Annotated in this window: 66 protein-coding genes, 1 tRNA gene and 3 pseudogenes; 42 read left to right on the top strand and 28 right to left on the bottom strand. The window is 44.5% G+C overall.

Annotation, left to right across the window (positions count from 1 at the left end; translation table 11 throughout):
• From ACO1R6_RS16970 to ACO1R6_RS16920, 11 genes and pseudogenes are all read left to right on the top strand, one after another.
• A pseudogene (locus ACO1R6_RS16970) lies at positions 1-1246 on the top strand (hypothetical protein); the annotation flags it as partial.
• 34 nt (positions 1247-1280) lie between these two features.
• Entirely contained in the window at positions 1281-3926 is a 2646-nt protein-coding gene (locus ACO1R6_RS16965) for a glycerophosphoryl diester phosphodiesterase (RefSeq protein ID WP_486266193.1), read from the top strand.
• Between the two features lie 47 nt (positions 3927-3973).
• Positions 3974-5683 carry a sodium:solute symporter family protein gene (locus tag ACO1R6_RS16960; RefSeq protein ID WP_486266192.1) on the top strand — a complete coding sequence of 570 codons (1710 nt, stop codon included), beginning with the start codon at positions 3974-3976 and terminating at the stop codon, positions 5681-5683.
• A 116-nt stretch (positions 5684-5799) separates the two neighbouring features.
• Positions 5800-8670 carry a glycoside hydrolase family 2 TIM barrel-domain containing protein gene (locus ACO1R6_RS16955; protein ID WP_486266191.1) on the top strand — a complete coding sequence of 957 codons (2871 nt, stop codon included), beginning with the start codon at positions 5800-5802 and terminating at the stop codon, positions 8668-8670.
• Between the two features lie 61 nt (positions 8671-8731).
• Entirely contained in the window at positions 8732-11023 is a 2292-nt protein-coding gene (locus ACO1R6_RS16950; protein WP_486266190.1) for a hypothetical protein, read from the top strand.
• A gap of 76 nt (positions 11024-11099) precedes the next feature.
• Positions 11100-13376, top strand: coding sequence for an FAD-dependent oxidoreductase (locus ACO1R6_RS16945; protein WP_486266189.1), 2277 nt, complete (start codon positions 11100-11102; stop codon positions 13374-13376).
• A 366-nt stretch (positions 13377-13742) separates the two neighbouring features.
• The gene (locus ACO1R6_RS16940; protein WP_486266188.1) at positions 13743-14732 is read left to right on the top strand and encodes an SMP-30/gluconolactonase/LRE family protein; all 990 of its coding nucleotides are present in this window, start codon (positions 13743-13745) and stop codon (positions 14730-14732) included.
• A gap of 586 nt (positions 14733-15318) precedes the next feature.
• Positions 15319-18306, top strand: coding sequence for a SusC/RagA family TonB-linked outer membrane protein (locus tag ACO1R6_RS16935; RefSeq protein WP_486266187.1), 2988 nt, complete (start codon positions 15319-15321; stop codon positions 18304-18306).
• A 14-nt stretch (positions 18307-18320) separates the two neighbouring features.
• A complete protein-coding gene (locus tag ACO1R6_RS16930; RefSeq protein ID WP_486266185.1) occupies positions 18321-20024 on the top strand; it encodes a RagB/SusD family nutrient uptake outer membrane protein in 1704 nt (567 codons plus the stop codon).
• A gap of 121 nt (positions 20025-20145) precedes the next feature.
• Entirely contained in the window at positions 20146-21924 is a 1779-nt protein-coding gene (locus tag ACO1R6_RS16925; protein ID WP_486266184.1) for a T9SS type B sorting domain-containing protein, read from the top strand.
• A 62-nt stretch (positions 21925-21986) separates the two neighbouring features.
• Entirely contained in the window at positions 21987-22919 is a 933-nt protein-coding gene (locus tag ACO1R6_RS16920) for a PorP/SprF family type IX secretion system membrane protein (RefSeq protein ID WP_486266183.1), read from the top strand.
• Between the two features lie 364 nt (positions 22920-23283).
• Here the strand turns inward: ACO1R6_RS16920 and cdaA are convergent, their stop codons facing one another.
• Together cdaA and folP are read right to left on the bottom strand one after the other, a co-directional pair.
• Entirely contained in the window at positions 23284-24120 is an 837-nt protein-coding gene (gene cdaA / locus ACO1R6_RS16915) for a diadenylate cyclase CdaA (protein WP_486266182.1), read from the bottom strand.
• Entirely contained in the window at positions 24117-24977 is an 861-nt protein-coding gene (gene folP, locus ACO1R6_RS16910; protein ID WP_486266181.1) for a dihydropteroate synthase, read from the bottom strand. The genes cdaA and folP overlap by 4 nt, the downstream gene beginning before the upstream one ends.
• 43 nt (positions 24978-25020) lie before the next feature.
• On the opposite strand from folP, the gene ACO1R6_RS16905 reads away from it, so the two are divergent.
• From ACO1R6_RS16905 to ACO1R6_RS16885, 5 genes are all read left to right on the top strand, one after another.
• On the top strand, positions 25021-25578 hold the full coding sequence (locus ACO1R6_RS16905; RefSeq protein WP_486266179.1) for a DUF1599 domain-containing protein: 558 nt from the start codon (positions 25021-25023) through the stop codon (positions 25576-25578).
• Positions 25565-26665, top strand: a complete 1101-nt coding sequence (locus ACO1R6_RS16900; RefSeq protein ID WP_486266178.1) for a BT_3928 family protein — start codon at positions 25565-25567, stop codon at positions 26663-26665. Before ACO1R6_RS16905 ends, ACO1R6_RS16900 begins: the two co-directional genes overlap by 14 nt.
• A 2-nt stretch (positions 26666-26667) precedes the next feature.
• A complete protein-coding gene (locus tag ACO1R6_RS16895; RefSeq protein ID WP_486266194.1) occupies positions 26668-27720 on the top strand; it encodes an ABC transporter permease in 1053 nt (350 codons plus the stop codon).
• Positions 27721-27836: 116 nt separating this feature from the next.
• Entirely contained in the window at positions 27837-28370 is a 534-nt protein-coding gene (locus ACO1R6_RS16890) for a shikimate kinase (protein WP_486266177.1), read from the top strand.
• Positions 28371-28456: 86 nt separating this feature from the next.
• Positions 28457-29068, top strand: a complete 612-nt coding sequence (locus ACO1R6_RS16885) for a sterol desaturase family protein (protein WP_486266176.1) — start codon at positions 28457-28459, stop codon at positions 29066-29068.
• 197 nt (positions 29069-29265) lie between these two features.
• Here ACO1R6_RS16885 and ACO1R6_RS16880 read toward each other — a convergent pair whose 3' ends face one another.
• On the bottom strand, positions 29266-31434 hold the full coding sequence (locus ACO1R6_RS16880) for a carbohydrate binding family 9 domain-containing protein (RefSeq protein ID WP_486266175.1): 2169 nt from the start codon (positions 31432-31434) through the stop codon (positions 29266-29268).
• Positions 31435-32602: 1168 nt separating this feature from the next.
• Between ACO1R6_RS16880 and ACO1R6_RS16875 the strand changes: the two genes are divergently transcribed.
• Entirely contained in the window at positions 32603-32989 is a 387-nt protein-coding gene (locus ACO1R6_RS16875; RefSeq protein WP_486266174.1) for a response regulator, read from the top strand.
• Between the two features lie 340 nt (positions 32990-33329).
• A complete protein-coding gene (locus ACO1R6_RS16870) occupies positions 33330-34724 on the top strand; it encodes a sulfatase family protein (RefSeq protein ID WP_486266173.1) in 1395 nt (464 codons plus the stop codon).
• Positions 34725-35082: 358 nt separating this feature from the next.
• Here ACO1R6_RS16870 and ACO1R6_RS16865 read toward each other — a convergent pair.
• A pseudogene (locus ACO1R6_RS16865) lies at positions 35083-36036 on the bottom strand (helix-turn-helix domain-containing protein); the annotation flags it as partial.
• 199 nt (positions 36037-36235) lie between these two features.
• Here ACO1R6_RS16865 and ACO1R6_RS16860 point away from each other — a divergent pair.
• Positions 36236-36355, top strand: a pseudogene (locus tag ACO1R6_RS16860) (transposase); the annotation flags it as partial.
• Positions 36356-36475: 120 nt separating this feature from the next.
• Here ACO1R6_RS16860 and ACO1R6_RS16855 read toward each other — a convergent pair.
• The 4 genes from ACO1R6_RS16855 to pheS form a co-directional block, all read right to left on the bottom strand.
• A tRNA-Asn gene (locus ACO1R6_RS16855) sits at positions 36476-36549 on the bottom strand.
• A gap of 107 nt (positions 36550-36656) precedes the next feature.
• Positions 36657-37082, bottom strand: coding sequence for a QcrA and Rieske domain-containing protein (locus ACO1R6_RS16850; RefSeq protein WP_486266172.1), 426 nt, complete (start codon positions 37080-37082; stop codon positions 36657-36659).
• Positions 37069-37920, bottom strand: a complete 852-nt coding sequence (locus ACO1R6_RS16845; RefSeq protein ID WP_486266171.1) for a 3-hydroxyacyl-CoA dehydrogenase NAD-binding domain-containing protein — start codon at positions 37918-37920, stop codon at positions 37069-37071. Before ACO1R6_RS16845 ends, ACO1R6_RS16850 begins: the two co-directional genes overlap by 14 nt.
• A gap of 135 nt (positions 37921-38055) precedes the next feature.
• Positions 38056-39069 carry a phenylalanine--tRNA ligase subunit alpha gene (gene pheS / locus ACO1R6_RS16840; RefSeq protein WP_486266170.1) on the bottom strand — a complete coding sequence of 338 codons (1014 nt, stop codon included), beginning with the start codon at positions 39067-39069 and terminating at the stop codon, positions 38056-38058.
• 514 nt (positions 39070-39583) lie between these two features.
• Between pheS and ACO1R6_RS16835 the strand changes: the two genes are divergently transcribed.
• From ACO1R6_RS16835 to ACO1R6_RS16815, 5 genes are all read left to right on the top strand, one after another.
• Positions 39584-40177 carry a TetR/AcrR family transcriptional regulator gene (locus ACO1R6_RS16835; RefSeq protein ID WP_486266169.1) on the top strand — a complete coding sequence of 198 codons (594 nt, stop codon included), beginning with the start codon at positions 39584-39586 and terminating at the stop codon, positions 40175-40177.
• A gap of 150 nt (positions 40178-40327) precedes the next feature.
• On the top strand, positions 40328-41677 hold the full coding sequence (locus ACO1R6_RS16830; protein ID WP_486266168.1) for a TolC family protein: 1350 nt from the start codon (positions 40328-40330) through the stop codon (positions 41675-41677).
• A gap of 28 nt (positions 41678-41705) precedes the next feature.
• Complete coding sequence (locus ACO1R6_RS16825) at positions 41706-42842, top strand: efflux RND transporter periplasmic adaptor subunit (protein ID WP_486266167.1); 1137 nt, start codon at positions 41706-41708, stop codon at positions 42840-42842.
• 198 nt (positions 42843-43040) lie between these two features.
• Positions 43041-46232 (top strand): efflux RND transporter permease subunit, encoded by a 3192-nt coding sequence (locus ACO1R6_RS16820; RefSeq protein ID WP_486266166.1) that lies wholly within the window; start codon positions 43041-43043, stop codon positions 46230-46232.
• Between the two features lie 194 nt (positions 46233-46426).
• The gene (locus tag ACO1R6_RS16815; RefSeq protein ID WP_486266165.1) at positions 46427-47398 is read left to right on the top strand and encodes a DUF2279 domain-containing protein; all 972 of its coding nucleotides are present in this window, start codon (positions 46427-46429) and stop codon (positions 47396-47398) included.
• Between the two features lie 192 nt (positions 47399-47590).
• Here ACO1R6_RS16815 and ACO1R6_RS16810 read toward each other — a convergent pair whose 3' ends face one another.
• The 6 genes from ACO1R6_RS16810 to ACO1R6_RS16785 form a co-directional block, all read right to left on the bottom strand.
• A complete protein-coding gene (locus ACO1R6_RS16810) occupies positions 47591-48346 on the bottom strand; it encodes a LytR/AlgR family response regulator transcription factor (RefSeq protein ID WP_486266164.1) in 756 nt (251 codons plus the stop codon).
• Positions 48343-49359 carry a sensor histidine kinase gene (locus ACO1R6_RS16805; protein WP_486266162.1) on the bottom strand — a complete coding sequence of 339 codons (1017 nt, stop codon included), beginning with the start codon at positions 49357-49359 and terminating at the stop codon, positions 48343-48345. Before ACO1R6_RS16805 ends, ACO1R6_RS16810 begins: the two co-directional genes overlap by 4 nt.
• Positions 49360-49396: 37 nt before the next feature.
• Entirely contained in the window at positions 49397-50098 is a 702-nt protein-coding gene (locus ACO1R6_RS16800) for an ABC transporter ATP-binding protein (RefSeq protein ID WP_486266161.1), read from the bottom strand.
• Positions 50099-50169: 71 nt separating this feature from the next.
• A complete protein-coding gene (locus ACO1R6_RS16795) occupies positions 50170-51420 on the bottom strand; it encodes an ABC transporter permease (RefSeq protein ID WP_486266160.1) in 1251 nt (416 codons plus the stop codon).
• Positions 51421-51423: 3 nt separating this feature from the next.
• A complete protein-coding gene (locus tag ACO1R6_RS16790) occupies positions 51424-52542 on the bottom strand; it encodes an efflux RND transporter periplasmic adaptor subunit (protein WP_486266159.1) in 1119 nt (372 codons plus the stop codon).
• Complete coding sequence (locus ACO1R6_RS16785; protein ID WP_486266158.1) at positions 52532-53878, bottom strand: TolC family protein; 1347 nt, start codon at positions 53876-53878, stop codon at positions 52532-52534. The genes ACO1R6_RS16790 and ACO1R6_RS16785 overlap by 11 nt, the downstream gene beginning before the upstream one ends.
• A gap of 359 nt (positions 53879-54237) precedes the next feature.
• On the opposite strand from ACO1R6_RS16785, the gene ACO1R6_RS16780 reads away from it, so the two are divergent.
• Positions 54238-55512 (top strand): carboxypeptidase-like regulatory domain-containing protein, encoded by a 1275-nt coding sequence (locus tag ACO1R6_RS16780; RefSeq protein ID WP_486266157.1) that lies wholly within the window; start codon positions 54238-54240, stop codon positions 55510-55512.
• 37 nt (positions 55513-55549) lie between these two features.
• Here ACO1R6_RS16780 and ACO1R6_RS16775 read toward each other — a convergent pair whose 3' ends face one another.
• Positions 55550-56914, bottom strand: a complete 1365-nt coding sequence (locus tag ACO1R6_RS16775) for a sodium:proton antiporter (RefSeq protein WP_486266155.1) — start codon at positions 56912-56914, stop codon at positions 55550-55552.
• 216 nt (positions 56915-57130) lie between these two features.
• Between ACO1R6_RS16775 and ACO1R6_RS16770 the strand changes: the two genes are divergently transcribed.
• On the top strand, positions 57131-57754 hold the full coding sequence (locus tag ACO1R6_RS16770; protein ID WP_486266154.1) for a NifU family protein: 624 nt from the start codon (positions 57131-57133) through the stop codon (positions 57752-57754).
• Between the two features lie 102 nt (positions 57755-57856).
• Here the strand turns inward: ACO1R6_RS16770 and ACO1R6_RS16765 are convergent, their stop codons facing one another.
• From ACO1R6_RS16765 to ACO1R6_RS16725, 9 genes are all read right to left on the bottom strand, one after another.
• Positions 57857-58510 carry a hypothetical protein gene (locus ACO1R6_RS16765; RefSeq protein ID WP_486266152.1) on the bottom strand — a complete coding sequence of 218 codons (654 nt, stop codon included), beginning with the start codon at positions 58508-58510 and terminating at the stop codon, positions 57857-57859.
• A 2-nt stretch (positions 58511-58512) separates the two neighbouring features.
• Entirely contained in the window at positions 58513-58995 is a 483-nt protein-coding gene (locus ACO1R6_RS16760; RefSeq protein ID WP_486266151.1) for an RNA polymerase sigma factor, read from the bottom strand.
• 331 nt (positions 58996-59326) lie between these two features.
• Positions 59327-62347, bottom strand: coding sequence for a protein translocase subunit SecDF (gene secDF / locus ACO1R6_RS16755; RefSeq protein WP_486266150.1), 3021 nt, complete (start codon positions 62345-62347; stop codon positions 59327-59329).
• Positions 62348-62495: 148 nt separating this feature from the next.
• On the bottom strand, positions 62496-62858 hold the full coding sequence (locus ACO1R6_RS16750) for a hypothetical protein (RefSeq protein WP_486266149.1): 363 nt from the start codon (positions 62856-62858) through the stop codon (positions 62496-62498).
• 43 nt (positions 62859-62901) lie between these two features.
• On the bottom strand, positions 62902-63549 hold the full coding sequence (locus tag ACO1R6_RS16745; RefSeq protein ID WP_486266148.1) for a uridine kinase family protein: 648 nt from the start codon (positions 63547-63549) through the stop codon (positions 62902-62904).
• A gap of 221 nt (positions 63550-63770) precedes the next feature.
• A complete protein-coding gene (locus tag ACO1R6_RS16740; RefSeq protein WP_486266147.1) occupies positions 63771-64253 on the bottom strand; it encodes an SRPBCC family protein in 483 nt (160 codons plus the stop codon).
• A gap of 11 nt (positions 64254-64264) precedes the next feature.
• Positions 64265-64846, bottom strand: coding sequence for an RdgB/HAM1 family non-canonical purine NTP pyrophosphatase (gene rdgB, locus ACO1R6_RS16735; RefSeq protein ID WP_486266146.1), 582 nt, complete (start codon positions 64844-64846; stop codon positions 64265-64267).
• A gap of 55 nt (positions 64847-64901) precedes the next feature.
• Complete coding sequence (locus ACO1R6_RS16730) at positions 64902-65570, bottom strand: alpha/beta hydrolase (protein ID WP_486266145.1); 669 nt, start codon at positions 65568-65570, stop codon at positions 64902-64904.
• An 81-nt stretch (positions 65571-65651) separates the two neighbouring features.
• Positions 65652-66203, bottom strand: a complete 552-nt coding sequence (locus ACO1R6_RS16725; RefSeq protein WP_486266144.1) for a phosphoribosyltransferase family protein — start codon at positions 66201-66203, stop codon at positions 65652-65654.
• Between the two features lie 419 nt (positions 66204-66622).
• Here ACO1R6_RS16725 and ACO1R6_RS16720 point away from each other — a divergent pair, with 419 nt between their 5' ends.
• The 15 genes from ACO1R6_RS16720 to ACO1R6_RS16650 all read left to right on the top strand — a co-directional run bounded on the left by ACO1R6_RS16720 (position 66623) and on the right by ACO1R6_RS16650 (position 83702).
• Positions 66623-67039, top strand: coding sequence for a hypothetical protein (locus ACO1R6_RS16720; protein ID WP_486266143.1), 417 nt, complete (start codon positions 66623-66625; stop codon positions 67037-67039).
• A 155-nt stretch (positions 67040-67194) separates the two neighbouring features.
• Positions 67195-68334, top strand: coding sequence for an efflux RND transporter periplasmic adaptor subunit (locus ACO1R6_RS16715; RefSeq protein ID WP_486266142.1), 1140 nt, complete (start codon positions 67195-67197; stop codon positions 68332-68334).
• 79 nt (positions 68335-68413) lie between these two features.
• Positions 68414-71548, top strand: a complete 3135-nt coding sequence (locus ACO1R6_RS16710) for an efflux RND transporter permease subunit (protein ID WP_486266139.1) — start codon at positions 68414-68416, stop codon at positions 71546-71548.
• Positions 71549-71588: 40 nt separating this feature from the next.
• On the top strand, positions 71589-73040 hold the full coding sequence (locus ACO1R6_RS16705) for an efflux transporter outer membrane subunit (protein ID WP_486266137.1): 1452 nt from the start codon (positions 71589-71591) through the stop codon (positions 73038-73040).
• A gap of 286 nt (positions 73041-73326) precedes the next feature.
• Positions 73327-73572: a type B 50S ribosomal protein L31 gene (locus tag ACO1R6_RS16700; RefSeq protein WP_486266136.1), complete on the top strand. Its 246-nt coding sequence runs from the start codon at positions 73327-73329 to the stop codon at positions 73570-73572.
• 72 nt (positions 73573-73644) lie between these two features.
• Positions 73645-74850 carry a GlmU family protein gene (locus tag ACO1R6_RS16695; protein WP_486266134.1) on the top strand — a complete coding sequence of 402 codons (1206 nt, stop codon included), beginning with the start codon at positions 73645-73647 and terminating at the stop codon, positions 74848-74850.
• A 210-nt stretch (positions 74851-75060) separates the two neighbouring features.
• A complete protein-coding gene (locus ACO1R6_RS16690; RefSeq protein ID WP_486266133.1) occupies positions 75061-76185 on the top strand; it encodes a DNA polymerase III subunit in 1125 nt (374 codons plus the stop codon).
• An 87-nt stretch (positions 76186-76272) separates the two neighbouring features.
• Positions 76273-77214, top strand: coding sequence for a hydroxymethylbilane synthase (gene hemC, locus ACO1R6_RS16685; protein WP_486266132.1), 942 nt, complete (start codon positions 76273-76275; stop codon positions 77212-77214).
• A gap of 78 nt (positions 77215-77292) precedes the next feature.
• A complete protein-coding gene (locus ACO1R6_RS16680) occupies positions 77293-77925 on the top strand; it encodes a peptidylprolyl isomerase (RefSeq protein WP_486266130.1) in 633 nt (210 codons plus the stop codon).
• Positions 77922-78827, top strand: a complete 906-nt coding sequence (locus ACO1R6_RS16675) for an SDR family oxidoreductase (protein WP_486266128.1) — start codon at positions 77922-77924, stop codon at positions 78825-78827. Before ACO1R6_RS16680 ends, ACO1R6_RS16675 begins: the two co-directional genes overlap by 4 nt.
• A 173-nt stretch (positions 78828-79000) precedes the next feature.
• Positions 79001-80653, top strand: a complete 1653-nt coding sequence (locus tag ACO1R6_RS16670; RefSeq protein ID WP_486266126.1) for a sodium-dependent transporter — start codon at positions 79001-79003, stop codon at positions 80651-80653.
• Positions 80654-80656: 3 nt separating this feature from the next.
• Entirely contained in the window at positions 80657-80803 is a 147-nt protein-coding gene (locus ACO1R6_RS16665) for a hypothetical protein (protein ID WP_486266125.1), read from the top strand.
• A 28-nt stretch (positions 80804-80831) separates the two neighbouring features.
• On the top strand, positions 80832-81800 hold the full coding sequence (locus ACO1R6_RS16660; RefSeq protein ID WP_486266124.1) for a ComEA family DNA-binding protein: 969 nt from the start codon (positions 80832-80834) through the stop codon (positions 81798-81800).
• A gap of 78 nt (positions 81801-81878) precedes the next feature.
• Positions 81879-82739 carry a hypothetical protein gene (locus ACO1R6_RS16655; RefSeq protein WP_486266122.1) on the top strand — a complete coding sequence of 287 codons (861 nt, stop codon included), beginning with the start codon at positions 81879-81881 and terminating at the stop codon, positions 82737-82739.
• 84 nt (positions 82740-82823) lie between these two features.
• The gene (locus tag ACO1R6_RS16650) at positions 82824-83702 is read left to right on the top strand and encodes an SDR family oxidoreductase (protein ID WP_486266121.1); all 879 of its coding nucleotides are present in this window, start codon (positions 82824-82826) and stop codon (positions 83700-83702) included.
• Between the two features lie 305 nt (positions 83703-84007).
• Here ACO1R6_RS16650 and ACO1R6_RS16645 read toward each other — a convergent pair whose 3' ends face one another.
• Complete coding sequence (locus tag ACO1R6_RS16645; protein WP_486266120.1) at positions 84008-85654, bottom strand: hypothetical protein; 1647 nt, start codon at positions 85652-85654, stop codon at positions 84008-84010.
• Positions 85655-85951: 297 nt separating this feature from the next.
• On the opposite strand from ACO1R6_RS16645, the gene ACO1R6_RS16640 reads away from it, so the two are divergent.
• Positions 85952-86143: a cold-shock protein gene (locus tag ACO1R6_RS16640; RefSeq protein ID WP_486266119.1), complete on the top strand. Its 192-nt coding sequence runs from the start codon at positions 85952-85954 to the stop codon at positions 86141-86143.
• Between the two features lie 355 nt (positions 86144-86498).
• Here the strand turns inward: ACO1R6_RS16640 and ACO1R6_RS16635 are convergent, their stop codons facing one another.
• The 3 genes from ACO1R6_RS16635 to ACO1R6_RS16625 all read right to left on the bottom strand — a co-directional run bounded on the left by ACO1R6_RS16635 (position 86499) and on the right by ACO1R6_RS16625 (position 89460).
• Positions 86499-87554 (bottom strand): endonuclease/exonuclease/phosphatase family protein, encoded by a 1056-nt coding sequence (locus ACO1R6_RS16635; protein WP_486266118.1) that lies wholly within the window; start codon positions 87552-87554, stop codon positions 86499-86501.
• A gap of 176 nt (positions 87555-87730) precedes the next feature.
• The gene (locus ACO1R6_RS16630) at positions 87731-88210 is read right to left on the bottom strand and encodes a gliding motility lipoprotein GldH (RefSeq protein ID WP_486266117.1); all 480 of its coding nucleotides are present in this window, start codon (positions 88208-88210) and stop codon (positions 87731-87733) included.
• Complete coding sequence (locus ACO1R6_RS16625; RefSeq protein ID WP_486266116.1) at positions 88207-89460, bottom strand: PSP1 domain-containing protein; 1254 nt, start codon at positions 89458-89460, stop codon at positions 88207-88209. Before ACO1R6_RS16625 ends, ACO1R6_RS16630 begins: the two co-directional genes overlap by 4 nt.
• Between the last annotated feature and the right edge of the window lie 256 nt (positions 89461-89716).

Raw genomic sequence — 89716 nt, 5'->3', positions numbered from 1 at the left:
GTTGGCACCCGTACTGGCCGCTTATCATTCATTTCTGAAACCGCATTTATCAAAAGAAAAATACCAGCAGTACCGGCAAGTATGTCTCGAAAAATGGACCGCTTACGACCGGCACAAAGTGGTGCGCTACTGGACTGAAAGCGATAAGTGGGTAGATATTGGCTTTCAGGAATTTAACGAAATGGGCAATGCCTTTGGGCAATCGGTGTTCAGTAATCTATTTATGTATTTGAGCGAGCAGCACGAGCCGGACGGCAAACCAGAGCAGTTTCTGAAATGGGCCCAGGAAAGTGCGGCAGATATTATCAAGAATTGGGATTTTAATAACCCGCGGCACATGTGGTGGATCCGGAACGCCGAACATATTACCCCGCAGGCCCTAGCTTTCTTTTTAATGGTTGCGCCCGATAAAGCCCCGGCCGGAACAAAAGAAAAATTAATGGCCTGGCGCGACCACATGAAAGCCAAAACCGCAAATCTCTGGCATTACCGGGTACATAGCGAAACCGAGTGGGCGCATCCTAAAACAAAAGAATTAGGTGGCGCACCCGCTTTAGGCGGTTCTATGTTTGCCGTTAGTCATTTGCTCCAGGACCCAGAGCTGCGGGCAATTGGCTGGTCGCAGGTAAATTTTGTATTTGGCGCTAACCCGGTAGGGGCCCACATCAGCAATAAAAGCCCCGAAAGACTAGCGTTAAACGGATATTGGGAAGGCGTAGAAATAGGCTGGCCCTGGGCGTATAAAAATGGCTACGGCTTGCTGGGCAAAGTAAGAGGTACTTTAGACGGTACACCCCTGGATAGCCATTTTCCGCGACCAAGACAAATGAGTGCAACTGCCGCTAATGCCGAACCATTACCCGAAATTACGAATGGTTCTTACGGCACCGAAGGCTGGGCCATTTCTAACCGGGGCTGGATGGCTACCCTTACTTTTTCTACGCTGGGCTCGCACCAGGTACGCTTATTAAATAAAACCGGAAAAAAAGAAATAACCACGGCTAAACCAAACCAGGAAATAATATTAGAGCTGAAAGCCGCTTTAAATCAGGATTGGCAAACCGCCGAAAAAGCCTGGGTAGAAGTAGCGGCCAATGATCAGCCTTTCGAGAAAGTAACGGTAACCGAAACCGGACCCAATACGGGTATTTTCCGGTCAACATACAAAGTAGGTAGCAAGGGTAAGCTTCAGGTAAAATACGGTTACCTGGGCTTTGCTAAACAAGCCAGCTTAGCCATAAAATAACAGGTATAACCCCATTCTATTCAGCCGAATTAATATGATACCAACCCGAAAGCAGAAACTATTTGTATTAAATTATTTACCGCTAAGCTTGTTGTTAGGGGTATTTAGTTTTGTAAGTATTCGGTGCAGCACACCCGCTGGGCAAGCCTCCGCAAATAAAAATTTAACTTTAAAGAATAACCAGTTAAATATCAGCTGGCAAAAGAACGAACAGGGCTGGCAGGTACAGCAGGTGCAAGTAGCCCAAAATAATGGCTGGGTAACGGCCGAGATGCCTTCCGGCGAATATACCTTTTTGTATTCGCCGACCAGACCTGATAGTACGCCGGTAAAAATCATGCACCAGGGCCAGGAAGTTAATATTCCGGAAGAATCTTTTAAATATATCCGGCCAACGTGGTTAAAAGCCATCAGCCCGGTAGGTATGAATATTGCCGGACAGGCCATTCATTTTTATCCCGGCGCGGGCGAACAGCAAGCCACCGGCCAAATAAACTTCCGCCACGAAACCACCACCGCCATCGTTAGCTCCGATTGGGCTTTAGACGAAAAATATCCGAACGATATATTGGTAACCTTATCGCTTACGGCCAAGACCGACGGCTATTATTCTTTGGCAACGCCTACCTTAACTACCGTGCCGGAGACCTCGCTCACCTGGGGAATATTGCCGGGTTATTTTCAGGGGAAAGCTTTGCAACCCAACTTTGTACTGGCAGCCGCTTACGGGCAAGGCATTCCGGATAAACCTTTTGTGGTCCGGGAGCGCACCGCATCTACCTTGGCTCCTATTTTAAGCTCTAAAACTGGGGTTAGTCTGGCCGTTATTCCGGAGCCGGGCGTAGGGCGCGACCCTTGGGAAAAAGACCAGAATACCCACAACCAATGGCAATTGGGCTTATCGCTCATGAACCGGAAAGCGCAACTTACGCCCACGGCTTACCACCCGGTTTTAGGCCAGAAAGGTTCTAAACTAAAGGCCGGCGAGCAAATTCAGTATCGTTTCCGGTACACACTGCAAGCCGCCGATTGGTTTACCGTTTACAAACACGCCATTTACGATATTTATAAGTTCACCGATTTTTTAGCCTTAAAACAAACGCAGCAATCGCTCACCGACCGCTTACTGGCGATGCACAAATACGTGATAAACGACAAAACCTCTTTGTGGAACGAAGTAGAATTTGAAGGAACCAAAATAGGAGCGCAATCTTATTTGGGGGGTGTAGTAGGGGCCGATAAAGATGCGATTAAAAACTCCGATTACGGCGCCATGTGGATGCTGGCTACCATTACCCAAGACCCGGTATTGCAGAAAACCCGTTTGCCGTTTGCCCGCAATTTTAAATTAAAGCAGCAGGAAGATAAACCAGGCTTTTTTCAGGGGGCGGCTGTGGGTCAATATTATTTATATAAGAGCAAAAAGTTTGTCGAGGAATGGGGTTCGCACGTGGAGCCTATCAGCCTGACGTATTATACCATGCTCGATTTAGGCAATATTTTATTGTTTCAGCCAAACGATAAAGAACTGAAAGAACGGTTGCGCCTGGGAGCAGAGCGTTTGCTAACCTGGCAAAAACCGGCCGGCAACTGGGACGTTGCCTACGACCGTAACACGCAAAAGCCTGTTTACACCGATTTAACCGATTTGCGCCCTACTTTTTACGGGTTAATTGTAGCTTACCGGATTTTAGGTGATAAAAAATATTTAGAAGCCGCCGAACGCGGAGCCGATTGGTTTATTAAAAACGCCGTTGATAAAGGTCATTTTACGGGTGTTTGCGGCGACGTACGCTTTGTAAACGATTTTGCCACTGGTCAGAGCGCCCAGGCCCTGCTGGATTTATACGATATTACCCAAACCGAGCGCTATAAAGCTGCCGCCATTGAAGCGGCTCGCATTTACACCGCTTCTATTTATACCCACCCCATCCCGACGAACCAAAGTAAAACCGTAAAAGGCATAGCCCGCAAAGACTGGCAAATCAGTCAGGTAGGATTAAGCTTTGAGCACGGCGGCACCATGGGTTCGGCCAACGGGAACGGACCGATTCCGCTGGCCAGCCATGCGGGTTTGTTTTTGCGCATCAGCCAGCTTACCGGCGAACCGCTTTACCGCGATATGGCCCGGGCCGCTGCTTTGGGCCGCGATGCCTTTGTAAATCCGCAAACCAGCGTAGCATCTTATTACTGGCGTAACATGGATGCCGGCGCCGGTCCGTTCCCGCACCACGCCTGGTGGCAAATTGGCTGGATTACCGATTATTTACTTTCCGAAGTGAGCCTGCGCTCCGATAATAAAATAACTTTTCCCCGCGGCTTTATTACGCCTAAAGTTGGTCCGCACCAATCTTACGGGTTTGCACTGGGCAAAATATTTAGCCAACCGGCCAATTTAGTTTTACACGATGGTTTAATAAATCCGGGCAACGCCAATGTAGATTATATCAGTGCTTTGGCTACCGATAAAAATAAATTGTACGTGGTTTTATTAAATAACCAGGCCGAACCCTTAACAATTAATCCCCAATTAGATCCTACTCATCTGCTGCCTAATAAAAAAGTAGTCTGGCAAACCGCTTCACTTATTACTGCGGATGGAAAAACAACCAAAACAAATATTAATAATCCGGTAAATATTCCCGGGTTTGGTATGGCCATCTTAGCCCTTGATTTTTAAAATACCACAGGATAAAATAAATGAATCAATCTGACCAAAATTAGAAAATGCAGCAACTCGATTTTATAGTAATGGCCGCCTTTGCCTTATTTGTATTAATAGTAGGCCTGGCCTTTGCCCGCACCGGTTCCGATACCAAATCGTTTTTTGCCGCCGGTGAAAATGCCCCGTGGTGGGTAAGTGGTTTGTCGCTGTTTATGAGTTTTTTGTCGGCGGGTACTTTTGTGGTGTGGGGTTCTATTGCCTACGACCAGGGCCTGGTAGCTATTACCATTCAGTTAACCATGTGCGTGGGCGGTTTGGTTACGGCTTTGTTTATTGCGCCCCGCTGGAAACGGGCCGGCGCGCTTACTGCCGCCGAATATATTGGCAACCGGCTCGGCACCAAATTACAGCAGTTTTTTACTTATATATTTTTGCTGGTGGCCCTGGTAACTACGGCCCAGGTTTTGTACCCGGTCGGGAAATTGGTTTACCTGGCTACGCCATTCTCTTTAGAGGTTTCTATTCTGCTGCTGGGTATTATGGTAATTATTTACACGGCCGTAGGAGGCTTGTGGGCCGTAATGGTAACCGATGTGCTGCAGTTTGTTATCTTATTTGCGGCGGTATTAATCGTGTTGCCGCTGTCGCTCGATTACGTGGGGGGCTTGGATAATTTTATTCAGAAAGCACCGGAAAATTTCTTTGCGCCATTATCCGGCGATTATTCATTGGGCTTTATTCTGGCCTTTACGCTTTATCATTGTGTGTACATCAGCGGTAGTTGGCCTTTTGTGCAGCGCTACACCAGCGTTAAAAGCGAAAAAGAATCCCGGAAGGTGGCTTTTCTGTTTGTGGGCATGTATTTATTCAGCCCGTTTATCTGGATGCTGCCGCCCATGATTTACCGGGTAATGAATCCGGAGTTGAGCGGATTGGAATCGGAGGGAGCTTACCTGATGATTTGCAAAAAAATATTGCCGGCCGGTTTGCTGGGCCTAATGCTGGCGGCCATGATATCGGCCACGGCCAGTACCGCCAATACCATTCTGAATTTATTAGCCGCCGTATTCACCAACGATATTTACAAGAAGCTTTTTAGACCCAATGCCTCCGAAAAACACGCGGTTGGCGTGGGCCGGTTAGCCACCGTGGTATTTGGTTTAATTACGGTTGGCCTGGCGTTGTTGGTGCCAAAAGTGGGTGGCTTGGTAAGCGTGGTTTTAGCCATTGGTGCTATTACGGGCGGTTCGTTGTTAGCCCCGGTAATCTGGACGCTCTTTTCCCGGCGGCAAACGGCTTTTTCCATCTTCATCACTTCTATTGCTTCCTTAGCCCTAAGCTTGTTCTTTAAGTTTATCACGCCCTTTGCTTTTAATTTTACTTTATCCAAGGCTGCCGAAATGATCGTGGGTATTGGTTTTCCTTTGCTTATTCTGGCGGTGTTCGAATGGGTTATTTACCGAAATGTGCGCGAATCGGCCGAATACAACAACTACCAGCAATGGATGGCAAACAAAGCGGCGCATAAAATTATTCAACCCGAAACCGAAATAGCCGCTGGCAATGCCCAGAATACTTTTGGGGTAAAGGCTATTTCGATTGGGTTAGGCATAACGGGTTTGGGTATACTGGTTCTGGGCCTTATTGCAACTAGCAGCCAGGGTTTGGTGGCGGGCATGGGTGTTTTTATTCTGATGCTAAGTCTGCCGGTGTGGTGGCTGGCCGTGCGTGTCCCCAAAGCAGTGGATAAACCAGAAGTTGCTTACAAATAAAGTGCTTGGTTAAGAAAAACTGGATTAATTCTAATCTGTTGAACTGGAAAAATATTCTTTTCCTCGCATTGTTTTTTTCTTCTGAATCCAATGGGAAATACTTTAAATAAAGCATTATGAAATATTTATTACATCTGTTCCTGATTGTTTTCCTGCACCAAACGGGGGCGGCGCAAACGGCAAACGGCGAAGAAAAAGTATCGCTCAATGGCCAGTGGGCTTTTAAGATTGACCCCAATAATGTAGGCGAAGAAAAGCAATGGTTTAGCCCGCAACACCAAGCTTTGGGATGGGATAAAATGGAAGTGCCTGGCAACTGGGATACCCACAACGAATACGCGCATTATGCCGGCAAGGGCTGGTACCGCAAAGATTTAAATGTACCCCAGAATTGGCAGGGCAAAACCATCCGGCTAAATTTTGAGGCGGTTTACCACGATGCCAAGGTTTGGCTCAACGGCAAATTATTAGGCGAGAGCCACAGCGGCTTTTTCCCTTTTGAATTTGATGTAACCCAAAACTTAAAATACGGCGCTAAAAATACTTTAGTAGTGGTGGCCGATAATACCTTTAAACGCGGCGCTACCTGGAATTGGGGCGGCATCCGGCGGCCGGTTACAATATTTATTAATAATCCGGTACGCGTAGAACAGACGCACGTATTGGCAACGCCTAACCTGAAAAGTGGCACGGCCCAGGTAGCGGTAAAACTTTTATTGCGCAATGATAGCAAAACCGCCCAGAAGATAACCGGCAATATTACCCTCACCGATAAAAATGGTTTGATTAAGTCGGGGCAAGGAGATAAAAAATTAGCTTTTGCGGTTACACTGCCACCCAACAGTTCTACGCCTTATACTTTAGAAACGGCTTTAAACAAAAAACAGGTGCACCTGTGGCATTTCGACGATCCGTTTCTGTATCAGGTAACCGTAAAAATTGCGCAAGGAAATAATACCCAATACCAGGTAACCGACCGTTTTGGTATCCGGAAGCTGGAAATAGATGGCCTGAAAGTAAAACTGAACGGCGAAGAAGTACGCTTAATGGGATACAACTGGGTGCCCGACGACCGGACCACCGGCAATACCTTACCCGCCTGGCGCTACAAAGCCGATATTGATTTAATGAAAAAAGCCGGCGCCAACATGACCCGCCTGTCGCATTTGCCTTTACCCAAAGAAGTGCTGGATTACATTGATGAAAAAGGCATTTTGGTGTTCAGCGAAATTCCATTATGGGGCCAGGATGCGCTCGTAGATGCAAATAATCCTTTGCCCAAACAATGGCTAAAACAACTGGTGCACTCGCAATATAATCATCCGTCGGTAATTGGTTGGTGTGTGGGCAACGAAATAGGGTTTGTCAGCGCCAACCCCGGCGTAATGGCGTACGTGGAGTCGGCGATTAATTACGTGAAGCAGGAACTGGACAATTCGCGGTTAGTGGTGTACGTGAGTCACTCGGCGGATGCTCAGAAAACCGACCCGGTGCAATTTTCAGATATGATTTTATTAAACAAATATTCGGCGCTGGGCAAATTAGCCGATATAGCTTATCAGAACCACCCGGGCAAACCCCTATTTTACTCGGAGTACGGCTATAATTTAACCAGCGAAAATTTAAACCTTGGGGTAATCGATGCTAAAGGTATGCTCAACAGCATCCGCAACCGCGATTATTTAATGGGCGCTTCCCTCTGGACTTTTAACGATTACCGCAGCGCCTGGCAGGCCCACGCCGCTTGGAACACGGCGCCCACCGGCAACCGCGCCTGGGGTATTGTAAATGTTTTCCGGCAACCCAAAAGAGCCTATGCCGCTTTTCAGAAAGAATATGCGCCCATCCGGGGCCTGGCGGTACAACTTCCAACTAACCTGCAACTTGGCCAACAGGTAAAAACAGCGGTAAATATTAAGCCCCGCGGTAAATTAGATTTGCCGGCTTTTACGCTCCGGAATTACAAATTAATTTGGGAAGCCCGGGATGTAAGCGGCAAAACTACCCAAAGCGGTTTTAACAACTTACCTGCCATAAGCCCCGGCGACAAAGCTTTAACTACTACCGTAAACTGGCAGGTGCCCCAGCAAAATGGCGGCTTACTTAAGCTTTCTTTGTTATCGCCGACCGGCTATGCCGTGTACGATACCTTGGTGTATTTGCAAAAGCCGGTAGCTCCTAAAATTAAAGCAATAATTCCGGGCGAAAGCGGGGTACGGGTCTTGTTCGAAAAAAATCCGACCGCCGAATATTATGTGGTTAAATACGGTAAAACCGAGCTCACCAGCCGCAGCGATACCACCATTAACCATTATATTGATATAAAGAAATTAGAGAAAGGACAATCTTACCAATTTGCCATTGCGGGTATTAATAACCTGGGCGAAGGAACAGCCTCGGCCCCGGTAAAAGCTACCCCCACCACTGATTTCCTGCCGCCCGTAATCTGGTATACCGAAGCCGCCGACAGTAGCTTTTTTATTGGGTACGGCTACGAGAATTTCGATTACCTGTATACCATCCAGTACGGACCCGATTTAAAAGACCCGGCTAAAACCAAAACCCTGCGGGTAACTACCCGGGGGCTGTGCCGAGTGCCCAATTTAATTAACGGCCAGGCTTACCAGTTCCGGATGAAACGGACTTTGCAGCAATATGTAGAAAGCGATTGGTCGGAAATTTATACCGTTACCCCAGACGGCAAGCAAGCTCCGGTTGCGCCCCAAGTTAAAAGTGTAATGCGCCAGGGTAGTGAGGCCATTATTGCTTTAGAGCCCGTGCGTAAAGCAACCGGTTACCGGGTTACTTATCCCGAAAACGGTGCTACCAAGTCTGTAGAAGTAAATGCGGGTTTGGCTGAATACATTGAGGTTAAAAATTTAAAGAAAAATAGCTCCTATACCTTAACTCTAACCGCTAAGTCGGAACACGGCGAATCTAAAGCCGGGCAGCCGGTAAGGGGCGCTGCTACTTTTAGCCAAAAATAATATTAGACTAGCCCTTAACCGGGAAAATATTACCCGATACTGCCGGTACAAAGAATTAAGCATGATCATTATTTTAAGAGTTTTCTTTTTTAGTTTTTTAGTTTTTATAACCGGCAACTTACAGGCTTCGGCGCCAGCGCGGGTTATAAAAATTAAGAAGCCAGGGTATGAGTTATACCTGCAAAAAGCAGGCTTTAAATATGCGTTTAAGATTAAAGGTAAAAGCCTCGCCGATTTTCATTCGATCTCCGGATTGCGGTTTTCTGCGCCCGGCGATACCTTATTGCACGAGGCAACCAGCACCGAAATAATTTCCCAAAAACCGGATTTGCTGCAACTTTCGGTGAAAAACAGCCAAGGTAATAAAGCCGCCGTTTACCTTTATTTAGCGGATGATTATATAAATATTAAAGTTAAACCGCACTCGGAAAGTGCCATCGCTGAAACAAAGTTTATAATCGATATCCGGACGGCCCCGGTGCAGCCAGCTTACGGCTTAGGCGACCACGGCGGCTTTGGCCCCAGCACCAATGTTTTTGGCTTTGCGAGTAACCGCTTCCTGAACACCGACGACCGCCACCGCTTTATTTCCAGCTTTGCCATATTTCCGGCGCAGGGTATGGGCCAAGTAGTCTTCGAGAAAGGCCACAAACGGATTGGCATAAATGCTTTGGAAAATAAAATGGGCGTGGCTAAAGTAACCGAATTAAATGCCTATTATTTTTTTGGTTCGCCGGAAATAATTTATAAAAATTATGCCTTCATCAAGCAAAAAGAAGGTTACCCTGATTTAAAACCCAAGTACGATTTTTTTAGATTAGGCTACGAAGCGTTTGGCTCGCTGGGTTGGAATACTTACCAGACTTCGGTACAGAAAGATTTAGAAACCTACCTGCAAAAAGGCTATCATTTAAATTGGGCCGTAGTAGGCTCGGGTTTCTGGAAAGGCGAACGCAAAAAGCCTACCGAAGGTACTACCAACAGCTTTGGTATTTGGGACGATACCGCCGAACCCGGCCGGCAAGATGGCTTGCCCAACCCGCGTTACCCAGATGTAGAAGCATTTAAAGCTTTTTTTAAACAACATAATATTAATTTCCTAATTGGTTTGCGCACCAATTTTAAAGCACCCAAAACGGAAGGTGGATTTTACGATACCGTCAACAACGGTCCGTATACGCCGCAAGGGTTAGAAAACCATTATTTCCTCGAAAATCAGCAAGGCCAGCCTAGTCCTTATAAAGTCAATTTTCCGCAGGGTAATATTTACATCTTAAATCCAGAAAAGTCGGCGGCGGTTAACTGGTTTGCCGAAGGTTTTAAAAAGTGGGGGGTAAACGGCTACAAAGAAGACATGATGCTGCACGACGGCATTAAGCTAAACAACGATGCCAAACTTAATAAAGTAAACGAACACCTGATGCAACAGGGAAACCTGGTAATGGTTCGGAACTCGGCCTACGCGGTGCCCGGCGATATTTTGCGGCTCGAAGATACGAAACACGGTTTTGACCAGGACCGGCCTATCATAAATGCCTTAAATTACGCGGCCAGCGGCGCGCCCAACGTGTACCCCGACATTGTAGCGGGCAAATATTTAACCGTACCGCTTACCCCGGATCAGAAATTATATTTTGTCCGGAATGCCATGTTTTGTGCGGTTAGCCCGGTTATGTCGGTGGGCTTGGGGCCGTGGCACCTGGAAAACCCCACGTACGAAGCCGCCGTGAAAAAAGCAGCCGACTGGCACAACCAATTGGCGCCCTATATTTATAGTGCGGCTGTCGAAAGTTTTGTAACCGGTTATCCGCACACGCTTACGCCTTTGCCCATTGCTTTTCCAAAAGATGCGGCTACTTATAATTTAGCGAATAAGACCAAGCGGCAATATTCCTGGCTGCTAGGCCCATCGTTGCTGGTTACCCCGGCTTACGGCAACGACTACGCTACTGTGCAAACCCGCCATGTGTATTTACCCAAAGGCCAATGGCTCGACTACGAAACCGGAAAATTATTTAAAGGCCCCCTTACCTTACCTGATTACGCTTTCCCTTACGATAAAATTCCGGCTTTTATTGGGGGCAAGGGCGTGCTGGTAACCGCAGAAAAAAACGGCTTGTACGCCACTGTTTACCCCGTGAGCAACAGAGGCTCAATATATACTTTTACCTACCCCGATGGCACAGCGCAATCGATAATCAAAAATAATAATAAAGGTTGGCAGCGGGGCAGCTTGCAAATAATAGATGCCACCACCGGACAAAAAGTAACTTTTACTTTTAAAGAAAAACACCAGGCTTTTTCTTTTGCCTTGGCTCCCGGTCATCATTACGAACTAAGAGGCGGCAACTAAAGCAGTTCTTAGGGTAAATTAAATAAAGCGTAAAATAGAAGTTGAATAATCCTGCAAAGGATGTAAAAGTTTAAAAATGCGGAAAGAATCGTTTGTTACCGATAGAAAACCCAGAACAGAAGAAATCAATACCGATTTAGTAATAGTGGGAGGAGGGTTGGCCGGCACGTGCGCGGCCATTACGGCGGCCCGCGCCGGCATAAAAGTGATTTTGGTGCAAGACCGGCCGGTACTCGGAGGTAATTCATCGAGCGAAGTACGTCTGTGGGTACTGGGTGCCACCTCTCACATGGGCAACAACAATCGCTGGGCCCGCGAAGGCGGCGTAATCGACGAAATATTAGTAGAAAACACCTACCGCAACCCCGAAGGCAACGCTATATTTTTCGATACCATCTTGCTGGAAAAAGTGGTCTTGGAACCCAATATTACTTTATTTCTGAATACCGCGGTTTACGAGGTAGAAAAAGCCGCGGAAGATAAAGTTGCGGCGGTATATGCCTTTTGCAGCCAGAACTCCACCCAGTATAAATTTAGCGGTAAGTGGTTTTGCGATGCTTCCGGCGATGGTATACTGGCTTTTGGCGCTGGGGCTGCTTTCCGGATGGGGGCCGAAGCCCAGGAAGAATTTGGGGAAAAATTTGCGCCCACCGAAGAATATGGCGAACTCCTGGGCCACACCATTTATTTTTACAGCAAAGATGTGGGGCGGCCGGTAAAATTTACGCCGCCTAGCTACGCCCTGCAGGATATTACCCAAATACCGCGTTACAAAAGTTTTAATGCCGATGATTTTGGCTGTCGCCTCTGGTGGATTGAATATGGCGGACGCTTGGATACTGTGCACGAAACCGAAAAAATTAAATGGGAGCTCTGGAAAGTAGTTTACGGCGTTTGGAACTACATTAAAAATTCGGGTAAATTCCCGGAAGCCGAAAACCTGACCCTGGAGTGGGTAGGCAATATTCCGGGCAAGCGCGAAAGCCGCCGTTTTGAAGGCGACTACATGTTGCGCCAGCAGGATATTGTAGAACAAAAAACTTTTCCGGATGCCGTGGCTTTTGGTGGCTGGTCGATTGATTTGCACCCCGCCGACGGCGTATTTAGCGAAAAGCCCGGCTGCAACCAGTGGCACGGCAAAGGGGTTTACCAGATTCCGTTCCGGTGTTTTTACAGCCGCAATATTTCTAATTTATTTTTGGCCGGCCGCATTATCAGTGCCTCGCACGTGGCCTTTGGTTCGTCGCGGGTAATGGGCACCTGCGCCCACGGCGGACAAGCCGTAGGTATGGCGGCGGCGCTGGCGGTTAAAAACAACTGGACACAAGTACAGCTTACCCAACCCCAAAATATTCAAATTTTACAGCAGGAGTTATTAAAAACCGGTCATCATATTCCGGGCGTTAAGTTAAATACCCTGCATAATCTGGTAAATACCGCCCAAATAGCTGCTTCCAGTGAGTTGGTTTTAACAGAAATTCCTTTTAACGGTCCGTGGCTGAACCTGGAATATTCGGCGGCCCAAATGCTGCCAGTAGCGGCCGGTAAACTGCCCGGTATAACTTTGCAGGTTAAAGCCGAAGAAGCTACTACGCTTAATGTAGAGTTACGCATTAGCAGCAAACCTTTTAACCACACTCCCGATACTACGCTGGCGCAAAAAGAAATTAAACTGGAGGCCGGCAAACAAGCCATTTATGTAGATTTTGAGTATGAAGTTGACCAGCCGCGTTTTGTTTTTATTTGCCTGATGAAACATGAGAGCGTAGTCGTAAAAGGCAGTGAGCAACGTATAACCGGACTTTTAACGGTTTTCAATAAAGTAAATAAAGCCGTTTCTAACTTCGGTAAACAAACGCCGCCCGCCGAAATAGGGGTAGATGAATTTGAATTCTGGTGCCCCCACCGCCGGCCGGCCGGGCATAATTTTGGTTTACAGTTAGAGGCAGGTATTGTTTTGTTTTCGGCAGATAATGTAAATAATGGTCTCTTTCGGCCTGTGGCCAACCCCAATGCCTGGGTAGCCGCTGCGAATGATCATAATCCAAAATTATTTTTTGAATGGAAAAAGCCCCAGGAAATAAAAGAAGTAATATTGGCTTTTGATACAGATTACGACCACCCAATGGAGTCGTCGTTGATGGGCCACCCCGAAACCAATATGCCGTTTTGCGTGCAGCACTACCGCTTGTGCAACGACCAGGGCGAAATGATTTACGAAGTCCGGGATAATTACCAAACGATAAACAAAATAATATTTGAGAAGCCTATCGTTACAAGTAAACTGGTAATTGAGCCTTTGCCCCCGCGCCCGGAAGTGCCCGCCGCTATTTTTGAAGTGCAGATTTATTAAATATTGATTGGTTTACTTAAGAAAGGCTCTTGTTGGCTGGCTCGTATTTATTACGCGCGAAGCCAACAAGAGCCTTTTTATTCTTTACCCGTTTTGTTTGCATGCAGTACGCTGCCTTTTGGCAGGAATCAGAAAATTGTTTAATAAAAGCCTGTTCTGAATATTTCGGAAACTAAGCGTAAAATAGCTTTTAATCGGAATGGGTTACCCAACTTATTCTGGATACACATAGTATAGCTGGTAATTTATTTTGATGATTGCCGGAATATTAATTATTATTGACAATCTGTTGTCTGAAATTTATTTGGTTATAGCAAGCTTGTTCATTTCCGGTAAATAATGCCTTTTTTAAATTATTCCGTTTTCATGCAAAATAAATTTAAAGCCAGCACTTTCATAATAGGTATACTGATTTGCCTGGGTGCCGTAAAAGTAGCTGGTTCTAATACCCGTATTGTTAAACCGAATAGCATGGCGCCAACCGAAAATCCAGGGCCGGAAAGTAATGTCCAACCCGCCGATACCGCCCTAAGCCAATTGGTAGCCGGAGAGGCCAAAGTAAAGCTCATCGATAATAAATTTAGCTTTACCGAAGGACCGGCCACCGACCGGGCCGGCAATATTTTTTTTACCGATCAGCCCAATAACAAAATCTGGAAATACAGTACCGATGGCAAGCTGACGATTTTTTTAGATCCCGCCGGCCGGGCCAATGGTTTAGCTTTCGATAAAAAGGGCAATTTGCTGGCCTGCGCCGATGAGCATAACCAATTATGGTCTATTAGCCCGCAGGGAAAAATAACGGTTTTGGTTAAAGATTTTCAGGGCAAACGCCTGAACGGCCCCAACGATTTGTGGCCAGACCCCAAAGGCAATATTTACTTTACCGACCCCTATTACCAACGTTCGTATTGGACCCACAAAACACCGGATATTGTTGCCCAACAAGTATATTTATTGCCCAAAGGTAAACAGGAACCTATAGTGGTGGCCGGCGATTTAGAACAACCGAATGGCATTATTGGCACCCCGGATGGTAAATATTTATTTGTAGCCGATATTAAAGCCAACAAAACTTACAAATACCAGATTGCCGCTGATGGTACTTTAAAAGAAAAGCAGCTTTTTGTGGCGCAAGGGTCCGACGGCATGACCCTAGATGAGCACGGGAATCTTTACCTCACTGGGAAAGGCGTTACTGTTTATAACCCGCAAGGCAAAAAGATCGGGCACATTGCGGTGCCCGCTAACTGGACTGGTAATGTAACTTTTGGCGGCAAAAACCGCAATATTTTATTTATTACCGCGTCGGAGTCGGTGTTTGTTTTGCCAATGTGGGTAAAAGGAATACAATAGTTAGTTAACTTATTTAATCAGGCCCAGCTTAACAAGCTTTCTTGCTGTATAACTACACTATTAAGGGCTACCCAATTGGTTGGTGCTCTTGCCAGGCAGCTGTTTTATAACCTTTGCTGTATTAAAGGCTTGTCTGAGCCATACTATTTAAATAGTCTATTCTCTAGTTAATTTTCTGGCTTTTTATTTAGGTTTTGAGCTTTAGTTTATTTCTAATAGTCTGCTATATTTATTGATAATTTTTTATCAATAAATTTATATTGCTTAAAATAGACTAAATTTATAAGGAGTATAATCAACATACCTATATATTACTTTATATTTAAGGCAGCTAAGCCTTACTAGGAATAAATATTTTTCGTTTGCTAAAATGTTTTAGCGTGTTAATCAGGGTTTTAAATAAATCTGCCGGATTAACTGCTAACAGTAGAGCCTTGAAGTTGCACAGAGAGGCTTTTTTTTATTTTTATATACTAAAAGGTTTTAGCTTAAATTTTTATTCACCCAACTTTTAAATGCATTTAGTGCCGGTTCAGTTTTTTACTTTTTCAATTATTTGTCTATGAAACAAAAATTACTGCAGAAAATGAGACACTTACTCATTCTTTATTTTACAATCCTTCTCACCCTGGATACCTTTGGGCAAGGGGTTTCTATCAAAGGTAAAATAACCGACGAGAATAATGGACCGTTGCCCGGGGTAACCATTTTGTTAAAAGGTACCTCTGTAGGTGCAACTTCTAATACCGAAGGGAATTTTACCTTGCAAGTGCCTAATCCCACGGGTGTATTGGTGGTTTCTTTTATTGGCTATACCACCAGAGAGATTCCAATCGATAACCGCACCACAATTAATATAAATATGGTGCCGGATGCGCAGGCCTTAGGCGAAGTAGTGGTGTTGGCGTACGGGCAGCAGAAAAAAGCAACCGTTACGGGCTCGGTGGCAACCATCCAAACCAAAGAACTGGTGCAAAGCCCGGTCTCTAACTTAACCAACGCTTTGGGTGGCCGCTTGCCTGGCTTAATTACCACCCAGCGGAGTGGCGAACCCGGGGTGGATGCGGCTACTTTTTACATTAGAGGCGTACACAGCTTAAATAACACTTCACCCATTATCATGGTAGACGGGGTGGAACGGAGCATGGATTACCTGGACCCCAACGATGTAGAAAGCATTTCTATTTTGAAAGATGCGGCGGCTACAGCGGTATTGGGTATGCGGGGAGCCAATGGAGCCGTGCTGGTAACTACCAAGCGGGGTAAAATAGGCAAGCCGCAGGTAAGTTTCCGTTCGTCGATGGGTTTTCAGGAGCCAACCCGTACGCCAGATTACCTGGGATCTTATGATTATGCCCGCTTACGCAACGAAGCCCTGATAAACGATGGTGCCCAACCAGTTTTTAATGAAGAACAACTGGAGGGTTATCGCAATGGTAGTTTGCCCAACACCGATTATTACAAATTCCTGATGAAACCTTCATTGGTGGCCTCGTCTAACCTGAATATTAGTGGCGGTACCGAATCGGCGCGCTATTTTATTTCGGCGGGTTACAACCGTTCCGAAGGTAACTACAAGTTTACCAAAGACAACCCGGAGGGGTATAATACTAACAACATGATGAACCGGTTTAACCTGCGGGCCAACGTAGACGTGGACGTATCGAAAAACCTGAGTGTGCGGTTAGATTTAGCGGGTATTCTTACCGCGCGGCGCGATGGCAACAACTCAGCCGGCAGCATCATGAACCTGGCTAATCGGATGGCACCTATCTACCCCATATTTAACGAAGACGGCTCTTTGTATGGTAACGGTACTTTTACCCAGAATATTTACGGCGAAGTAGCCCGCAAAGGCTACCGCGATTGGTTTAACAATACCGTGCAAGGTACTTTTGCCATGACCCGCAAGCTCGATTTTATTACCAAAAACCTGAAGGCGACTGGCTCATTTTCTTACGATAACACCAATACACCTAATGCCCAGTATGGTAGAAATTATGCGGTGTTTCAGCCAGAATACAATGCTTTAGGCGATGTGGCTAATTACCGGCAGTTTGGCAGCAATACCCAGATTAACCCCGATGGTAGCTTTGGCGGTGGCGATGCCCGCCGGAACACCTACATGGAAGCGGTTTTAAACTGGAACGAAACTTACGGGAAAAGCGAAGTTACGGCCATGGTATTAGGTAACCGCCGTTTGGTAAAAGAAAACTCCCGCATTCCGTTTGCTTACCAATCGGTATTGTTCCGGGGTACTTATACCTATAACACCAAATACATCGGCGAAATCAGTGCTTCTTACCAAGGCTCCGAAAACTTCCCCAAAGGTAGCCGTTACGGCTTATTCCCTTCTATTTCGGCCGGCTGGATTATTTCGGAAGAAAATTTCCTGAAAAACCAGGTAGCCATGCTGGACTTTCTTAAAATAAGAGGCTCTTACGGCGAAGTAGGTAATGACCGGTCCGGCTCAGAGCGTTTCCTGTGGTTTACTTCTTGGAGTAATGCTGGGGACAATGGAAATTATGCCTTTGGACCCGGTTGGCAGCAAGGAGCGGTGGGTAACGAAAACGTAACCTGGGAGCGGGGCCGCCAAGCCAATCTGGCTTTAGAAGGTACTTTGTGGAAAGGTAAATTAGGCTTTACGTTCGATGTGTTTAAAGAAAGAAGAACCAATATTTTATTATCCCGGAGTACTTTAACCGATGTTTTCGGGCAAGGTATTAAGCCGCAGAATATTGGTATTGTAGATAACCACGGTTTAGAGCTGGAACTGACCCACCACAACCAGATTGGCCGGGTTAGTTACTTTATTAAGCCCAACATCACTTATGCCCGGAATAAAATTGTGTACCAGGACGAAGTAGTGCGCCGCTACCCTTGGATGTACCGTACTGGCCACCCGGTAGGTACTAAATTTGGTTTGCTGTTCGATGGTTTCTTCCAGGATGCCGCCGATGTTGCCAATAGCCCCCGTCAGAATTTCTCTTCGTATGGTCCCGGCGACATGAAATACAAAAAATTAACGCCCGATGATGATTACGATTACATCCAGGAATCGTTTGATGAAACGGCCATTGGGTATAACAGAACGCCCGAGATCATGTATGGTGCCAGCATTGGCGTTAACTACCGCGGGTTCGACCTTTCTATATTATTGCAGGGCGCGGCTCACGCCGACGTAAGGTTAGACAACGAGGCGGTTTACGAATTTTTTCAGGAAGGCAAAGTTAAACCTTTCCACTTAAACCGCTGGACGCCCGAAACGGCTACCACTGCTACTTACCCCCGCTTGCACTACAGTACTAATGGCAATAACCACCGGGCATCTTCTTTCTGGATCCAAAGTGCCGATTACCTGCGGATTAAAAACGCCGAGTTTGGCTACACGTTGCCTAAAAACCTCGTGAGCATAGCCGGCTTGTCTTACTTCCGGTTGTATGTAAACGGCATGAACTTTTACACCTGGGATAAATTACTGGACTACCAGGTTGACCCCGAAATACAGGATGGTAACGGTGCCATGTACCCCATCCAGAAAATATGGAATTTCGGTATTGATTTAAGATTTTAAGCAGTAGGATTAAGATGAAAAAAAGATTTATAAAGTTTTTAATTATACCGGCACTGGTACTGGGTTCGCTCACGGGTTGTGAGAATGATTTCCTCGACCGGGCTACCACTACCCAGCAACAAGACCAGGATATATTCTCCACCTTCAACATGACCGACATGGTGGTGAATAATTTGTACCGGAAAACCCGGGGCGTGTATACTTTCCTGGGTGGGCAAAACATGTCATCAGCCGCCGACGAATCAAAAGATGCTTCTAGTTGGATGGCTTCGATGCGGTTTAACAACGGCTCCTGGAGCGGTAACAACAACCCCATTGGCAATACCTGGCGCGAAGGGTATGTAGCCATTCGGCAGGCTAACCAAATTCTGGAAGGCGTTGAAAAATATAAAACGCCCGACGACCCCAACAACCCCGGCTATTTAAATAACCGCCTTGGCGAAGTTTATTTTCTGCGGGCCTGGCACCTGGCCGAACTGGTAAGACAATTTGGTGGAGTAATCGTTGTAACCAAAACCATTGGCCAAAACGATCAGGAAGCCCTTAACCGCCCCCGGAATACATACGACGAATGCGTAGCCCAAATTATTGCCGATTGTGATGCCGCTTATAGCCGCGTAGCCTTCGATTACCCCGCCAACCAGGTAGGTCGGGTTACCAAAGGCGCGTGTTTGGCCTTGAAAGCCCGTATGTTATTGTATTCGGCTAGCCCGTTGTGGGCTATTGCCGGTAAAACCAGCTTCCAGGCCGATATTAGCCCCAATAAAACCGCTTCTGATCCGGAGAAATGGAAAAAAGCTGCCGATGCCGCTAAAGCCGTAATTGATCTGGCTTCGCCACAGGGTGGAGCGGTATATGCCTTAGAACCAACCTTGGCAGCCCGTCAGGAAATGTTTAAACGCAATACCCTTATCAGCAAAGAAGTAATCTGGATCAGACGCGACGAAACCAACCAGGGCTACGACCAATATATATTTCCGTTTGGCAGCAGTGGCTGGTCGGGCGCATCGCCTACCCAGAATTTAGTTGACCTGTACGAAACCGATAACGGTTTACCCATTTCGGATCCGGCTTCGGGTTACGATGCCCTGCGGCCGTATGAGAAACGGGACCCGCGTTTTTATTCTGATATTTTGTATAACGGTGCCGATTTTAAAGGCCGTAAAATACAAACCTACGCCGGTGGCCGTGACGAAACCAGTACCCAAACCGACCATACCCGCACGGGTTATAACATGCGTAAACTGGCCGATGAAAGTATTACCATTGGCCAGGGAGCCGGTCGTTCTATTCATGGCATTCAGATGCGTTTGGCCGAGTTTTATTTAAGTTATGCCGAGGCGCTGAATGAATACAATCCCTCTGACCCCGATGTATTGCGGTACGTGAACCTGGTTCGGGTCAGAGCCGGCCAAAAGCCAATTGCTGCCGGTTTATCGCAGGAGCAAATGCGCCAGCGCATCCGCAACGAACGCAGCGTAGAGTTATCTTTTGAAAACCACCGGTTCTGGGACGTGCGCCGCTGGAAAATTGCCGAAGAAACCCAGGTGCAGATTTGGGGTATGCGGCCCATTCCGGATGCCAATACACCCACAGGTTTCCGGTACGAACGCTTTAAAGTAGAAGACCGGCCGTGGCGCAACGCCATGTATGTTATCCCGATTACCACCGACGAAACCTTGCGCAACAAGAACTTAATCCAAAGCGAAGGTTGGTAAAAACTGGCCCGAGTTGTTTTAAATACCGGTCTGACCATTAGCCGGCCGGTATTTAAAATAGCCACGGTAAAACCAGAGATGTAGCAGGATATCAGATTTAAAAACGCAAAATATTTAATACATGAAAAGAAAAATACGCACTCTTCTGGCGGGCTTATCGGTTATGTTATTGGCCTGGCAGCACGCCGCAGCGCAAGATATAACAGCCGCCGGCGGTACGGTTACAGTATCGCATGATAATAACAATGCCAACGAAAACGGGCTTAAAGTAGTAGATAATAATTATTCTTCTAAGTTCCTGCTTTTCGATTTTAACCTTAAAAAACCGATCTGGATTCAGTGGCAAGCCAATACGGCGGCGGTAGCGGGTATTTATACGCTTACGTCGGGCGGCGATGCGCCGGGGCGGGATCCTAAAAACTGGACTATACAAGGTTCCAACAACGGCACCACCTGGACAGTTTTAGATACCCGCACCAACGAAGTGTTTGAAACACGCGGTTTAACCCGTACATTCTTTTTTCAGAACACCGTAGCCTATACGCATTACCGTTTAAATATTACCGAAAACAACGGCGATGGTTTGTTTCAGTTAGCTGAGTGGCGCTTATTAACTGCTGCGGCTCCGCAAGCACCTTCCGATTTGGTAGCCCTTGCACCGGCTGGCACCGAAGTAGTATTAACCTGGAAAGACAATTCTAATTCAGAAGCCGGTTTTGATGTAGAATCCTCTACCGATGGTACTACTTTTACCCTTGTCGAAACTTTACCGGGGAATAGTACTTCATTTACCCACACCGGGTTAAATATTTCAACCAAATATTACTACCGGGTTACGGCCAAAAATGATTTCGGTAAATCGGCTTACACCAGTGTGGCTAACGCTACTACTTTAAGTTTTCCGGAAGCCCTGGTAGACCTGACGAATAACGGCGGAACCTTGTCGGTGCAACAAGAAAACACCAGTAATGCGAACGAAAACTCACCAAAGTTTATCGACAACAATGTTAATACTAAATTTTTGGTAAGTTCCGGTAATATCTGGATTCAGTATATCTCTAAAGATAAAGCCATCCTGACCAAATATACCCTTACTTCGGCCAACGATGCCGAAGATCGCGACCCCAAAGACTGGAAGCTGGAAGGCTCAAACAACGGTACCAACTGGACTACTTTGGATACCCGGGCGAATGAAATGTTTACCACTCGTTTCCAGAAAAGAACTTTTATTATTACCAACACGCTGCCTTTTAACTACTACAAAATAACCATTACCACCAAGGGCGGTTCGGCTTTTCAGGCGGCCGAATGGGAATTGTGGGGCCGCAAACTGGAGTTACCCGCTGGTCCGGCAAACTTAACGGTAAAAGCGCTTTCCGAAACCGAAATAAATATTACCTGGAAAGATAACTCGCAGAACGAAACTGGTTTTGAAATTGAGCGGTCTACCAACGGTACTAATTACGAAGTACTTACCCAAGTAGGAGCCAATGTAGCAGAATATACCGATAAAAACCTGGAGCCAGGCGGCGGCTATTATTACCGCGTGTCGGCAACCAGCCTTATTGGCAACTCGGTTTACTCTAACGTGGCGGCTACCCGCACCAAAGGTGGCAACACCGGTAAACCCAAGCCCGTAGCGGCGGCCATTTTATCGCCGAACGATGATAACGTAAACGATCGCTGGGTTATTCAAAACCTGAATTTATACCCATCAAACGAGGTGAAAATATTTGACCGGGCCGGCCGCATGGTATACTACAAACAAAATTATACCAACGATTGGGACGGCACTTACGAAGGGTCGCCGTTAGCCGAAAACGTTTATTACTACGTGGTTAAATTTTGGCCCGGCGTACCCGACCTGAAAGGTGCCCTGATGCTGGTGCGGGATAAATAATTTTATCCCGATTAAAAAAGTAAAAGTTAAAGCGTGGCTTTAAATCCATTAAAAAAATTAAGATGAAATATATAACAGTACAAAATAATAAGCGAAGCAAGCCGGTGCTTTGGTTGGGCTTGCTGCTAGGCTTGTTGGTTTTTTCGGGGCAAGTACAAGCCCAGCTAAACCCCCTGGGGCAATCTTATTTTCAGAACCAATATTTGGCTAACCCGGCTATGGCCGGCCTGAACAACGGTTTACAGGTAAATGTCGGTTTCCGGCAACAATGGACGGCTATGCCCGATGCACCCATTGGCCAGACTTTTACGGCCCAATACGGCTTTTTAGATAAATTGGGTTTTGGCGTAAATATTTACAACGACAAAGCCAGTATTTTAAAAGGAACCCGCGCCATGGGTACGGTGGCTTATCATTTACCGGTAGGTGCCAACGGTCAGAAAATAAGTATTGGGGTATCAGCGGGCGTAATGAACCAAAGCATCGATCCGGAAAATCCCGAAGACCTGTCGGATGTGAGCGTAACCCGCTTTAACGACCGCGGTATGTACCTCGACGGGGATATTGGTTTGGCGTATACCGGCAATAAACTTACGGTGCAGGCTTCGGTACCCAATGTAAGAAATTTCCGGAACGAGTACGAGTTAAGCAACTTTGCGAATGCGCCAACTTACTTTGCCGCTATCAGTTATAAAACCATTATTAACCTGGCCGAAGGCGTAAATCCGCTGGGGATTGAACCTAAGTTTTGCTACCGGGGTATAGATAATTTTAAGAGCATACTGGATATTGGGGCCAACTTTACTTTTATGCAGGAAAAGCTTAACCTGTTAACCATGTACCACAGTACTCAAAATGTTACCTTAGGAGTGGGTTATAACTACAAATCTTTAGGCATAACCGCCTTACACACCACCAAGGCTTATGATGTAAAGCAATACGCTACGAGTAATTTTGAAGTAGGTTTGCAATATTCTTTCTGGAACAATAAGTAATTTTTATTCATGTTCCGATAAAAAAAGCTGAAATGGGTTTTGTTACCTGTTTCAGCTTTTTTTATTTTAATTGCCTACGGATGTTACGGCAAAGAACCGATCTTCTCGCTACGTAGTAAAAGCACAGCACCTTTCTGTTTAATGCCCATACTACATCAATTCAGCGCTTTAAACAGAGGGTATATGGCGCGGGCACGTCTCGCTCAGGTCTTCTTTTTCCGGACATTGGCCACTATAAAAAAGCGCTTACTAGCAGAAGTCATTATCAGCGGAACACTGGCGAGAGCATTAGTACCAAAGCATTGAGGATTTTCTGCCAGAAAATATTGCAGCGGCAAATATTAGTTTACAGACAGGCTATTTTTTAAGCTGCCGAAATAGACTTTTCGGGGTGAGCTTTAGGCTCAATGTCGAACAGGAAGTGGTTAAGGCGCGAACGCAAATCGGCGGCGGCTAAGTTGCGGTACACCCGGCCGTTACGCACCAACGATATTTGCCCGGTTTCTTCCGACACGACCAGCACCACGGCATCAGTTACTTCGGTAAGGCCAATAGCAGCCCGGTGCCGCAAACCCATCGAGGCCGGAACATCTTTGCTATCGGTAACCGGTAAAATACAACGGGCAGCTTTTATACGGCTATCGGCAATAATTACGGCCCCATCGTGCAAGGGGCTGTTTTTATTAAATATCGAGAGCAGCAAACGCTTAGAAATAACGGCATCAATAAAATCGCCCGACTCGGCGTAGAGCCTTAAATCGGAACTTAAAGCAAATACAATTAAAGCGCCGGTATTTTTGCCCGCCAACGATTTAGCGGCTTCAATAAAGGGTGTCAGGTTAATGCGGTTGCCGTCTTCGTTTTTGCGCCACGGAAAACCTTTAAATAATTTATCGTTGTTAAAGGCCGTAGTTTTGCCAATCATGAGCAGAAACTTGCGGATTTCCTGCTGAAACAAAATAATGGCTGCCAACACCCCTACGCCCATAAACTGACCCAGGATTATGGTTAGCAGCTCCATACCCAAGGCTTTTACTACCAGGTACAGCAGGTAAATAGATAAAAAACCAACAAATATTTTAAGCGCAACACTACCGGTTAATACTTTGTACAGCTGATACAATAGAATGGTAACCAGCAAAACATCTACAATGTCCAGCCAGTTTATTTCTAAAAATCCTATTGTAAACAACAGTGTCAAAGGGCTACGCTTTTTTTAAATAGTTTTACAGTCTGAACAGCTTCTTTAACGTCGTGCACCCGCAATATATTGGCGCCGTGCATTAAGGCAATGGTATTTAAAGCAATGGTGCCGGCCAGCGCTTCGGCGGCTGGTACTTCTAATAACTTATAAGTCATCGATTTGCGGGATAATCCCGCCAGTATGGGTAAACCCAATATTTTTAAATCGTCCAGGCGGCGCAGTACCTCATAATTTTGGTCAATGGTTTTGGCAAAACCAAAACCCGGGTCAATAATTATATCGGTTACGCCCCGGGCATTTAAAGCCGCGGCCTTCTGCTCAAAATACGTTACCATTTCCAGTATAATATTATCATACTGTGTTAGGCCGTTCATGGTTTGGGGGGTGCCGCGCATATGCATTAAAATATACGGAACTTTTAGCCGGGCCACTGTTTCAAACATGGCGGCATCCAGTTCGCCGCCCGAAATATCGTTTATAATATTTGCCCCTTCGTTTACCGCCGCTTCGGCTACGGCGGCCCGGAAAGTATCCACCGAAATAATACAATCGGGGAAAGCTTGCCGGATGGCTTTTACCGTGGGTATTAATCGGCTACGTTCTTCGTCGGGCGAAATATCGGTTGCGCCGGGTCGGGTCGAATAAGCCCCAACATCCAGAATGGCGGCTCCTTCTTTTAACATGGTTTCGGCGCGGGCCAGCATGGCACCGGGCGCCGTGTAACGGCCGCCGTCGTAAAAAGAATCGGGAGTTACATTTAAAATGCCCATTACCACCGGGCTGGCCAACGATACTATTTTTCCGGAACAGTTAAGCGTACTCTTTTTATAAAAAACTGTATCTTTCGCTTTCAAAGAGGTATTACATTCAATTTCCTTTAAAATAACACCAAAAAAGTTGATTAATCAAACGCTGCTGGAATATAATCGGGTTATCTCGGCTTGTAAAGCAATATTTATTAAAAAAACAATTGACTACGGCACTGCCTGGCGCATCTTGCGTTTGCCCTCTATAACCGACCAGATATTTATTAAAGCCCAACGGATTCGGTCTATTCAGGAAAAAGGTGTGCAGAAAGTAGACGAAGATATTACATCGGAGTTTGTGGGCATTATTAATTATTGCATAATCGCGCTTATGCAAACCAAGCTGCTCCAGCACCCCAGCCTGGAATTGCCGGCCACCGAGGTAGAAAAAATGTATGACCAGGAAATTCAGGTAAATATTGCCTTGCTGGAAAACAAAAACCACGATTACGGCGAGGCCTGGCGCGACATGCGCATTAGCTCCATTACTGATATTATTTTAATGAAATTGTACCGGACAAAACAAATTGAGGACAACCAGGGCCAAACCCTGATTTCGGAGGGCGTGGAAGCCAATTACCGCGACATGATTAATTACGCTGTTTTTGTTCTGATTAAATTAAATTTTGGTTCTGATGAAACTCATTAGCAGAATTTGCTGGCTTTTTGTAGGGGCCTTGTTCATTTTTTCGGGTTTAATTAAAATAAACGACCCGGTAGGCACGGCTATTAAACTGGAAGAATATTTCGAGGTTTTTGCTACCGATTTTTCGCCTTTATTTTTGTCGTTGGTGCCGTACGCGCTGTACTTTTCTATTTTGCTTAGTGCCTTGGAAATAATATTGGGGGTGGCTTTGCTTTTGCGCTGGCAACTACGCCAAATTATCATTAGCCTGTTGGTGATTATTGTTTTCTTTACTTTTCTTACGTTTTATTCGGCTTACTACAACAAAGTAACTGATTGCGGCTGCTTTGGCGATGCCATAAAACTTACGCCGTGGCAATCGTTTTCGAAAGACTTGTTGCTGCTGGTCATGATTCTGATTTTGCTGTTTACGTACCGGTATTTGCCTAAGCCGGGCCAGGAAACTACGGCCGGCTGGGCGGTGGCTATTACGGCGGTTATTTCTTTTGGCCTGGGTATTTACGCTTACCTGCACGAGCCGTTTATAGATTTTCGGGCTTACAAGGTTGGCAATAGCATTCCGGCGCTTATGAAACCATCGGCCCCGCTCCGGTACAAGTACATTATGGAAAAAAATGGACAGACCCAGGAGTTTACCACGTACCCCACCGACACCACGCTTAAGTTTAAGCAAATGGTGGCCATAAACCCCGAAGACGGACCGAAAATTACCGATTTTAATATTTGGAGCGACAATGGTGATTTTACCCAGCAGATATTTCAAGGAAATAAATTGCTCATAATTGTGCAGGATGTGCGCAAAACCAATCCTAACAGCTTCGGCGAAATAAACGGGTTAATAACGGCCGCCGAACAGGCCCAAGGAGTTAAAATAGAACCAATAGTGCTTACCGCCAGCAGCAGCCAGGATTTTGACGTGTTCCGGCACGAGGTAAATTTGGCCGCCCCTTATTACTTTGCCGATGGCACCGTGTTAAAAACCATGATGCGCGCCAACCCCGGTATTATGTTGCTGCAAAATGGCCGGGTAGTAGGTAAGTGGCACCACAACGATGTGCCCGCGCTGCCCACCATTCAAAATTTATTATGAAAATAATTGGCTTTCTGCTCAATCGATTCGGGCACGGCGTGCTTATTTTGCTGGGAGTAGTAGTAGCCATTTTTTTTCTGTTTAACGTTTTACCCGGCGACCCGGTCGCTTTACTGGCTGGTCAGCGCAACGACCTTTCTACGCGCGAAGCCATTACCGCCGAACTGGGCTTAGATAAGCCTTTACCGGCGCAGTTGTTATATTACCTGAACGATGTGTCGCCGGTATCGGTACACGGTGCAACCGCCGCCAACCAGGAGAAATACGGCTATATTGCTTTGTTCAAAATAGGAGAGAAGGTGCTGGTTTGGAAAACACCTTACCTGCGGCGCTCTTTCCAGAGCAATAAAAAAGTTACTGCTATTTTGCTGGACCACCTAACCGGCACACTTTGGCTGGCTGGGGCCGCCATGCTCATAGCAACGTTTTTCGGGATTATTTTTGGAATGCTGGCGGCCCTGAAACCCCACAGTTTTCTCGACCATTTCCTGGTTTCTACTTCGGTGCTGGGGATTTCGGTGCCTTCTTTTGTGGCCGCTATATTAATTGCCATTACGTTTGGCTTTTACTGGAGCCATATTACCGGCCTGAGCTTAACCGGCCAACTGTACGAGATAGATGCTTTTACCGGCAAGCACCTGGTATTAAAAAATTTGTTATTACCGGCAGTGGCTCTGGGCATCCGGCCGCTGGCCGTTATTACCCAACTCACCCGCAGCTCCATGATTGAGGTATTGGCCCAGGATTATATGCGCACCGCGCGGGCCAAAGGCTTATCGGCTTACCGGGTGGTAGTGGGCCACGGCCTGAAAAATGCATTAAATCCGGTTATTACCGCCGTTTCGGGTTGGTTGGCTTCTTTGATGGCGGGCGCTTTTTTTATCGAATATATTTTTAACTGGAAAGGTATTGGCGCGGTAACCATTCATGCTGTCGAGAACCTGGATTTCCCGGTAGTAATGGGGGCAACTTTGTTTATCGCCTTTTTATTTGTACTCATTAATATTTTGGTAGACTTGCTGTACGCCGTTATAGACCCACGGGTAAAGCTGTAAGAAGAACAACTTGCCTGCCAACTTGTCCGGAAAGGTCCGGGGTTTTGGTGAAGGGCAAATGTCATTTTGGTAACAGAAGCTATTAAAATAAAACTTATTTACTTTAAACTTTAAACATGCACCGACCAATTTTTCTTGTAGGCATGCCGGGTGCCGGCAAAACCACGGTTGGCCGTAAGCTTTCGCTGGAGTTAAACCGCCCTTTTACCGACTTAGACGAATATTTAGAAGTAAAAGAAGGTACGCCGGTGCGGGATATATTTGCCCTAAAAGGCGAAGTTTATTTCCGGGAAGCCGAAGCGGCCGCTTTGCGCGAACTGGCCGCGGAACCACAAGCCGGGATTGTGGCAACCGGCGGTGGTGCGCCTTGCTTTCACGGGAATATGGAATTTATGAACGAAAACGGCACCACTGTTTATTTAAATTTACCTATCGAAATATTGGTAGAAAGGCTTTGCGGCGCTGGACGTGAGTATCGGCCATTGGTAGCAGGGAAAACCGATGAACAAATAAAAAACTTTGTTACTGTAACATTAGCGGCCCGAAAGCAGTTTTATGAGACGGCACAAATTACATATCCGAACATAAACCGCAGCCGCGATGTATCTGAACTAAGTCACCTAATTTATCGGCTGGAAACCATGTGCTAAGTCATTAAATCTGTTTGTGGAATGAAATTTGCCGGATAATATTTACTTTTGTTCATCATTATATAGCTCTATTTACCAGTACAACTATGAAACCAAATCATAAAGGCACCGCCCAGCTCTTTCAAAATCCTTATTTAGAAAGGCTTACCCGTACCCACATAGCCTTACCTATTTCTATTTTTATCCTGATTGCAATCGGCCTGATTACGTATGGCTTTTTGCACGGATTCCTGGATGTACTTTCGGCAATCGGACTTTTTTTTGCGGGTTGGTTTATTTTTACCTTTGTTGAATACATTGCGCATCGGTACTTGTTTCACATGGATACCGATACCGATGTAAAGAAAAACATTCAATATACGTTTCATGGCAACCACCACGATTATCCCAAAGACAAAGAGCGGTTGGCCATGCCTCCTATTATGAGTTTGTTTATCTCGTCGTTGTTTTTCTTTGTTTTTAAGCTCATTTTCGGCCAATTTGTTTTTGGTATTGTGTCGGGCTTTTTGTTTGGCTATGCCATTTATTTATTTGTGCACTATGCGGTGCATGCATACGCGCCACCTAAAAACTTTTTAAAATACTTGTGGGTACACCACAGCATTCACCACTACAAAACCGATGAACGCGCTTTTGGAGTATCGTCGCCGTTGTGGGATTGGATTTTAGGCACGATGCCCGAACGGAATAACAAATAATAATTTGATTTAAATAAAAAGAAAAGGGCCCTCTAACAGGGCCCTTTTCTTTTATAGCTTATACCAAATCACATAAAGAAGCTGCCATTGGAATAAACCTGTCAGGTCTTTAAGACCTGACAGGTTTGTCTTACTTGCTAATGAAGTCGCTAACATTCTGGAAGGTTATTTTTACTATTGGGTATTATTGGTAACTATTATAAATTCCACCAATAAGTAAATTTAAGCACCAGGGCGCGGCTTTTAACCATAAAGTTTTCGGGTAGGTAATTATCGGTATAAACAATAAATAAGTCTGAGGCGGGTTTGTAACGCCATTGCAGGCGGGCATTCAGGTTTACGTTATCAGCCTGTTCGTTGTACTGTACAAAAGTGGTCAGGTACAGTTTATTCGTCATGGTTATATCCAGGCGCGGACCCAGTAACCAGAATTTATTCCGGCCCCAGGGCTCAGGCAAATCTATGTTGTTGTAACTGGCCGTAACGGCAATACTTACAAAGGGTTGAAACCGGTAACCAATATTGCCGGTCAGGTTTAAGCGGGTACCGTGGCTGTAATACCCCCCAAACCGGGTACTAAAGGCGTAGGTTAAAATACTCTGGGGTTTCGAAACAAAATCGGTGCCCCACGACCGCCACTGGTGCTCGCTGCCCCGGCTTAATGTATCTATTTGTAAATTGGTAGGGTCGAAAGGTTGCAGCAGTCTTACGTAATCGGAGCCCGCCCAGGCGTTAAAAGTACTCCGGTTCCGGAACGTAATTAAGTAAGACAGAATACTGGTATTGTCAGTAGTTTTTACAGATTCGTCGGTTAAATGGGTGGTACTTACCACCGGGCCGTGGCTCAGAATAGACCCGCCTTTCGGGAAAAGATAATAGCTTACTTTGGGGCTTACCTGCATAAAGCCTACCCGCGGTACATAACCCACCTCGGCGGTATAATTGCTGCCCACGTACTGGTGCTGCCAGTTAACTAGCCACGACCGGCTGGAATATTGCAGGTTAGCGGCATGTACCCAATCTTTGCCAGTTTTGCCCGGGCTAAAAGATTTAAGCACCATGGCTTTACCGGTCCAGACGTTGTTGGCCGAGGCCAGGTTATACTCTAAGCCCATGTTGCGGTTGTACTGCGAGTAAGTAGGTTTGCCGGCTTCGGGGGTGTAGTTTAAAGATTGTTTGTTAATAAAGATGGCCCCAATGGTAGAGCGGGCAAAAATCCGCCGTTGCAAAGAAGCAACCGCAAAGTTTTGGGCCGGTAGCCCGGTAGCATCTACCGAACCGGTTTGCATATCCATCAGGCCCAAGCGCCAGTTTTTGTTTAGCTTACCGCTAAGCCGGGCCCCAAACCGGATGGGTACGCCCAAACCAATCCGGCGCGAAAAGAACGGCCTGATATTCTGGTAGCCGTAATTAGTAAATAAATCGCCGTTCTCCAGAAAAAATTGCCTTCTTTCGGGGAAGAATAGCTCAAAGCGGTCGAGGTTGGTAACCTGCTGGTCTACTTCTACCTGCGAAAAATCTGGGTTTACGGTTAAGTCCAGGTTTAACGACGAGGTAACAGCTACTTTGGCATCAAAACCAACTTCGTGGCGGTAATCGGTAGGTTTATCGTTGGTGCGGTCCCGAAACAAGCCGCCCAAAGCATACGGTATTACCGAAATGTTGGTGCCGGCCTGCGGTGGCGGCTGGTCCCAAACCAGGCTGCCGGTATACGCCAGGGCCGCACTCGGAAACTGACGGGGTACCGGGGCCCACGCCGATTTTTCGGTTGTTTTTAAATCGTTCCGGCCAAAATTAATGCCCCAGTTGGTAATGCCTTTTTTGTACCGGATACTTTTAAACGGTATAGCCGCCTCAAATACCCAGCGGTCGTCATAACTTTTAACTACCGACACCCATTTGTTATCCCAGCTTAAATCTACTTTGCTACCTTCGTACATAATGCCATCCCACTGGGCGCCGGCAGCATTGGCTCCAAACGTAAAGCCATTGGTTTGGTCATCAAAAGGGTCTAGGAAAAAAATAAAGTTGTCGTTTTTCAGAAAGCCAAAATCGCGGCGCAAAGACTCCACCATGTGCGGACCCGGCATACCGTTGTAATTGGTAGCAATAATATAAATATTTTGTTTGTCGTAGGTCATGCGTACTTCCGTGAGCACTTTGGCATAACTCGTATCCATGGGCAGCATCATGAAAAAATCTTTCGCTACATCGGCTTCCTGCCACGCCAGTTCGTCCTGAATACCATCAATCTTTATTTCGGAAGAAGCCTGCCGAATGTTTAGTTGATAAGCCGCATTCTTTTTTTGGGCAAGCAGGGAAAAGGAAAACAGATAAATACAAAACAGAAGTAAATATTTGGGCATAGAGTAATTGCAAAACAGCCAATGATTCGCCTAAGGTACTAACTAATTGGCAACTTCTGAAAACGAATCCTGAGTAAAAATTAAGTTTTGGCTGTAGTGGTAAAAAAGAGAGCGATAAACCTATATGGGGAAATTTATATTAAGGTGGTAAACTTGCTTAATATTTATGTCTGCCATTTAAACAATGTTATGCAAGCCTGTCTTTCTTTATTTTCCTCTTATTCAGAATACCCTGTACCTTCTAAAACGGTATAATATTTCTGCCATTCTTCATGCACTTCTGCTTCATAGTTCCAAGAAATAATAGGCTCTTGTTAAATTTACTCCTTGCTATGAAGCTTTGCAGGTGAGGACTAAATCGTAGCAAAAGGAGTGCTCTTATTTTTCCTTCAGATGTGGCCCATGTATCTTCCTTTATTCTTAAAGATAGAGGCAATTTTATTTATGTAATAGCTAATATATAATTGCTCTTATTAATTATGCAGCAGATTAATTAATTTCTCTTGTGCTGGCAACAGCAACTGCTAAATATTTTATTTAAAGCTAAATTTAAATGCCTGTTTAGAGGTAAATTAATTGGTGCTATAATAATTTTGCTGGTATGCTTTTTAAGCCACTGACAAATAAATTGGCACATCCTTAAATTATTATAGAATTTTAAGCAGAAATTAGACATTTAACCTTTATTTTGCTTTTTATAAAACAGGCTGCTATGCTAGCTTAATAGGGTAATATTATTCTGTTTAAATTTAAGTATTAGCTCTAAGGCGTATTCTTAAGATGCCTTTATTATAGAGTTATAATGGTAAATACTAATGCGTTTTTTTTTACTTATCTTGGTACACCACACGCTTAGCCGGGTAATCAGTCCATAACATTATAATTACAGCTAATATTGCTCTTAATGAATGAGGTGTTTTTATAAATAATGACGTTTCTACAGAACCTTATGGTTTTTGCCCCCAGATTATATAACTTCTCTTTTACTAAACCAAGCTTTCCAGATTACTAACGGATTACTAATTTTGCGGGTAATTGCTAGTTAAGTGCAGAAAATAATTTCAGAGCCATTTTAACCCATAGTTTCAGGAAAGTACAAGAGGCAATACAATCCCAGCCACCGCTAACAGTAGTAACCACTTTTTATTATATTTAAAAGAAAAGAACTTTGAAAGTATTTATTATTGACGATGATTATATAAGTGTTTTTCTAACACAAAATATGCTCATTAAAGAAGGAGTCACCGATGAGATTATCTCGTTTTCTTCAGCAAAAGAAGCATTGCCGGTTTTGCTTTCGAAAATAAAAGAAGAGGTGCCGTCCATTATATTTCTGGATCTGAACATGCCTGATATGAACGGTTGGGAATTTTTAGAAGAATTAAGAGCGCATAAAGAACAGTTAATCGCCAGGTGCCGAATTTACATACTTACATCTTCGCTGGATACAGCCGATATTGATAAAGCTAGTAACATTGAATTGGTAAGCGGATTTATTCACAAACCTATCGATCAGGAAGACATTAAGGTTATTCTGCAAGAAGGCGATATATAAATTAAACACCTTTAGATTCGCTTACCAGACCTAGTAGGTTGCAGGCAACTATATAACATAACAGCAGCGCAATGCATTTGCTGAAATTGTAGAATAGATGCAACAGCCACCTCCCATATTTTGTAATAAATTACATACGAATAGCAAGGGTAGGGTAAATTATTGATTATGCTCTGTAAATGCCCCTTTGGTAAAATTACCTTTCTAACCTAAATTACCAGCCGGTAAATTAGTTGCGTTAATAGTATAAGCCAGAGCTTTTTATTAGGACTAAGCTTTTTAACGGAAGAATTTGTATTGCTGCAATAAATAAATCTTTTTCAGAATTTAAGACTGGCATATGAAGAAACAGAGAATTTGGTTAGCGCTAATTTTACTTATTTCTTTGGTATCAGGAGTATTATTCGCCTTCCGGCCAAAAGAGGCTGCCAAGCCTAATATTATAGTGGTTGTAACCGACGACCACCGCTGGGATGCCTTGGGAGCCATGGGCAACAAGATTATTCAGACCCCTCATTTAGATAAACTGGCCCGGAAAGGTTTATTATTTAAAAATGCCTACGTTACCACCGCCATTTGTATGGTTAGCCGGGCTAGCATCCTGAGCGGGCAATATTTATCCAGGCATAAAATAAATGATTTTGCCACAGATTTTAGCAAAGAAGCGGTTGAACAAACCTACCCGATTTTGCTGAAAAAAGCCGGCTATAAAATTGGTTTTATCAATAAATACGGCGTGGGACTCAAAAATCAACCCAAAGAATATTTTGATTTCTGGAGCTGTACCCCCAAAGGGCAACCCGATTACGAAATGACCGATGAAGCCGGTAATTTTATTCATAACACCGATAAAACCGGCCAGGACATTCAGGCGTTTCTAAATAAATTTGGTACACAAGGTCCTTTCTATTTATCGGTTAGCTTTAAGGCACCCCACGAACAAGATGGCAATCCGCCCCGTTTTATTGTCCAGGAACGGTTTAAGCATTTATACCAGCACGTAACCATTCCCACGCCCGAAACTGCCGATCCCAAGTACTGGAACAGTTTTCCGGCGTTTTTCCGGAACGAGAAAAATATTGCCCGGGTAAGGTGGCAGCCTTTATTTTCGACACCCGAGTTGGCCCAGGAAACTACCAAAAATTATTACCGCCTGATTACCGGGGTAGATGAAATAATGGGCAATATGATGGTTCAGTTAAAAAAATTGGGTATTACCGATAATACCATTATTCTTTTTATTGGTGATAATGGGTTTTATTTAGGAGAACACGGCATGGAAGGCAAATGGTTTGGTCACGAAGAATCGATCCGGGTGCCCTTAGTTGTTTACGATCCCCGCACCAACAGCCAGGCAAAAGGTAAAATAATTAACGATATAGCATTAAACGTTGATGTGGCGCCAACCATTTTGAACTTCGCCAATGCTCCGGTACCAGCCAGTATGCAAGGCATCGATTTAATGCAACTAGCTGCCGGACAATATAAGAAAACACCCCGAACCGATTTTTTTTACGAGCACACCTACTTGGGTAGCCCTCGTTTACCTAAAGTAGAAGGCGTGGTGAGCCGCGACATGAAGTACATGCAATTTATTGAACACGGTTACGAAGAATTATATGATTTAAAGAAAGACCCTTTTGAAAAACAAAATCTGGCAGCTGTTGCAGCTTACCAGCCAACGCTGCAAAAAATGCGCAAACGCTACCAGGAACTAAAACAAAACGCCCAATAAGCTTTAAACCAAAAGAGTTAATATTTCTTCCGGAGAATATGCCCTTATAAATGCCCATTAACCGTTGTAGTAATCACAACTTGGCCTGACAGGTAGAGATGTCGGACATTTTTCTGACGCATCGTACAGCCCATGCCACGTATGTGCAAAGATATGCCTACACCCGAAGTTGTTAAGGGTAAATAAACGGCTCGTCCCTTGCCGCCCTTGACAACATCTCTTTTCGGCATGAGTTGGCATCTAAGAGAAACAGACTTCTAAAAGTAGTCATACTTGTTGTAGCAGCCTCTAATAACTTCATTTTGGCCAAGTGCAGTTAATCCAGCTAGGTCTGTAAAGGAGTTTTCCCATAGCATTACCTACCAGAGTTTGGCCTTATCCGATTGTATTCCATCATCCACTCATCCAAATCTTTTTACAACTGCTCTATCGAGCTATACACTTTCTTGCGGAAAGCCACTGCAAAAAAAACTCATCCTGAACCGTTTAATGTAAGCGCTCACAGATATTGTTGGTCTGCGGACTCTTGGCTTTTGTTTTAGAATGAACTCTATCCTCTATAGCCAGGTAAAGCTAGAACTCGTGGTGCTCTCTGGCACTGCAGTACTCAGTTCCCGGTCGGCGATGATGTGCAAGAGCGGGATTTCGGGCTGCTGATAGAAAGGAGAACTTTGTTTAAAGGTATTAGCAGCTACTAAAGCATTCTTGCGGTCATAGAGCTTAGCAAAGGCCACGCGGGATTAAGTATCAATAAATGGCTGCTGATAAATCCTGCCCAAGCCTTTGGTGGTGGCTAAATAGTAGGTGTCCTGAGCGCCCAGATAACCCGGGTGGTAAGTCTTAATCTCACCGGGTGCTTCTTTCTCCTGCTTGGCCTTCTCTAATGCCACCAACTGCGCTTCTGTTAACTCTAATTCTTGCTGAGCTACTTTAGCTTTCAGTGCTTTGAGGTGCTTTTTAAAAGTTTCCAGGTCATGTCGGAGCCAAACACTCCTTGCGCCATCAGGTGAAATGAACAGGCCCTGCTTCTTTAGCTAATTGCTCGCTCTCAGCTGCCCATAGGCATACTATTCTGTAGCCATATCCACAACAGCCTCTTCTACTTCAATAAATACACGATTAGCAGGTACCGGTTTTCTGCGGCTCATATCCCGCAGGGCGGCTTCTCACCCTGTTTTATACAACTCTCTAAAGCAGTAAAAACTATCACGGCTATAGCCCATTATCTTACAGGCGTGACTGACTTGCCTAACTGCCTGGCCAGTTCTAATAGGCCAAGCTTGTGTTTGATAATCTTTTCGTCGATACTCATGGCTAAATTAATTAAACATTTAAATCAACCATCAGATTAAGTCCTGACTATTTCATGTTATAAAAACAAAGAACCTTTAAGCAGCTGACCTTGTGTTATAATCAGGTAGAGGACGTAAACATAGATTCTTTCAGGACTGTCTGCCGCTGGGTAGCCGGTATAAGCGTACAACCTAACTCGTCTCTACTTCTTCAGCCACAAAAGCACCAATGCATCAGCAGAGTCCTTCAATACTAAAGCTAATGCTTTTCGTACCACTTCCAGAGGCGTTAGAGATACTACCTTTTTTCTCTTCAGACTCGCTAAGTTTTATTCTTAGCACTATTACCAATGCTTAAAATATTAATCCCCTCAAATTTTTTCTTGATTCAATTAATTTAGAAATGGGTGCAAACAAAAAAGCCACTTACAAGTTTTATCCTGTAAGTGGCTTTTGAAGCTCCCCCTCTTGGGCTTGAACCAAGGACCCCATGATTAACAGTCATGTGCTCTAACCAACTGAGCTAAGGAGGAGTTTGTTATTCTGCTTTAGCGCTGAATTCGGATGCAATATTACGGCGCTTTCGGGTACGATGCAAGCCTTTTTTAGAAAAAATTAATCTTTTTTTATTCTTTTATTATTAGTTCGTGATATACAGGAAATTACCTTGAAGGGTGGTGGCATATTGCCGCAACGGATAAGAAGCCGGGCCGCCGGTAACCTGTCCGCTTAAATCAAATTGTGAGCCGCAGCAGGGATCCAGCAGAAATAAATTAGAAGCATCCACCTCTACCGTAGAGCATTTTTCGTCTTCGGGTTTGTGCGTGCAGTTGCGTTCAATGGCCCGGTAGCGGTTGGCATCTGCCCGAATAACAATAATGCCCCGTACTCCACCTCTGAGGTATACATAGCCGTTTATCTGCCGCAAAGCATTATACTGAATATTCGTAAGATTAAGCTGCTCGTTTACTAATACATTCGGGATAAAAGGGGCAGCCGTATTATCCTTACAACCGGAAAAAAAAACAAGAATAAATAAAAAGCGGAAAAACTTACGAATAATCATAAAATCCTTTGCCGGTTTTGCGTCCCAGGAAACCGGCTTCTACTTTCTGTTCCTGGATACGGCTGGGCCGAAACTTGGCTTCGTAGTGAAAAGCCTGAAACAGAGAAGACGTAACCGCTAAATTTACATCGTTGCCAATTAAATCCATTAGCCGGAAAGGCCCCATTTTAAAACCAGTTGCTTCCAGTAATTTATCAATGGTTTCGTGATTGGCTACGCCTTCTTCCAATACCTTAAGCGCCTCCAGGTAGTACGGCCGGGCTACCCGGTTAACGATAAAACCCGGACTATCTTGCACCTGCACGGGCTTTTTATTTAATTCCAGAACCAGATCAGTTACGGTATTTAATGTTTTTGCAGATGTAGCAGCCCCCGCAATTATTTCTACAAGCGGCATTAAAGCAGCCGGATTAAAAAAGTGCAGGCCAACCAGGCGCTCGGGGTAGGGCAGGCCGGTAGCAATTTTGGTAATGGAGATGGAGGAGGTATTTGTGGCCAAAATACAATCCGGCGCATTTATATCGGCGAGTTCTTTAAAAATACCCTGCTTTACTTCCAGCTTTTCTACTGCCGCTTCTATTACCAAATCTACAGTCAGGTCCAGGGTGTCGGGGGTAAATATTAGTTGCGCCAGGGTTGCTTTTTCGGCAGCAGCAGATAAGGTGCCCTTTTCACGACTTTTAGCCAGGTTTTGGGTAATAGTATTTTGGGCAGAAGCCAGAGCGCTGTCGTTTATATCAAACAATAAGGTTTTAAAACCGGCCTGGGCACATACCTGGGCAATGCCCGTACCCATGGTTCCGGCACCCACTACGCCAATTGTTTTTACCGTATCCATGGTTTTATTAGTCTTTAGTTGTTGTTCGTTAATTGTTATTCGGTTTTCATGGCTATAAGTTGCTGGGGCTAATTATAGCCATGAAAATATTGGAGTTTAGGGCAACCCAGATCCGGCGAGGCAGTACACCGCTAACTACAACGCCTGAAACTGCCGCAGGAACCGGATATCGTTTTCAGTGAATAAACGCAGATCTTTTATTTGGTAACGCAACATGGTTATCCGCTCAATGCCCATACCAAAAGCAAAACCAGAATATTTTTCGGGATCGATACCGCAGTTTTGTAATACAGCTGGGTCTACCATGCCGGAACCGCCAATTTCTACCCAACCGCTTTGCTTGCAAATATTACACCCGGCTCCTTTACAAATCAGGCACGAAATATCAATCTCAGCGCTGGGCTCGGTAAAAGGGAAGAACGAGGGCCGGAACCGGATTTTGGTTTCTGCACCAAACATTTCCTGCACAAAGTAATAAAGGGTTTGCTTCAGGTCGGCAAAACTGACGTTTTCATCAATAAACAAACCTTCTACCTGGTGAAACACGCAGTGAGCCCGCGCTGAAATAGCTTCGTTCCGGAAAACACGTCCCGGCGATAAAGTGCGGATAGGCGGTTTCTGGTTTTCCATTACCCGTACCTGCACGCTGGAAGTATGCGTACGCAGCAGCATGTTGTCTTCTACAAAAAACGTATCCTGCATATCGCGGGCCGGATGGTTTTCGGGGAAGTTCAGGGCCGTAAAATTATGCCAGTCGTCTTCTATTTCGGGACCTTCCGATAAGTTAAAACCAATACGTTCAAAAATCCGGATTATTTCTTCGCGCACCACCGTAAGTGGGTGGCGGGTACCCAAGGTATCCGGTACGGGCGGCAAAGTAAAATCAATAGTTAATTCCTGGCGGCTGCTTTGAGCTTCCAGTTGTTCCTGAGCCTGGGCAAATTTAGCCAGCGCGGCTTCTTTTAATTTATTTACCTCCTGGCCGTAGGCTTTCCGTTGGTCGGGCGGTATATTTTTAATGTTGTCAAAAAGATCGGCAATCTGGCCTTTCCGGCCGGTATATAAAATCCGGAACTGCTCCAACTCTTCTTTGTTTTGCACAGCAAAAGCGGCAACTTCCTGGGCTATTTGGTTTACTTTCTCGTACATAAGCGCAAATATAGGCACTTATTAGCTTACGTGCTATTTCTATAAGGGCAGAAGTTTAAGCAACCGGATACGCCACAAATTCTTAGTTCCGTAGCTTCTAAACAGTTGCTTATAGCCCTTAAAATATCAATGTATAACCCTTAGAAGCCTTTTTTACCGGTAAAAAGCAGCTACAACCAGAACTATTTACCTTTCTGTTAGTTTAATAATCCGGGCAGGTAAATAGCCATATAATTAGCCATAAGTTTTACCGCGTAAAGTTTAAAATCAAAAGTGTGTAAATAGTAATTGTTTTATCTTGTTGATAATGAGCAGATTGCTGACAGATAGCCAGTGGGGCAGAGTGTAAATAGTATATTGGTGCAGTTGTACTTAAACCATTCAGTTATTGATATATATTTAACTACAGAGAATAATATTTTAAAAAAGTTGAATAAATATATAGTTAAGTTGAAAAATCTATTTTAATTTGCCAACCGAATGAACGTTCATTTGGGTGTGTTTACTACTAGCTTTGGAGAATATTTCGGATAAGAAGAAGGCCATTTTTGAGAGTACGCTTGCTTTAGTAAGAGAATACGGTTTCCATGGTACCCCGATGAGTCAGATTGCTAAAACAGCCGGTGTGGCGGCAGGTACCATTTATCACCATTTTGATAGCAAGGATACTTTAATTATGGAAGTGTATGCTTTTGTCCGGGATAAAATGCTGAACTCCATGCTACAAGACGATAATGAAGATATGGCTTTTAAAGACCGTTTTTTCAATTTCTGGATTAGCCATTGCCTTTTTTACATAGAAAATCCGAATGCGCTTTTTTTTATGGAGCAGTTTGTTAACTCGCCGTACAGTACCCGCGACCCTTTAACGGAAAACGAGCGTTTCCAGATAACATTTCGGGATTTAATAAAAGCTGGCGTAGATAACGGTATTCTAAAGCCGCTTAACCATTTAATCCTGAGTTCTATTATTCATGGGTCGGTGGTAAATGCCGCAAAAATTCACCTCTGTCGCCGGATTAATATTGGCGAGACTGAGCTTAAGCAAATAGCCCAGATTATTTGGGACGGCATGAAGAACCAAAGTGCCCCCGAAGCAGTTGGCTAGCTGCTACAGCACCAGGTAAAGGCGGGTTTCATTTTATGTTTAAGTATTACCTACTTATTCCGCTTACAGCCATTTGTTAGTTCCTAGTTTGCTTCCGGAAAATATTATACCGCAAATCAGCATATCTATTTTTTACCACTTTACTATAACATGAAAAAAATAAACTTTTTGTTGCCGCTGCTAGTAGGGCTGTTTTTTAACCCTTATATAGTTGCAGCGCAAACAAATAACAATAACCAACCTAACCCGGGTAGCTTTACGTTGGAGCAATGTCTGGCCTTTGCGCTGCAAAACCGGCCGGCGGTAAAGATTGCCCAACTCGATGAAGAAATTGCCGAGCGCGAAATTAAAGCCAATTTAGCCGGTTGGCTGCCGCAGATAGGCTTGCAGTATAACTTACAGCACTATCTTAAAATGCCGGTTACGTTGCTGTCGCTCGATGGTGGTCCGCCAACGCCGCGTACGTTGGGAGTTGCGAACACGTCTACGCTGGCCCTGCAAGCCAACCAAACCATTTACAACAACGATGTGCTGCAGGCCACCCGGGCCGCCCGCTTTGTGCGGCTACAAAACGACCAGAATACCCTGAATACCAAAATAACTACGGTAGTTACGGTAAGTAAGGCATTTTACGATGTGTTGCTTACCCTGGAGCAACAGCGTATTCTGGATGAAGCCATTATCCGGCAGGAAAAACAACTAAAAGATGCCCGGGCCCAGTATGAGCAAGGCCTGGTAGATAAAACCGATTTCCAGCGGGCCAGTATAACCCTGGCCAATATCCGCAGCGATCGCAAACGTACCCTGGAATCGGCAAAATCTAAGCTTACTTATTTAAAAGAATTAATGGGCCTGGCTCCCGAAAAGCCGTTGCAGTTAACCTTTGATTATAGCCAGATGGAAGGCAATATTCCGGTTGATACCACCGCGGGCGTTAAGTTTAATAACCGGATAGAATACCAGCAACTCCAGACTTTAAGGCAGTTACAGGGCTTAAGTGTAAATTATTACCGTTGGGGCTTTTTACCCAATGTATCGGCATTTGGTAATTATAATCTGGTAAACCAAAACAACCAGTTCGGCGATTTATTTAACCAGTCGTTTCCAAACGCTTTAATTGGTTTAAGTGTGGGGGTGCCTATTTTTCAGGGTACGCGCCGGATTCAGAACCTGCGCCGGGCCGAGTTAATAGACCAAAGCCTGGAAGTAGAAATAACCAATATACGTAACCGGATTAGCTCAGAGTACGACCAGGCGCTGGCTAATTACAAAAGCGATTTAAATGAGTGGCTCACTACCCGCAGCAATGTTGCCCTGGCCGAAGATGTTTACCGCATTATAAAGCTGCAGTACAACGAAGGGATTAAAACCTACCTCGACTTGATTACAGCCGAAACCGATTTGCGGGTAACCCAACTTAATTATTACAATGCCTTGTACCGGGTGCTGGCCAGTAAATTAGATCTGCAGCGCGCCCAAGGAACCATTAGTGTAATTTAACTTCTCTAGCTTTAAATATTCTTACAATATGATACGAAATGTATTTTCTATAACGCTGTTGGTTGCCGGAGCCCTGTTTGCTACTTCCTGCGGAAAATCGGGTAACACCCCGCAGAGCCCGCAGAATGCACCGGTGCCGGTAAATGCTTATACCGTACAGCAGGAGCGGGTAATTGGTACCGATACATACCCAGCGCGGGTAGTGGCTTTAAATGAGGTAGAACTCCGGCCCCAGGTAAGTGGCTACATTACCAACAGCTACGTGCAGGATGGCCAGATGGTAACCAAAGGACAAAAGTTATACGAAATAGATCGCACCCAATACCAGGCGGCATATAACCAGGCACAAGCCAATTTACGCAGTACCCAGGCTAACCTCGAAAGAGCCCGCCAGGATGCCGAACGTTACGAGAACCTGGCCCGCCAGGATGCCGTAGCCCGGCAACGGGTAGATTATGCCCGGGCCGAGTTAAGTACCGCACAAGCCCAGGTAGCCGCCGCCCAGGCAGGTGTTTCGGGGGCTTCTACCAATTTGCGCTATTCGGTTATTACAGCGCCCATGAGCGGCCGCATTGGTATTGCCCAGGTAAAAATTGGCAGCCAGGTTACGCCGGGCCAAACCCTGATAAACACCATCTCGGCCGATAATCCCATTGCCGTAGAGGTGGTCATAACCGAAAACGATGTACCCCGCTTTACCCGTTTACAAAACAGACCCGCCAACGACTCTGTTTTTACGGTTCAGTTTACCAATGGTAAAATGTATCCTTATCCGGGTAAAATTCAGGCCATTGACCGGGCCATTAACCCCCAAACTGGTACCATAACCGTACGGGTTAGTTTCCCCAATCCGGATCGGACCTTAATTCCCGGCCTGACTACGCTTTTGCAGGTACGCAACGAAGATATAGGCCAGCAACTGGTAATTCCTTATAAAGCTGTAACCGAACAAATGGGTGAGTTTTATGCCTTTGTTATTCAGGGCGATTCTGTGGTACAGAACCGGGTAGCTTTGGGGTCTAAGGTGGCCGATAAAGTAGTAGTGCGCGAAGGATTAGCCTCCGGCGATAAAATTGTGGTAGAGGGTATTCAAAAGCTTCGGCCGGGCGCAAAAATTACGTTAGGTGCACCGCAGCCGCCAGCCGGACCACCAGCCGGTAAATAAACGGGTGAATGAGTGAGTGAGCGGAGGCGTGAATAGATTTTAAATGGTTGAGCAGTATATATTTTTGCCATTTTAAATATTGTTTATCCCGGATGAATCAAACCGGTATTCATCCGCAGCATTATTCACTTCCCCATCTACTCAATCGCTCATGCGCTCAATCAGTCATTCAAAAAAATAACTCATTTATATAAAGAAATGATATCAGAAGTATTTATAAGAAGGCCGGTTACCGCCATTGTTATCTCGCTGGTAATTATGCTGGTGGGTACGTTGTCGATATTAAACCTGCCGGTTAGCCAGTACCCGAATATTACGCCGCCAGTAGTTTCGATACAAGGGAACTATACCGGTGCCGATGCCCAAACGGTGGAGCAAACAGTGGCTACGCCCGTTGAAACCCAGATAAACGGTACCCCCGGCATGACTTATTTATCGTCGAACAGTACCAGTACCGGTCAGATTTCGATGAACGTAAACTTTGAAGTGGGTACCGATGTGAATATTGCCACCCTGGACGTACAAAACCGGGTAAGTATTGCCGAACCTCGTTTACCCGAAGAAGTACGGCGCTTGGGTTTAACGGTTCGGAAACGGAATCCAACCATTATGATGGTAGTAACTTTTTACTCGCCTAATGGTACCCACGATATTAAATTCCTGGATAACTACACCAATATTTATATTCGGGACGCAATTTTGCGGGTACCGGGTGTTGGCGATATTAACACCGTAGGCGAGGAGTTTAGTATGCGGGTGTGGTTACGCCCCGATAAATTAGCCCAAATGGGCGTAAGTCCTATTGAAGTGGCCGCTGCGTTGCGGGAACAAAACGTACAGGTGGCCGCCGGTTCGGTGGGGGGCGCACCGCAATATTCTACCCAGGCATTTGAATACCCACTAACGGTAAATGGCCGCTTAACCAACCAGGAGCAGTTCGAAAATATTGTAGTCCGGACCCGGCCCGAAGATGGCTCGTTGGTTTATTTGCGCGATGTGGCCCGGTTGGAACTGGGTAGTTTTGGTTATACCCGGCAAGCATTTGTAAATGGTAAGCCGGCTACCTTTTTGCTCGTTTATCAATCGCCGGGCAGCAACGCCCTGGAAACCGCCGAAGGTGTATATGCGGCCCTGGATCGTCTGAAAAAAACCTTCCCGACCGATATGGATTACAAAGTATCTTTCGAGTCGGTAACGGTGGTGCAGGTTTCTATTGAAGAAGTAATGCATACGCTGGTAGAAGCCCTGGTGCTGGTAATTTTAGTCGTGTTCCTGTTCCTGCAAAACTGGCGGGCTACGCTGGTACCAATTCTGGCAATTCCGGTTTCTATTGTGGGTACCTTTATCTTCTTTATTCCGCTGGGCTTTACCATTAATACGCTTACCTTATTTGGTTTTGTGTTGGCTATTGGTATTGTGGTAGACGATGCCATTGTGGTGGTAGAAGCGGTGCAGCACTACATCGACCACGAAGGGTTATCGGCGAAAGAAGCTACCCGTAAAGCCATGAAAGATATTACGGCACCGGTAATTGCCATTGCGTTAATACTGGCCGCCGTATTTATTCCGGTAGGTTTTGTACCGGGTATTGTGGGCCGTTTGTACCAGCAGTTTGCCATTACCATTGCTATTTCGGTTTTAATTTCGGCTTTTGTGGCGCTTACGCTTACACCGGCTTTGTGCTCGCTTATGCTCCGCCCCATGAAACTCGACGAGAACTCCCGGGGTTTAAATAAGTTTTTCTACAAGTTTAACCAATGGTTTGCCCGCGTTACCCATTCTTACTCTAATGGCGTACGCCGCAGTATTAAAGCTGCGCCGCTGGTGCTTATTTTACTCGTGTGTGTGTATGCCGGTACCATTGGTTTATTCCAGAGCAAACCAACCGGTTTTATTCCTACCGAAGACGAAGGCCGTTTATTTGTAACCTTTGAATTGCCCCAGGCGGCTTCCAGCAACCGGACCATTGCCGTATTAAAGCAAATTTCGGAAGAGTTGCGTACCACGCCGGGCGTTAATAATTATTCGGCTATTGCGGGTTTAAACGTGTTAAACTTTTCGATTAAATCGAACAGCGGAACCATTTTTGTGCAGTTAAAGCCCTGGGCCGAACGCAAAGAAGCAGAGCAGCAATTATTTGGTATTATGGGCGTATTACAGGCCAAGTTTGCCAAGATTAAGGATGCCAATATTGTGGTAGTGCCGCCGCCGGCTATTCCGGGTTTAGGCCAAACGGGTGGTTTTAGTTTTATGTTGCAGCAGCGCGAAAGTACCGACGATATTAAGGCGTTTGAAGGCGTGGTAAATAACTTTTTGGCGGAGGTGCGTAAACGGCCCGAAATTACGGGTGCTTTTACCTTCTTTACGGCCCGTACGCCGGGTTACCAGTTAGAGGTAGACCGCGAAAAAGTTAAAAAGCTGGGCGTGTCGTTAACCGATGTTTTCTCGACGATGAGTACCTACATGGGAAGCCAGTACGTAAACGACTTTACCATGTATGGCCGTAACTTTAGGGTGGTTGCCCAGGCCGATACCGCTTTCCGGGACGATATTGAAGATCTACAGCAATATTATGTGCTTAACCGGCAAGGACAGTCGGTGCCGCTTAGTGCTTTGGTGTCGCATAAAGTAATAGAAAGTGCGCCGGTAATATCGCATTATAACCTTTTCCGGTCTACCGAAATTAACGGTAATGCGGCCCCTGGTTACAGCTCCGGACAAGCTATTCAGGCTTTAGAGGAAGTGGCGGCCCGGGTATTGCCGGCCGGCTACGGCTACGAGTTCTCCGGCTTAAGCCGAGAAGAATTGTCGTCGGGTAACAGTACCGTGTATATATTTGCGTTGTCTATAACACTGGTTTTTCTGTTGTTGGCAGCCCTTTACGAAAGTTGGTCGGTGCCTTTCTCAGTATTATTGGCGGTGCCTTTGGGTGCCTTTGGGGCCATTGTAGCCTTAATATTTTTGCCTAAACTTTCTAATAACGTGTATGCCCAGATTGGTTTGATTACCTTAATCGGGTTGGCGGCTAAAAATGCTATTCTGATTGTAGAGTTTGCCAAAGAACGCGTAGACCACGGCGTAGATATATTAGAAGCTACCCTGGAGGCGGTTAGACTGCGTCTGCGGCCTATTATCATGACATCGCTTGCGTTTATTCTGGGCGTGTTGCCGCTGGCCTTTGCTGCCGGCGCGGGAGCCGTAGCCCGCCAAACCATTGGCTGGACTGTGGTGGGCGGTATGCTTTCGGCTACATTCCTGGCGCTCTTTGCCGTACCAGTATTGTTTTTGGTAATTACCCGCTTTGCCTACGGTAAAAAGAAACTGCAGGAACTAAAGGAACTGTACCCGAAAGTTGATTACGACCACGACGGCGAAGGTTTTGCACATTAGTATTTTCTATAATTAAAACAGAAGCCCTGCCATTTAATTGGCAGGGCTTTTTTTATTGCTGCTTTTCTCTGTTAAATTAAAATAAAGTTTAATGGTGTATATTTTATTGCTCAAATAAATAATCAAAATCAGCAATCAATCTGAATAATATTATATTTGCTTAGGTAACACTACCTCATTTAACGCTGTTTAACTTGAAAAAACTTTTACTAACCTTATTTTTATTAAAGTTGTCGCAAGTAGTATGGGCTCAAACCCAAACTTTGTCTGCAACAGATACCCGTTTAAATAACACTGATACCGGATTATCGACACCGCCCGATAACTCTGATCTAGCTAAAAGAAAATGGTTGGTGGGTGGCGCTTCGGTAGCCGGCATGGCGGGCTCGCTGGTCCTTTTTACCAAAATATCGAACTACGAATACAGCAAAAACTTTCATACCGTAAACGATAGCAAAGCCTGGCAACAACTCGACAAAAACGAACACGCTTTTATTGCCTATACCGCCAGCCGGTGGCTTACCGAAGCTTGGGAGTGGGCCGGATTGTCAAGGCGGCAGGCGGTGGGTTTAAGTAGTGCTACCAGTTTGGCGTATTTATCTGCCAAAGAATACCTCGACGGCCACAAATCGGATTGGGGCTGGAGTTGGACGGATATGGGAGCCAATGTAGCCGGTATTACTTTATTTGCTGCCCAGGAATTGGCCTGGAAAGAGCAGAAAGTGCAATTTAAATTTTCGGCCAGTCCGCGTACTTATGCCACCGATTTAGATAACCGCGCAAATATTGTATTTGGCAACACAACTGCCGAGCGATTATTAAAAGACCACAATTCCCAAACTTACTGGCTCAGTTTTAATTTAAAGTCGGTTACGCAGGCTTCTAAAATTCCGGCCTGGCTAAATGTTGCGGTGGGCTACGGAGCCGAAAACATGTTTGGTACCTACGATAATATTGGCTACCACAATGGCGTTATTGTTTTTGACCGCAGCGATTTAAAACGCTACCGCCAATGGTATATCGCACCCGATATTGATTTAACCAAGATAAACACCCGCAGTAAAGCCCTGAAAACGGTATTATTTGCCCTGAACTCCGTTAAATTCCCGTTGCCTGCCTTAGAAATATCGGAAGGAAAACTAAAAGCCCATGCCATTCATTTTTAGAATTTTATTACAGTAATCCGAAGTTCTACTTCTGCAATAGAAAAGCCCTGCAAGGGCGTAATGGTGGCCATTAATTTAACCTTGCTACACCTTAAATGATGGAACAGCTGGCAAATATTAGCTTCTGAAGCATAATTACTATTTATTAAGCGCATGTCTGGGCATCGAATAACTCACAACAAATAACGATAATTACCCTTCCAGCCATTTTTTAAAACTAGTGGCTTTGTCGCGGCTAATGTCCAGTTCCTGGTTAAAAGGCGGCTTTAAAGTAACCGCAAGGCCTTTGTAAGTACTTTGGATTTTACCCACGGTGTTTATGTGAGCAATAGTTTGCCGGTTTACCCGGTAATAAAGAGTAGGGTCGAGGAGGTGTTCTATTTCGTCGAGGGTATCCTGCTCCACCACATATTTCTGGTTTTGCCAGGTATACATAAAAATAAGTTCTTCTTTCCGGAACAACGCAACATTAGTAGTTGATACGGGTACCAGGGCGTTTTTGTGCACTGCCAAAAAACGATCTTTGTATTTTACCGTGTGGCCTACCATTGTTTGTAATAAATGCTTTACCTGCTCGGCGGCTAATTTAGTGTTTTGCTGATTCTTGTATTTTTCCAGAGCTTTGGCCAGCTCGGTTCTATCTATGGGTTTTAATAAATAATCGATGCTGTTGAGCTTAAAAGCTTTAAGAGCGTACTCGTCGTAGGCAGTAGTAAAAATAATAGGACAGCCAGGGTCTACTTGTTTAAAAATATCAAAACTAATGCCGTCGGATAACTGAATGTCAGATAAAATTAAATCGGGTGTTTGGTTATGGCGCAGCCAATCTACGCTGGCTTCTACGTTTTCCAGGATAGCCAATAAATGCGCAGTAGGTTCCAATAGCTGCACCAATTTGGCCAAGCCGCGGGCAACTAGGGGTTCATCCTCAATAATCAGAATATTCATATCAGCGGGACTTTAACGGTAAAATTTTCGGCATCGGCTGCTACCAAAACGGGGGCTTTAGAAATAAATTTATACAAGGACGTTAGGTTTTCGAGGCCTTGTTTATTCGAGTTCTCAATCAATTTCTTGGGTTGTAAATTATTCCGGACACTTAAATATTCTTGGTCGGCCATAATTTTAATATGTAAAGGTCGGTTAAATTGAATTATATTGTGTTTAATGGCATTTTGAACCAGAATTTGTAATGTAACCGGCACAATCTCTTTTTGCTGAACAGCGTCCGGAATAGCAATGTCGATTTTAATGGCTGTGGCAAAACGGGTCTCCAACAAAAAAATATAACTGCGGATAAAGTCTATTTCGGTTTGTAAACTCACCAGTTCTTTGTCTTTATTTTGGAGTACATACCGGTAAACTTTGGATAGATTTTGTAAAAAGTCCGAAGCCAACTGCTGATCTTCAAAGATTAAACTGTTAAGCGAAGTAAGAGCATTAAACAAGAAATGCGGATTCAGCTGGTTTTTTAAATTATCGAACTGCACCTGCGTTTTTTCCCTTTCCAGCCGCTCGGCCTGCTGAATACTTATTTTCCATTGACTCAGGAAATAATTGGCAAAGAAGCCTAAGTTAAGCACTACTGAAATTAGAATATACAGAATATAGGTTGATAAGCGAAATAAATCATCTATCTGGATAGGTAATTTGGGCGCACCCCACCAAAAAACAAAGGCCCGCACCAGCAAAATATATACCAGGCCCAAAATAGTTTGAATGGCCATGCGGCCAGGAATGCTCCGCTCGTAGGGATATACTTTATTCAGAAAACTATCCAGGTATTTAAAAAAATACCAGATAGTGGCAATTACCACCAGCGAAACCCCAAACATGCCCAGGTGTAGGTCTAAAGTAATTTTGGGAAAGCGAACGTACCGGATTAAAGCCCCCAAAAGAGCCAGGCACAGCAAAACGCCATTGGTGTAAATAAAATTTTTGGAAATTCTTAAATGGGTCATGGGGTTTGTTACTACCAACTTTGGGGAATTTACAAATTTATCTGCTGGCGGTGGCGGGCAAACTACTGCTAATAATTTGTCCGTCGCTCATTTCTATTATCCGGTCGGAGTTAGCGGCAAATTCCGGGTCGTGGGTAACGGTAATAATGGTTTGGCCTAAATCCTGGGTAAGGTGCCGGAAAATATCAAAAACCACCTGTGTGTTCTGGGAATCGAGATTGCCGGTGGGTTCGTCGCCCATAATAATGCTGGGGTCGTTAATAAGGGCACGGGCAATGGCTACCCGTTGCTGCTGTCCGCCCGAAAGCTTGCTGGCCGGTTTGTGGGCGTGGTCCTGTACGCCTAAAATCTGCAATTTCTGGTAAGCCCGTTCTTCAATTTCTTTGGGCGTGTACCGGCTTAGTTTTAAAGCCGGAATCATCACGTTCTGCAGAACCGAAAATTCGGGCAGCAAAAAGTGAAACTGAAATACAAAGCCAATGTGTTCGTTCCGGAACCGGGCCAGTTCGTTTTGTTTTTTGCCGGTTAGTACGGTTTGGTTTATTTCCAGTGTGCCTTCGTAATCGGTATCCATGGTAGAAATCAGGTACAGCAAAGTAGATTTCCCGCAGCCCGATTTGCCTACCAACGACACAAATTCGCCTCGCTGCACCTCTAGGTTAATATTTTGGAGTACCTGAAATTTTTGCGGTTCATAAAAATATTTATTCAAATTCGTAGTTCGGAGTATGGTTTCCATCTACAGTTATGAGTTAGGAGTTGAAAATTAGAAATTAGAATTTTGACAATATTAAATCAACATTCAGCCATTTATTGACCACGGATGATTTCGATGGGGTCTACTTTGCCGGCGTTGCGGCTGGGCAGGTAGCCGGCAATGGCGGTGGTGCCTAACCCGAATATCACGCCAATCAGGTAATATTTAGGTGTAAAATTTACCGGCAGCGTATCGATGCTGATAAAATCGCCGCCGTTAAACGGCACCAGCGACACAAGGTACGAAAGCACAAAACCAATAATTAAACCCAAGGCGCTGCCCAAAAAACCAATGACCAGAGATTGAATCAGGAAAATATTGCGGACATCATTAGCGGCAAAGCCGGTAGCTTTTAAAATGGCAATATCTTTCATTTTATTATGAATGGTAATATTTAGAATGTTGTAAATGCCAAAGCCCGCCACAATGAGCAAGGTAACCGACACCGAATACGTGAGTACATTCCGGATCATGGAGCCGGTCAGAAAAGTGGCATTGGCGGTTTCCCAATCTTCGGCTTTGTAGCCCAGCATTTTCTGCAAAGCAGCAGCTTTTGGTTTGGCAGCATTTATATCTTTCAGTTTCAGGTTGATATCGGTAATATAACTTTGGTCTTTCTGCAATATTTTTTGCACGGTAGAAATGGTGGCGTAGGCTTTTACGTTATCAATAGCGCCTAATCCCATCTGGAAAGTTCCCACAATCTTCAATGTCATGGTAAAACCTTCTGGTGTAGTAATCACTACCCGGTCGCCGGTTTGGGTATTCAGTTTCCGAGCCAGTCCGGTGCCCATGAGAATGCCATCCGGCGAGAGCAGTAAGTCTTCGAGTCGGCCGGTTTTAATTTTAGACCGCAGATTGAATAATTTGTCTTCTTCCATAATATCTACGCCGGCAATAGTGCCATTTAGCTGCACCGGGCCGTAGTTGTAAAAAACCTGAGAACTGAGCAAAGGCGCGGCCCCCAGCACCAGTGGATCCTGGCGCAGCAAATTTGCAATCTGGAAAGCATTCCGGATTTTGGGTGTTTCGTTTTTAGGTTTCTGGTGGTGCACCACCGTTAGGCTTTGCTTACCATACAGTTCTTCCAGAATGCTCTGCCGGGGCTCCGTTACATCGTGGTAAATCCGGATATCGGGCGTTGAGGTCATGGTAAGTTCTTCGGTAAAATTATTCAGACCGGTCATGAGACTAACCATGGTAATAAACATGGCAATCCCAAACGTAACGCCCAGCATGGCCACAATGGTTTGTTTAGGTTTGGCCAGCAGGTGGGTTTTGGCAATTTGGAGCGAAAGGTTCATGACTTACCGGGTTACAAGTTGCGAATTGGATGCTAGACCCGAAATAATTTCGACTTCGTTCAGGGTTTCGACGCCTTTTACCACTTTTACTTTTTTTGTTTGGCCGTTTTGGTTAATCTCCACTGTATCGCCGGGCAATAACAAAGGGCGGGGAATTACCAATGTTTTATTCTTCTGATTGATTATAATATTGGCTTCCAGGGCCAGGCCGGAATAATAGCCCGGCAGTGAATCGGTTAACCGGGCATCTACCCGTAAAGACTGGTCGCGCGGATCTACGGTGGGGTAAATTTTAGCTACTTGCGCTTTAAACACTTGTTTGGGATAGGCATCTATTTTTACCAATATTTCCTGACCGGCTTTTACCCGCTGTATATCCAGTTCATCTACCTTAAGCCGCAGGTAAAACTGGTCCAGGCGACCCACTACGGCTAATGGTTCGCCTCTTTTAACCAGTTCGCCGGGTTCTTTCAGCATTTTTAGCAGGGTACCTTTAATCTGGCTTTTTACGGTGTAACGTGCGCTTTCGTCGCGGGCAATCTGCAAATTGCTTTGGGTAGATTGCCGTTCCAGGTATAGTTGGTTCCGGAGTTTGTTGTAGCGGCTGCGGGCCGCCTGGTACTCGCTTTGGCTGTTGTTGTAGGTTAATTTAAAACGCTCCATCTCGGCTTTGGAGGTAGCATTGTGCTGATATAAATTCTGGTAACGCTGGTAGTTTATTGAATCGTAGTCCAGCTTGGTTTTAGCAGCCTGCCAGGCAACGGACGCTTCTTTTAGCACCGGGCTATTGGGCCGGTAGTTGGCGGCGGCCAGGTTATAAGCTTCGCGGGCGTATTGGTAACGGGCATTTTGCTGCGGACTTTCCAGTACAAACAAAGCTTGCGCCGGGTTTACAGGTTCTCCTTCCTGCACCAGCTTTTCCACGAGTATGCCTTCGCCCTGCGCATAAATCTGATATTCCTGATCCGAAACCACAAAGCCCGAGGCATACACCGCTTCGGTTAAGGGTTTTACTTCCGGGGTAACCGTTTCCGGACCGCGCCGGCAACCAGCCAGTACGAGGGTGCTTACCAAAGCCAGCAAGGTTAAATTTAAGAATAGGGTTTTGGTGTTATTTTTCATGGGTTGGGGTATTTGCAGCTTGGGTATATTGGTTATGGAGCAACAGCAACGAACGATTAATATAATACTGCGCCAAGGCATTTATATAAAGATTCTGCGATTTTAATTTTTCGGCGTATACCTGCAGCAGTTGATCCACGCTGTACACCGCCGCCTGGTATTTAATAATAGCGAGGTCATAATTTTGCCGGTACAATTCGTAGTGTTGCCGGTAACTTTTCAGGCTTTCGGCGGCGTTCTGGTAACTTAGTTGAATATCAGCTAATTCGGTTTGGGTTTGGATTACATACTGGTGCAAATTGTTTTGGGCTATTTGGTAATTTAGCTGGGCTTGCTTTACTGCGGTAATACGGTTAAAGCCGATAAACAAAGGCCAATCGGCCCGCACCCCAATTAACCCAATCTGAAACCAAGGATAACCTTCGGCCAGAAAATTAAAATTGCGGCGCTGCGCCTGGCGGGTATACCGACTGTATGCCGAAACTTCGGGCAGCCAGCTTAATTTTTGTTTTTGCCACTCCTGGTGGGTTGCTTGTAACCGGTAATTTAAAGCAAAATATCCGTTTTGTGCCTCCGGCGTAGTATTCAGGTTTACCTGACCTGGCTGTTTGGTTAGTAATTTTTCGGTAAGTTCTAAAGACGTAGCGGAATTTAAACTGCATAAGGCTTTTAATCGATTCAGGTTTTTCTGGTAAACAGTTAGGTTGTCGGCATAAAGCTGCTGGCTTTCCAGTTGTAATGCTTTTAAGCGATTATATTCCAAAGCTTCTACCAGGCCTTGTTGGTATTTGTGAGATGCCGTTAAGGCCAAAGTATCGTTTACCAGAGCATTCTGATGGGCAATAAAAGTAATTTCCTGGCTCAGCAATGTGGCGTAATACACCCGGGCAATTTCTTCGGCCGCGCGTTGCTCAGCGGTTAGTTTCTGATAGTGGGCCGCCTGGGCCTCGGCCGCAGCAATTTTGCGGTTTTTCCAGGCCGATGTCTGCAATAATGGCAAAGTAGCCTCCAGCCCGTATCCTAAATTATATTGGGTGCCAAACTGGATACTCCGGAACTCGCCCGCCTGACCTCCTACAAACTCAGCCGGCACCAGTTGCACCGGTAAGCTCAAATAATCGTCGAGTGCGGCGGTAGCTTTTACCTGAGGTAATAAAGCGGCATTTGCCTGCTTAACCTGGTAAAGCGCTAGTTTTTCCGTTAAAGCTTCGTTTTTTAAATCCGGCCGGTTTTGCAAGGCATAAGCCGTGCATTCGGCCAAAGAAGCAAATTTTACCTGGGCCTGAACCTGGCCCGTTAGCAGCAGGAAGAGAAGCAATATTGATAGCTTTTGCATGGGAGTAGCCGCACCGGGTTATTTTGTTTACAACACTAAAATAAAAGTTGGCCCAGGCCAATTAAAAATCTATCTATGTTAACCGGAAATATTCGGATTTAAATTGTAGGAAACAGATGTTAAGTCGTATTCAAAATATTCATTAATTCGGTGGAGAAGTCTTTTTTAATATATTTTAATTGCCCCGCGATTTTTCGACTTAAATGTTATTCTAACAATAGATTTTAGTTGTAGGGAGCAAACTACAAAACGCTTCTGAATCAAGTTATTGCGGGCAGAAACTTAGCACTTAAAAATATATACCTTTAAGCCAATATTTTAGGCCTCGGTACGTATTTATAGAAAATAATTTCCTGGCTATGAACCAACTGCTAACCATCATTATCTGGGCATTTATAAGAAGTTGGTTCCAAAGCGGTAGTCTGGTTATACTGGGCGAGGTGTACGATGCAAAATCGCAGGAGCCGGTACCTTACGTAAATATTTCGTTTAAGCAAGCAAACGGGCGCTTAATCAGTAATGCCGAAGGTATATTTAGGCTTACAGTTCCGGCCAGCTCCCAAACCGATACTTTAGTACTTTCTTGCATTGGTTTTGAGCCCCTGGCCGTACCGGTTAAAGCCTTTTTACATAACCAAAAATCCGGTAAACGCTTGTTGTTGCGCGAAAGTACAGCTACTTTGCAAGAGGTGCGGGTTACCCCCTTAAATGCCCGCCAGATAATAGCGCGTGGTATTGCCCAAATACCAGATAATTACGGCGGAACCACTTACCAGGCCGAGGGTTTTTACCGTCATGCGGTTAAAGAAAACGGCGCGTTTACTTCTTTAATTGAATCGGTGGTACAGGTTTACCAAGCCGGCTTTGGCGCCAGAAACGATGTGGATGTAACTTACCAGAAAAGCCGTCTGAGCCAGGATTATCGGCAGTACCGGCCGGCCGCAAAACCCAACCTGATGCAAAATGCTTTAGCCTTGGATCATGTACGGTACGGGCGGGGTTTTCTTAACCAAAATAATCTGGGCAACTGGCAGTTTAAAATTACCGGCTATACCCAAATAGATAAGCAGGATGTCTATATTATTAAAGCCAGCATACCCACTACCCGGAAAGCCGACATGCACCAAGCTACCATTTACGTAAGAGCCAACGATTACGCCTTTCTTAAAGTCGACTACGATTACAGTTGGGATACCCAGCAATTAGCCGGCGAACCTTTTCGGGCCGATACCCTGAAGTATAAGAAATATTCCTGGCGGGGTACGTTTAGTTATGCGCCTTACCAAAATAAATTGGTGCTAAACTACTTTCACTTTACGTTAAAGCAAAAGATATATTTAGAAAGCTATGTAACAGTTTCGAGTGGCAACATAAAAACGACGAAAGATTTGGCCAGCCAGGAATTGCACGAAGAGTTTGTGGTCAATAATATTCGGTTTGTTGCGCCCAAAGAAGTTAATGTGGAGGCGAAAAATAAGAATCCGGATTTATACCAGAATGCCGTTTCTTATGACCGCGCTTTTTGGGCGCAATACCAAAAGCCCGTCGATTCTAAACTTTACCAAGAGATTAAAGCCGATTTGGAAAAACATGCGCCCTTGGAAACGCAATTTGGGCAAGCCCCTACAGAATAAAATAATGCTGTTAGGCTTGCCCCATATTTGCGGGATTTTACCGCACCACGAATAACCAGACCAAAAACAGAATGGGCAGCAGGAACGGGATTGAAAAAGAAATAATATATTTAAAGAAAGACGGCATTTTGATACCGGCACTTTCGGCAATGGCTTTTACCATAAAATTGGGCCCGTTACCAATATAAGAGAAAGCTCCAAAAAATACCGACCCCAACGAAATCGCTTCAAGTAAGTGGTACGTTTCGGGGCCGTACGCAAAATTATGGACATCCAGCACGTTGCTGTAACTCATGTTGTATTTAGCCATGCTTAACGATAAAAAGTTGGCGTAGGTAGGCGCATTATCTAAAAAGCCCGACAAGGTACCGGCGGCCCAGTAAACCGAATCTGGATTTAATAAGGAGCTAAATTCTGGCGAAGCCGCTACTTTGGCCGCCAGTTGCAGGGCCGGCATCATGGTAAAAAAGATACCAAAGAATAAAAATACCACTTCCAGAATAGGCCCAAAGGTAAAATGATTACCATTTAAAGCAGTTCTACTCGAAAAACGGTAGCAGAAAAAAGCCGCGGTTAACTGAATAATTTCCCGTACAAAAGAAATCCGCATTTCGCCGAAAGAAATAGACGGCAGACCATTTATTACATTAGGGTCCAGGAAAATGGCCCCTATTATTACGGCCAGCCAAATTAAATTGCGTTTACCGGTAAAGTAAAACTCGGTTTTCTCATCAATTTTCTTCCGGACTTCTTCTTTGGGGGTATAATCTACGGCCCGATTTTTCCAATCGAAATAATAAAATATAGCACACAAGCCAATTACCGCAATAAACCAGGGTAGCACCAAATGCTGCAAGGTCCAGAAGAAAGGTACACCTTTTAGAAAGCCAATAAATAGCGGCGGGTCGCCGAGCGGCGTAAGTAAACCACCGGCATTACTTACAATAAATATAAAAAATATAATCTGGTAAGGTTTAATGCGGTGAATATTGAGCCGGATAAATGGCCGGATGAGTAAAAGAGAAGCACCGGTAGTACCAATAATATTGGCCAGGCAAGCTCCGGCAAATAAAAGTATAATATTTAAAAATGGGGTAGCCCGGGCATTGGCATTTATATAAATACCGCCGGCCGCAATGTATAATGAGCTTAACAACACCGCAAAAGAACCATAATCGGCGAGGGTTTCTACGGGCATGTGGTAATCGTGGCGCACCAGTAAATAATAAGCCAGTACCAGCAAACCCAACGTAACGGCTACTATGCGGTAATTATGCTCCCAAAAATGCGGAAATAAAACCGGCCCGGAAGCAATCATACCCAACAATAATAGAAACGGGATAATAAGATATGTCGGTAAAACCGGCATTGTTTCGGAGAGGAGAATAAAAATATTAACCATGCAGTAAAAGATCGGTTCTTATAATAATCTGGCGCAAAGGTACACCTTACGGTTAAATATACCAGTCTAATAAAGATAAATGGCTGCTGTTCATGTTGCCTGACTTATTGGCAGTTATTCGCAGGAATTATTCGGGTAATGCGTTTTGTTTAGATAATGCTTAACTTTGGAATGAAAATAGCAGTAAGTATATTTACCCTATAAACTCAGAATTTTATGATAGAAAATAAAGAAAAATCGGTTTCGGTATATGCCGAGGCTAATCCTAACCCGGAGTCGATGAAGTTTGTGCTGAGCACTACCTTGGCGCCCGATGCTGTAAGTGTAGACTACCCCAACTTAGAAAGTGCTGCCAACTCGCCGCTGGCCCAGGAGTTGTTTAATTTCGATTATGTTTCGCGTATTTTTATTTCGAGCAACTTTGTTACCGTAACCAAAAATACCGATATCCAATGGGTGCAATTGATACCGGAACTGCGGAGCTTTATTAAGTCCTACGTAGAAGCAGGCGGGCCTATCTTTTTACAAGATCCGGTAGCAGAACAAGCGCAGGCAACTTCTAATGCTACGGCGGAGCTTACCGGCGAAGATGCCGTTATTTCCCAGAAAGTAATTGACCTGCTCGAAAATTACGTACGGCCAGCTGTGGAGCAGGATGGCGGTAATATTACCTTTAAATCTTATAACCAAGGTGTGGTAACTGTAAACCTGCAAGGTTCGTGCAGCGGCTGTCCGTCGGCTACTATTACTTTAAAATCTGGTATCGAGAATTTATTGAAGCGCATGGTACCCGAAGTAACCGAAGTAGTAGCCGAAGGCGTAACTGATTTTGGTTATTAGTACCGAGCTAGCTATTACGAAAACAAATAGCCCGGCCAAACAGATTAGATTGGCCGGGCTATTTGTTTTTATGCTACCTTAACCGGCTAAGTAAAGCCGGTATTATTTATTTAATTCTGAAACGCCTTCTTCAAACTCGGCCAGGTATTGTTCTAATTCCAGAATATTTTTTGCATAAGCTTTTACTCTTTTATAAATGTAAAAGCCCATTATACTTAAAGCGGCCAGCATGGCCAGCAAAATATCAGGGTGCCAGATATCCCCAAAGGCACCATTGCCCAGAAAAGCAGAACTAAGGCGGGCGCAAATAAAAAGGGCTCCGAACAAGGTTAAAATAAAATAAACCTCCTGTCGCCGGTATTTTTTTAGTAAAGCTATATTTTCGGTTAAACTACCTTTTAAATCTCTGGCTGAAACAACGGTTTGCAGGGCGGTGTACTTTAACCAGTAGAAATAAACTACCATCAGCCCGAAAATAACCACAGTAACGAGTGATAATAATCCCCCAAAAGTTAGCCGGAATACCGGACCCTCATCGCCGAGTAAAAAATGTAAAAACGGGTTTACCAGAATATTTAACAGTATCCCTACGAAAAGCAAAGAAATAATTTTTTCGTACTTTTTTTTCATACCGGTTAGGGTGCCGGTAGATTTTTCCTGTAGCATTAGTCTTATTTGTTCCATGGTTTGTTTATTTTGGTTTAAATTTTTTTCGTTTTCCTGCTGCCAACGGGCTTTTAAATCATCTAATTCCATCTTCAGCGATTTATTCTTTCCTTTAATTTTTTCTTAATCCGGTTAATTTTTACGCCCACGTTACTTTCCGATAATCCCAGCACTTCGGCTATTTCTTTGTAGCTTTTTTCGTCCAGGTAAAGCATTACCAACGCTTTATCAAAATTATCTAAATCGTCTATGGCGGCTTGTAATTCTTTATCAAATAAAATGTCCAGGCGGTGGGGCGGTGGCTCCCGCATATTTTCCTGGGCCAACGACAAAGTTTTGAGTAAGGGCCGGCGGCTATTTTTTCTTAACCGGGTTATGGCTGTGTTCAGCCCGACCTGGTAAATCCAGGTACTTATTTTGGCTGTGCCATTGTACGTTGGCCAGGCTTTCCATAGGTTCAAAAGTATCTCCTGGAATAAATCTTCCGAATCGGTTATGTCTGAGCAATACATGCGGCATATTTTAAATATAATGCCCTGGTGTTCAGTAACCGACTTTAAAAATGCTTCTTCCAAGTTTAGTGTTTAAATAATTAGTCGCGGCAGTTTAAAAAAACTTACAGGCCAGATCAAATATATTTTAAACCACCAGAGAAGCAAGAATTTGAGAAAAAGGTAAAGATGAAAAACTGAACAGCAGGTTTAGAGGGGAAATTGAATTGAGGGTGCTTTAAGATTGAAGGGAGAAGTTTTATCCAATATTCTTCTAGCTTAGGCGCGGCACTTAAACTTTATTTCTGGCAAAATTTTCTAACCTTATCTAGCATTAACCGGGCAAATAAATAAATAAATAAAAAAGCCCGGCCAAGATTGGCCGGGCTTTTTTATTTAACAGCATTAATAATTCTTAACGCATCCGTTCGGTAGTAGCTAATTTAGGTGTTACAGCGGCAGGAGCCATTGGTTTGTTATCTTCATTAGTAGTAGTATCCAGTACAAGCGGGGTAGCAATAAACAGGGTAGAATAAGTACCCGAAATAACGCCTACCAGCATGGCAAAAGAGAAGCCCCGTAAGGTTTCGCCGCCAAAGATAAACAGGATAACCACCACAAAGAATACAGTTAAGGAAGTAATAATGGTGCGGCTTAAGGTGTCGTTCAAAGCCGGATTTATTACATCTTTCATTTTCGATTTTGGATTGTTGGCTAAATATTCCCGGATACGGTCAAAGATTACTACGGTATCGTTAATAGAGAAACCAATAATGGTTAAGATAGAAGCGATAAATACTTGGTCCATTTCGTAGCTTAAGCCAAATACGCGGGCAATGGCAAAGAAAGCAATTACCATTAAAGCATCGTGCACCAAGGCTACTACGCCACCCAAACTATATTGCCATTTCCGGAAACGTAACATTACGTACAGGAAGATACCGGCAAAAGATAATAATATGGCAATAATGGCGGTGTTCTGAATGTCGTCGGCCATGGTAGCGCCTACTTTGGCGGTGCTCAGAATCTGCGGATTAAGCGGAGCATATTCTTTTAAACCAGCTTCCAGGGCCGTTTGTACGGTAACATCGGCTTCTGTAGCTTCTTCTTCGGCCAGGTAACTGGTGGTTACTTTTAAGCGGTTAGATGCACCGTAAGTTTTTACTTCGGTACCGGCCTCTTTAAAGTTATCAATTAAAGCGGTTCTAACATCCGAAGCTGGTACAGCCTTATCGAACTGCACTACGTACGAGCGGCCGCCTTTAAAGTCTACGCCCAAGTTAGGACCACCTTGCAAAGCCATGGCTACAAACCCCAACACAATTATAGTAGGAGAAGCAATGTAGGCTACTTTGCGGTATTTAAGATAATCGTAATTGAAGTTCTTAAATAAACCATTGGAGAAGGCACTAGAGAAAGAAATATTGTCTCCTTTTTTACCGGAAATCCACCACTCAATAATTAAACGTGAAATATATACTGCGGTAAAGAACGAAGTAGCAATACCAATCATCAGGGTAATCGCAAAACCCTTAACCGGACCGGAACCAAAGAAGTACAGAATAATACCGGCTAATAAAGTAGTTACGTTTGCGTCGAAGATAGAGCTGAAAGCGCGATCGTAACCTTTATGAATGGCATCCCGCACACTTAACCCGTTTCTTAACTCTTCCCGAATCCGCTCAAAAATCAGTACGTTGGCATCTACCGACATACCAATGGTTAACACAATACCGGCAATACCCGGTAAGGTAAGGGCTGCATTAAACTGGGCCAGAATACCCAAAATAAAGAAAATGTTAAACACCAGGGCTAAGTCGGCTACTAAACCGCCTTTGCTGTAGTAAGCAATCATAAACAATACCACAACTACTAAACCAGCTATGGTTGATAGTAAACCTTGGCTAATGGCTTCTTTACCCAACGACGGACCCACAATGGCTTCTTCCACAATCCGGGTTGGTGCCGGCATTTTACCAGCTTTTAAAATATTAGCTAAATCCTGGGCTTCTTCAACGGTAAAGTTACCCGAAATAGAAGAGTTACCACCGGCAATTTCGGCTTGTACTACTGGCGCTGAGTACACGTAATCGTCGAGTACAATAGCTACCTGGCGGCCGATGTTGGCCCCGGTTAAACGCTGCCAGTTACGGGCGCCGGTTGTGTTCATGCTCATGGTTACTTCTGGCCGGCCGGTCTGGTCAAAGTCCTGACGGGCATCGCTGATATATTCGCCGGTTACGGGTGCTTTGCCATCACGACCTTTTTTAACCGCGTAAAACTCCAGGTACTCTTTGCGGTCGGGGCTTACAATGGGTTTAACCGACCACAAGAATTTCATGTTTGGCGGGAATAAAGTTTGTACATCCGGCTGACGGAACAAAGCATTTACCCGGGCTGTATCGCGTACGTTTACCCCTAAACCACCCGGCAGCGGTACAAATAAACGCGCTAACAAGCTGCTTTGGTTAGCACCTAAAGAATCGGTCTTAGCTGAATCGGCTGGGGTGGTGCTCGCTACTGTGGCGTTGCTGTCGGCTACTGGTTTGCCGGTTAGCGGGTCTATGGCCGGTTCTGATTTGGCTGCCGCATTGGTTAAAGCATTATCAGTTTTAGGAGCAGTAGCACCTTTTAATTTATTGGCAGCTTCCTGTTTGGCCAGTACGGTATTCAGTTGCATAAAGTAAGGCGAAAACTCTTCTGGCGACCATACTTCCCAGAACTCCAGTTTAGCCATACCTTGTAAAAGTTTGCGTACCCGCGTAACGTCGGTAACACCCGGTAATTCTATTTGTATGCGGCCGGTGCCTTTTAAACGCTGAATATTGGGTTGGTTCACACCAAATTTATCAATCCGGGTGCGTAAGATGTTAAAAGAACGATCAATGGCGCCTTCTACTTCTTTATTAATTTCAGAAATTACCTGGTCGTTGGTAGAGGCGTAGGTAATGCGGCCTTTGTTAGAGGTATTCGAGAAAATAGTGCTTAACTTACCAGTAGGGTTAATTTCGCGGTAAGCCCGGGCAAAAAGTGTGGTAAAGTTTTCCTGGCTGTTGCGTTGTAACACCTGCGCCCGGTCTAAGGCTTTCAGGAAGTTAGGGTCTTTGCTGTTACCCGACATGGATTTAATAATCTCAACCGGCGATACTTCTAAGGTTACGTGCATACCACCTTTTAAGTCGAGGCCTAAACCCAGTTCGCTGTCCTGAATTTCTTCGTAGGTATACTGTAAACCTAAAAAGTTAAATACCGGCTCCTTGCGGATTGAATCGAGGTAAGCAAATTTTTTGTTTGTATCGATGTTGCCTTTGGCAGTAGTGGCGTAGGCTTCGGCCTTCTTCTGCACATTTCTCGATACAAAGCTAAACGACAAGTAATACAAGCACAAAGCGGCCACTATTACTGTCAGGACAAAAATTACGGTTTTGTTACGCATTAGATGTACTAAATAATGTATAAAGTAAAATTGAAATATATTTGAAGCTACAGCCTAAATCCCAGGCTGACAGGTTAAACCGTCTTAAAAAGTTCTAAAATGAGGAAACAGTATTTAGAGACGGGTAATTCCAAAAAATGTAAATATTTTAAGGAGCGTTGGGCGAGATAGCCGTAGAAAGCAATAGCCGGATAAGAACAAGGGCTACTTTATTGGGCCGGTAAGTTGGTGAATTGGTGTTAAGTGCTTCTGGAACAAGTATTTGCCAGGTAACCGGTAGTAAAGTGGCCGGTGGCAGCACCACGCCGGCATATGTTGCCTCAAAAGAAACTTTTTGCTTTATCGTACCGTGTTGGTCGGTAGCGGCTTTGTTTACCTTTTGTTCAGAGGAGTTTGCCGGCGCTACCGCATAAGTAGTTACCTCGCGGTTATTTAAACCCACCACAAACAAAAGTGTGAGGGCTGTAAATAACAAACGCAGATGTTTAGCTATGTTAGCGGGTAAATACATTTAACACAAAGATAAATATTTTAAGTTGTTAAGAAAATAGAATTTAATTTTCCCCCAGCTCATTTTGGCGATAAGCTTTAATTTTAGTATCTAAGAACGATACCAGTACCTCTAAACCGCGTTCAAAACGGTTGTTATTGGGTATAATCAGGTCGGCGTCGTGTTTGTATGGTTCTATGTATTTTTCGTAGGTAGGGGCAACGTGGTTCAGGTAGCGGTAAAGCACATCGTCCAGCTCGTAGCCACGTTCTACTTTGTCGCGCATAATGCGGCGGTGCAGTTTTACGTGTTCTTTGGCATCGATGTAAACTTTTAAATCCAGTTGTTCGGCTACTTCGGCAAAATAAAATACAAATATTCCTTCCACAATAACCACCGGGGCCGGCTTAAAAATAAGGTCCTGCGGAATTACATTGGGGTTGTTAAAGGTATATTCTTTACGGGTAAAGGCTTCGCCCTGGCTTATTTTGTGTACGTCCTGGGCATAACTGTGGGCGTCAATAGAAGTAGGTAAATCAAAATTTACCACGCCCATATCGTCTTTCAATTGGTTTTCGCGCGGATGGTAATAATTATCCTGCGAAATCAGGCAAATATCTTCCGGCGCAAAAGAACAAATTAATTTACGTAAAAACGTGGTTTTGCCCGAAGCGCTACCACCTGTAATGCCTACCAGAAAAGGCTTCTGCATAGAAAATCTTAAATTTTATACAAAAGTAAGGGTTTGTTCTCCCGCAACATGATTTTACCCGAAATAATTTAATTAAGGTGAGAATTTCTTTTTACTGAGAGTAGGGTAAGGTATTGAAATAGTGTTGAAGAGTACAGATCGGAATCCCTGGATAGTTAGAAACTATGCTACGGGTAAACTTTCGCTCTGAATATCTTATTAAATTTTAAATTACAAGTTGTTCAAGATTGAACCGCCCGAAGAAGCTCCCAGTTTCCAGATTCAGCGTATTGTTTAATTATCTGATTTCGGTCTTGCAGCAGGTTACGCATGTACTGGGTTAAGATTAAGAAATTAGCCAGTTGGCCAAGCCAGCCCAGTGGAGAGGTAAATACAAATTTATCGCGCATGGTGGTAATTTCTGCGCTTTGGTTAAAATAGTGCCCGTGCGAAAAACTTTTAAAAGCACCGCTTACCAGGCAGTCTTCAAAAAAATAAGGCGGTTCAAAAGCGGTAATAACCGACGTTAATTCTTGCCAAATGCCAAAGTGCCTGGCGCGCCAAGTTACTGTTTCGTGCAGTTGTATAAGCCCACTAGTTTTGCCGTCAATTGCTTTTTCGCCGGTTTTGCTCGTAGATATTTGGTGCAGATCAATGCTGCGGGCTAAATCAAAACACACCTGAACCGGTGCTTTAATCTGAGTTTCCAAATAAATTTCGGGCATGTTTATAACCTTTATAACGGCTGCCCTTTTAAAAAAGAGATTAAATTTTGTATGGCCCGCCCCCGGTGGCTAATACGGTTTTTCTCTGCCGCCGACATCTGGGCAAAGGTTTGCTCGGAACCTTCCGGCAGAAAAATGGGGTCGTAGCCAAAGCCTACGTTGCCGGCGGGTTCCTGGGTAATTTGCCCTTTTACAATGCCATCGAACTGGTGCTCCTGGCCGTCCAGAATTAAAGTAATGGAGGTCCGGAAGCGGGCCGAGCGGTCAGAAATATTTTTCAGGTTTTGCAAGAGCAGCGCTATATTATCGGTGTTGCTGCGTTGCGGGCCGGCGTAGCGGGCTGAATAAACGCCGGGTGCGCCGTTTAACGCGTGCACTTCTAAACCCGTGTCGTCGGCAAAGCAGCTTACCCCGTAATTTTCCCAAACGTACATGGCTTTTTGCCGGGAGTTACCTTCCAGGGTAACCTGCTCTTCGGGTAATTCTTCGTTACACCCAATTTCCTGCAGACTTACTATTTCGTAAGGGGCCTCTAACATCTGGCGTATTTCGGCTAATTTATGTTCGTTGTTGCTTGCAAAACAAAGTCTCATGGTACACGGGTTGTTTCTGATTCTGGAATAGCTCTTAATTTATTATAAAGTAAATTTAAGCAGACCTTTCGGTAAGTTTAAGCAGTTCGGTATTTATTATCTGGCTTATCTTTTCGCCAAGGCTAACTACCATCAAGTGCTCGCCATGGAGTACGGGGTAACAATTATGAATGCAGTTAACGGGGAATAATTTATCGTGGGTGCCGTGCAGGTGCAGCAAACCAGGAATTTGTGTTTGATTGGGCCAGTTACTAATCTGGTAAAGCGCCCATTTGGCATACGAAATATCTAATTCCTGAATTATCTGGTGGAGTAAAGTAGCTTCTGCCGGCGTTTTCGCCCCAAAAATATAGGCCTGTAAGCGGGGCATTTTTTTACCAAACTGTAACGGTAATAAATAAGCCAGCCGCAACTTTCCCGCCAACCGATAATACCAAGGCAGCTCCTGACGGGTTTTTACGCTGGAGATAATAATGGTCTGGAGTGGGTTTAATATTTTAGCCAGTTCTACGGCAATAATGCCACCAAACGAAATGCCTATTAAGATTAAGTTATTTTTCTGCGGTATTTGCCCGGCCAGCCGGCTGGCGTATTGCGTCAAATTCTCATTAGGTTCTGGTGGTATCCAGCGGATAATGGTACGGGTAAACCGGTTATCAACGGCCAGATTCTGGAATATTCTTTCGTCCACGCCCAAACCCGGAATCATGACAACGTGGAACATGTCAAAGCTTAATGGTTAAAAATAGATTAACTAGGTAATAGCATACGAATTGCTAGAAAGGTAAATACGGCCGTAACCCATTTAAATTAAATAAGCCCCAAAGCGCTCACCTTCGGTTAACACCACCCGAATATGTTCCTGCAGAGTAGTAGATAAAGATAAACCCGTGTAAGTGGCTGTAATAGGATAAAGCGTGTGGTGCCGGTTTATAAGCGTAGCCGTTTCAATCTTTTTTACTTCTGATTTTAAGAAAAACTGCATGGCATAAGCCAATGTTTTTCCGGTATTCAGTACATCATCCACTAAAATTACCACCCGTTGCTCCAGGTTAATATTAGCTGGTTCTACCACAATGGGGTGGTCTAGCGGGTAAATTTTATCTAAGGTAATACTGGCTAGGCTTACCTGTATGCCCGAAATCTTTCTTAATTCTTCGGCAAAAAGTTGCGCCAGAATATAACCGTTTTCCTGGATGCCGGCCAGCAATATATCTTTTTCTTCAAAATTATGCTCGTACAATTCAAACGCCATCCGGGTAATTTTTTGCCGAATCTGGTCGCGGTCTAAAATCCGGTTTGTTTCATCAAAAGTAATATTTTCCATAATTATCAGGAGCCAGGTAAATGCACTCAAATATGCGGCGCTAATTTTTAAAAGTAAAATTTATTTAGTTTAAGCTTGCGGGCTAAACCAAGTTACAAGTGGGGTAATTTAATTAAATCTAAAACTATTTGTTGTACCGGAACAGGCGTTAAGGTTAACACGGTCAGTTGTTTTCGGGTAAAAATCCGGTTAATGCAGGCCCGCAAGGTTTAGCTAAAGGTTATAAGTAAATTAAGAAAATATTACAAATTATACTTATAGCTAATATGTTTAAGCCTGATTATTAAGAATTATAAAAAGTAATTTTATTTTCATTAAAAATTTTGTATTTTTGAACCTGAGTAATTATTTGATTAATATACAGTAAAACTAGTAAACAGTTAATCTGTTGTTTAATATTAAAAGTACAGCCAACATCTACTAAGTAAAAATAAAGAGCACTACAAAACATGATTCGCCGTTGGAATTTCTTTTTTGTATTCTGCTTTTTTATACACATTCTTGTTTTTGCTTTTTTCCCGCGCAAACATGTGGTCGACCGTTTACCCTATGCCTTAATTAACAAGGTGCTGAACGATGAACCCAATGCTTCTATAGTAACACCTGCCAAAGATGATGTTCTGGAAAATCTGTTACTGGGTGTAATGGAGCTTTCAGAAGATTTTAGTGTAATAGAACAACCTAATTTTCATTTGCGTCCTCACCGGGTGGTGCGTTATTCTTTTTCGGTGGTTGTGCGGGTATTAAAACTTGTTTACCTGAACGTTTGGGTGCATACCGCACAAAAACCAACCTGGGAATATTCTAATTTTATTCCTTTACTGCCCAAATATTATACCTTTCTTTTCCGGCTTACGCCCTTCTAAATTCTATCCTTATTCTGTTAAGGCTGCTTTTGGCCTTTATTTTTAATTATCTGCTAAATATAACTTTTAGCGGCCGGTTTTGCTTTGTCCGGCTGCGGAATAGCTATGTCTGGCAGCCAGATAGATGTTGTTTAAATTTAGAATATAAAAGAAAAATGAATTTTATAAAAAATATTAATTGGCTATACGCCTTGAGCTTGGGTGCCCTTTTGAGTGGCTGTGCCGCCAAAGGAGAAACAAACGATAAAAAAAGTAGTGTGCCAGTGGTGCCGGTAACCCAACTAATAGCCCAGGATACCATTCTGCACCACGAACACGTAGCCGAAATACATGCCTTGCGCCATATCGATATCCGGGCCCGGGTAAATGGTTATTTAGATGCAATTTTGGTAGATGAAGGCCAACAGGTAAAGCAAGGCCAACCTTTGTTCCGGCTAAGTTCTGCCGAGTATCAGGCCGAATTGGCACGGGCCAAAGCTAACCTGAAAACCGCTATTGCCGAAGCCAAAGCCGCCGAGCTAAAAGTAACGCAGGTGCAGCTTTTGGTAGATAAAAAGGTAATATCCAAATCGGAACTGGAAGTGGCTAAAGTAAATTTAAGCGCCGCTAATGCCCGGATAGAACAAGCCCGTTCTGACCAGGACAATGCCCAAACCAAACTGTCTTACACCAATATAAAAGCCCCTTTTTCAGGCGTCATCGACCGCATACCCTTTAAAGCCGGAAGTTTAATTAATGAAGGTACTTTGCTAACCACTTTATCGGATTTAAAAGAGGTATTTGCTTACTTTAATGTATCGGAGAAAGAATATTTAAATTATTTAAAATCGGTACAGCAAGGCACCAACACCCGCAGCAGTGTGGTAGATTTAATTTTAGCCGATGGCAAAACGTACCCGCAAAAAGGGAAAATTGAGACGGTAGAAAGTGTATTTGAAGCCAATACCGGTTCTATTGCTTTCCGGGCCAAGTTTGCCAACCCCAATCAATTACTCAAACACAATTCTACCGGCAAAGTGCGCCTGGCCAACGATGCCGACAATGTGGTAATGGTGCCGCAGAAAGCCACTTTTGAAGTGCAGGACCAGAATTTTGTTTACGTGGTTGATAAAAATAATAAAGTAAAAACCAGAAATTTTAAACCTAAAAGCCGCTTTTCTCACTTCTACATAGTTGATTCGGGCTTAGAGCCCGGCGAAAAGATTGTGTACGAAGGTGTGCAGGAAATCAGGGATGGCGCCGAAATAAAGCCGTCTTTTATTCCGATGGACAGCATCCTGGCTACTAATCCTTAAAAGGCCATTGGCAGCAGCAATTGTGAGTAGTCACTTTTAAAGTGACCTGGAAGAAGTTTGGCTTTTAATTTTAGAAAAAATGGTTAAAATGTTTATTCAGCGGCCGGTGCTGTCGCTGGTTATATCGCTTATAATTACCTTATTGGGCGCTTTGGCGCTCTATACCTTGCCCGTTACGCAGTTCCCCGATATTGTACCGCCTTCGGTAACCGTAACGGCTAAATACACCGGCGCGAACGCCGAAGTTTGTACCAAGGCCGTTGCCACGCCGCTCGAAAGAGCCATTAACGGGGTACCCGGCATGACTTATATGTCGTCAGTATCGAGTAACAACGGTATTACGCTTATTCAGGTATTTTTTGAAGTAGGAACCGACCCCGATTTGGCCGCCGTAAACGTGCAGAACCGGGTTACTACCGTTATCGACGAATTACCCGAAGAAGTTATTAAAGCGGGGGTTACTACCGAAAAAGAGGTAAACAGTATGTTGCTTTACCTCAACCTGATGAGTGAAGACCCAACGGTGGGTGAACAGTTTGTTTATAATTTTGCCGATATTAATGTATTGCAGGAGTTAAAACGAATCGACGGCGTAGGTTTCTGCGAAATTATGGGTTCCCGCGAATATTCCATGCGGGTTTGGCTCAAACCGGACCGCTTGGCGGCTTACGCGGTATCTACCGACGAAGTAATTAATGCCATTCGGGCCCAGAACGTAGAAGCCGCCCCCGGTAAAGCCGGCGAAAGTTCCGGGCAATCGGCGCAAATGCTGCAGTACGTACTGCGGTATACCGGTAAATTTTTTGAACCCAAGCAGTACGAAGATATTGTTCTGCGCGCCGATGAAGATGGTTCGGGTTCGGTATTGCGCCTGAAAGATGTGGCTGAGGTAGAGTTTGGCGTAATGAGCTACGGCATGGTTTCCAAAACCGATGGCCGGCCGTCGGCCTCCATTATGATTAAGCAACGCCCGGGTTCTAATGCCAAAGAAGTAATCGAGAATGTAAAAACCCGCATGGCCGAGCTGAAAGAGGGTTCTTTCCCGCCCGGTATGGTTTACAACGTTTCTTATGATGTATCGCGGTTCCTCGACGCTTCTATGAGCGAAGTAATCCGGACTTTGATTGAAGCCTTTATCCTGGTATTTATTATTGTATTTATCTTTTTACAGGATTTTCGCTCTACGCTTATTCCGGCACTGGCAGTACCGGTGGCGCTGGTAGGTACTTTCTTCTTTATGCAGTTAATGGGCTTTTCCATTAACCTGCTTACGCTGTTTGCGCTGGTGCTGGCCATTGGTATTGTGGTAGATAACGCTATTGTAGTAGTAGAAGCCGTGCACGCCAAAATGACCGAAAAACACATGCCGGCCAAAGAAGCGACTTTAGAAGCGATGGGCGAAATCAGTGGCGCTATTATAGCCATTACGCTGGTAATGTCGGCGGTATTTATACCGGTTTCGTTTATGTCGGGTCCGGTGGGTATTTTTTACCGGCAGTTTTCGCTTACACTGGCCATCTCTATTGTAATATCGGGTATAAATGCGCTTACGCTTACGCCAGCCCTTTGTGCGCTGATGTTAAAGCATAACCACCAAAAGAAAAATAACCTGCTGCAGCGCTTCTTTAATAAATTTAACCGCGGCTACGAGTCTTTTGAAGGTTCTTACAAAGGTTACGTGCAACGGCTGGCAGGGCGGCGCACGGTTACGTTGGGCTTGTTGCTGTTGTTTTGTGTGGGCACCTGGGGCATGACCAAAATATTGCCTACCGGCTTTATCCCGACCGAAGACCAGGGCATGATTTACGTAAACGTTACGACCCCGGCGGGTGCTACTGTAGAACGGACCGAGAAAATATTGGATAGGGTACAGGAAGCTACTAAAGGCATAGACGCCGTGGAGTCGGTATCTACGCTGGCTGGTTTTAGTTTGCTTACCGATGCGGCTGGTGCGTCGTACGGTATGGGCATGATTAACCTGAAGGCTTGGGAAGACCGCCAGGAATCAGTGGATGATATTATCGCGGTGCTGGAAGAAAGAACCAAGGATTTGCAAGACGCCACCATCGAGTTTTTTCCGCCGCCTACGGTACCGGGCTTTGGTAACTCCAGTGGTTTTGAATTGCGTTTGCTTGATAAGGGTAAAAACGAAAACTTGCAGGCAACCGCCGATGTAACGACCAAATTTATTCAGGCCATGCAGGCTACACCCGAAATTAATGCCGCGTTTACCAGCTTCGACCCCAACTTTCCGCAGTACATGATTCACGTGGACCAGGATATGGCCGCTAAAAAAGGCGTTACCATCGATAATGCCATGAATACGCTACAAACTTTATTGGGTAGTTATTATGCTTCTAACTTTATCCGGTTTGGGCAAATGTACAAAGTAATGGTGCAGGCTTTGCCTGATTACCGCGCCCAGCCCGAAGATTTGCTCAAACTGCATGTAAAGAATAACCAGGGCGAAATGGTGCCTTTTTCTACGTTTGTTACCCTGGAGCGCGTGTACGGCCCCGAACAGCTTACCCGCTACAACATGTACACCTCGGCCATGATTAACGGTAGTGCGGCGCCTGGTTACAGCAGCGGCGATGCTATTCAGGCCATTGAAAAAGTAGCAAAAGAAACGTTGCCGCGCGGCTTTACTTACGAGTGGTCGGGCATGACCCGCGAAGAAATATTATCCGGAGACCAGGCAGTTTATATCTTCCTGATTAGTTTGCTGTTTGTGTATTTGCTGCTGGCTGCCCAGTACGAAAGCTTCTTGTTGCCGTTGCCGGTAATATTATCGTTACCAACCGGTATTTTCGGCGCTTTCTTCTTTTTACAATTACTGGGTTTGCAAAATAATATTTACGCCCAGGTGTCGCTGGTAATGCTTATTGGTTTGCTGGGTAAAAACGCCATCCTGATTATTGAGTTTGCCATTCAGCGGCAGAAAGAAGGCTTAACGGTGTTGCAAGCCGCTGTAGAAGGAGCGGCCTCGCGTTTGCGCCCCATCCTGATGACTTCTTTTGCCTTTATTGCGGGGCTAATTCCGTTGTGTATTGCCAGTGGCGCGGGAGCCATGGGTAACCGCTCTATTGGTACGGCGGCAGCCGGCGGTATGCTTATTGGTACCTTGTTTGGCATCATTATAATTCCGGGCTTGTATGTGCTGTTTGCCAAAGCCAACAAAACCAAAAAAACAAAGGAATTACAATCTGCTTAGTAATTCCGAATTATCTGTTTAATTCCTTAAAAGCTTATTCATGTTTCTTTATAAATATTTATATAAATTTTTGCTGATACTAGCTTTACAGGGGCTGTTTTGGTCCTGTAAAATGGCCGGGCCGGTTACTTTGCCCCAGGCTCGTACGTTGCCGGCTACCTTTGGCAATAGTGCCGATAGCGCCAGCGAGGGCAATATGGCCTGGAACCAGTTTTTTACCGACCCCAGTTTGGTAAGCCTGATTGATACCGCCCTGCGCCAGAACCCGGATTTATTGGTGGCCATACAACGCGTAGAAATGGTCCGTAGCCAGGTTTTACAAAGCAAAGGCGCCTTGCTGCCGGCGGTACAAGCCGATGCCCAGGCCCGCTTTGATAAGTACGGCGATTATACCCTGAATGGCGTGGGTAATTACGATACCAATTTATCACCCAATATTTCGGAAGACCAGCGCATTCCTGACCGGTTAGTGCCCGAATATTTTGTGGGGTTGCGTAGTTCCTGGGAAATTGATTTGTGGGGCAAATTACGGAACTACCGCAAAGCGGCTTTGTCCCGTTACGTGGCTTCCGAAAATGGCCGGCAACTGCTGCAAACCGCTTTGGTAGCCGAAGTAGCCAATCTTTACTACCAGTTAATTGCCCTGGATAACGAACTCGAAATTATTCAGCGGAACCTGGAACTGCAGCAACTGGCCCTCGAACTAATAAAGATTAAGAAAGAAGTTGGCCGCGAAACCCAACTGGCAGTTCAACAATTTGCCGCTCAGCTTTTAAATACCCAAAGCTTGCAAGCCGAGAAAAAACGCCAGATAGCAGCTACTGAAAACCAGCTAAACCAATTGCTGGGCCGTTTTCCGCAAGCCATTACCCGCAGTAAATTAATCGGGGAGCAAAAACTGCCCGAAAATATGCAGGCAGGTATTCCGTCGGGTTTATTGCGGCGGCGACCGGATATTCAGCAGGCAGAATGGGAACTAACAGCGGCTAAAGCCGATGTGGCCGCTGCCCGGGCCGCTTTTTTGCCGTCTTTTACCATTTCGCCGTACTTTGGCCTGAATGCCTTTAAAGCTTCGTTGCTGATGACTACGCCGGCTTCACTGGCCTACGGGGTTGTGAGTGGCCTATCGGTGCCGGTGTTTTCGCAAAATCAACTAAAAGCCCGGTATAAATATTCGGCGGCATCTAACAAAGCTGCTTTTTATAATTACCAGAAAAGTATTTTAAACGGCGTACAGGAAGTAGCCACCGGTTTAAATGCCATCCAGAACTATAAAGAAATTCAAACCCTGAAAGCCCAGGAAGTAACGGCTTTGCAAGAAGCTATTACCACTTCCAACGATTTGTTCCGGGCCGGTTACGCTACGTATTTAGAAATTATTACGGCGCAAAAAAGCGCTTTGGCCGCCGAACTAGAATTGGTAAATATTCAGAAAGCCCAATTACTAACTACCGTAGATTTATACCGGGCTTTGGGTGGTGGCTGGCAATAATATTTTAGTTTATTTATAACCAGAACTGCTAAATATAGTCTCCGTAAGTTTTGGACAGTAACCTTGCAGGGAATATTACTAATAGAAAGCAATTTAAAATTTTCTGTCGCGTAATATTCTCCGCATTTCTTCCGGGTTGTTGATAACTTTTTGGTTATCTTAAGGTCAGGCTTCTGATACCAACTCGGCTTAAATAAATAATTTTAAAAGCATTAGGTAAAAAAAGATTGTTTTATTATTTTTGCAGTCCGATTCGAAATTTGCTTTATATAACATATTAGTACCCATGAAAAAAGATATTCATCCGCAATACCGCGAAGTAGTATTTCAGGATACATCCAGTGACTTTAAATTTATTACCCGCTCTACCATGAGTTCTAACGAAACCATTACCATGGAAGACGGCAAAACCTACCCGGTAATTAAAGTGGAGGTTTCTTCTGCTTCTCACCCGTTTTATACTGGTAAAAACATTTTCGTGGATACTGCCGGTCGGGTAGAGAAATTCCAGAAGCGTTACGCGAAAAAATAATTTCATTTGCCTTTCTGTGCAAATAATTAAAAGTCTTCCCGTATATCGGGAAGACTTTTTTATTTTTGTATCATGAATATTATCCTCTTCGACGATAAAGTTTTTCGCCAGAACCTGTTGCCGCTTACTTTTACCCGGCCGGTAGCCGAAATCAGAACCGGTATTTTAACCATAGCCGAAAAGTGGGGGCATTATTTTAAAAGTAAGGTATCGTATCTTACCCAAGATTACCTCCAGAAAAAGTTTAGTGCCCAAACCAGCTCCGAAGGCAATATATACGTAAACGGGGCGGTTTGCCCAGATGTGCCCTTGGTGGTTAAAATCCGGAACCTGCAACCCGGTAAAGTTATTTTTAAGCAAGGTACGTTGGTGGCTTTTCATGCCGGTACCGATAGCTTTAAAACCTTAAACGAGCTGCATAACTACCAGTTTGAGAAAGCCGGCGAGTACGTAGAGGAAATAAATTTTGTAAAAGAGCTGTGGCATATTTTTCAGAACAATGGCAAGCAAATTCGGGCCGATTTTGAATTAATAACCACCGGCCGCAAAAGCCAGCCCATCACCGACCCGCATACAGTAACCTATAATCCGGAAAATATCTTCCTGGAAGAAGGGGTGGAACTGAGGGCTGCCATTTTAAATGCCGCCAATGGCCCCATTTACCTGGGCAAAGACACGCAGGTACAGGAGGGCGCTATTATTCGCGGGCCGTTTGCCATGGGCGAAGGCAGCGTAATAAATATGGGCGGCAAAATGCGGGGCGATAATACCATTGGGCCTTTTTGCAAAGTTGGCGGCGAAATAAGCAATTCTATTATATTTGGTTATTCAAACAAAGGCCACGACGGGTTCTTAGGCAATTCTATTATTGGCGAGTGGTGCAACCTGGGTGCCGATACCAACACCTCAAACTTAAAAAATAATTACGCCGAAATTAAACTCTGGAACTACGGTAAAGGTGGTTTTAAAACCACCGGCTTACAATTTTGCGGACTGATTATGGGCGACCATACCAAAGCTGGCATTAATACCATGTTTAATACCGGCACCGTTACAGGCGTAAGCGCTAATATATTTGGAGCCGGTTTCCCGCGTACCTTTATTCCTTCTTTTTCCTGGGGCGGAGCAAACAGCTTAGAAACGTATCAGTTGCGTAAAGTTTTTGAGTCGGTGGGCAAAGCCATGGAGCGCCGCGGGCTGGTACTCGACGAAGTAGAAAAAGCCATTCTGAGCAAAATTTACGACCTCGACCGGGAGCATCGGACCTGGGAACGGTAGGCTGGTTATCTGTTGTTTGTTAATCTTTGTTCGGCTAAATAAATCTTGTTTGTATATTTTGAGCCTGGGTAACAGAATAACAATGCATAACATAACAGCTAGTGGGTTCTTTGGGGTACTTCTAGGTAAGCCGTTCGGCAATGCAGTAATTTAAATTAATCAACTTTATCGTATTCTGACAACGAACAACGATTAACAAACAACGGAAATATGTTTTTCTCCCAAATACCTGGCCACTCAGAAACCAAAAAACTGCTCATAAAATCGGTGCAGAACCAGCACGTGGCCCATGCCCAATTGTTTATGGGCGGGGAGGGAAGCGCAAATCTGGCGCTGGCACTGGCGTATGCCACGTACCTGAATTGCGAAAACAAAGGCGAAGCAGATGCCTGTGGTACCTGCGCCAGTTGTACTAAAATAAACAAACTGGTGCACCCCGACATGAATTTTGTAATGCCGGTTACCACTACCAAAGCCGTTCCCAAAGATGCCCTGAGCCAGAATTTTTTAGCCGATTGGCGTACTTTTTTGCTTCAGAATCCTTACCAGACGCTCAACGACTGGATGCAGTTTATTCAGGCCGAGAACAAACAAGGCAATATTTCGAAAGACGAGAGCCGCCAGTTAATCCGGTTTTCGTCGTTAAAGGCGTTTGAGGCCGAGTTTAAAATTATTCTTATCTGGTTACCCGAGCTCATGCACCCGGCTGCAGCCAATGCTTTGCTTAAATTATTAGAAGAGCCGCCGGCTAAAACCATATTTTTATTGGTTTCTAACGCTGCCGATAAATTATTGGCCACAATTTTGTCGCGTACCCAAAAAGTGCCGGTGCGGGCTTTCTCCGACGAAGAAATAGTTAGTTATTTGCAGGCCGAACTGCAGGTTAGCGAAACCGATGCTTACCAACTGGCAAACCTGGCCGATGGCAACCTGCAGGCCGCGCGCAAACTAAGCCAAGAACTTACCAGCGATTACTTCTCGTTTTTTGTGCAATGGATGCGCAATTGCTACGCTTATAAGTTTGGCGAAGTAGTAGAAATGAGCGACGATTTTCAGAAGATGGGCCGCGAAAACCAAAAGGCATTTTTGCACTACGCCCTAAATAATTTGCGGCGGGTATTAATGTACGGGGTAGATACAAAACTGGTCCCGTTTATTCCGCCCGCCGAAGTGGATTTTGTGAGTAAGTTCTCTAAACTGATTCGGCCGGCCAATGCTGCTTTGCTTACCGAAGAGCTGGGCAACGCCCACTACCACATTGAGCGAAACGCCAATCCCAAAATAGTTTTTGTAGATTCTTCTATCCAGATTGCTAAATATTTAAAAATGAGTTAAGATGCAGGTAATTGGGGCACAAAAGGCCCGAAATTATTTGTAGTGCCGCTATTATTACAAGTGGCACAGATTATATAAATAAAAATAATGGCTGAAAATATAAATTCACCTATCCGGATTGGTACCCGGGGTAGCCGCTTAGCCTTGTGGCAAACGCATTTTGTCGCCGAAAAATTACGGGCCGCCGGTTTTACCGTCGAGATAGAAATTATAAACACCAAAGGCGATATGGTATTGGACCGGTCGCTAGATAAAATTGGGGCCAAAGGCGTTTTTACCGAAGAATTGGAAGAAAGCCTGCGGGCCGGTACCATTCATATTGCTGTACACAGCGCCAAAGATTTACAATCGCAGCTGCCCGAAGATCTGGAAATACTGGCCTTTATGGAGCGCGAGCAGGTAAACGATGTAGTTGTCTCTTTCGATTCGCAATTTTCGTTAGACCGCGAACAAATTGTGGTAGGTACGTCTTCTACACGGCGGCGGGCTTTATTGAGCCGGTATTACCCCAACGTAATTGCCTCGGAGTGCCGCGGCAACTTACAAACCCGGTTACAAAAGTTAAAAGATGGCCAGTACGATGCTATTTTGCTTGCTTACGCGGGCGTGCACCGCATGCAGTATAACCATTTAATTACCGAATTTTTACCCACCGATAAATTTGTACCGGCCGCCGGCCAGGGTAGCATTGCCATTGAGTGCGCCAAAAGCTTACCCCTAAACCAGAAGTTAGCTTTACGGGATTGCCTCGATCACGAAGAAACCCACCTGTGTTTGCTGGCCGAGCGTTCTTTTTTACGCACCATGGAAGGCGGGTGTAGTATTCCGTCCTTTGCCCTGGCTACGCTTACCCCAACCGGATTAAGCATTACCGGCGGTATTGTTAGCCTCGATGGTCAGGAAATGATTACCGATACATTAACGGCGCCGTCTGCGGAAGCTTTGCCTTTGGGTGAAAAATTAGCCACCAATATTTTGTATATGGGCGGCGATAAAATATTGCAGGATATTCGGTTAAAGCGCGTTTAAGCCCGAAGAGTTAAATAGTTTAGTTTTGCTTAATCTCTTTAAATTTAATTTGGTCATTCTTTTAAAATAGAAAAGTAGATGCATACATATTCGCTTAAACTTTTTTGCCTGGTTGTTTTACTGGTTTTTAGTACCAACTTATACGCCCAGAAAAAGCCTTCTAAAAAAGATGTGCTGGTTACTATTTCAACCACTTTCGGCGACATGAAAGTAATTCTGTACGACCAGACACCTAAGCACAAAGCAAATTTTCTAAAACTGGCCAAAGAAGGGTATTACAACAATACTACTTTTCACCGCATTATCGATAATTTCATGATTCAGGGGGGAGATGCCAATTCGAAAGACGATGACCCCAGAAACGACGGGCAAGGCGATATTGGCTACCGGATTCCGGCCGAAATATTTCCGAATTTAAAACATGTACGCGGAGCGGTAGCGGCCGCCCGTAACAATAATCCACAAAAGGAATCGAGCGGTTCGCAATTTTATATTGTAGAAAACCACAACGGTACGCCCTTTTTAGATAACAACTACACGGTTTTTGGGCAGGTAATTGCCGGCTTAGATATAATTGATAAAATTGCCGAACAACCCAAAGGTTACATGGACCGGCCTACCGAGCCCATCCGGATGCAAGTAAAAATAGAAAAGGTAAAAAAGAAGAAAATCACCAAAGACTATAATTATCAGTATCCGGCAGCCGTATGAGAAAGAAAATATTAGTAACCGGTTCCAACGGTTTGCTGGGCCAGAAATTAGTACACTTACTTGTTCATAATGCCGAAATTGACCTGATTGCCACCTCGCGGGGCCAGAACAAACTGGCGCAACTGGTGCCGGAACTGCATTTTATTTCTTTGGATGTAGCCGATGAGCAACAGGTAAATAAAGTTATTTCGGTGGAGCGGCCTACTCATATTATTCACACAGCTGCCATGACCAATGTAGATGAGTGCGAACTTAACCAGGCGGCTTGCTGGCAGCAAAACGTAGTGGCAGTAGAATATTTAGTAGCAGCTTGCGAGAAATACCAGGTGCACCTGGTGCATTTATCTACCGATTTTATTTTTGATGGAGAGTGCGGGCCTTACACCGAAACCGACCAACCCAACCCCATCAGTTTTTATGGACGCAGCAAAACGGCTGCCGAAGAGGTAGTTAAAAACAGTACCCATTTAAAATGGGCTATTTTGCGCACGGTATTAGTTTATGGCGTGGTGCATGATTATGGCCGTACCAATATTGTATTGTGGGTGAAAAACAGTTTAGAAGCCCAAAAAACCATACAAGTAGTTAACGATCAGTTCCGGACGCCCACCCTGGCCGAAGATTTGGCCGTGGCTTGCTGGCTGACCGTAGAGCACAACGCCGAAGGAATATTTCATATCTCGAGCAAAGAAATACTAACGCCGTACCAAATGGCCTTACAGGTTGCCGATTATTTTAACCTCGATAAAAGCTTGATTAAAGAAGCCAACGCCTCTAACTTCACCCAACCCGCTAAACGCCCGCCCCGCACTGGTTTTGATATTACCAAAGCCGAAACCGAATTGGGCTTTAAACCCCATAACTTTACCGAGGGCATAGCGGTGGTAGCCAGCCAGTTTTAAAATTAAAGTATAGCCAAACCAATTTTTTTATACATTGGAATAAATGCTGATAAATAAATTTTTTGTAGCATACGCTTTTAAAATGGTTCTTTTGATCCAATAAGTAGCAGTTATTTGAGTGTATAGCTTAATTTTAATATCTTTCTGCTGTAATATTGGTTAAAATATAATTTATGAGTGAAAACAAAGAATCCTGGGGCTCCCGGATCGGGTTGATTTTAGCGATGGCGGGCAATGCCGTAGGTTTCGGTAATTTTTTACGTTTCCCGGTGCAGGCAGTACAAAATGGGGGAGGGGCATTTATTATTCCGTATTTGGTTTGTTTTTTAGTTATGGGCATTCCGCTGCTTTGGATCGAATGGTCGCTGGGGCGTTTCGGCGGTAGATTCGGCAATCACTCTACCCCGTTTATTCTAAATGCCGTTGATAAACGCCCTTATTGGAAGTATTTGGGTGTTTTTGGTATCTGGACTAACGTAGCCGTAGCGGCCTATTATTGTTACCTCGAATCCTGGACCTTATCTTATGTGTATCATTCGGTAGTTGGTTCTTTCAGCGATTTATCGCAAACCCAGATTGCAGCTTTTTTCTCTGATTATGTAAATCTTACCATATCCACATCGGGTATTCCTTACGAGCCCATTGTCTTTTTTATTATCTGCCTGTTAATTAATACTTATATTTTATCGCGCGGCTTAAGCGGCGGTATAGAAAAAGTAGCCAAAATAGGCATGCCTTTACTTATTTTGTTCGGGATATTCCTTGCTTTCAAAGGCTTTACCATAAAGGCCGGTGAGCATGGTGCCATTCACGATAGTGCTGTTGGGTTAAATTTTCTCTGGACTCCCAACCTCGATTCTTTGTGGAGCCCCAAAGTTTGGCTAGCTGCGGCCGGGCAAATATTCTTTACTTTATCGGTGGGTATGGGCTCTATCCAGTGTTATGCCTCTTATGTGCGCTCCAAAGACGATATTGCCTTAAGTGCTATGTCGGCGGGCTGGATGAACGAATTTGTAGAAGTAGTACTGGGCAGCTCCATTATTATTCCTATTGCGGTAGGTTATCTGGGCATCGATACAGTAATTGAGTTAACCAAATCGGGTGGTTTGGGCTTAGGTTTCCGGACTTTGCCTTATTTGTTTTACCAGTGGGGCGATGTATTAGGCAGTATTTCGGGCGTTATGTGGTTTGGCTTGCTGTTCTTTGCCGGTATTACTTCATCGTTGGCCATGGGCACGCCCTGGATGAGTTTCTTAATGGATGAATTTAAATGGAAGCGCGAATCTGCGGCTTGGTCTTTTGGTTTAATAGTGTTTTTGTTAGGCATGCCAACCGTATTGTTTTTTAATTATGGCGTTTTCGATGAATATGACTATTGGTCGGGTACGGTTTCGCTGGTTGTTTTTGCCATGATCGAAGCTATTTTATTTGCCTGGGTATTTGGCATGGACAAGGGCATGCGCGAGATTAACGCAGGTGCCGATATTCGGGTACCTGGTTTTTACCGGTTTATTATTAAGTATATTACCCCAACCTTTATTTTACTCGTATTTTTAAGCTCGCTGATAACGCCTAAAAATGGTGATTGGGACGCGGCTTTGCAGGGCAATTGGGAGTTAGATGATAGTTCTATCATCCGGAAAATATCCAATGCGGGGTTACACGAGCAAATTGCTGCAGCTACCGATGCGGCCACCCGCCAGAACCTGGAAGATACTTTGCTGTACGTAAATGGCTCCCGGTTATTATTGGTAATATTGTTTGGTGTTGTTACCGCGCTGGTGTACATGGCGTATAACAGAAGATTAAAAGAAGGGAATATTTAGGCTATGAATTCTTATGCATTAGCGGTTATGCTAACCACCATGACCATTGTAACCTTGGTTACTATTTACTTCTTTGTGCGGGTATTCCAGGCGCCACCTAAACCCGAGCCCGATTCTTATTCTGAAAACGATAACGATCCCCGGTCGTAATAATGGATAGTTGCAGCGGGTTGGGTTTATGCAGAAGATTAAGCTTTGGCTACGCCGGTATTTTGGCTTCTCGCGGAGGCAAACCAATGGCTTTTTAGTACTGCTGTTACTTACGGGCTTAGCCATTCCGCTGCCGTACCTGTTTGGTAAGCTTACCGCTCCGGCCGCTTATAACCCGTTGCACGACGAACAAACCCTGGATAGTCTGGTTGCAGTTTTAGATCAAGGCGTATCTGCCGAAGCCTACGCCCATAATAATGGTGCCCCCAACCCGGAACTTAAACCCCATGCGGCGGTTCGGTTGCACCGGATTAATCCCAATACTGCTACCCAACAAGAACTTATGGCAGTAGGTATAAGCCGGTATGCGGCCAATAATATTATTAAATACCGCACCAAAGCGGGTGGCTTTAAGTTTAAAGAGCAGCTAAGCCGTATTTATGGTCTGCCGCCCGACCTGTACGAGCGCCTGTACCCGTACCTGGATTTACCGGAACAAACTGATAGAAACCGGACTAGCCCAGCACCTGGGCCAACAGCCTTTACTAACCCGCGCAGCGAGCGGCCATCTTACGAAAAGAAAAAGCCTTTCCGGTTGCAACCTTTTAACCTCAATGCCGCCGACACCACGCAGCTAAAACAAATCAGGGGCATAGGTAGTAAATTATCGGCCCGAATAGTTAAGTTTCGCGACCGGTTGGGCGGTTTTGCCACCTCAGCGCAAATAAATGAGGTATATGGCCTGGCACCCGATGTTATCGATAGCCTGCATAAATATACTTTTATACCAGCTGGTTACGAACCCCAGCAACTATCATTAAATTCAGGGTCATTAGAAGAATTGCGGGCACACCCTTACGTTGGTTTTAACCTGGCCCGTTTAATTATCGCATATCGTACCCAACATGGTAACTTCCAAACCATCGAAGACCTGAAAAATATTAAAACAGTTACCGAAGACCAATTCCAGAAGCTTAAGCCTTATCTGCGTTTATAATTAATAGTAATTTAAATAAAATTTACTCCCGGCAGCTATTTGCGTATACAGGGCTTAACTAAAAATTAGCACTTGTTTATGCTCAAATTTAAACTGTTTACCATTTATGTTTTTTTTGAGACCTTGCTGTGCGGTTGCGCGGCAGATAAAAAGCAAGAAGGTTTTCAGGTAAGGCCCATTCAGTACAAAATAGAACAGGTGGGCAAAATGGCCAGAGAAGAAGTACCCGAAAGCTCCGGCCTGGAAATAGCTAGTGATAATAATTTATGGACGCACGGAGATGGCGGTAACCGGCCGGTTTTATACAAAATAAACCAGACCGGAAAGCTACTACATACCTGGGCAATACCGCTTGGTTTAAACCAGGATTGGGAAGACTTGGCGCAGGACGATGACGGCAATATTTACATTGGTGATTTTGGCAATAATGGTAACCAAAGGCGTAATCTGCGCATTTTTCGGGTAAACGAGCAGCAACCTAACCAAATAGATACAATTCAGTTTACTTACCCCGACCAAAAAGAATTTCCGCCTAAAAAGGCTGAGCGTAATTTTGACTGTGAGGCCTTTTTTTACCATCGGGGCAGTTTGTATTTGTTTTCGAAAAACCGGGGCGGCAGCGAAAAGGTAAAAATCTACCAGGTGCCGGCTCAACCCGGTACCTATCAGGCCCAAATAATAGATCAGTTACACCTAAGTACCATGATTACCGCCGCCGATATTAGCCCAGACGGAAAACTGATGGCTTTACTGGGCTACGGCAATATTTATTTATTTGAGGTAAAAGGTAAAGATAAATTCCTGAACGGAGCCAAATATTGTATTCCATTTGAAAAAAGTGGCCAGGCCGAGGCCTTGGTTTTTATAAATAATCAGGAGTTTATTATTAGCAACGAAGGCGGTAAAATATTTAAAGCCGTAAAGAATAGTAAAAATTAAACGATATATAATCAAAAGTGAAGGACGCCTGATACTGGTAAGTGCACACACCAGGCCGTTCTCATGTTCGTAAAATCATAAAATATGAAAGAAACCATTTTAATTACCAGTGCTACCGGTACAGTTGGCAGCGAAACCATTAAACTATTATCAGATGAAAATATTCGTCTTCGGGCGGGCGTGCATTCTTTAATAAAAGGCGATCGGTTTCGGTCTTTTGAAAACCTGGATCTGGTGCATGTAGAATTTGAAAACCCCGAATTAGTGAAAGTGGCGCTTACAGGCGTAACCCGGGTATTTTTAATTACACCGTTTGTAGAAAATCAGGCCGATATTGCCATAAATTATATAAAAGCAGCACAGGAAGCCGGCGTAAAACATTTGGTGCGGCTTTCGGCGAGTGGTGCCGATGCTGAGCCTGGTATTCAATTAGGGCGGGAACACCGGCAGGTAGAAGTTTACCTGGAACAGTCTGGTTTACCCTATACCATTTTGCGGCCGGCTTCTTTTATGCAAAACTTTTTAACCCAGGCGGCCGATAATATCCGGGATAAAAATAGCATTTATATGCCTGCCGGTAACGGTAAAATAAGTTATGTAGATGCCCGCGACATTGCGGCTGTAGCCGAGGTAATATTGACCCAACCAGATAACCACCTGAATAAAATTTATGAAATAACTGGTCCGGAAGCCATATCGGTAAACGATGTAGCCCATGCTTTAACCGTTGCCACCGACCGGGTAATTACGTATATTGATGTTCCCGAAGAAGCCGCCAAAATGGCTATGCAGCAACAACACGTACCTGCCTGGAAAATTAACGCTTTGCTGGAGCTTTACGGTTTGTACCGGGCAGGTTACGGCGCAAATGTAACTGATACCGTAGAGAGACTTACCGGTAGCCGCCCCCGCAGCATTGTAGATTTTGCCCAGGATTACAGCCAGGAATTTCAGTCGGAGTAGAACTGCTGTTTAATACCAGACCGTAATTACCACCTACCATAAAACGAAAACACCCGAGGTGCCATCCGGTAGAATTTCAGAACTTTGGTTCCAGAAGAATTTCAGCAGGAACTATTGTTTAGAAAGGGAAGTAGGGAAAGCAAGCAAGTACTAAAATTGACTACAATGCTTATAATTGTTAGGTTTTTACAAGAAGACCACACTTAAGGGGATAGGGAACAAGGGTATTACTATTGAGTATTATTAATTATAAAAAAAGGCTTTCTGCTAAACAGAAAGCCTTTTTTTATAATTAATAATTAGCATTAATCATCGTAATCATTGCGCCGGTATTGGTTACGCTGGTTCCAGCGGTTATTTTCGTTTTCATCGTCGTGGCGGCGGCCCGAACGATAGTTGCTTTCGTAGCCTTCCTGGCGGTTACGATTACTCGGGTTGTAACGGTCGTTCTGGTCATTGTCTTCCTGCCACCGCGACCGGAAGTCGTTTTGGGTACGTTGGTTGTAGTTACTGTCGTTGTCGTAACCGCCCCGGTATTGGGTTTGGTCATTATCGCGCGACGAACGGTAATCCTGGTTGTTGTACGGTGCTCCATAGTTACTGCCCCCTTGGTTATTGTAGCCGCCCTGCGAGCCCCGGCGATCGTTGCTTGGGCGGTATTCGTCGTTGTAAGAGCCTCCGCGCGAACCAAACCCGCCCTGGCTGTTGTAGCCACCTTGCCGATCTTGCTGCGAACCATAGCCCCGTTGGTTGCCATAATCATCGCTCCAGCCGCTCATACCACTACCGCGATACGATTCATGGTGCTGCCGGTCGTGGTCCATACGGCCAAACCCGCCCCGGTTGCCGCTTTGCATATTATTCTGGGACCGATCATTGTCTTGGTGCCAATCAGATTGCCGGCCCTGGTTGCCGGAATTGCCTTGCCTGTTCCAGTCGTTGTGATCATTGGAACGGCCGGAGTTGCGGTTGTCAAAGTTATTACGGCCGGCATTATAATCCCGGTAATTGGTATTACTGTAGTTACCGGCGCGGCCACCAAATCCTTCGTCGTAGTTATTCTGGTCGTAGCTGCCGCTTTGGTGGCCAGTGTGCCCAAATGCTCCTCGTCCGGCCGATTGGTAACCACTGCCTTCATTGTCATAAGGGTCGTAGCCATAATTGCGGTTTTGGTCGCTGCGGTTTTGGTTTTCCTGGCCGTAATTGCTCCGTGAGCCTTGGTTGCCTTGTTCGCCATAATTGCCATAGCCGCCGTACTGCTGGCGATAGCTACCGCCCTGGTTTCCCCAACTGCCACGTTGGTCGGTGTTGTAGTTATCGTAGTCGTTATAGCTGGGGTGGTGATAATCGCCACCCTGCGAACCCCGGTGTTGTTGGTCGCGGTCTTGGCCAAAGTTGTTGTGGCGGTCCTGGTCGGCATTCATGCCCATATTCACATTGTTCCGGGAAAATTCCTCCTGACCAGATTGCTCATTTTTGTCTTTGTTGGCCGTGCCCGAAGTATTTTGCTGAGCGGTAATATTGTTTTTATCTTTATCGTTTTCGCCCGCTTTGGCCGTTTTATTAGCGCTGCCAGAGGTGCTGGCTTTGGTTGTGTTTTTGCTGGCGCTGGGCATAGAGGCAGCGGCTTTGCTACCAGCCGAACCGATTTTAGCCGAGGTACTATCGGGTTTTGCCGTTGATTTAGGCGTTTCTTTTTTAGTAGTATTACTGCTGGCATCGGTGGTACCTGAAGTAAAGCTGCTTTTACCAATATTTTTATTATCGCCTTGGTGGGCGGTGGCAGCGGTACCCCAGGGGTTAGCTTCGGTACTGGTTTGTGGTTTTGCCTGGGTCCCTTCTTTATTTTCGGTTTTACTTGTAGAGTCGCCAGAGCTCCCAGTGAGCATATCCGTAATTGTAGAAATTACGCCTTTGTTTTCACCAGTGTCATTTTTTTTGTTCTCTTCCATAGGTCTATTTTTTAGGTGAATAATTTTTTAGCCTGCTTCCCCAATATTAGTTTAGAAAGCGGTTTACATCGTTTTAGATTGTGATTTCTCCTGAAAGATATACGGCTAATAAAAGCTTATGTTATTGAAGGTTTGGGTAGTACAAAAAGGCGAGAATAGCTTGTTATTGTTAAAATAAATATATTTTAAATATTATTCGCAGTTTTAAAACTTTATCGCAAAAGAAATGTATATAGCAGCAGTAGTAGTTTTAAATTAAATTGCTTACATTTGTATTATTATTTATTTTAATTTTTTATGAAAACAGGTAAAGTAAAATTTTTCAACGAATCTAAAGGATTCGGATTCATCGTTTCTGATGACACTAACCAAGATATCTTTGTTCACCAATCTGGTTTAGTTCATGAGATTCGTGAAAATGACAGAGTATCTTTTGAAGTGACAGAGGGCAAAAAAGGTCTTAACGCGGTTAACGTAGAAAGAATCTAGTTAAAAGATATACTTAATAGCTGCTGGCTATTATTGTTATTCAAGATCCCGTTTAGTTTAAACTAAACGGGATTTTTGTTTTTTAGAATAAAGCCACCATTGAAGTAAGTTTTAAGCTTTAATAAACAGCCAGGATTATTATGTTTAAAGATTATTTCTGCCTAGATAATAATACAGGCTAAAGCAGCTTTGCTTGTAAATTAATAGGAGTTGTGCTCTGGAAAACTACTAACTAGCTTAGGTTTAATTATAATACTTAACAGGACAGAATTATTCCCTATTAATAGAAATGATTAAGAGATAGAACTATAAGGGCTTATAGCTTAAAACTGATTACTTACTAATTAGCACCGGTCTAATTCTGATCTTCTTTTACGTTGTCTATTAATTCCTGGGCTTCGGCTTTTTCTTCCGAATCCGCAACGGGTATCTCGTGTTCATCGGCTTCCTGGGGTTCATAATTTAGCCGTACCAGAATAGGAAAATGATCCGAGCCAAATTTATTTAGACGCTTCATCCGGATTAATCTAAATGCCGGGTCGTAAAAGATATGGTCGAGCGAATACCGGAAAAAAGGAACCAGGGCATTATAGGTATTGTAAAAGCCCCGGCCAATACGTGGGTCGAGCAAGCCGCTTATTTTCCGGAATAGATTAGTGGTATGAGACCAGGCCACATCATTTAAATCGCCGGCTACTATAGAGGCGTACGGCGTAGCTTTTGCCATTTTAGCCACAATTAGTAGTTCTGCTTCACGGGTATCAGTATTTTTATTTAAATGGGGCGGCTGCGGGTGTACGGTAAAAAAGTCGAAATGCTTACCCGTTGGCAATTCAATTACCGAATAAAAAGAGGGGATACCTTCTTCTACCAAAAACCGGATTTCGTGTTGTAGCAGCTTAAACTTGCTGAAAAACATCATGCCATACGTATTATTAAGCGGGCATTTAATGCAGTAGGGGAAGGTAGCATCTAAAACGCTTAATTCACTGGCCCATTTTTCACCGGGTTCATTTACCAATAAAATATCAGGGTCAGTTTCTTTCACAACTTTTATAAAACGGTCGTAGTGCCGGTTCGACATCCGCACGTTAGATATCATTATACTGAAGGAGTTTTTTGGGGCTTTTATTTTACTCCGCAGGGCTTCAACAGGCCAGAATATAGTAAATTTATAAAAATGGAGAATTTCGTTTAGCAATGCCAATACCTGCAGCCCAACAAACATACTCTCGGGTAAATTGGTAGGAAAGTATAAATACAAATAAGTTGTAAGAATAACCGTCAGAAAAAATGCTATCTGCGGACGAGGAAAATCTAATACCCGAATCCACCAGTAAGTAGTTTTAATGAGTGGCAAAAAAGAAAAAAGGATCATAATTGATCCCAGGATTTCTAATGTAAATTTCATAAAGTTGTACCAGTCATAAGCAGGATTAATATATAGAAATTGTTATGTAAATTAATATATTTAATCAGAAAAGCCCAATACTATAAACGTAAAAATGGTGGATTTAGCGAGTAGTTTTAATAATAAAACATAACTCACAGATATCCACCATTATTATTTTATATTTAGCTTATAGTTTAAGGCACAACAGCTACTTTAACGCCTACTGCCATTATGCCAGGTAAGGGGTTTTTGCGCATGTACTGGGTTAGCTTAATTGTGTAAGTGCCCGGCACTTTAAACTGCTGTTTTTTTAAAGCTAAAACCGAATGATCAAAAATATCGCCTGCACCTTTACCAAAAGGTTTCCCGGTTTTTTTATCCATTAAATACAGTTCGTGGAGTTTGGTGTGCAGTTTTTTTCCACTGGGGTCTATAAGCGTTTGACTAACGTACAAGTTATAATACTCGTAAAACAAGGCGTTCCGAATATTAAAGTAAATATTGTACACCTGGGTAGTATCCTGTATCTCGAAACGAAATTCCTTTGCATCTTCAATACGCCAGTTATTATCCGGTATATCAATATTTTGTTCGTAAATCCGGTTTTTATCGCCGCAACTGCTTATGAGCAGCAAAGTACTTAAACAGACAAAAACCAAAAGCTTATTTATCATGAATTGGCCGGTTTATCAGAACGGTTTTCGTTACGGGGTGGGCGGTTATCGCGGTTAGGCCGACGGTGATGTTTTTTCTTGTGTCCACCGCCCTGATTGTTACCGTTATTATTTCCATTGGTATTCCCGCCGGCATTTGCCTGAACTTGCGGCGGTCGGTTCTCGTTTTTAGGTCCGGCCGGTTTAACCGCTTGTTTTACTTCGGCGGGTTTGTTCTCGGCTACCGCTACAAGGGCTGGGACCTGATCGCGTTTGTTTTTCTTTTTCTTCTTTTTCTTAGGCTTAAATTTCTCGTCGAGGCGTTCCAGATTACCCTCTAATTGCGCTACTAATTCTACCTTTTTCTGCTGTTCGGCTTTTTCTTCAACCGTTAAGGATTCTACTACTACGCCCCGGCTATTTAGTTCCAGAATTTCCTTTACCCGTTCTACCGGTGCAGGGTACCAGTTATTATCGTTTTTAAAACCAAACCACATGACCCGCTTAAAAATATCGGTTTTTTGCAGCATGGCTTCGCCTTTATGGAGCTGGAGCGGTTTGGTAATGGTAGGTATATCTTTCAGGGCATCGAGGTAAGTTTCTAATTCGTAGTTCAGGCAGCATTTTAAACGGCCGCATTGCCCCGATAACTTACTGGGATTTAGTGAAAGGTTCTGATACCGGGCCGCCGTAGTAGAAACACTTTTAAAATCGCTGAGCCAGGTAGAGCAGCAAAGTTCCCGGCCGCACGAACCAATACCACCCAAACGGCCGGCTTCGTGGCGCAAGCTAATCTGGCGCATTTCAATCCGGATTTTAAACTCATCGGCCAGCTTCCGGATTAAATCCCGAAAATCTACCCGGTCGTCGGCCGAATAGTAAAAAGTAGCTTTGGAGCGGTCGGCCTGGTATTCTACATCTGAAAGCTTCATTTTCAGGTCCAGTTCCTGAATAATGGTGCGGGCACGGTACATGGTGCTGCTTTCGAGATCTTGTACGGCCGTAAATTTTTCGAGATCCTTTTCGTTGGCAATCCGGTAAATAGCCCGTATTTCTTCGTTATTATCTACCTTCTTTTTCAGCATTTGCAGGCGCACCAATTCGCCTTTAAGCGATACATAACCAATATGGTGACCGTTGGGTACATTTACCACTACCGGATCGCCGGTAGTTAAAACCAAACTATTTGCATTCCGGAAAAAATCTTTCCGGCCGCCTTTAAATCGTACTTCAACTATATCAAACTCCTCAAACGATGTGGGTAAATCCATATCGCTGAGCCAATCAAATACATTTAACCGGTTGCAGCCACCCGTGCTGCATCCGCCGTTGCTTTTGCAACCTTTAGGGCTGCATCCGCCACTAGAACATGAATTACATCCCACAATTAATACTCGTTATATATGTTAATTCTTGTTTTCTAACTTAAGATAAGAGACAAATATACTAAAATCTCCTGCATTGGATAATATTCATACTGAAATTACCCCAGCCCTAATACTACTATATTTAACGGACATTCTGCTG

This window comes from Adhaeribacter sp., assembly GCF_057359045.1.
Note: the sequence above shows the minus strand (reverse complement) of the source record. Positions and strands in the feature narration are given on the sequence as shown.

What these genes read in the sequence shown, in the direction of transcription:
- ACO1R6_RS16965 (WP_486266193.1), top strand. Translation starts at nt 1,281, where the DNA reads ATGATACCAACCCGAAAGCAGAAACTATTTGTATTAAATTATTTACCG.
- ACO1R6_RS16960 (WP_486266192.1), top strand. Translation starts at nt 3,974, where the DNA reads ATGCAGCAACTCGATTTTATAGTAATGGCCGCCTTTGCCTTATTTGTA.
- ACO1R6_RS16955 (WP_486266191.1), top strand. Translation starts at nt 5,800, where the DNA reads ATGAAATATTTATTACATCTGTTCCTGATTGTTTTCCTGCACCAAACG.
- ACO1R6_RS16950 (WP_486266190.1), top strand. Translation starts at nt 8,732, where the DNA reads ATGATCATTATTTTAAGAGTTTTCTTTTTTAGTTTTTTAGTTTTTATA.
- ACO1R6_RS16945 (WP_486266189.1), top strand. Translation starts at nt 11,100, where the DNA reads ATGCGGAAAGAATCGTTTGTTACCGATAGAAAACCCAGAACAGAAGAA.
- ACO1R6_RS16940 (WP_486266188.1), top strand. Translation starts at nt 13,743, where the DNA reads ATGCAAAATAAATTTAAAGCCAGCACTTTCATAATAGGTATACTGATT.
- ACO1R6_RS16935 (WP_486266187.1), top strand. Translation starts at nt 15,319, where the DNA reads ATGAGACACTTACTCATTCTTTATTTTACAATCCTTCTCACCCTGGAT.
- ACO1R6_RS16930 (WP_486266185.1), top strand. Translation starts at nt 18,321, where the DNA reads ATGAAAAAAAGATTTATAAAGTTTTTAATTATACCGGCACTGGTACTG.
- ACO1R6_RS16925 (WP_486266184.1), top strand. Translation starts at nt 20,146, where the DNA reads ATGAAAAGAAAAATACGCACTCTTCTGGCGGGCTTATCGGTTATGTTA.
- ACO1R6_RS16920 (WP_486266183.1), top strand. Translation starts at nt 21,987, where the DNA reads ATGAAATATATAACAGTACAAAATAATAAGCGAAGCAAGCCGGTGCTT.
- ACO1R6_RS16900 (WP_486266178.1), top strand. Translation starts at nt 25,565, where the DNA reads ATGAAACTCATTAGCAGAATTTGCTGGCTTTTTGTAGGGGCCTTGTTC.
- ACO1R6_RS16890 (WP_486266177.1), top strand. Translation starts at nt 27,837, where the DNA reads ATGCACCGACCAATTTTTCTTGTAGGCATGCCGGGTGCCGGCAAAACC.
- ACO1R6_RS16885 (WP_486266176.1), top strand. Translation starts at nt 28,457, where the DNA reads ATGAAACCAAATCATAAAGGCACCGCCCAGCTCTTTCAAAATCCTTAT.
- ACO1R6_RS16880 (WP_486266175.1), bottom strand. Translation starts at nt 31,434, where the DNA reads ATGCCCAAATATTTACTTCTGTTTTGTATTTATCTGTTTTCCTTTTCC.
- ACO1R6_RS16870 (WP_486266173.1), top strand. Translation starts at nt 33,330, where the DNA reads ATGAAGAAACAGAGAATTTGGTTAGCGCTAATTTTACTTATTTCTTTG.
- ACO1R6_RS16850 (WP_486266172.1), bottom strand. Translation starts at nt 37,082, where the DNA reads ATGATTATTCGTAAGTTTTTCCGCTTTTTATTTATTCTTGTTTTTTTT.
- ACO1R6_RS16845 (WP_486266171.1), bottom strand. Translation starts at nt 37,920, where the DNA reads ATGGATACGGTAAAAACAATTGGCGTAGTGGGTGCCGGAACCATGGGT.
- pheS (WP_486266170.1), bottom strand. Translation starts at nt 39,069, where the DNA reads ATGTACGAGAAAGTAAACCAAATAGCCCAGGAAGTTGCCGCTTTTGCT.
- ACO1R6_RS16830 (WP_486266168.1), top strand. Translation starts at nt 40,328, where the DNA reads ATGAAAAAAATAAACTTTTTGTTGCCGCTGCTAGTAGGGCTGTTTTTT.
- ACO1R6_RS16825 (WP_486266167.1), top strand. Translation starts at nt 41,706, where the DNA reads ATGATACGAAATGTATTTTCTATAACGCTGTTGGTTGCCGGAGCCCTG.
- ACO1R6_RS16820 (WP_486266166.1), top strand. Translation starts at nt 43,041, where the DNA reads ATGATATCAGAAGTATTTATAAGAAGGCCGGTTACCGCCATTGTTATC.
- ACO1R6_RS16810 (WP_486266164.1), bottom strand. Translation starts at nt 48,346, where the DNA reads ATGAATATTCTGATTATTGAGGATGAACCCCTAGTTGCCCGCGGCTTG.
- ACO1R6_RS16805 (WP_486266162.1), bottom strand. Translation starts at nt 49,359, where the DNA reads ATGACCCATTTAAGAATTTCCAAAAATTTTATTTACACCAATGGCGTT.
- ACO1R6_RS16800 (WP_486266161.1), bottom strand. Translation starts at nt 50,098, where the DNA reads ATGGAAACCATACTCCGAACTACGAATTTGAATAAATATTTTTATGAA.
- ACO1R6_RS16795 (WP_486266160.1), bottom strand. Translation starts at nt 51,420, where the DNA reads ATGAACCTTTCGCTCCAAATTGCCAAAACCCACCTGCTGGCCAAACCT.
- ACO1R6_RS16790 (WP_486266159.1), bottom strand. Translation starts at nt 52,542, where the DNA reads ATGAAAAATAACACCAAAACCCTATTCTTAAATTTAACCTTGCTGGCT.
- ACO1R6_RS16785 (WP_486266158.1), bottom strand. Translation starts at nt 53,878, where the DNA reads ATGCAAAAGCTATCAATATTGCTTCTCTTCCTGCTGCTAACGGGCCAG.
- ACO1R6_RS16780 (WP_486266157.1), top strand. Translation starts at nt 54,238, where the DNA reads ATGAACCAACTGCTAACCATCATTATCTGGGCATTTATAAGAAGTTGG.
- ACO1R6_RS16775 (WP_486266155.1), bottom strand. Translation starts at nt 56,914, where the DNA reads ATGGTTAATATTTTTATTCTCCTCTCCGAAACAATGCCGGTTTTACCG.
- ACO1R6_RS16770 (WP_486266154.1), top strand. Translation starts at nt 57,131, where the DNA reads ATGATAGAAAATAAAGAAAAATCGGTTTCGGTATATGCCGAGGCTAAT.
- ACO1R6_RS16765 (WP_486266152.1), bottom strand. Translation starts at nt 58,510, where the DNA reads ATGGAATTAGATGATTTAAAAGCCCGTTGGCAGCAGGAAAACGAAAAA.
- secDF (WP_486266150.1), bottom strand. Translation starts at nt 62,347, where the DNA reads ATGCGTAACAAAACCGTAATTTTTGTCCTGACAGTAATAGTGGCCGCT.
- ACO1R6_RS16750 (WP_486266149.1), bottom strand. Translation starts at nt 62,858, where the DNA reads ATGTATTTACCCGCTAACATAGCTAAACATCTGCGTTTGTTATTTACA.
- ACO1R6_RS16745 (WP_486266148.1), bottom strand. Translation starts at nt 63,549, where the DNA reads ATGCAGAAGCCTTTTCTGGTAGGCATTACAGGTGGTAGCGCTTCGGGC.
- ACO1R6_RS16740 (WP_486266147.1), bottom strand. Translation starts at nt 64,253, where the DNA reads ATGCCCGAAATTTATTTGGAAACTCAGATTAAAGCACCGGTTCAGGTG.
- rdgB (WP_486266146.1), bottom strand. Translation starts at nt 64,846, where the DNA reads ATGAGACTTTGTTTTGCAAGCAACAACGAACATAAATTAGCCGAAATA.
- ACO1R6_RS16730 (WP_486266145.1), bottom strand. Translation starts at nt 65,570, where the DNA reads ATGTTCCACGTTGTCATGATTCCGGGTTTGGGCGTGGACGAAAGAATA.
- ACO1R6_RS16720 (WP_486266143.1), top strand. Translation starts at nt 66,623, where the DNA reads ATGATTCGCCGTTGGAATTTCTTTTTTGTATTCTGCTTTTTTATACAC.
- ACO1R6_RS16715 (WP_486266142.1), top strand. Translation starts at nt 67,195, where the DNA reads ATGAATTTTATAAAAAATATTAATTGGCTATACGCCTTGAGCTTGGGT.
- ACO1R6_RS16710 (WP_486266139.1), top strand. Translation starts at nt 68,414, where the DNA reads ATGGTTAAAATGTTTATTCAGCGGCCGGTGCTGTCGCTGGTTATATCG.
- ACO1R6_RS16705 (WP_486266137.1), top strand. Translation starts at nt 71,589, where the DNA reads ATGTTTCTTTATAAATATTTATATAAATTTTTGCTGATACTAGCTTTA.
- ACO1R6_RS16700 (WP_486266136.1), top strand. Translation starts at nt 73,327, where the DNA reads ATGAAAAAAGATATTCATCCGCAATACCGCGAAGTAGTATTTCAGGAT.
- ACO1R6_RS16695 (WP_486266134.1), top strand. Translation starts at nt 73,645, where the DNA reads ATGAATATTATCCTCTTCGACGATAAAGTTTTTCGCCAGAACCTGTTG.
- ACO1R6_RS16690 (WP_486266133.1), top strand. Translation starts at nt 75,061, where the DNA reads ATGTTTTTCTCCCAAATACCTGGCCACTCAGAAACCAAAAAACTGCTC.
- hemC (WP_486266132.1), top strand. Translation starts at nt 76,273, where the DNA reads ATGGCTGAAAATATAAATTCACCTATCCGGATTGGTACCCGGGGTAGC.
- ACO1R6_RS16680 (WP_486266130.1), top strand. Translation starts at nt 77,293, where the DNA reads ATGCATACATATTCGCTTAAACTTTTTTGCCTGGTTGTTTTACTGGTT.
- ACO1R6_RS16675 (WP_486266128.1), top strand. Translation starts at nt 77,922, where the DNA reads ATGAGAAAGAAAATATTAGTAACCGGTTCCAACGGTTTGCTGGGCCAG.
- ACO1R6_RS16670 (WP_486266126.1), top strand. Translation starts at nt 79,001, where the DNA reads ATGAGTGAAAACAAAGAATCCTGGGGCTCCCGGATCGGGTTGATTTTA.
- ACO1R6_RS16665 (WP_486266125.1), top strand. Translation starts at nt 80,657, where the DNA reads ATGAATTCTTATGCATTAGCGGTTATGCTAACCACCATGACCATTGTA.
- ACO1R6_RS16660 (WP_486266124.1), top strand. Translation starts at nt 80,832, where the DNA reads ATGCAGAAGATTAAGCTTTGGCTACGCCGGTATTTTGGCTTCTCGCGG.
- ACO1R6_RS16655 (WP_486266122.1), top strand. Translation starts at nt 81,879, where the DNA reads ATGCTCAAATTTAAACTGTTTACCATTTATGTTTTTTTTGAGACCTTG.
- ACO1R6_RS16650 (WP_486266121.1), top strand. Translation starts at nt 82,824, where the DNA reads ATGAAAGAAACCATTTTAATTACCAGTGCTACCGGTACAGTTGGCAGC.
- ACO1R6_RS16645 (WP_486266120.1), bottom strand. Translation starts at nt 85,654, where the DNA reads ATGGAAGAGAACAAAAAAAATGACACTGGTGAAAACAAAGGCGTAATT.
- ACO1R6_RS16640 (WP_486266119.1), top strand. Translation starts at nt 85,952, where the DNA reads ATGAAAACAGGTAAAGTAAAATTTTTCAACGAATCTAAAGGATTCGGA.
- ACO1R6_RS16635 (WP_486266118.1), bottom strand. Translation starts at nt 87,554, where the DNA reads ATGAAATTTACATTAGAAATCCTGGGATCAATTATGATCCTTTTTTCT.
- ACO1R6_RS16630 (WP_486266117.1), bottom strand. Translation starts at nt 88,210, where the DNA reads ATGATAAATAAGCTTTTGGTTTTTGTCTGTTTAAGTACTTTGCTGCTC.
- ACO1R6_RS16625 (WP_486266116.1), bottom strand. Translation starts at nt 89,460, where the DNA reads ATGGATTTACCCACATCGTTTGAGGAGTTTGATATAGTTGAAGTACGA.